Raw genomic sequence first — 112,024 nt, 5'->3', positions numbered from 1 at the left:
TACAGGCCGGTCTTGAGAGGGGATGGTCCCGATTTTGAGATCGTAAAATATAATAAACATCACAAATAAACTGCCGAAAACAAAGGTAAACCGCTTCATATCATCCGCCTCCCGCATACGTTTTACTTCATTGTATGCTTGTCCCATTTTGTTCATGACAAAATAAGACTGCCTAGGCAGTCTCCGTTTAATCAGATGTTTTTTTTGACGGTATCTCTTTTAAGACGAGAAACAGGATGATAAAGTTTACAAACCAATTTACTATAAATTCACTCGGCACCGTAATAACCAACGCCCGCATAATGGTGAAAAATATGGTGGAGAGCGTAATTGAATATGCCGATAGCTTCCAAAGCTGCTGATAGTTCAGTGTTTTTCTTTGGGCGTTTTTCAGAAATAGGCCGATTACGGCAAGGAATGATACTTCAATAAATTTTCCGGCGGATGTAATGATGTATAGCAATATGGAAAGAACGGTGACAATCATTGTTTTATTCTGGTTTAAGGCTGACATGATCTCTTTTTTTGTCAGATCCGCCGGCATTAATGAATAATTCATTTCTGTTGCCTGTCCGTCTATCGCAAGCACCATTTTATTTTTCAGAATGCCTATCGCGTTTTGCTTAGCTTCTATTTGTTTAGTGCCATAGGCATCTGTAGGGTCAAACACCATGACAAATCCGTTAGCTTCAGATTCCTTTGGTGCTGCCGCTTTGGTTTTTAATTCTCCGTTTGAAATCGTGAAATCAGGGAAATCTTTCTCTAACACGGTTTTGAAACCGTTCATTGAGTTCACGGTGCCGGAGCAAAGGTAGTAAGCGCTCGGGAGCGTAAAAAGGAGAGACAGCAAAAATACGTAAAGGATCGCTTTCCCTATCCCTTGAAACCGTGTTTTTGCAATATCTCTCGGAGAGTATGTACTTTTGAATAAAGCCGTAAATATGTTCAACATCTTCACTTCCTAGCCTAAACTGGTATATGTTGCTTATTGTATCGTTCACCGGGGATGAACACAAGTGAGAGTATTTAAAGCAGGATAAGGAATCATACATAATAAGAAAAAAGCGGAAGCGGTGATCCGCCCGCAATCAGAGGAGGGTTTTTAAAAAATGAGTATTTTATATTGGCTGATTATCGCCGTTGTTTTTGCCGTCGCTTTTATCGGCCTTGTATATCCGGCGATTCCGAGCGTCATCTTTATTGTGGCCGGATTTATCCTTTATGGATTTTTGTTTTCATTCAGTCCTTATTCCTATCTGTTTTGGCTCGTCGAGGCGGTCTTTGCTGCGGTTTTATTCGCCGCTGACTATGTGTCAAATTTACTTGGCGTCAAAAGGTACGGAGGAAGCAGGGCTGCCATTTGGGGAAGCACGATCGGCTTATTGATCGGTCCCTTTGTCATTCCCGTTGCCGGAATTATTTTAGGCCCGTTTATCGGAGCTGTCTGTGCTGAGATTTTTGTTCATCAAAAGGATATGAAATCAGCGGTTAAAGTCGGATTAGGGTCATTAATCGGATTTTTAACGAGTGTTGTCGCAAAGAGCGTCATCCAGCTTTTTATGATCGGGTATTTTTTATGGACGGTTCTGTAAACGGCTTAAGGAAGGTTTAACGGCAGGCGTTATCGGATAAAGTGTATTATGTCTGCTGGAATCGCCGAATTGTGAGCTTTTTCATTGATTACCATGCTTTCTTTTGTTACATTGAATTTAGAAAAGTTCGCTAAAAGCGGCATTTCAGTACATATATTTAAAGGAGGAAAAAATTATGGCTTACAAACTTCCAGAACTGCCTTATGCTTATGATGCTTTAGAACCGCATATCGACAAGGAAACAATGACGATTCACCATACGAAGCACCATAACACATACGTAACGAACTTAAACAAAGCGATCGAAGGATCAGCGCTTGCAGAGAAATCTGTAGACGAGCTTGTCGCTGATTTAAACGCAGTGCCGGAAGACATCCGCGCAGCAGTCCGCAACAATGGCGGCGGACATGCAAACCACTCTTTATTCTGGACTCTTTTATCTCCAAACGGCGGAGGCGAACCGACAGGAGAGCTTGCTGAAGAGATTAAAAGCGTATTCGGAAGCTTTGATGCATTCAAAGAAAAATTCGCGGCAGCAGCAACAGGCCGTTTCGGCTCAGGCTGGGCTTGGCTTGTTGTAAACAATGGAAAACTTGAAATCACAAGCACGCCAAACCAAGATTCACCGCTTTCAGAAGGCAAAACGCCTATTCTCGGTCTTGATGTTTGGGAGCATGCTTACTACCTGAACTACCAAAACCGCCGTCCTGACTACATTTCAGCTTTCTGGAATGTTGTAAATTGGGATGAAGTTTCCCGCCTTTACAGCGAAGCAAAATAATTGCAATCATCACAAGGTCTCCTAAAGGAGGCCTTGTTTTTTTATTGACTTTTATTCCTTTTACATATCTCGGTTTGAGTGAGACAAACTAATGTGTAGTAAAGGGGAGTCAATGATGAGCAAATTAAAAAAAGTAATTGGCGACATCGAAATAAATAAAGGGCTGCTGCTTTTATTGACGATTGGCGGCCTTTACTCACTGGGCATCGCGCTGTCAAATACATTTGTCAACGTGTATTTGTGGAAGCAGTCAGGAAAATTTATTGATTTAGCCATATACAATTTATCGATCGTGACGATGCAGCCGTTAACCTTTCTTTTGGCCGGGCGGCTGGCAAAAAAAATAGACAGGGTGTTTATCCTCAGATTCGGCGTTATTTTTTTGGCCGCCTTTTATTTAAGTGTACTGCTTGCCGGGGAGACCGCTGCTTCACGTCTTGTATTGATAGGTGCAGTGCTTGGAGTGGGCTATGGCTTTTATTGGCTGGCCTTTAACGTGCTGACCTTTGAAATTACAGAGCCTGAAACGAGAGATTTTTTCAACGGGTTTTTAGGCATCTTGTCTTCAACGGCGGGTATGATCGGTCCGATTGTAGCCGGATTTGTCATCTCAAGGCTTACAAATAATACAGGTTATACGATCATTTTCAGCCTGTCTCTCGGTTTATTTGCTCTTGCCGTCGTGATGAGTTTTTTTCTGAAGCGCAGAGAATCAAAAGGGCGTTTTATGCTGAGAAAGGTTTTTGATGAGCGTCATACGAATATGAATTGGCGGCGGATTACCAATGCGCATTTTTTTCAGGGCTTGAGAGAAGGGATCTTTGTCTTTTTGATCAGCGTATTTGTATTTATAGCCACGAACAGTGAGCTTGCGCTCGGAACCTTTGGACTCGTCAACTCCGCCGTTGCTTTTTTTGCTTACTATTTCGCTTCAAGGCTCATTAAAAAAAGAGCGAGAAAAAAGGCGATTCTCATCGGCGGATTGATTTTGTACGGCGCGCTGTTTCTCATCCTTTTTCACATGAGCTTCACCACCCTCCTCATATACGGAGTGTTTATTGCGATCGGCTATCCCGTGCTGCTTGTGCCATACGTCTCGCTTACATACGATGTCATAGGCCGGGCGCGGCTGGCCAGAAAGGCGAGAATTGAATACATTGTGCTCAGAGAATTATTTTTAAATGCAGGGAGAATCGTTTCGATCCTTTGCTTTCTCCTTATCGTTACGCTGCTGAAAGAAGACGTGGGGATACCGGCGGCGCTCGTTTTGCTCGGAGCCGGCCACCCGCTGATTTATTACTTCATAAAAGATATCAAGCTGGAGACAGAAACCTCTGATGAAACAGTGGAAGAAGACCGACAAAAACGGGCCGCCGAACCGAATTTTATAAAAGGAGAAAGATAAAAGGGGTTATCTGTAGAAAAATATCGAAAAAACCTTTAGAATGAAAAATGGCACCTGAATAGAGGGTGTCATTTCTTTCTGTAAATAAGAAAAGGTGATGTCATGAGGAGAAATAAAAAGAAAATAGCAGGAAATAAAGAAAAGAAAAAAACACTGCCGATACGGCTTAATCTTTTGTTTTTGGCCGCGTTTCTTATTTTCACTTGGATTATCGTCGAGCTTGGCATCAAGCAGATCGTCCAAGGCGATGATTATAAAAATGCCGCCAATAAACAGGAGGAATCCGATGTCAGCACGGCGGTTCCGAGAGGGAAAATCTATGACCGAAACCTCAATCCCATCGTAACGAATAAAGCTTTAAATGCGATTACATATACACGCTCTACCTCAACTACTCAGGCGCAGCGTTTAAAAATCGCGAAAAAGCTGTCCGGTATGATTAAGGTTAGCACCAAAAAGGTGACTGAGCGGGATAAAAAAGATTATTGGATTTTAACGAGGCCGAAAGAGGCAAAGAAACTGATTACGGCCAAAGAACAACAAAAAGCTGAGGACAAAAAACTGTCTGACGATGACTTATACCAGCTTCAGCTTAAACGCATCACGGACAAACAGCTGAATGAGCTCACCTCAAAAGATATGCAGATTTTAGCGATAAAAAGGCAAATGGACTCAGGCTATTCACTGACGCCGCAATACATCAAAAATGAAGGCGTGTCGGCAAAAGAAATGGCCGTCGTCAGCGAGCATTTAGATGAATTGCCGGGGGTTGACGTGACGTCTGACTGGGAGCGGTCTTATCCTTACAAAAGCCTGATTCGCACGCTGCTCGGCAGTGTGTCCAGTTCTAGTGAAGGTCTTCCGTCCAATTTGCTTGAACATTATTTGTCACTCGGCTACAGCCGTAATGACAGGGTCGGAAAAAGCTATTTAGAGTATCAATATGAGAGTCTGCTGCAGGGCCAAAAAGAGAAAGTGCAGAACTTGACCGACTCATCCGGCAATGTCACGGGAAGCAAAGTGATAACGAAAGGACAGGCCGGCAAGGATTTAGTTTTAACCATTGATATGGACTTGCAGAAGTCCGTTGAAAAAATAATTGAGAAAAATTTAAGAGAAGCAAAAGCAAGACCGAGTACAAAGCTGCTGGACCGCGCTTTTGTCGTCATGATGAATCCGAAAAACGGAGAAGTGCTGACAATGGCCGGTAAACAGATTACGAATGATCACGGAAAGTACAAGATTAATGATTATGCCCTCGGTGCAATGACTTCCTCCTATGCGATGGGGTCAGCCGTTAAGGGAGCGACTGTATTAACGGGACTCCAAACGGGCGCGATTAATTTAAATACCGTTTTTCAGGATGAACCTTTGTATTTCAAAGGGAGCAGTAAGCCGAAAAAATCGTGGACGAATTTAGGACCAGTAGACATTCAAAAAGCGCTCCAAGAATCATCAAACGTTTTTATGTTTAAAACAGCGATTGCTCTCGGTAAAGGGGAATATAGGAAAGGCCAGTCGCTTCCGCTTGATATGAAGGCATTTGATACATTCCGATATTACTTCAATCAATTCGGACTTGGAGTCAAGACGGGAATAGATCTTCCGAATGAAGCAACCGGGTATCAAGGAACACAACGAATTTCCGGTCTTCTGTTAGACTTTGCGATCGGTCAGTATGATACGTATACACCGCTGCAAATGGCCCAGTATGTATCAACTATTGCCAACGGAGGCTATCGTTTAAAACCTCAGCTTGTGAAAGAAGTCAGACAGCCGGATGCCAAAAAAGGGATCGGGGCTGTAGTTGAATCTGTTCAGCCTCAAGTATTAAATAAGGTCGATATGAATACTACAGATATCAAAGAAGTGCAGGCAGGGTTCAGACGTGTAATGACAAAAGGAACAGCCGCCACTGATTTTGCAACCGCAAAATACAGTCCTGCCGGAAAAACAGGTACGGCCCAATCTTTCTATGACGGACCTGACAAATCAGAGACAGGTGAAGGTACTTATAATACAACTCTTGTTGCTTATGCACCTGCCGATAATCCTGAAGTGGCCATTTCCGTAGTCGTTCCTTGGGCCTATATTGATTACAGTGCCCGGTATTCAATTACGGATGATATAGGGAGAGCAGCATTAGACAAATACTTCGAGCTGAAAAAGAAGCAAGAAGATGATAATACGAAGCAGAAAAACGAAGATAAAATTCAAAAAGCAGCCGAAAACGGCAATACTAATAACTAAAAGAAAAACGCTCACATCATGTGGGCGTTTTTTTTATACAAAAAAACAATTAGATTTACAAAACCTTTACATTCGATTTATACGCTTTTTACACGAAGCCTTTAGTCTATACGTGTAGGACAAATTACACATTATACGCAGGGGGAATTCAGGAAATGAAAAAAAACAAATGGATGCTTATGCTTCTGATGGCTGCTGTTATGATCGTTGCTGCAGCATGCGGAAATGCAAAGGAAAGCGGCAAGACAGACAGTCAATCTGCAAGTGAAGACAAAAAAGCATCAGGTTCTTTAACCATTTCTGGTTCATCAGCCATGCAGCCGTTAGTACTGGCAGCGGCGGAAAAGTTTATGGAAAAACATCCGGATGCTGATGTGCAGGTGCAAGCGGGAGGTTCTGGCACAGGGCTTTCTCAAGTAGCTGAGGGTGCGGTTCAAATCGGTAACTCAGACGTATTTGCTGAAGAAAAGGAAGGCATTGATGCTAAAGCCCTAAAAGACCACCGTGTAGCGGTAGTGGCAATGGCTGCTGCAGTCAACCCTGGTACGGGTGTGAAGGATGTAACGAAAAAACAATTGACAGACGTGTTTACAGGTAAAATCAAAAACTGGAAAGAGCTTGGCGGCAAGGATCAAAAGATTACGCTTGTCAACCGCCCTGATTCATCAGGAACACGCGCTACGTTTGTCAAATATGCACTGGACGGAGCAGAGCCGGCAGAGGGCATAACAGAGGATTCCTCTAATACTGTGAAAAAAATCATTGCAGAAACACCGGGAGCGATCGGTTATCTAGCGTTCTCTTATATAAACGATGACAAAGTAACGCCTTTATCAATCGGAGGCATCAAACCGGAAGAGAAAAATGTCGTAACCGGAGAGTATCCGATTTGGGCTTACGAGCACTCTTATACGAAAGGTGAAGCGTCAGGCCTTACGAAAACATTTCTCGACTATTTGAACAGTGATGAAGTACAGAAAAGCGTCGTGAAAGATCAGGGCTACATTCCGATCTCAGATATGAAAGTCACACGGGACGCAAGCGGCAAGCAAAGCTGAGGGGAGGGCGGGCTTCCCGCCTCTTCTCATTTATAGGAGTGTAAACATATGATAAATCATAGAGAAAAAGAGTCTGTAAGCGAACGCTTAATCAGCTCAAAGCAAAACAGGCAATTGGATGAAGTCCGGGGAAGGGTGATCGTGTCGGTTTGTGCGGCGATTATCATTGCGGCATCAGCTGCGATTACAATCTTTCTCGGCATAAAGGGGCTGCAATCTTTTTTTATAAATGGTGTAAGCCCGATTGAATTCTTAACAAGTCTGAATTGGAATCCAACCCAGGCAAAACCTGAGTTCGGCGCTCTGCCTTTTATTTTCGGCTCATTTGCCGTCACGGTTCTTTCCGCTTTGATCGCAGCGCCTCTCGGTATTGCTGGTGCCGTTTTTATGACGGAAATTGCGCCGACATGGGGAAAAAAAGTGCTCCAGCCGGTCATTGAGCTGCTTGTCGGCATTCCGTCTGTCGTTTATGGATTCATAGGTCTTACAGTATTGGTTCCGTTTATCGGTTCTTTTAAAACGAGCGGAACGGGCCACAGCTTATTGGCGGGAACGATCGTGCTTTCCGTTATGATTCTGCCGACGGTCACATCGATTTCTGCCGATGCGCTCGCGTCACTTCCGAAGCATCTTCGGGAAGGTTCATATGCACTTGGTGCCACGAGGTGGCAGACGATCAGAAAGGTGCTTGTCCCGGCGGCGTTTCCGACCTTGCTGACCGCTGTCGTTCTCGGGATGGCAAGAGCGTTCGGAGAAGCTCTCGCTGTACAGATGGTGATCGGAAATGCAAAGCTCCTGCCGGAAAGCCTGCTTGATACGGCAGGGACGTTAACAACCATCATTACATTAAACATGGGCCACACCACATACGGCAGTATCGAAAATAATACGTTATGGTCTATGGGGCTTGTTCTTCTCGTCATGTCGTTTCTCTTTATTTTACTCATACGCTACTTGTCATCTAGGAGGAAAGTGTAATGAACCGAAAAATAACGGATAAATTGGCGACCGGTGTATTCGGTTTATGTGCCGCTGTCATCGCGGCAATTTTGGCAGGTTTGTTTCTGTATATAATTATTCACGGTGTCTCTGAGCTCAGCTGGCATTTCATCACGACAAAATCCAGCGCCATTGCCTCAGGCGGAGGAATACGCGATCAGCTGTTTAACTCCTTTTACATTCTGTTTTTGACGATGCTGATCACGATCCCGCTCGGCGTAGGGGGCGGCGTGTTTATGGCTGAATATGCCCCGCAAAATAAAATCACTGATTTTATCAGAACGTGTATTGAAGTTCTGTCTTCTCTCCCGTCAATTGTCATCGGCATGTTCGGTATGCTGATGTTTGTAAATCTGACAGGATGGGGGTACACCATTATCGGCGGCGCACTCGCATTAACCGTCTTTAATCTCCCTGTTATGGTGAGGGTGACAGAGGGGGCGCTCACCGCCGTGCCAAAGGAATTGAAAGAAGCCTCTCTCGCTTTAGGCGTATCCAGATGGCATACCGTGAAGACCGTCATGATTCCAAGTGCGATTCCTTCAATTATGACAGGCGCCATTTTGGCATCAGGAAGAGTTTTCGGGGAAGCGGCAGCATTATTATTTACCGCGGGGCTGACGACGCCTCGGCTGAACTTTACTGATTGGAACCCGTTTTCTGAAACGTCTCCTTTTAACATTTTCAGGCCGGCTGAGACGCTGGCGGTTCATATATGGAGTGTCAATACTCAAGGCATCATTCCCGATGCGGAAGCGATTGCTAACGGCGGCTCGGCGGTGCTTGTCATTTCGGTGCTCCTGTTTAATCTTTCGGCAAGATGGCTCGGATCAGCCATTTATAAGAAGCTTACGGCAAACTAATTGAAAAGAGGCGGAAACATGATTGACCACATCGTAAAGGAAGAAGAACAGACAGCGTTATCGCCAGGAACTTCGGTTTTGGAGGTTAAGGATTTATCCATCTTTTACGGCGAAAAACAAGCGGTCCGGCATATCAGCATGGATATTGAAAAACACGCGGTCACTGCCCTTATCGGCCCGTCCGGCTGCGGCAAATCGACGTTTCTGAGGCAGATTAACAGAATGAATGATTCCATACCGTCTGCCAAAAGCGAGGGAGAAATCCTTTATGAAGGGCTGAATATTTTAGGAGCAGCGATTAATGTCGTGCAGCTCAGACGGGAAATCGGAATGGTTTTTCAAAAACCGAATCCTTTTCCGAAATCGATTTACAATAACATCACGCATGCATTACGGTATGCGGGAGAACGAAGAAAAGCCGTGCTGGATGAGGCGGTGGAAGAAAGCTTAACGAAAGCGGCGCTTTGGGATGAAGTGAAAGACCGTCTGCATTCGTCAGCCCTTTCGTTATCTGGGGGGCAGCAGCAGCGGCTGTGCATTGCGCGAACACTTGCCATGAAGCCGGCCGTGCTTCTTCTGGATGAACCGGCCTCAGCCCTTGACCCCATTTCAAACGCCAAAATTGAGGAGCTTTTGACCGACCTTAAAAAAGAGTATTCGATTATTATCGTTACGCATAACATGCAGCAGGCTTTGAGGGTTTCAGACCGCACGGCTTTCTTTCTAAACGGAGAAGTAGTGGAATACGGGCAGACAGAACAGATTTTCACGAGCCCTAAGACACAGAAGACAGATGATTATATTAACGGAAAGTTCGGATAGGGGGAAGGGCTGTGAGCGTTGTGAAAGAAGCTGTAAATACACAGCATTTGTATGACATTCGCGGGATGAACGTATGGTACGGCGCCCATCATGCTTTAAAGGATATAAATATCGGCTTTGAACAGAATAAGGTGACTGCCATTATCGGGCCGTCCGGCTGCGGTAAATCTACTTTTATTAAAACATTAAACTTAATGCTGCAAATGGCTCCGAATGTCAAAGTGACGGGTGATATGTTTTATAACGGGCGCAACTTGCTGAAGGAAAAAACGGATGCGGCAGAATTAAGAAAACAGATCGGTATGGTATTCCAAAAAGGCAATCCGTTCCCGCAATCTATCTTTGAGAATGTCGTATACGGACCGAAAATTCACGGTGAAAAAAATAAGAAGAAGCTGCTTGAGATCGCCGAGGAGTCTTTGAAGGCAGCGGCGCTCTGGGATGAAGTGAAGGATCGCCTGCATCAGCAGGCGCTATCATTATCAGGCGGCCAGCAGCAGCGTCTTTGTATCGCGAGGGCGCTGGCGACAAAGCCGGATGTGCTATTAATGGATGAACCGACGTCTGCTTTGGACCCTGTTTCGACCCGGAAAATTGAAGAACTCATTTTGAATCTGAAAGAAAATTACACCATTGTCATTGTGACGCATAACATGCAGCAGGCTGCGAGGGTTTCTGATCAAACTGCTTTTTTCTATATGGGAGAGCTGGTAGAGTGCGGCGATACGGACAAAATCTTTTCGCAGCCGGATCATCAAAAAACACATGAATATATCACCGGAAAATTCGGCTGAAAAGGCGGGCTTGGTCACATGACTTGGCCCGTTTTTGCCGTTCATTAAAAAAAGCCTGTCGGCCGTATCCACCTGAATGGATGATGCCAGCAAGCTTTTTTAGCGGGTTAATGTTTTGACAAGTTTTTTGAAGCTCATATCTGAATCTACTTTAAAATGGCCGGCGCGGATTTCTTTATGGTAGCCCGCGTCAATCACATAATCATTAAAGTCTTCTGCAGAAGGAATGATCCCTTCTTTTTCAAGAATAGACGACACATCAGCGGTGCTCATTCCGTCTTTAATCGTCAGTTTATATGTTTTCTTTTTCTTTTTTGTGTCTGAATTTTGGTCTGTGTTTAAGGATTTTTCTTTTGAATCAAGCAGTTTTTGATAATCGTCCCGGTTGACCGAAACTTTTTGCTGAGAGTCGAGGTAGCTGTTTACTTCTTTTTCAGTCAGCGCCGTTTTTTCAGTTTTGACGGCAGACGCTTGGTCATTGTCAGTCAAATAAAAGACAGCGGCGAGGACGGCTGTCGCTAAAATGATACCTGCGGCAAAAGCCTGAATGCCCCGTTTCGTCATACGAGCACCTTCTCGTTGTCTTTAATAATCGTATTGACATCCTCGACAGACACGTGCTCTGCTTTTGCGATGGCCTCAGCGGACATCCCGTTGTTGTATTTTGAAATGATTTGTTTGGCGATTTTTTGATTAATGCCGCTGCTTTTTGCTTTGCGGATGACCAAGTTGGTTTCCAGCAATTCTTCTTCAAGCACCGTCATTTTCTTTTTTAACTTGTAAATTTCCTGCATGGCTGAGAGCTGAAGCGTTTCAAGCTCCTGTTCTACGTCTTTCATCGGATCTCTTTGAGAATATGAGAATGCAATAAGCGCTATACTGACGATAAACAACGCAATAATAGCAATTTCCACGTTTCATCACCTTCTATTATTAATTTGCCCTTCTTTTTTATACCATAAAACGCCGGCATTCAAAAGGAATTAGAGAAAAAAACAGAATTTTGTCGGGAAATCTTTTATGTTTGGCGCATAAACGTTTACTTCACTATAACATTCGCTGTAAAAAGCCCTTTTTTGGCCTGCTTCGTCATTTTCTGTCATTGCTTTGCAGCGGGCCGGTTTGAGAATTATAAGAATGATCTTATGATTTCTTCTTAATAAAAAACATTTCATTCAAAACAGCTCTAGCTTTCCGTCCATTATAGTGGTATTATATATAAGTCTGAATAAGTAAATGATATTTAGTTTGGAGGGAAAATAATGCGCGTTAATATTACTTTGGCTTGCACTGAATGTGGTGAGCGTAACTATATTTCTAAAAAGAACAAACGCAACAATCCAGACCGCGTTGAATTTAAAAAATATTGCCCACGTGATAAAAAATCTACGTTACACCGTGAAACAAAATAAGCTGTTTAAAAACGGTGACAAAAGCTGGAGCTTTGATAAAAGTTCTGGCTTTTTTGTCTTTCAGGAGGCTGAGAAACGTGAAAGCACAAATCCGAAAAAAAATAAAAACAAAGCTTTCAGAAATAACAGAAAGTGAATGGGAAGCTAAATTCCTGATGATATGCGAAAAGCTTTTTTCGTTAAAGGAATGGGAGCAAGCCCGCATGATCGCCATCACCATCTCAAGAGGCCTGGAAATCCCGACGCGGCCGATTATTGAACAGGCTTGGAAAGAGGGAAAACAAGTGTGCATACCAAAATGTTCACCCGGTACAGGAGCCATGCAGTTTCGCACCTTCTCCTCAGATGATCAGCTTGAAACCGTGTATGCGGGCCTCAGCGAACCGATCGTAAGCCGGACGGAGGAAGTGAAGCAAAAGGCCATTGATCTGGTGATCGTGCCCGGCGTAGGCTTTGACCGCGAAGGCTTCAGAATCGGTTATGGCGGGGGATATTATGATCGTTTTCTGGCCGGTTATGACGGCCGCACCGTTTCACTTCTTTTTGATTGCCAGCTCACAAATGACATTCCCCGAATGCCCCACGATATTCCGGTTGACATATTGTTGACCGAAAGTGAAACCATCACCTGATGTTTACGGAAATTTTCTTCCGCTCAGAATAATTATCGTCATTTAACAAACGATAGGGGCAGGAGGGATATTATGAAAAAGTTGTTGATCTATTCTTTATGCGCTGTTTCTGTTTTTGCTGTTTATCAAAATCGGTACCGTCTTATGAACAGCGTGCTCAGTCAGCCGCGAATCAGACAATCGTTTATTCACTTCTTTTTAAAGATACCGTTCATCAGAAATAAATTTATTCAGCAGGCATTTTAAAAAATCCCGATTTAAAGCGGGATTTTTTTGCGCAAAAAAACCTGCCGATTGCTGCCGGCAGGCGTTTGAATTTTGTCATGTTTTTTTGAGGAACCCGAGCAAGATTGAAATCATTGGAGAGATATAAAGGAAAAAGGTAAACGGTAAATAGTCAATAACCGATACGCCTAATGCGCTTGCCATGAAAGCACCGCTTACACCCCAAGGAATCAATGGGTTGATCAATGTCCCGCCGTCCTCAAGTGATCGGGCAAGATGAACCCGTTTAATATTGAGGCTGTCATATAATGGTTTATATGATTGACCCGGAATTAAAATTGATAAATACTGCTCGCCTGTCGCGAGATTTACTCCTATACTTGAGCAGACGGTCGCCAAGACAAGCCGCCCTTTCGTATGAACACCTTTTGTCAGACCTTGTAACAGCGCCGAAATCAGACCTGTTTTTTCCATCAAGCCGCCAAGGGCGAAAGCGATCATGATCAGAGAGACTGATCCCATCATGGATTGAAGCCCGCCCCTGTTAATAATGCTGGCAACCGCCTGATTGCCGGTTTTAAACATTGTGCCGTTTTGAAGGGCTGACATGAATCCCTGAACACTGCTGTCAGGAATAAAAACAGCTGTCAGAAGGCCTGAAGAAATAATGCCGGCAGTAAGCACCGGAATCACCGGAATCCGTCTGACCGCGAGCACGATCACCAAAAGAGGAGAGAGCAGCGCCCAAGGAGTGACGTGTGCGGCTTCTTTAATGCCGATAATGACAGCCTCAATATTCTGAGTCGAAGCAGTATTTGTTGAAACGGATACACCGAGAAAATAAAAGAGTACGATAGTAATCAGCAAAGCCGGAACGGTTGTGCCCATCATATGGCGAATGTGCGTGAAAATCGGAACTTCGCCGATTCCGGCGGCAAAATTGGTTGTGTCGGACATCGGTGACATTTTATCACCGAAACAAGCTCCGCAGATCACTGCACCTGCCGTCCATTCAAGCGGAACTCCTGCTGCGCTGGCTACCCCTAACAGCGCGACACCGATTGTACTGACTGTTGTCAGGCTTGAGCCTACAAGCGTGCTGATGATCATGCAGGAAAATAATGCGGTCAAAAGCAGCTGGCTCGGCTGAATAATCGATAAAGCGTAAACGGTAACGGTCGGAATGGCACCGCTGTACATCCACGCGCCGATTAAAACACCGATCAGCGCCAGCACAATAATGGGCTGTACCCCGTTTTTAATTCCGTTCACTATCCCTTTTTCAAGGCTCTCCCATGTAAAGCCGTACCATAAACCGGCCGCTGAAAGAATCACGACGCAAAAAAACAGCGGAATATGCGGTTCGGTATGAAAGAAAAACAGACAGGAAATAATGACTGCTAACATCAAGAGAAATAAACTGATGGCTGATCTGAAAGTCAGCCTTTTTTCTGGTTTCAAAACAACACCCCATCAAATCAAAACTTTAATCCTTTTGTGCTTTTGGGCACGAAAGTATTGTAACAGAAAAAAGTAAAAATGCGTGTTTTTTTACAATTATGAATATAAAATGATCGAAATAACCCAAAGATATTTTTTCTACGCGTTTTTTGCTTGACGCCCGGTTCAGAGATGAAATAGGCTTACTATATGAAGAAAAGAAATGGTGAAAAAGATGAAAACATTTTATGACGTACAGCAGCTGTTAAAGTCATTCGGACACATTGTATATTTCGGTGACAGAGAAGCGGAAATTGACTTTATGAAAGACGAATTAAAGGAAATGTACTTGTCGAACGTGATTGAAAGAGAACTGTGGCAAAAGGCCGCAAGTGTTCTTCAGCAGGAATCAGAACGGGTCAAAAGACAGGTTAAATAGCAGGTTATGTTAAGAAAAGGAGAAAGTCTATGGAAGAGACATGGTTTGCGGGTATTGATCTGGGCGGAACAACGATCAAGCTGGCGTTTATTAATATGTACGGCGAGATTCAGCATAAATGGGAGGTTCCGACCGATAAATCGGGAAATACAATTACGGTCACTATAGCAAAGACTATTGACCAAAAGCTGGAGGAATTGAACAGGCCGAAACGAATTGTAAAATGGATCGGCATGGGAGCGCCCGGCCCTGTTGAAATGGCGACGGGAATGGTCTATGAAACAACGAACATGGGATGGAAAAACTATCCCCTGAAAGATCACATCGAGGCGGAAACGGGCATCCCGGCCGTCATTGAAAACGATGCCAATATCGCCGCACTCGGAGAAATGTGGAAAGGCGCCGGAGACGGGGCAAAGGATGTCATTTTGGTTACTCTCGGTACGGGAGTCGGCGGCGGCATTATCGTAAATGGAGAAATCGTTCACGGAAAAAACGGCGCCGGCGGAGAAATCGGCCATATTTGCAGCATCCCGGAAGGCGGGGCTCCGTGCAACTGCGGAAAGTCGGGCTGCATCGAAACAATCGCGTCTGCAACCGGCATTGTCAGAATCGCAAAAGAAAAGCTTAAAACAGCAGAAAAGTCAACGCTGTCCCAGGTACGTCATCTGACGGCCCGCGACGTGTTTGAAGCGGCAGAACAACAAGATGAGGCGGCGCTTGAAGTAATCGATTACGTAGCAAAGCATCTCGGCCTTGTGCTTGGAAATCTGGCAAGCGCCATGAATCCGACCAAAATTGTGCTCGGAGGAGGCGTTTCAAGAGCCGGTGAGCTTCTGCGGGCAAAAGTGGAAGAGACCTTTAAAAAAACCGCTTTCCCGCGTTCAGCAGAAGCTGCGGACATTACCATTGCGTCGCTTGGCAATGACGCCGGAGTCATTGGCGGGGCGTGGATTGCCAAAAATGAATGGCTGAAACATCAAAACTGCTGACAGAAAGTCTGCCTGCCCATAAAGCGGGCGGCTTTCTTTTTTTATCCCCTCTGTCATATAGTAACAAAAAAAGGGGGATGAACATGGCGGGAATTCGTGTAAAGCCTGAAGTGAAACAAAATATGTCTGACGTTGCACAGCTGCTTCACATCGATGAAAGGCTTCTGGCAAGCGCTAACGAAACGGCAAAAAACGATGAATTATTCTGTCCCGGGTATGTCATGAATAAGCATTCAGACGGTGTAATTGAGACGCTTAGTGAGTTGTCCCGTTTCATCGGCACCTGCAAAAAAATTTCTCCGGCAGATAACTGGCTGAAGGAAGAAAGGATTTACAGCGCTCAAGCGGCAGAAGTAGAAATTAAAAACATAACAGCCGTCTTTCCGTTTGTCACATGCCGGCAAATCGGCTTCTCCGTTTTAGGCAAACCGCTTTATGAACTGAAGGCAGGAGCGAATACAGCTCGAAAAAAAGTGCACATGAACGCATCTTTTCACGCAAATGAATGGATTACGACGTCTGTTGCGCTCAGATGGTTTAAAGAATACTGTACGGCATTATGCGAAAATAACACCGTATTCGGATATTCTTCTCTAGACATATTCAGCCGGACATCGTTGTCTTTCGTCCCGCTGGTGAACCCGGACGGAGTTGACCTTGTCCTTTACGGATGTGAAGCTTTATCAGAAAAAAGTGAATGTCTGTCTGCTTTAAATGAACACCGCCCTGATTTTCGCGAATGGAAGGCCAATATTAACGGGGTCGATTTAAATAAACATTTTCCTGCTCATTGGGACATTGAACGCCAGCGCAAACCGAAGGCTCCGTCATACCGTGATTTTCCCGGCACTGCTCCGCTGACCGAACCGGAGGCGGCAGCCATGCACCGTTTGATCACGGAACAGCCTCCTGACAGGCTGATCGCCCTTCATACACAGGGGGAAGAAATCTATTGGGGATACATGGGGATTGAGCCGGAAGAATCGAGTCAAGTCGTTCGGGAGTTTGAGGCATTAAGCGAAAACCGCTATCAAGGCGTAAGGGATATCGACAGCCATGCCGGTTTCAGAGATTGGTTTATTCAGCATTATGGAAAAGAAGGCTATACAATCGAGCTCGGGAAAGGAAAAAATCCTTTGCCTTTTCATATGTTTGCTGACATTTATAAAGCGACGGAAGGCATTTTATGGAGGTCGCTTATTTTTTGAGTCACAGATGAAATTTCTCATTTGTTTACATAAACAAATATGGGACAATAGAAAAGAATGGAGGGAAGGCTGGTGAGATATTTGTTTTTTGTTCTGCTGTCCGCATTCGTTCTGTGCTTAGCGGCCTGTGAACCATCTCATCAGCAGCATGACACAGGTATATCGGCGAAATCAGCAGAACAAAAAATCATTCCGCTCAGCAAAAACGAAGCGGAGAAAGCGGATGGATGGGTGGATGACCGAACCATTCTTTATACATCGTCTGATGATACGCATCATCGGCTGTTCATATATGACCTGTTCAGCGGCAAATCAAAAAGGCTTTTTGAAACAAAGGGCCATATTGTCAATGTGAAGATCAACCAGAAAGAACAGATGATTCTCGTGCAGGTCACAAACAGCGGGCGGACCGAGCTTGTGCTGTTAAACAGGCAAGGTGACAATCTGTATCACCAATCGTTTAACACATACGAATTGGAGACCGCCTGGAATCCGTACGACCCGTATAAAATGATGATTACGGTTTTTACTGAAACCTGGGACTTTAAAACCTACACCGCTGATGTGAAAAACCGCATGTTACGAATCAGCCCGGTGCAGACCCCTTTTATCCATTGGACGTCCTCTACAGGATTCCAATATATCAAACAAGGAAAAAGCGATAAAGAGGGTCCTCTATATTCGTACGATTTGCAAACGAAAAAAGAGAAAAAGCAGCTTGATCACGTCGTTGCAGCCGATTCCTATTTAGGGATGACTGTTGCCGTCAGACGAACAGGCGAGTTTCTATTTCAGACGCCGAAAGCCGTTACACACCGCTTCCCGCTTCAGGAGAAATATGAGAGCCCGGCACCGATGGAATATGATTACGATGAAAAACATAAGCGGTTTTACACGTTTAAGCCTGACGGCCGTTTATATAAGCTCATCGTTTTTAACCTGAAGGATGAAAAGGAGCGGACGGTGCTTGGGCATGCGGCAATGGAGCCGATTCAGCTTTCTCCAAACGGGGAATATGCTTTATACGGTTACACATATGACCGTGTGATTTCACTGGCGACAGGCATGATGGAACCAATTATAACAAATGAAAAAGGAGTTTAGAAAATGGCCATTGCAGATGTAACAATCATTCCGATCGGAACTGAGACACCGAGCGTCAGCGCGTATGTAGCGGACGTTCAGAAGATATTGGAGGGGTATAAAGCGGCCGGGAAAATCAAATTTCAGCTCACCCCGATGAACACATTAATCGAAGGAGAGCTGAGCGACCTTTTTGCGGTGATTCAGGACATTCATGAAGCTCCTTTCCAAAAAGGGCTCCACAGAGTGGCGACCAACATCCGCATCGATGACAGAAGAGATAAAGAGACGACTCTGGAGAGTAAAATCAAAAGTGTCAACAAACATTTACAGCAATAAAAATAAACCTGTATCCTATTGGATACAGGTTTTAATGTACAGTCGGATAGCCGCTGTTTACAACGGTCATAACGGCAAACCAGCCAAACACGCACAACGTGGCGCCGGCAAATAGAAATCCCAGGATATTTCTCTGTCTGACAGCCCGCAGGACTCCTAATACAGCTAATAACGCGACAAGGCCGAAGATTACAACAAGTAACATCATGCGCCTCCTTTGTTATTGAAACCTGAAAATCTTTCCATTTTATTTTAACCGTTTTCATTTTGTTTGTCGATAGCGTTTTGGGCATGCATTGATTGAATCTTCTGCTGAAAACCTTCATAATAGGGTCATATACATAAAGAGGTGATGAAAGTGAAATGGAGACGGATGCCGGCAGGCCCCATTCAGGCAAATGCATATTTTCTGATCAGTGAAGATCAATCATGTCTCATTTTTGATCCGGGCGGCGAACCGGATAAAATCAACAATTACATAAAAGAAAAAAATCTGAAGCCGCTGGCCATCTTACTGACCCACGCCCATTTTGACCACATCGGCGCGCTTGACGAGGTAAGAGACAAGTGGAATGTGCCCGTTTATCTTCATAAAAATGAAGAAAAGTGGCTGGAGGACCCTTCATTAAACGGGTCGGGAATATTACGGGGCATCGCCGTAACGGCACGGCCCGCCGAACGGCTGATCGAAGGTGACGGCACACTTGATATCGGACCGTTTCATTTGGAGACATTGTTTACGCCCGGACATTCACCCGGAAGCGTTTCTTATTATGTGAAGAACGCCGATCTGGTGATTTCAGGCGACGTGCTCTTTCAGGGAGGCATCGGCCGCACTGATTTACATGGAGGAAGCCAGGAAGTATTACTCGAATCCATCCACCAAAAACTGCTGACGCTGCCGGAGCATACGCTTGTATTAAGCGGGCACGGTCCGGAAACAGACGTACAGACGGAGCAGGAGCAAAATCCGTTTATTAACGGATTTTCCCTGTAAGAGAAAAAGAGACAGACCGTAATCGGTCTGTCTCTTTTTAGGTTAGTGGCTCCCGCCGCCCGGTGTCATAATAAAAATAGAGTAATATGTAAATCCGGCGAAGAACACGGTTAAGTAAGCCCCGAAAATATAAATGTACATCCGTTCCGTCAAATTTAAATAAGAAAGAAATACGAAAAAGATCGTCTGTCCAAAAAACAAGAGAGATGCGTCCTTCATATCACCTAAAAAAAACATGACTGCGAAAATTCCCGTCCAAAATCCTAACACCCGGAACATGCGATTCATTCCTTATCCCCTCCCGAGAGTCTATCTGATCATTATTATAATGGATCGGCAGTTAAAATGTAAACATTTTCATGATTATATTTATTGTGGAATTTATGTCTTTCCCTGTGTTCTTATGAAAAAGAATCCAAAAAACTTTTTGAAATGAGTTTAACGAAAAAAAGTTCAGGGTACTTATGTTAACAAAGAGACGGATCATTTGAGGGAGGAATTTTTAAAAATGAAAGATCTTATTTTTTACTCATACCCAAGCTGCACATCATGCCGGAAAACGAAGCACTGGTTAAAAGCCCACAATATTGATTTTAATGAACGCCATTTATTCAGGGAGACACCGACAATCGATGAATTAAAGCATATTTTATCTTTAACGACAGAAGGAATTGATGAAATTTTAGCGACGAGAAGCCAAACCTTTAAAAATCTGAATCTGAATATCGACGAAATGACTGTAAATGAAGTGCTGGAGCTGTTAATTGAAAAACCGAAGCTCTTGCGCCGGCCGATTCTCATCGATCATAAAAAACTGGTAATCGGATATAATCCCGGAGAGCTGATGAAGCTGACGAAGAAAAAAACAGTGCATCAATCTGTATCATAAGAGAAAAACGAAGATCCGCTGATCAAAATATCAGCTAATCTTCGTTTTTTGCGGTTAGCAGACTGGGCTAGCTGGATTCGAACCAACGATCACGGAGTCAAAGTCCATTGCCTTACCGCTTGGCTATAGCCCACCGACAGTAATTGTAGTATGTGCGGCCGGAGAGCTTTTATACATAAAAAACGAAAACAAGAATGGAGGAGACCTATGGAAAAATTAAATGAAGCGTTATTTCAAGCATTAACAGATGAATCCGAGGGAATTACACATCAATGGCTGCTGACGGCGGCAGGTCAGCGGGAATCCCCGTCCGGGCGGAACACAGCTGATCAGAAAGCGGAAAAGCAGCACCGCCTCTTACTGACAATCGTCGTAAAAGCATTAGTCGGAAAAGCAGAAAAAGAGGAGCTGACCCTCTGGGGGCTGCAATTTGCAAGGGACCGCGCCGTCCATGAGGTACCGGTATATGAAAGCATCGGCCGTCTTAAGGAATTCCGAACCCTTGTCTGGAAACGGATACAGACATGCAGCGAAACCATGTCAGAGCAGCCTTCAAATGAAGCTGTTTTTCAGTGGGGCGAGCGGCTGAATCAGGCAATCGACCACATTATTGAAGTCTTTACGGAAGAATATCATAAAGTCACAATTACTCAATTAAACGCACAAAAAGAAATGATAAATGAATTAAGCGCTCCGATTATGCCGATTGCAGACGGCATTGGCATTTTGCCGCTTGTCGGCGAGATTGACACGTACCGGGCAAAAACCATTTTAGAATCAGTGCTTGAGCAATGTGCCTCGTTACGGCTTTCTTATTTGTTTTTGGATATTTCAGGCGTGCCGATTGTTGATACGATGGTTGCCTATCAAATTTTTAAAGTCATCGACAGCACAAAACTTCTCGGTATTGAGACGACGCTTTCGGGCATCCGTCCTGAAATCGCCCAAACCGTCGTGAAGCTCGGCATTGATTTTTCCAAAGTCAGAACGGAGCAAAGCTTGGCGAAAGCGTTATCAAAAAACGGATTTATCGTTCAAGAATCATAATGAATCAGAAAAAAGCTGAATGGCTGAAAGAGGAGTCGCCTCCCCAGCTATTCAGCTTTATCTGCTTCGATCGTGAGAATATGGCGCCTGTCAATTTCTTTCACCGTAAACGTAAATCCGTCACATTCTATCGTACTGCCCGGTTTCGCATCAATATGCTGAGTGAGAAACCAGCCTCCGAGCGTGTCAACTTGGTCAGCAGCAATCTCTGTCCCTAGCAGATCATTGACGTCGCTGATCAGCAGCTTGGCGCTCAGGATATAGCGGCTGTCACTGAGCTTTTGCACAGAGGACGTTTCATCTGTATCAAACTCGTCCCGGATTTCTCCGACGATCTCTTCAATAATGTCCTCTGCCGTCACTAATCCTGCGGTGCCGCCATACTCATCAATAAGGATGGTCATATGGGCGTGTTCCTTTTGCATTTTGACGAACAATTGATAAATGGGGATCGTTTCGATCACATGGATGGCGGGCTGAATGTAAGGGCTGAGCTCGTGTTTCGTAAAAGCAGCGCCTTCTGATAAGAACCTGAACAGCACCTCTTTCATATTGATAATGCCGACAACATGATCTTTATCTCCCTTTACGACAGGATAACGGGTATATTTATTTGTTTTGATAATGTCTCGAAGAATACGTCCTGATCCGCTTTCTAAAGGGAGGCTCACCATTTCGTTCCGGGGCACCATAATTTCTTTTGCGGTGCGCTTATCAAATGTGAAAATGTTATTTACATAGTGCAATTCGCTTTTTTTAATCATGCCGCTGCGATAGCTTTCCGCCAAAAGCACTCTCAGTTCCTCTTCCGTATAAGCCATTTCATGATCGGAAGCGGGCTTCAGCCCGAACAGGCCTGTGATCAGCCGGGCGGAATGATTGAGAAGCCAAATGAATGGAAACATCAGCTTATAAAACAAAATCATCGGCCTCGCAAACAAAAGCGTAATCCGTTCCGCTTTTTGAATGGCAAAACTTTTCGGCGCCAGCTCGCCGATGACGACATTCACATATGTAACCAATAGAAAGGCGATGATAAGCGACAAAACATGTGACACGGTTTCATGTAAGCCTGTCTTTAAAAAAAGAGGCTGAATCAAAGCTCTCACTGTCGGTTCTCCAAGCCAGCCGAGCCCTAAAGCCGTTACGGTAATTCCTAATTGGCATGCTGATAAATACTCATCAAGATGAGTGATGACATGCTTTGCTGCCTTTGCCCCTTTCACTCCTTCTTGGATAAGCTGGTTCATGCGGGAGCGTCTAGCTTTAACGATTGAAAATTCAACGGCGACAAAACATGCCGTTAACAAAATAAATAGTGTGATGGCTGATAGTTTAATTAAATACAATGGAACACCTTCCGAGAAGGAAGGCCTGCACCTCCCTTTTTTCGGATTAATACCACTGTATTAAGCTGATCAAACATGAAAGCTTGTTTAATCCTCTTCAATTTGGGCAATTAAAAAAAGAAACGAATGTACTGGAGGTTGCAGCATATGAAGATTCATTCGGGTGAGGACTGGTTTTGGTATCAGCTCGGGCCCCACGAAAAAACAGAAGCAAAAAAACTTATCCATTATACCCACTGGCCGCAATGCGAAAAGTGGTTTGAAAACGAAAATCATATTAACTTTTACGCTCAGATACGAATGATCCGAATAATGAAGCGGTTTTCGGCTCCTTAATCTATCATCAAGGATTAAAAGATGAAAAGGATCACACCGTGTTTCATTTTTACATTACGCGTAAATCCTTTTTTACGATTAATTTTGATTTTTCTTTGCTTCGCGGTGTGAAAGAAAAACATGCTGCGCAGCAAATCAAAACCTGCGGAGACGCGATTGAAGGTTTTTTTGTCCTACTTAATCGGGCTGGATGAGTTTGAAGTCAAGCAGCGGACGCTGAAATGGCAGATTCACGATGACAACAGCAAAGGAATTCTGGAAAATGTGCATTAACTGCGCCATGAACTGTTTATTTGGAAAGGGTTAACCTTAAACGCTAAAAAAGTGGAGATGGCATTAAAAGAAGCCTTTCTCCCGAAAAACGACCAGCAAAAAGATTATCGGCGAACCCACCAAAAAATCACGAGAGGCATTACATATATAAATGAATTTGATCAGGAACTGAGCAACTTGCTGCACGCAGAAGAAGTCATCACTTCACAAAGAGGAAATGAAATTGTGAAAGCCCTGACGATTTTTACGACCCTGTTTACGCCGATGACGGCGCTAGGGGCTCTTTGGGGAATGAACTTTGACAACATGCCGGAACTCCATTGGAAGTATGCATATCTCGGATCTATCATCCTCATTATCGTATCAACCTTGCTGATTTATATTTATTTAAGACATAAGGGATGGACGGGTGATATTCTCAAAGAACAGCAAAAGAAATATTTTCACAAAAAAAACACCCGCTGATTTTTGGCTTCACCGGGCTGAATGAGCAGGCAGCAGTCCTGCTTTTTTATTTGCACAAAATCGCTGAGTGGAAGGCCATTTATGGCGATTAATTGATTTTAATTGGATTATTTTTGTTTTTTCATAGTGAACACATTCTAAAAACGCGTATTTCCTCTTTTGGAGGCCGCCATGTATCTGATGTACAATACGTGTCGGAAGGAGGGATTTCATGGAGAAAATCGAAACATACAGCAGAGAAATTATATACGAGGCATATATGGCAAGGGCTTCTGATATACACATTGTGCCGAGAGAGCGTGATGCTTTTATTCATTTTCGTATTGACCATGCTTTAGTGAAAAAACGGGTCATGAAAAAAGAGGAATGTGTGCGGCTGATTTCTCATTTTAAGTTTTTATCGGCAATGGACATAGGAGAAAGGCGAAAGCCGCAAAACGGATCGCTTTCCATGCCGCTTAAAACGGAAACGGTTCATCTGAGGATGTCAACACTGCCGACAATGAATGAAGAAAGCCTGGTCATCAGGCTTTTACCCCAACGTCAAATTCCGCCGATAGACAGACTGTCCTTATTTCCGGGTGCAGGCGCCACGCTGTTGTCCTTTTTAAAACATTCTCACGGCATGCTTCTTTTCACCGGCCCGACCGGCTCAGGAAAAACGACGACCCTTTATTCGCTCGTCAATTATGCAAAACAGCATTTTAACCGGCGGATTGTCACGCTTGAAGACCCTGTAGAAACGAGAGATGAAGATGTGCTTCAAGTACAGGTGAATGAAAAAGCCGGGGTTACCTATTCCGCCGGTTTAAAGGCCATTTTGAGACATGACCCCGATATGATTATTTTAGGAGAAATCAGAGACGCCGAAACAGCTAAAATCGCGGTACGGGCAGCCATGACGGGCCACCTCGTTCTTTCAAGCCTGCATACACGGGACGCAAAAGGCGCCATCTACAGATTGCTTGAATTCGGGGTGAAGATGAGTGAGATAGAACAAACGGTCATTGCAATTGCCGCTCAGCGCTTAGTTGATTTAACATGCCCGTTTTGCAAAGAGAAAAGCTGTTCCGTATACTGCCGGCTGTCCAGAGAGACACGGCGTGCGGGTATTTATGAATTGCTGTACGGGAAAAACCTTAATCAATGTTTTCAAGAAGCAAAGGGGGAACAGGCTAATTTTCAGTATCAAACGCTTCGCAAGCTGATCAGAAAAGGCATTGCGCTTGGGTATGTCACAACGAGCAATTACGACCGGTGGGTGTACCATGAAACGGATTAAAAAAACATGGCCGCTAAAAGATCAAGCCAATCTGCTGAAAAGGCTCGGTGAGATGACTGAAAAAGGGTACAGCCTGATTGAAGGGCTGAGGCTGCTGGAACTTCAGCTCCATAAGCGGCAGCTTGCTGAAATGACGGCCGGAATCCGGCAGTTAAGGGAAGGCGATGCTTTTTATCAAGTATTACAGGTGATGTCTTTTCATAAAGAAGCCGTAAGTATTTGCTATTTTGCGGAGAAACACGGAGAATTGCCGGCTGCAATGAAACAAAGCGGGGAATTGCTGCAGCGAAAGCTGGCACAGACCAATCAAATCAGAAAAATGCTCCGCTACCCAATGTTTTTAATATTTTCAGTCTGTGTGATGTTTTATCTATTACAAAGTATGATCATCCCGCAGTTTTCTGGGATTTATCAGTCCATGAATATGAAAACCTCCCGTTCCACCGCCTTAATCTTTGCATTTTTTCAGCACTTTCATGAGGCTTGCGCGATCCTTATTTTTTTCGCTTTCATTATGTTTGTGTACTATTGGTTCGTGTTCAGGAAAAAATCCCCGCAAGACAAAATGCTTTTGTTCGTAAAAATTCCCCTTATAGGAAAAGCCGCCGTGCTCTTCAACAGCTACTTTTTTTCCTTGCAGCTCAGCAGCCTGTTAAAATCGGGCCTTTCCATATACGACAGCTTAACGGCTTTTAAAGAACAATCCTTTCTGCCTTTTTACCGGCAAGAAGCAGAGAATATCATCGAGCGTTTAAAAGCCGGAGAAACCATTGAATCGGCTCTTTACCGGCATCCCTGTTATGAAATTGATTTTGCCGCTGCAGTCAGTCATGGACAGTTAAGCGGCCAGCTCCATCGTGAACTTTTTACATACAGCCAGTTTATGATGGAGCGGCTTGAACAAAATGCAGAAAAATATACCGGCATTCTTCAGCCGGTGATTTACGGTGTTGTCGCCGGAATGATTTTAATCGTCTATTTGTCGATGCTGATGCCGATGTACCAGATGATGAACCAAATGTAAAGGGAGTGCTTCGTCTGAAGAATCAAGATGGATTTACTTTAATTGAAATGCTGATCGTTTTATTTATCGTCTCCATTTTGCTTTTGATCACTATTCCCAATGTGACTAAGCATAATCAAAGCATTCAAAACAAGGGCTGTGAAGGATTGCAAAATATGGTAAAGGCCCAAGTAACAGCATATGAAATCGATCATGAAGGAAAAACGCCGGATATCGGCGACTTACAGTCCGAGGGGTATATCAAAAAAAACACGGCCTGCCCGAATGGAAAACGGGTCTTAATAAGCGGCGGGGAAGTAACAGTTGAGAAGTAACAGGCTGACAGAAGGCGGATTCACCCTTCTTGAAAGTCTGATCGTTTTAAGTCTGGCTTCCGTTTTGCTGACTGTTTTTTTCACGGCTGTTCCTCCTGTTTTTACGCATCTTGCTGTGAGGCAAAAAGCAGACCAGCTGCAAAAAGACATTCAGCTTGCCCAGGAAACAGCTATCGCTGAACATAAAAGAACCAGAATTGCGTTTTTGCCGGAGGAACATAAATACAAACTGTCTATTGGCGGAAGCATTGTTGAGCGGTCCTTTGAGAAGCTTGAGATTACGCTGTCCACATTACCGAAGCAGCTTGAATTTAACGAAAAAGGGCATCCGAATTCAGGCGGGAAAATTTATGTGAAAACAGCCGGAGTCACATATGAAATAACTGTTTACTTAGGGAGCGGAAACGTATATGCAGAACGGAAATAAAGGGTTCTCAACAATTGAGTCTTTATCAGCGTTAGCGATTTGGCTGTTTTTCATGATTTCCATCGTTCCTGTCTGGTCGGGAATGCTTGCGGATGAACAGCTAATAGAAGATCAAAAAGAAGCCTATCAGCTTCTCCGTGAGAACATCGGCACATATATGATGTCCGGCAAGCGGCTGCCGTCCTCAGTTGTGACGTGGAAGGAGGAGGGGGATTATCAAAAAGTATGCACGGTTATCCGCGGAGAAAAAAACATTTGCCTCAGCATTCTCAGCACAAAGTGGCTTTACGCTTCTTAATGTTTTGTTCTCCTTGGCGGTCTGCCTTTTTTTATCAGGAACGCTGACTCCAGTTGTACACTTGTTTTTGTCCCGGCAGGCGGAAAATGGCGGAATAGACGGACAGGAAAAGACAATTGCCGTTCAGCAGATCATGAATGAATGTAAAAATGCCGAAGCCGTGAAGCCTGCTGACGCCGGAAGGGCGGTAACCTGCCGGAAAACAGGCGGAGAAGAAGTGCGATTTGAAATATACCACAACATGATAAGAAAACGAGTGAACGGAAAAGGCCACGTCCCCGTTCTTCAAAACGCGGCGTCATTAAACGTGTATATGAAAAACGGTCTGCTTTTTCTCGATATCACAAGTGTCAATAGGAAAAAGCGCCATATTTCTTTCCCGATTTATACCTATTTAAAAGGAGATTAAATGTACAAACACAAATCAAATGGTTTTATTTATCCAGCGGTTCTTTTCGTTTCTGCCGTTGTTTTACTGGTCATCAGCTATACTTCATCTGATTTCATCACCCGTAAAACATTTGATAAAGAAACGGCAGAGTTCTGCACGGTAGAGAATTTGCTTCAGAACGGCGCGCTGCTGTCCATCCGTCATGTTTTACAAGGGCAAAAGGGCCAATCCGGCAAGAAACGTTTTTCATACGGCGTCGTATCTTATGAAATCCGCGCCTCTATTCATCAGGATGAATTGGACATGTTTATAAAAGGAGAGACGCGTTCAGGTACGAAAAGAGAGGCGCACATTTCATTTGATCAGAAAAAGAAAAAACTGATTCAATGGACCGAAGTATAAAAAGGGGCGGACGAGCCAACACTTCATAGTAAAGACAGCAATATGAGGTGAGAATCGTGAAAACAAACGATTACGTAAAATATATGACTGAGCAATTCGTTAAATATATGGATACGCCTAAACATGAGCGAAAAGAACTAAAAGAGGTGCGAAAAGAGAAAAAAGCTCCGGCTTCTCAGCACTGGTTCGGTATATTGCCATATGGATTTAAGCTGTGGATGCAGCGAAAAAAATAAAAGCTCATATGTGCGGAAGGTCCTCCTGAAATCGGGAGGGCCTTTATTGATATTCCTCGATGACGGCAATCTTATTCACTTTCTGGCTGTAAGGATTAAATGAAATTGTGACAAACACGCCGAACTCTTTTGACCCTTCTCTTAATGTTAGGTGGTATTGCTTGACGGATTCATCAGTTCTTTTCCGATCCCACACCTTTTGAATAAATAAGGTTTGGGCAAGAGGATATCTTTTTTTTGCTTCGTTTTCTGCCACCTTTTCCCATTTTGGCTTATGGTGAACAGCATAATGCGGCATTCCTTCTGCCTGAGCTGCTGCTGAAGCCCCAAAAACAAGAAGAGAAAGGCAAATCAAACACTGTTTGATCATGAATAAATCACCCTTTCACTGCATTTCTTTTCTAATTTCTCTTTGGCCATACCTTTATTTTCCCACATTTTATTAGAAAAAATTCCAAAAAGATGAGTAATTTGGAGCAAAACGATGTTTTTAAAAGATTCCATTCTCAAAAACGAACAATTTGACCGTTTTTGACATTTTTCAAGACGATAAACGTTGATTATACTTTGTTCATGGAGTTCTTTAAAAAGAACGAACGGCATATTTATTTACAGATTTTACAGGGGGTAAGTCATGTTCCGATTGTTCCGAACGGAAAAAGAGGCTAAAACGAGATGGCGGATTCTGTTCTTTTTCCAGCTTTCGTTCATCTTCAGCTTGGCCATAACGATATGTGCCCAGTTTACCGATGACACGAGCTCCTCCTTTAACGATGTGAGAAGCTTCAGCTTACCCATTGAAACGTGCGGGGACTTTCGTTATACAGATGACAATTGCCGCTATGACGAACGCTGGGATCAAAGTGATTTGTACGTAACAAACCAAACCGATACGGCAGGCACCGTGTGTGCTCCGGTTCACCTTTATGTCGAACTGGAAAATAAAGGTGAAAAACAAACGATATCTGAATGGAAATGGGAGCTTCACAAAATCCCTTCCTCACATAAACCTTTACAAAACGGCAATGTCATTGATAGAGGGCTTGTGACCGATAAAAAAAGCGATTTGCTCTATAGGGTTGAATCGAAACGGGCCTTACAGCCGGGCATATACGCATTTAAAATTTATAAGCCTGAGGGTTATCCGGCAAATGAAGAAAAATTTGAATGGTCAGAGCCTATGAAGCTTGTCAAATGCCAGGAAAAACCGACAGCTTCTTCCGTAAAAAAAGCAGAGAAAGAGCCGTCTGAACGGCAAAAAGAAAGAGGGGAAGAAAATGAAAAAAACGATGAAACTGATCAGTAATATTTTGTATGTCGTCATCTTCAGTTTTATTATTGTGCTGACTTTGACTGTCATATCAACCCGGGCATCCGGCGGAGAGCCGTCCATATTCGGCTATACGCTGAAATCGGTGCTGTCAGGTTCGATGGACCCGGAATTCAAGACAGGCTCATTAATTGCAGTGAAGAAAATACCTGATGTAACAGCATTAAAAGAAGGCGATGTCATTACTTTTACACAAGATGACGGATCAGCCGTGACGCACAGGATCATCGGTATAACAAAGAAAGGCGGGCGTCTGTTATTTGAAACAAAAGGCGATCATAACGCCGCCCCGGATGCCGCTCCCGTGCAATCTGAACAAGTTATGGCCCAGTATACGGGATATCAGCTTCCGTATGCAGGATATGTCATACATTTAGCGAGCCAGCCGATCGGAACGGCTATTCTGTTAATCGTACCGGGCATCATGCTGTTAGTTTATTCAATTACCGTAATCGGCAGTGCTATCCGGGATATTGAGCGAAAAACAAAAGCGCTTGAAGAGGATGCGAAAAACAGCACCATGTCTACTTGACTTTAGTTGCAACCTGGCGACAGGATTTGATAACAAAAAATATTGAATAAGGGGAGTATACTAAAATGGGTATGAAAAAGAAATTAAGCTTGGGCGCTGCTTCGGCAGCACTTGGATTAGCATTAGTCGGAGGCGGCACATGGGCCGCATTCAATGATGTGAAGACAACGGATGCCACATTTGCATCAGGAACTCTTGACTTATCGGCAAAAGAACAATCAGCCAATGTAAACTTATCCAACTTAAAACCGGGCGACAAATTGACGAAAGATTTTGAATTCAGAAATAATGGGTCGCTTGCGATTAAAGAAGTACTAATGGCCCTGAATTTCACGGATTTCAAAGGAGCGGCAAAAGGAAACGGATCTGCTGAGGACTTCCTCAGCCAGTTTGAAATTACCGTGCTGACGGTCGGAAAAGAAGGGGGCAACGGATATCCTAAGAATATTATTCTGAAGGCTGCCAACCTGAAAGACTTATATTTGATGTCAACGAAACAGGACAAAGCAGCAACTGAGACCATCAGCAAGCATATTGATTCAAAATTCCTAAGCGCGAGCGGAAAAGTGAATGTAGCGACTATTGACGGAAAGACTGCGCCTGAGTATGACGGTGTTCCAAAGACGCCTGTTGATTATGACCAAGTGCGGATGGAAATCCGGTTTAAAAATGACACCGCTAAAGACGCAGACGGGCAAAGTGTTCAGAATAAATTCCAAGGCAACGCCATTTCTCTTCAATTCTCATTTGAAGCGACACAATGGAACGGTTTGACCATTACAAAGGATCATACTGATAAAGACGGTTACGTGAAAGAGAATGAAAAGGCCCACAGTGAGGATAAAAACTAATTCAAACTGGCGGGGAGATAAAAGAGGAGTTGTGCACATATGGCTGCACTACTCCTCTTTTTGCGCTTTTCTCCATTTTTGATAATCTAAAAATTCACGAAATTGTTTTTTTGATACCCCGGATGTCATTGCATCGCGAACTAATTTCTCCCATTCACTATCTAATTGACCATCGTATTCGGTTTCATGTTTTTCATCAAGTAAAGTATGAACCGAGACGTCCAGAACAGCGGAGACTTTTTCGAGAAATTGAATGGAGGGGTTCGTCTGTAAATTTCGTTCTATTGAGCTTAAATAAGACTTCGCTACCCCAGCTTTTTCAGCTAGTTCTGATAGTGAGTAGCCTTTTTCTTTTCGGTATTGTTTAATACGCTGGCCAATCAATGTCATCACCTTCCTTGTGATATTATAGCACATTCAGAAAGGATTTACGGTACGACTTCTGGCGGCCTGGATATGTTGAGAAGACTTTTTATGCGAATGCAAGTATTTGCGTATCTCTTCTAGGCTGATATTTGATTTTTGGGCTTCCAACATTAATTCAACCCATTCCTTATCTAATTGTGAAAATTCTGTTTTTGCATTTTTCATGCATTTTCTCCTCCTAAAATACTTGTTTATGTATTTCAGCCAATCCGGCCATGACCTATTGTGTACCTTTTTTCATGTCTGGAAGTTAATAATCGCATGTGAAACGCCAGAAATTTTTTCTATATATTTTTATTATAATATACAATTTCTAAAAAAAACGAGAAAGGTGTCGAATGAATCAGGCTTATCCAGAAAAATTACTTTGCAGGAAAAATAAACCGCCATTTTCAATTTGGATGTTAATTTTTGGCTGATATAAGGCTTTCAGCGCTTGTTTTTCCAAATCATATTCTTCAGGTTTTTCCTCTGTATGCTCATAAAATTGATCTAGCAGCGTAAGATCCTTCTGCCATCTTGTAACGGCATTATCGGCCCAGTCTGACGGTTCTTCTGCGGCAAAGTTCGTCAGATAATGTTCCATTCGCTTTATTCCGCTTTCCGGTTTAATCATAGGCGATATGGTAAAGCAATAGTCTGATATTTGGGATGTCAGCGGCAGCGTTGTAAGCTTACGCTGAAAGTCTTCAATAATTTGTCCAGAAACAAGGTGAAGGCCCAGTGACAATAGTTTGTCTTTTTTCATGTCGGATTGGTATGAAATCACTACGTTTATCCCAAGCCAGGGCTGTAGAGGCACTCTGGCTCCGGCTGATACAATTTTCTCATATATTCTTGTAAATCTCCCATTTTGTTTAACTGCTTGAAAGATTTGAAAGAGCCGCGGAGCCCCGAAATAAATAAATTCACCGTCTATGTCACTGGGGGCCGTTTCTCTATCGGTGATAAACGTGATTTTCATCGGGTTCGGCTCGCCGCCTGTCTTTTCACGCCAGTGCCAATAAAAGGGGCGGTTCATAATTTGTTTGTCCATTTCAACTGTAAGCTGAACGGTCATAAAACCCGGTCCTTGCTCGGTGACGGGGCAGTGATTCGCCTCAAAAAAGCGCAGTAAAAATTGATGAACCTCTTGCTGTCTCATGTCAAACAGCCTCCTTTTTCAAACTAAGATCCTTTTTTTCTGGCCGGCTCTTCTTTGCTGTACGATAAGAAAGACGTGAGGTTGTCCATTTTGATTCTCATTTCTTCTTCGGTCAGCGAATGGCATAAAATATCATTTAAATGCTCTTCAAAATTGTTCACTTTGATTTTTGTTAAAATATCATCTAATTCACCGACTACATTTTCGAATAAATGTATTTTTTCATATAAAAGCTTTAAGATGTGCTCCTCCACCGTATGTTTTGTCGCCATGTTGTAAATATGGACATCTCTTTCCTGTCCGAGTCTGTGTATCCTTCCGATTCTTTGCTCAAGACGCATTGGATTCCACGGCAGATCATAGTTGATGATATGATTGCAAAATTGCAGGTTGATCCCTTCTCCTCCGGCTTCTGTCGCGATCAGCACCTGAACTTTGCCGCGGAAGAGATCCTTCATCCAGTCCTTTTTTCCGCGCTTAAATCCGCCCCTGAAAGGGACCGAGCTTATTCCGTTTTGCTGAAGAAACCACTGGAGATAAATCTGGGTCGCCCGGTATTCGGTAAAAATAATGACCTTGTCATTAATTTTTTGAATTAAATCAACGACTTGAATCGCTTTTGAATTTTGTGTCACCTGATTGATGCGCTCCATTAAATTCGCGATCGTCTGTTCGTCAAAGGCGGGCGCTTGTTTGTCTTTTTGGTCGAGCATTTTCTTAAGCGTCATATACACCGCTTCTCTGCTCGAACAGCATTCTCTTTGCAGCGTCATGATGGAAAAAGCGCTTGTCGGCTTTTCCATGCCGCTTTTCAGTGCGTTAATGTCATCGTAAAGCGCCTGTTCCGTCGGGGAAAACGTAATGGGCACTGTTTCAACAAGGCGCTGCGTCCACGTAAGCCCCGTATCGCTCCGTGTATTGCGGATCATGACCTTATTGACCAGTTCTTTTAAATGCTCGTGGTCATCAATTCCGTCTTTTTTATTAAACGTTTCTTGAAATCCGCTTTCATTGCCTAAATGGCCGGGTTTTAACAGCGACACTAAATTAAAGATTTCTTCAATACGGTTTTGAATCGGCGTTGCCGTCAGGAGCAGGCAATATTTCTTAACAAGGCTTCTCGCAAATTCATAATTCTTCGTTTTGCTGTTTTTGAGCTTATGCGCCTCGTCGATGATGACGAGATCATAGGGGATAGACAGCACGATATCCTTGTGAGGCGAACGCTTTGCCGTATCAATTGAAGAGACGACGATATCGCACTGCTCCCAAACATAGCTTTTCTTCTGCTCAACGGCCGGGATTAAAAATTTTTCCTGCAGCTCTTTCACCCACTGCGATACAAGCGAAGCGGGCACAAGAATGAGGATTTTTTTGGCCAGTCCCCGAATCATGTACTCTTTTAAAATCAGGCCGGCCTCTACGGTTTTGCCCAATCCTACTTCATCTGCCAATATTGCTTTGCCGTTCATTTTTTCTACAACTTTCTGCGCTACCTCGAGCTGATGGGGAAGCGGGGTGAAATTAGGCAGGTACAAAGGAGACCTTAAACCCTCAAATTCAGGAATGGCAAGGGTTTCCTGGACTTCAGCAGACAGTTTGTACAGTTCCCAATTTGACCAGGGGCCGTCTGTTTTCAGGCGTTCAAAAAACTCTTCCGGCCAATTCGAATCGAATATGATCTCTGTCGCCATGTGTATAAAACCGCCTTTCTTTCAAAAAACTGATTTATCATAATTTTTGTTGCCGGACGTAAGTGAGGGTGGTAGGATATAAGTAATGATTTCACCCAAGATATTGCTTTAGTATGTCCATAACAATTGGTAAATATGAGCGAATGACAGCAAGGGGAGAGACCTGGGCGAAGAAATGCGCATCCGGGCGCCGAAGGAGCAAACTGCGGAGTGAATCTCTCAGGCAAAAGAACTCTTGCTCGACGCAACTCTGGAGAGTGTTTGCAAAGATATAAGCAAACCACCAAAGGGGACGTCTTTATGATGTTTCATAAAGTAAACTTTCAGGTGCCGGGACAGAGAAACCTTCATGTAAATGAGGTGTTTCTCTGTCCTTTTTTATATGGTTTTTATACAATGCGCCAATGAGCTAAGGGGGAAGATGATGCTAAAACGAACACCGCTTTATGAAGTGTATAAAGAATACGGCGGAAAAACGATTGATTTTGGAGGCTGGGAGCTGCCGGTCCAATTTTCTTCTATTAAGGAGGAGCATGAAGCCGTCCGCACAAAAGCGGGCCTGTTTGATGTGTCTCATATGGGAGAGGTCGAAGTATCCGGTAAAGACAGTCTGCCTTTTCTGCAGAAGATGATGACAAATGACGTTGCAGACTTAAAGCCTGGAGCCGCGCTGTATACCGCAATGTGTTATCCAGACGGCGGAACGGTTGATGACTTGCTGATCTATCAGAAAAGCGGCACCTGCTATTTACTCGTCATCAATGCGTCTAATATCGACAAAGATATCGCTTGGCTGAAGGAGCATGCCGAAGGGGATGTCACGATAACAGATCAGTCCGGCGAGCTCTCATTGCTGGCTGTTCAAGGACCGAAAGCTGAGACGGTTCTCGCAAAACTGACTGAAATTGATTTGTCGTCATTAAAGCCGTTTACGTTTATTGATGAGGCAGCTGTCGCCGGGCATCAAGTCCTGCTCTCCAGAACAGGATATACCGGGGAAGACGGCTTTGAGCTTTATTGCCGCAATGAAGATGCGGTAAGCCTTTGGAAGCAGATTGTTAAAGCCGGAGAGGAAGACGGCCTCATGCCGTGCGGACTTGGCGCCCGCGATACGCTGAGATTTGAAGCGAAACTGGCGTTATACGGGCAGGAGCTCACAAAAGACATTACACCGATTGAAGCCGGAATCGGTTTTGCCGTAAAACATAAGAAAGATTCCGATTTTTTCGGGAAGTCAGTATTGAGCGAACAGAAAGAAAAAGGAGCTCCCCGCAAGCTTGTCGGGCTCGAAATGATTGAAAAAGGAATACCGAGGCACGGCTACGCCGTGAAAAAAGACGGTATACAGATCGGTGAGGTTACAACAGGCACACAATCTCCAACATTAAAGAAAAATATCGGCCTCGCCTTAATAAAGACGGAATTCAGTGAAATCGGAACTGAAGTAGAGGTGGAAATCCGCAGCAAAACAGTAAAAGCGAAGATCGTCCGCACACCGTTTTATAAACGTCCAAAACATAGCTGAAAAAGGAGAGTCATATGAAGCATCGATATTTGCCCGCGACAGAACAGGATAAAAAAGAAATGCTGAAAGCCATCGGCGCAGAAACAATTGATGATCTGTTTGCTGATATCCCGGAAAATGTGAGGTTTCCTAAGGACTATCACATTAAAAAAGCAAAATCAGAAACAGAGTTAACGAGAGAACTGACGAAGCTTGCAGCTAAAAACAGGGATGCCGTTACATATGCTTCATTTCTGGGGGCAGGAGTGTACGACCACTATCAGCCTGTCATCGTGGATCATGTCATTTCCAGATCAGAGTTTTACACGGCATACACGCCTTATCAGCCTGAAATTTCCCAAGGCGAGCTTCAGGCGATTTTTGAATTTCAGACGATGATTTGTGAATTAACGGGGATGGATATCGCAAACTCCTCCATGTATGACGGAGGAACTGCGTTAGCTGAAGCGGCGATGCTTGCTTCGGGGCACACGAAAAAGAAAAAAATCGTTATTTCCGCAGCCGTTCATCCGGAATCAAGAGACGTCCTGAAAACATACGCAAAAGGCCAATATATTGAGGTTACAGAGGTGCCGGTGAAAAACGGAGTGACGGATCTTGAAGCGCTGGAGGAGGCTGTTTGTGAAGAGACAGCGGCCGTTATCGTCCAATACCCGAATTTCTTTGGTCAAATTGAGCCGTTAAAAGAGATTGAGCCTATCGCGCATAAAGGGAAAAGCCAGATGATTGTTTCCTCAAACCCGCTCGCACTCGGCATCTTAACGCCGCCGGGGGCATACGGAGCGGATATCGTCGTCGGAGACGCACAGCCTTTCGGCATACCGGCGGCGTTTGGCGGCCCGCACTGCGGCTACTTTGCGGTAACAAAAAAACTGATGAGGAAGGTGCCGGGACGGCTTGTCGGGCAAACGGAGGATGAAAACGGACAAAGAGGTTTTGTCCTTACCCTCCAGGCACGCGAGCAGCATATCAGGAGAGACAAAGCCACCTCCAACATTTGTTCAAACCAGGCGCTGAATGCTTTGGCGGCTTCAGTTGCGATGACGGCACTCGGGAAAAACGGGGTAAAAGACATAGCCCGCCAAAATATCCTGAAAGCTGATTATGCTAAGCGCCAGGCAGAAAAAGCCGGCTTGCAAGTTGTGTTTAGCGGCCCGATGTTTAATGAATTTGCTGTTAAGCTGAATGAACCTGTAAAAGAGGCGAACAGGCGCTTATTAAAAGCAGGCATTATCGGCGGGTATGATTTAGGCCTTGCGTATCCGGAGCTGGAGCAGCATATGCTTATAGCCGTCACAGAGCTTAGAACAAAAGAAGAAATTGATTCGCTTATTGCGGGATTGGGGGATCACCATGAATAATCAAGATCAGGCGCTTATTTTTGAATTGTCCCGCGAAGGGCGCGTCGGTTACAGTTTACCGGAGCTTGATGTGCCGGAAACTGATTTGGGCAGCCTGCTTCCCGATGACTATATCCGTACAGAAGACGCCAAGCTCCCGGAGGTCTCAGAGCTTGATATTATGCGGCATTATACCGCTCTTTCAAAAAGAAACCACGGAGTTGATTCAGGGTTCTATCCGCTTGGGTCATGTACGATGAAATACAATCCGAAACTGAATGAAAAAATCGCCCGGTTCCCCGGATTTTCTGCGATTCATCCGCTTCAGGATGAGGATACGGTTCAAGGGGCGCTTGAGTTATTATACGATTTAAGCGGGCACTTGGAAGAGATTACGGGAATGGATGAAGTGACGCTGCAGCCGGCCGCTGGCGCTCACGGCGAATGGACGGGCCTGATGATGATCCGCGCCTATCACGAAGCACGCGGAGATTACGGGCGGACGAAGGTGATTGTGCCTGATTCTGCACACGGTACGAATCCCGCTTCTGCAACGGTTGCCGGATTTGAAACCATTACCGTGAAATCAAATGAACACGGGCTTGTTGATATTGACGATCTGAAAAGAGCGGTCAATGAAGAAACAGCCGCGTTGATGCTGACGAATCCGAATACCCTCGGTTTATTTGAGGAAAACATTACAGAGATGGCGGAAATCGTCCATCAGGCAGGTGGTAAGCTCTATTACGACGGAGCGAATTTAAATGCGGTATTAAGTAAAGCAAGACCGGGAGACATGGGATTTGACGTCGTTCACCTTAATTTGCATAAAACGTTTACGGGGCCCCACGGGGGAGGAGGCCCGGGCTCAGGTCCGGTCGGAGTGAAGAAAGAATTTATTCCGTATCTGCCAAAACCTGTATTAACGAAAAAAGAGGGCCGTTTTACATTTGACTATGACCGCCCGCACTCCATTGGACGGGTCAAGCCTTACTACGGCAACTTCGGCATCAATGTCAGAGCCTATACATATATCCGTTCCATGGGGCCGGACGGGTTAAAGGCTGTGACCGAAAACGCGGTCTTAAACGCCAACTATATGATGAGAAGGCTTGCGCCTTATTATGATCTGCCGTTCGACCGTCATTGCAAGCATGAATTTGTGTTATCGGGAAGACGGCAAAAAAAGCTCGGCGTGAGAACGCTGGATATTGCAAAACGGCTTTTGGATTTCGGCTACCATCCGCCGACCGTTTATTTTCCTCTGAATGTTGAAGAAAGCATCATGATTGAACCGACCGAAACAGAGTCAAAAGAAACCCTTGATGCATTTATCGATGCGATGATTCAAATCGCCAAAGAAGCGGAAGAAACGCCTGAGGTCGTGCAAGAGGCGCCGCATACGACGGTTGTGAAGAGAATGGATGAAACCAAGGCCGCAAGACACCCGGTCTTAAAATATGAACATGCCCCTGATGACAAGCGTTAAATAAAGGGTGTAAAAAAAGAGCTGCCGTTATAAAAACGGGCAGCTCTTTTGATTATTAGTTTTTCGCTTTAATTCTTCCGCTCCATTTTTTAAATCCGCCTTTTAAGTTGTAAATATCCTTGCAGCCGTTTTTACGGAGCGTCTGGGCGGCGCGTCCGCTGCGGACATTATTTTGGCAGTAAAGGTAAACGGGCTTATCCGGGCGGATTTCATTTTTACGCTGCTTAAGCTGGGACAGGGGGATGTTGCGCGCGCCGAGAATATGGCCGCCTTCAAATTCATTCGGCTCCCGGACGTCAATGAGCTGCGCTTTTCGGTAGCCCGCGCGGAATTCCTCTTCCGTAAGTGTTTTCATTAACCGCTGCTGATAAAAATACGACACGATCATATAAACGAGAAACGCCGCGACAATAATTAAAGCAATCATGTTAGACAATGTGATTCTACTCCTTTAGCTTATAAAATCAAACCTTGTATAAAAAACAAGGCTTACCGGACTTTTTGGGACAAATACTATTATAGTAAAGCATGAAGAGATTGTCATCCTTAATGAAACGAAATATTTTTCATTTCCCCATCAGTTTGATAAACTGATTTTATTAAAACGATAAAGAAGGGTTTAATATATGGAAAAAGAAACATGGCGGTTTATTGACTCAGGGAATGAAAGCCCGGCATTTAACATGGCGCTTGATGAAGCGCTTTTATATTGGCACAGCGAAAAAAAAATTCCTCCGGTAATCCGTTTTTACGGCTGGAATCCGGCGACATTGTCTGTCGGGTATTTTCAAAATATTAAGAAGGAAATTAACTTTGACGCGGTACATAAGCACGGCCTTGGTTTCGTCAGACGGCCGACAGGCGGACGAGGCGTTCTGCACGATAAAGAATTGACTTACAGCGTGATCGTCTCAGAGGATCATCCTGAAATGCCGGCAACGGTGACAGAAGCTTACCGGGTCATTTCAGAAGGCATTCTGCAAGGGTTCAGAAATCTTGGCCTCGATGCATACTTTGCCATTCCGCGAACGGAAAAAGAAAAAGAAAGCCTTAAAAATCCGCGCTCCTCAGTCTGCTTTGATGCGCCTTCCTGGTATGAGCTGGTCGTTGAAGGGCGGAAGGTGGCGGGGAGCGCCCAGACAAGACAAAAAGGCGTCATTCTTCAGCACGGTTCCATCCTGCTTGACATTGACGAGGACAAGCTGTTTGACCTGTTTTTATATCCGAGCGACAGAGTCCGTGAGCGCATGCAGCGAAATTTCAAAAAGAAAGCGGTGGCGATTAACGCTTTAGCGCAGGAACGAGTGACGATGGATGAGGCCCGCACGGCTTTTAAAGCCGGATTTGAAGAAGGGCTGAACATTCATCTTGAGCCTTATACGCTTACGGCAGAAGAACTGGAGTTTGTCAACGAACTCGCCGAAACAAAATACGCATCTGATGAATGGAATTATAAGCGCTAAAAAGGCTTGACAAGCCTGAAGCATCCTTGTTTTTTCATGACCGTTAGTGTAAACTTGTAATGGTTTATAAAGTTAAGGTGCTTTTTGGGAGGGTTACGATGACAACACCAAGTATGGAAGATTATATTGAACAGATTTATATGCTGATTGAAGAAAAAGGATATGCAAGGGTTTCTGATATTGCGGAAGCATTGGCAGTCCATCCCTCCTCTGTAACGAAAATGGTTCAAAAACTAGATAAAGACGAGTATTTGATTTATGAAAAATATCGAGGGCTCGTATTGACCTCTAAAGGGAAAAAAATAGGCAAACGGCTCGTATACAGACATGAATTGCTTGAGCAGTTTTTAAGAATCATTGGTGTTGATGAAGAGAAAATTTACAACGATGTCGAAGGAATCGAACATCATCTGAGCTGGAACAGCATTGATCGCATCGGCGACCTTGTTCAATATTTTGAAGATGACGAGGGCCGTAAAAAAGAACTTAAATCTGTACAGAAAAAAACAGAAAATCCTGCTGAGTAAAGGGCAGCCCGAAAAAGGGCGCCCTTTTTTTATGTCTTCATTCATGGTCTATTTCACCAAGCTGTTTCTTAAAATAGTAATACACCTTGGGAGGAAGGGAGAGGGCGCTTATGCATATTGACGGCGTATTTTCTGGCGGAGGGATAAAAGGGGTAGCACTGGCAGGCGCCTATGAAGCGCTTGAGGAGCAGGGCTTCCGCTTTGAGAGGCTGGCCGGAACAAGCGCCGGCGCGATTATCGCTGCATTCATCGCGGCAGGCTACACAAGCAGGGAGATTCATTCGATCATTGATGAAGTAGAAGAGAAGCAGTTGTTAGACCAGAGATTTTCATTCCTTCCGCTCAAACTCTTACAGTGGGTGTCCATTTACTGGCGACTTGGCTTATATAAAGGCGACACGCTGGAAAAGTGGATTGCGGACAAATTAAAAGCAAAGGACATTATCATGTTTGGGGATTTGAAAAAAGGATCGCTCCGTCTGATTGCTTCTGACCTGACAAACGGAACGATGATCGTGCTGCCGGATGACCTCCCCAACTACGGGTTAAACCCCGAAATGTTCCCCGTTGCCAGAGCCGTCAGGATGAGCTGCAGCATCCCTTATTTTTTCGAGCCGATTAAATTAAAAAGCGACAAAGGCACATCCACGGTCGTAGACGGAGGTGTTTTAAGCAACTTTCCGATTTGGCTGTTTTCAAAAGAACGCAAGCGGCCCGTGATCGGCATCTCGCTTTCGCCTCGTGCAAAAGAACGTCCGAAAAATTCAATCCGGAATGCGTTTGAGCTGTTTGGCGCTTTGTTTGAAACGATGAAAGACGCCCATGATGCGAGGCATATCGCGACAAGATACGAACAAAACATTATTTTTATTCCGGTGGAGCACGTGATGGCGACCGAGTTTCACCTCACGGAACAAAAAAAACTAGCCCTCATTGAGCTAGGAAAAAGCAGGACAGAGCAGTTTCTGAAGCAATGGACCTATTAAAAAAGCGCTCTGTTTTTCTTTTTATTTTTTTTTCCTTCAATAACGGTCAGCTGGGTCTGGCTTTTTTTCTTTAGAATCATCGGCTTAGGCTTGCTGTCGCTCGGCACGCTCCGCAAATGGCTGACCCGCCCTCTGTGTCCGGCGCGGTGCTTTGCTTTTTGCTCCTTCATTCGGCGCCGCGATTGTTTCGCCGCTTTTTTAAAGGCGGTTCCGTCCTGTCCGGCGCGGCGATTCATTACCGATCTGACGATAAAATAAATAATGACACCTGCGAGGATAACGGTAATGGCCCTGCTGATCATTTGCCCGGGGTTGGTTACCGCCGCATAAATGAAGCCGAATGCGCCAAGCGCGATTAATACAGCAATAATAGGTTGTACACGATGATTCATAATGCCCACCTCCGAAAATAATAACAGGTAACGGTTTAGATCACATTGTGAGACGGTTTTTCTCTCTGTTCTGAGATGTCCTCCAGTCTGAGAAGCTCGTTAAAGCTTTCTATCGCAACCTCGACCTGGTCATCTTTAGGTTCCTTTGTCGTTAAAAGCTGCAGCCAAAGGCCGGGATAACCGAGCACCTTCAAAACGGGGATATTCCGCACTCTGTTCGTCAGCTGCAGCACCTCAAAGGAGATGCCAAGGACGATCGGTATAAGCGCAATCCTGTCTAAAATACGCACCCAAAGCGGATCTGTCGGAACGAGTAAATACACAAACATGCCGACAATGATCGTAAATAATATAAAGCTTGAACCGCACCGGTAATGAAGCCGGGACTGTTTTTGAACATTTTCCACCGTAATTGGCAAATTCTGTTCATAACAGTTTATGACCTTATGTTCGGCTCCATGATATTGAAACACTCTTTTAATTAACGGCGTCATCGACAAAAAATAAATGTAGCCGAGAAGCAGAATTAGCTTAAACAGGCTCTCTATTCCGATCTGCGCGGCATCTGAGGGAAAAACCGGCCTCGTGAGCTCCGCTAAAAAGACCGGGACGAGCGTAAAAACGAATTTGCTGAACAAAAACGATATCACGCCGATTACTGCCAGGCTGAAAAACATGGATAAGCCCGAGCCTTTCTTTTCTTCATTTTCAAGCTGATCGTCGTCAAGAGGATCAAGCCCGTAACGTTCGCTTGAAAAGTTTAAATGCTTTGTGCCATTGGCGCTTGCTTCAATAAGGGCAATAATGCCGCGTAAAAACGGAATCTTTTTAAAGGCTGCCAGTTTGGCGTTCGGCACTCTCGGCAGCCTGAAAAAATCTATGCTTCCGTCAGTTCTGCGGATGGCGGTCACATAATTCCGTTTGCCCCCGAACATCACGCCTTCAACGACTGCCTGCCCGCCGTATGCGGGCGGCGTTTTTTGTTTTGACATCGATTATCAACCTGCCTGTTTTCTTGGGATTACTAACCATTTCCTTTCACTCTATTGTACAGGAAACAGCGGTAAACCTCTAGTTAGACAGCTGGAAAATCAATGCTTTTTCTATAAGCAGTTTACCCTTATTTAGAAATTTTACTCATCTCATGAAAATAATGTGGGCTTCTTTATGACTTTTCATTTTTTGGGCACTCTATGAATGGAGGTGCCATGATGACTAACGAAAAAAATACAGAACAACAAGAAGAAAAAAATAAACAAGATGAACACCAGCCCGTCTCATTTACAGGCAGAATCTGCGGGATAGGGTTTGCCGGAGGCGTATTTTGGAGTTTGATCGGCTATCTTGGTTATATCTTTCATTTTTCGGAGATCAGCCCGAATATGATTCTTCAGCCGTTTATGATCGGAGAATGGAAAAAACAATGGCTCGGCACAATCATCAGCATCGTTGTTATCGGTTTGATTTCTATTGCCGGAGCGTTCATTTATTTTGTCTGTTTAAAACGTTTTAAAACCATGTGGCCCGGTATGGTGTACGGCGTTATTTTATGGTTCGCTGTTTTTTTCTTGTTCAATCCGATTTTTCAGGATGTACGGTCCGTGACTGAATTGAAATCAGATACAATCGTGACGACGCTGTGCCTATATATTATGTATGGAGTGTTTGTCGGGTATTCGATCTCATTTGCCTACAATGAGCTGACGTCAGACAAGCTTGCCAGAGCGCTCGGCAAGACAAGTGAATAAGTGTATAAACCATGTGCGGTATGGTAAAATGTTCACGAGAAGTGAACATTTTTTATGCTGAAAACCGGGCGGGCATGCTCTCCCGCGGTGTCAGGCGATAGTCAAGAATCGGCAAGGAGGAGAAAGAGAATGAAACTTGAGAAATTGAGAAATCTTTTCGGTCAGCTGGGGATAGACGGAATACTTGTGACAAGCGCCGCCAATTTGCAGTATATGACGGGGTTTACGGGTTCGTCCGGCCTTGCGGTGATATCAGGAGAACGAGCGGCATTCATCACAGATTTCCGGTACACTGAGCAGGCGAAGGCTCAAGTGAAAGGCTTTGAGATTATCGAACACAGCGGAAGCTTAATTCAAACGGCTGCCGACACGATCCTTGATTTTGGCATTAAAAAGCTCGGCTTTGAACAAAACAGCATGACGTACGGCACATATGCGTCATATCATGCGGTGTTAAATGAAGCAGAGATGGTTCCCGTCGCGGATTCGGTGGAAAAGTTGCGCTTGATTAAGTCAAGTGAAGAGATTAAGATATTAGAGGAGGCTGCGAAGATTGCAGATGATGCGTTTGAACATATCCTGACGTTTATCAAACCCGGCATCTCTGAAATTTCAGTTGCCAATGAGCTTGAATTTTATATGAGGCATCAAGGAGCCGACGGTTCTTCCTTTGATATGATTGTCGCATCAGGCTTAAGGTCAAGCCTTCCGCATGGAGTGGCAAGCGGCAAATTAATTGAAAACGGAGACTTTGTCACGCTCGACTTCGGCGCTTACTATAAAGGCTATTGTTCTGATATTACACGTACTGTCGCGGTGGGAGAGCCGAGTGATAAACTGAAAGAGATTTATCAGGTCGTATTCGATGCCCAAGCACTCGGCGTTCAGCATATTAAGCCTGGCATGACAGGAAAAGAAGCGGATGCCTTGACGAGGGATCACATCTCTGCAAAAGGCTACGGCCGGTACTTCGGCCATTCGACAGGCCACGGGTTCGGCATGGAAGTCCATGAATCGCCCGGACTGTCTTTCAGATCATCGGCCGTTCTTGAGCCTGGCATGGCGGTTACGGTTGAGCCGGGCATATACATACCGGAAATAGGGGGCGTCAGAATCGAAGATGATATTATCATCACAGAGGACGGCAACCGGACAATTACGCATTCCCCTAAAGAATTAATTATTTTGTGATTGGGAATATAGGAGGACGTAAAACATGATTTCAGTTAACGATTTTCGTACAGGACTAACGATTGAAGTGGACGGCGGCATTTGGCGCGTCGTTGATTTCCAGCACGTAAAGCCGGGAAAAGGAGCGGCATTTGTCCGTTCTAAACTCCGCAACCTGCGCACAGGCGCCATCCAGGAGAAAACATTCCGTGCGGGTGAAAAAGTGGCGAAAGCCCAAATCGAAACGAAAACGATGCAATATCTTTATGCTAACGGAGATCAGCACGTATTCATGGATACAAGTTCATACGAACAGCTTGAACTGAACGCAAGCCAAATTGAATATGAATTGAAATACCTGCTTGAAAACATGTCCGTGCATATCATGATGTATCAATCTGAAACGCTTGGTATTGAACTGCCGAACACGGTTGAACTGAAAGTTGTTGAAACAGAGCCGGGAATTAAAGGCGATACGGCTTCAGGCGGCACGAAACCTGCCAAAACTGAAACGGGTCTTGTCGTAAACGTGCCGTTCTTTGTGAACGAAGGCGATACGATTGTTGTCAATACATCAGACGGCTCTTACGTGTCAAGAGCGTAGTAAAGAGATTATAGAGTCTGCTCCTTTTACAGGAGCAGGCTTTTTTTGCGTTTCAACCAGAATCTTTCTTTTATACGAAAAATACTGAGACTACTTCCGGCAGCTAGAGCATATAGTGTAACAAAACGCTTGAAGTTGGGGGATTGCAATGAAATTTTTGTTTGGTTCAATCAATTCTACCGTTTTAACGATGGCCGGTTTACGAGTTTTGTCCTCAGTTATTGAACTATCAGCCGCCATCATCATGCTCGTCACAAACGACATTAGAAAAGCGATTGTAGTCAATAGTATTTTGGCGATCATCGGCCCGTTGATCTTTATTATTACAATGACAATCGGCATTTACCAGATTGCAGGGCAGCTCTCTTATGCAAAGCTGATTTTGATTTTTACAGGCGTGGTTCTGATTTTGGCGGGCGTCCATAAATAGCGGAGAGATTTGTCATAAAGTCTGTCCATGGTCATACATTTTAAAGAAGCCAATCGGTAAAAAGGAGGAGACTCTATTGAATGAAATTACAGAGGTTCTCCCGGAATTAATGAGGCATGCCATCTCCGCCGTGCCGGAAGAAAAGCGGCGTGACACAGAAGAAATCAGAATACGTATCGACAGGCCGGTTGAACTGATTCAAAAAGGACAACCTCTGTTTTTGTCTTATATCTGCACGCCCAATGACGCGCAACTCATCCTCAGCCGGCTCAGCAATTACAGCATGTACACGCTGGAAGAAGAGCTGAAAAAGGGATATATCACGATCAGAGGGGGCCACCGGGTGGGGCTGGCCGGAAGAGTGATTGTTGAAAACGGAGCCGTCAAAGGACTCCGGGATATTACCTCTTTTAATATACGGATCGCCCGGGAAAAGCTTGGAATCGCAGATCCGCTCATTCCTTTCTTGTGGAAGGAAAACTGGCTGAACACACTGATCATCGGTCCGCCGCAAACAGGAAAAACAACTTTGCTCCGCGATTTGGCGAGGGTTTCCAGCAGCGGAACGAAAAGCATTCCGGCAAAAAAGACCGGCATCGTGGATGAACGGTCTGAAATTGCCGGCTGCCTGCGGGGGGTCCCTCAGCATCATTTCGGCCAAAGGATAGACGTGCTGGACGCCTGCCCGAAGGCAGAGGGGCTGATGATGATGATCCGCTCGATGAGCCCCGACGTCATTATCGTGGATGAAATCGGGAGAATGGAAGACTCAGAGGCGCTGATGGAGGCGCTGCATGCAGGGGTATCCGTCATCGTATCCGCGCACGGATGGAATATGAAAGATTTGGTGAAGAGGCCGTCATTGAAGCTGCTGTGGGAGGAGAAAGTATTCGACCGCTATGTTGAGCTGTCCAGACGCCGCGGGCCCGGTACGATCAGCCGGATGTACGGAAGCGGCGGAGAGCCGGTTACGCGGGCGGAAGGCGTGATCACATGCTGAAGCTTTTAGGCGCTATGTTCATATTGACGGCGACGACGTGGACAGGTTTTGAAATCGCGAAAATCTACGTAGAAAGACCAAGGCAGATCCGCCAGCTGCGTGCGGCGCTGCAATCACTTGAGGCGGAAATTATGTATGGGCACACACCGCTGCACACAGCGTCAGGCCAAATTGCCAAACAGCTTTCCCGGCCTGTATCGTTATTGTTTCAAATCTTTAGCGACAGGCTTGAGAAGGGAAGCGATTCTGCCAAAACGGCTTGGGAGCAAAGCCTAAAAAAAACCTGGCACTCCATGGCGATGAAAAAAAGCGAATATGACGTACTCAAACAATTTGGAGAGACGCTTGGGCTTCATGACCGGGTTTCTCAGCAGAAACATATCAAGCTTGCGCTTACACATTTGGAAGCGGCGGAAGCGGATGCCGGGCGGGCTCAGGCGAAAAATGAAAAAATGGTGAAAAGTTTAGGATTTTTAGCCGGACTGTTACTCATTCTTCTATTGATGTAAACATGAGGGGAGCAAACATAAAATGGGAGTCGACGTAAATGTCATTTTTCAAATCGCCGGAGTCGGTATCGTGGTCGCGTTTCTGCATACCATATTGGACCAAATGGGGAAAAAAGAATACGCCCAATGGGTGACGCTGCTTGGCTTTATCTATATTTTATTTATGGTGGCGACGATTGTCGATGACCTGTTTAAAAAGATCAAAGCTGTGTTTCTATTTCAAGGATAGGGGGGCTTACAGATTGAAATTGTTCAAATTGTAGGTTTAGGGCTGATCGCTACATTTCTCTCCCTGATCGTAAAAGAACAGAAACCGACATTCGCGTTTATGATTGTCGTCTTCAGCGGCTGTGTGATCTTTCTTTATCTCGTCGACCAGATCTATGACATTATCAGAATGATTGAAAAAATAGCTGTGAATGCAAACGTCAATATGATTTATGTGGAAACTATTTTAAAGATTATCGGCATTGCCTATATCGCTGAATTCGGAGCACAGCTTACGAAGGATGCGGGCCAGGGAGCGATTGCTTCAAAAATAGAGCTCGCGGGAAAAATCTTAATTCTCGTGATGGCTGTGCCGATTTTAACCGTTATTATTGAAACGATTCTCGGACTTATTCCTTCTTCATCATAAACGAAAGGAGGCACAAAAAATGAAGCGCTTTCGGTGGATGGGGGCTTTTTTGTTCATCATCTTATTTCTTCAAACGGAATATGTACAAGCTGCCGGAACGAGCGGCACGGCGCAGGAAACCGCAATCCCGCAAGAATCGGCTGAAGAAGTGGCTAAAAAGCAGGCCGAAGCGCTGAAAACAGAAGGCATCGGAAAGTTTTGGGATGACATCATGACTGAATACGGCGGCCTTCTGCCTGAAAGCCAAAAAGGAAGCATCATTGACTTTATCAACGGCGAAAAGAAATTTTCACCGCAGGAATGGCTGAAGGCTTTGTTTTCCTATCTGTTTCATGAGGTGCTCGCAAACGGCAAGCTTCTCGGAACCTTGATTCTTCTCACCATTTTTTGTGTCATTCTTCAGCTTCTGCAAAATGCGTTTCAGCAAAGCACCGTGAGTAAGGTCGCATATGCGATTGTCTATATGGTGCTTATCATTCTCGCTTTAAACAGCTTTCATGTGGCCGTCAATTATGCCAGTGAGGCAATACAGACAATGACGAGTTTCATTCTCGCGCTCATCCCGATGCTGCTGGCTCTGATGGCGTCTTCCGGGGGAGCCGTCTCTGCCGCCTTTTTTCACCCCGTTATTTTATTTCTGATGAATACGAGCGGCCTTCTTATTCAAAATATCGTCATGCCGCTTATCTTCCTATCAGCCATTTTAAGCATCGTCAGCACGATGACAGATCAATATAAGGTGACGCAGCTTGCCAATTTGCTGAAGAATATCGCGATCGGGGCGCTCGCGGTTTTTCTCACCGTCTTTCTCGGGGTCATCTCCGTTCAGGGCGCATCGGCTGCCGTCACGGACGGGATTACGCTCAGAACGGCCAAATTTATTACGGGAAATTTTATCCCCGTGCTCGGGCGGATGTTTACGGATGCGACGGATACAGTGATCAGCGCTTCTCTTTTATTAAAAAATACGGTGGGATTGCTGGGAGTCGGGATTTTGATCTGCATTTCCGCTTTCCCGGCGATTAAAGTGCTTTCTCTCGCCTTTATATATAAGCTTGCAGCCGCTATTCTTCAGCCGCTTGGAGGCGGACCCGTCATCACCTGTCTCGGCGTGATCAGCAGGAGCGTGCTGTATATATTTGCGGCGCTCGCTATCGTCTCTCTCATGTTTTTCCTCAGCATCACCGTCATTATCACAGCCGGCAACCTCACCATGATGATGAAATAAAGGGGGCCTTTTGTATATGAGCTTTTTAACAGAATGGCTGACAAGCATCATTTTATTTATCTTCTTTGCAATCGTCATCGACATGCTTCTGCCCAGCTCCAGTATGCAAAAATACGCGAAAATGGTTGTCAGCCTGCTGTTAATCGTCGTCATGCTCAATCCGATCTTTACACTTTTCAAAACAGACCCGGAAGTCATCTTTGATTATTTGACAAAACAAGAGCAATCTCAATCGGCTGACATAAAAAATCAAATCAATTCAGAAAAAAAAGAAATACAAGCATCAAGTCGCGCATATGTTTTAGAAGAAATGGCTGTCCAACTAAAAAAGAAAGCGGAGGAGATGTTCAGTCATGACGAATACAAAGTAGACGACATCCGCCTTACAGCGGGAGAACAGGTTCGTTCAGAAGAAGATGTAAAAACGATCAGCGTGTATATGGCCCCATCTTCTGAAAAAACCGTGCAAACCGTCGCACCGATCGACATCCGCACAGACCGCAAATACGAACCAAGCGACGCCGCTGAAAAAAAGAAAGCCGGCGATATTAAAAAGAAACTTGCGGATATATGGGAAATCGGCAGTGAGAAGATTACGGTTTATATGGAAGGCGGGGAGAAAAACGGCCATGAATAAAAACGGATTATGGAACATGCTGAAAAAACAGCTGATGTTCGGACAGGCGAAAGACGGAGAAAAACCTAAACTGACAAAATACCACTACTTTCTGTTCGTGTTCGTGCTGGGGGTATCCTTCATGCTTGTCAGCCAGCTGCTGTCTTCACCGGAGAAAACCGGGAAGAACCAAGCGGTCCAAACCGCAATAACGAGCCAAACGGGGAAAAGCAGCCAAAAAACGGCTCCCGTCTTTAAGGCTTCAAAAGATAGCAGCGCCAAAAACACGATCGATGATTACGAGAGGGAATACGAAAACCAGCTGAAAGAAATCCTTGAGACGATCATCGGCGTTGAGGACGTCTCGATTGTCGTAAATGTAGATGCAACGTCTTTAAAAGTGTTTGAGAAAAACAAAACGAAAAAAAACACCACAACTGAGGAAACAGATAAACAAGGCGGCAAAAGAAGCGTTACTGACCAAACCTCTGAAGAAGAAATCGTCATGATACGAAACGGGGATCAGGAAACCCCGGTCGCCGTCCAAACGAAAAAGCCTGACATCCGCGGTGTACTCGTTGTCGCTCAAGGAGTGGACAACGTTCAAATAAAAAAAACCATCATTGATGCCGTCACAAGGGTGCTGGACGTTCCCAGCTACCGTGTAGCGGTTGCCCCTAAAAAAATCAAGGAGGATTCATAAATTATGCTGAAAAAACAAACGGTTTGGCTTTTAACAATGCTCAGTCTCGTCGTGGTATTAAGTGTTTACTATATTATGTCGCCGGAAAGCAAAAATGCCGTGCAAATGAAAAGTGAAAAAAGCAGCGGAGAAATCGCGACTGAAAAAACGCCGGCTAAGGAAGAAACGAAGGAAAAAAGCGAGCCTGGAATGGAAAAAGAAGACGGAACAAAAGGAACGAAAGACTTGAAAGACTCAAAAGACTCGAAAGGCACAAAAGAGGATAAAGAAACATCAGCCGACGCCTCAGAAAAAGACGGCACTGTCGTCACACAAACAGCTGATGACAACTTATTTACGGCATACCGCATGGAACTGGAAGATGCCCGGAGCAAAGAAAGAGAACAATTAAACAGCATCGTATCAAGCGATGATGCAACGGCAAAGGAAAAAAGCGAAGCCTACGATAAAATGACGGCTCTCAGTGACGCCGAAGGAACGGAAAAGCAGCTCGAAACCTTAATTAAAACACAGGGCTACAAAGATGCACTCGTTAACGCCGAAGGAGACAAAATCAACATTACGGTGAAGTCAGACAAACACTCAAACGCAAAAGCCTCCGCCATCATTGACCTCGTCTCGAAAGAAATCAAGACGATGAAGGATGTCGCGGTCACGTTTGAACCGTCCAAATAAAGAGTCAAAAAACGCCCGCATACACTGCGGGCTTTTCTGGTGTCATTTTAGATCACAGTTGAATTTACACAACCGCTCCTGTAAGATAAACATAGTATGTACTTTTAGTAGCAACCTATAAATTTCTATTTTTATACATAGGAGTGGAACTGATGTTAAATATTAACGAAATTCATGAACTGATAAAACGTATTGATGAATCATCCATTGATGAATTTATTTATGAAAATGAAGGCGTAAGCTTAAAACTGAAAAAAAATGAAGCGCCGGCTGTGCATGTAACAGGACAAGCCCAGGCTCTTCCTGCCGCTGCTCCTGCTCCTGCTCCGCAGGCTGCAAAACCGGAAGTGCGGGAAGCTGCTCCTGCGCAAGAAGCGCCGAAACAAGATGAGAACCTTCACAAAATCACGTCACCGATGGTAGGAACGTTTTACGCTTCTTCATCACCGGAAGCCGGCCCTTACGTGAAGCAAGGTTCAAAAGTGAGCGAAAATACAGTGGTTTGTATCGTCGAAGCAATGAAACTCTTTAACGAGATCGAAGCGGAAGTTAAAGGAGAAATCGTTGAAGTGTTAGTTGAAAACGGCCAGCTGGTCGAATACGGACAACCTCTATTTCTTGTAAAAGCTGAGTAAGGAGACCTGCCATTATGATAAAAAAGCTATTGATCGCCAACCGAGGAGAAATTGCCGTCAGAATCATCCGGGCTTGTAAAGAGCTGGGGATTGAAACTGTCGCCGTTTATTCTGAAGCCGATAAAGACGCCCTTCATGTCCAAATGGCCGATGAGGCTTTTTGTATCGGGCCGAAAGCATCAAAAGACAGCTATTTAAATGTGACAAACATCGTCAGCGTCGCAAAACTGACCGGCACCGATGCGATCCATCCGGGATACGGCTTTTTAGCTGAAAACGCCGACTTTGCCGAGTTATGCGCTGAAGTAAACTTGACGTTTGTCGGTCCTACGGCGGACGCCATTTCTAAAATGGGGACAAAAGATATTGCACGCGATACGATGCAGCTTGCCGGTGTGCCGATCGTGCCCGGTTCAAAAGGAATTATTAAAAATACCGAAGAAGCGGTTTCGCTTTCACGTGAAATTGGGTATCCTGTCATTATAAAAGCTACTGCGGGCGGAGGCGGAAAAGGCATCCGGGTTGCGCGTACAGAAGAAGAATTGATCAAAGGCATTAAAATTACCCAGCAGGAAGCCGCTACGGCATTCGGAAATCCGGGTGTGTACATCGAGAAATATATAGAAGATTTCCGCCACGTTGAAATTCAGGTGCTCGCGGACAATTACGGAAACACGATCCATCTCGGGGAACGTGATTGCTCCATTCAGAGACGCCTGCAAAAACTGCTGGAAGAAACACCGTCACCGGCGCTTGATTCTGAAATCAGGGAGCAGATGGGGGAAGCTGCGGTAAAAGCAGCGCAAGCCGTCGGTTATACCGGAGCGGGCACAGTTGAGTTCATTTATGACTATAGAGAACAGCGCTACTACTTTATGGAGATGAACACGCGTATTCAAGTTGAGCACCCTGTCACAGAAATGGTGACGGGAACGGATCTGATTAAAGAACAGATCAGGGTGGCATCCGGACTGGAGCTGACACTTAGACAGGAAGACGTTGAATTTAACGGCTGGGCGATTGAATGCCGCATCAACGCTGAAAATCCTGCGAAAAACTTCATGCCTTCACCGGGTGAAATTAAAATGTACCTGCCGCCGGGCGGACTCGGCGTCCGTGTCGATTCAGCCGCATATCCGGGCTATTCCATCCCGCCGTATTACGACAGCATGATTGCCAAAGTCATCACATACGGAAAAACGAGAGATGAAGCGATCGCACGAATGAAGCGCGCGTTAAGCGAATTTGTCATCGAAGGCATCGAAACAACCATTCCGTTCCATCTGAAACTGCTTGAACACGAAACATTTGTCAGCGGAGAGTTTAATACAAAGTTTTTAGAAACATATGATGTAATGGGCTCATAATTTTTGTGGAGGTGAATTGAATGAAAGACAACGGTTTGCTTAAAATGGATCAAGATGAAGCTCATTTAGGCAAGGTTGAAATTGCTCCTGAGGTCATTGAAGTCATTGCCGGCATCGCCGCTTCCGAGGTAGAAGGCGTCGCTGAAATGCGCGGCAATTTTGCCACCGGCGTTGTAGAGCGCTTCGGCAAAATCAATCACGGCAAAGGCGTAAAGGTCGATTTAGCCGATGACGGGATCACCATTGACGTCTACTGCGTTGTTCAATTCGGGGTCTCAATTCCGAAAGTGGCGGCAAGCGTTCAGGAGAATATTCGCCAAACTTTATTAAACATGACGTCTCTGACCATTAATGAAATTAATATTCATATCGTCGGCATTCAATTTGACACGAAGGCCCAAGAAGTCGAAATCGACGAAGAAATGTAATGAGCGTATAAAAACCAAGGGGATGGGCAGCCCTTTGGTTTTTTATACGTTACCCTTCATTTCAGGCATGAAGAAAGCCGGCTTACATAACGGCAGCCGAGTTTCTTCATGCTGTGAAATCCGAACGATATTCAAAGGGTCGATAAAATTATTCGGTATTAGGGTGAAAAAACCTAAATTTCGACATGCGATTGAGAAAAAAATATGTTATGATCTCTTTAGGCTTAACGACAAGCGGATAAAGCAGATCTGAAGGAGAAAGAAAATGAAAAGAAGAACAGCTAGAGAAAAAGCTTTGCAGGCACTTTTTCAGATTGATGTCAGCGATATTGCACCGAACGAGGCCATTAGGCATGCGCTTGATGAGGAAAAAACCGATTCCTTTTTTGAACAGCTGGTGTACGGAGTGATTGAGCATCAAATTCAGCTCGATGAAATGATTTCCGGCCATCTTGTGAATTGGAAACTTGATCGGATAGCAAACGTGGACCGCGCGATCTTGCGATTGGCGGTATATGAAATGGTGTATGCGGACGACATTCCGGCAAATGTGTCATTAAACGAAGCAATCGAGCTGGCAAAACGGTTTGGCGACGATAAAGCTGCAAAATTCGTAAACGGGGTTCTTTCTAACATTAAAACTGATATCGAACAATCATAGGAGGAAAGAAAAATGACTGCAACAATCATCGACGGAAAAGAAACGGCAAAAGAAAAACGCGAACAATTGGCAAAAGAAGTAGAAGAGCTGAAAGCACAAGGCGTAGTGCCGGGCTTAGCAGTCATTTTAATCGGGGACGATCCCGCGTCTGTTTCATATGTCACAGGGAAGAAAAAAGCGGCTGAAACAATGGGAATGAATTTTAAGCTTGACCGTTTTGACACAAGCTTAACCGAGGCGGAGCTTCTCGATATCATTGATCAGTACAATCAAAATCCTGAATTTCACGGAATTCTCGTCCAGCTGCCGCTTCCGGACCATATTTCGGAAAAAGCGGTGATTGAGCGGATCTCCCCTGATAAGGACGTTGACGGCTTCCACCCTCTCAACGTCGGAAAAATGCTGCTTGGCGAAGATACGTTTCTTCCATGCACGCCGCACGGAATCGTTGAGCTTTTGAAAAAAACAAACGTAGACCTTTCCGGCAAAGAGGTTGTTGTAGTCGGACGAAGCAATATTGTCGGTAAACCGGTCGGCCAGCTGCTGCTGAACGAAAATGCGACCGTCACATATTGCCATTCCCGTACAAAAAATATGTCCGAGCATACAAAAAAAGCAGATATTCTTGTGGTTGCGGTCGGTAAAGCCAATTTCATCAAAGCCGATCAAATCAAAGAAGGAGCTATTGTCATTGATGTCGGCGTCAACCGTCTCGAAAGCGGAAAGCTTTGCGGCGACGTTGCGTTTGAAGAGGCAAAGGAAAAAGCATCCTTCATTACGCCGGTACCGGGCGGAGTAGGTCCGATGACCATCACGATGCTTGCGCATAATACTGTTAAATCTGCAAGACGTACGTTATCATAGATAACCGGAGACAATCACACCGCGGTGTGACAATGAGCACGATACCCGCTTCTTAAGGCTCCTTTCAGCCAAAGCGGGTTTTCTTAGTTTAGGGCAAGAAGCCTTTATGAAAGGAGTGCAGGACATGGGTGAAGCAGCATATGTCACGGTTTCCGCACTGACAAAATATATTAAACGAAAATTCGACGTAGACCCTCATCTTGAAGATATTTGGATTAAGGGAGAGCTTTCCAACGTTAAAATCCATACGAGGGGCCACATTTATTTTACTTTAAAAGACGAACATGCCCGCATGCAGGCCGTTATGTTTCAAAGACAAAGTTCAAGGCTTGCGTTTAAACCGGAAGACGGGATGAAAGTGATCGTCAGAGGCGGCATCTCCGTGTATGAACCGAGCGGAAGCTATCAATTATATGCAAAAGAAATGCAGCCGGACGGAGTGGGGGCGCTTTACTTAGCATATGAAGAATTAAAGAAAAAACTTGCCGGTGAAGGGTTGTTTGATGAACGGCATAAACAGGCAATCCCCGCTTTTCCAGCCACAATCGGGGTTGTGACGTCTCCGACGGGAGCGGCTGTCAGAGACGTAATTACCACTCTTAAAAGAAGATATCCCCTAGTGAAAGTCATTGTTCTTCCCGCACTCGTTCAGGGTGAAAATGCCAGCAGGTCGGTTGTTAAGCGCATTGAAGAAGCAAATGCACAACAGATGTGTGACGTCCTGATTGTCGGGAGAGGCGGAGGTTCGATCGAAGAATTGTGGGCATTTAACGAAGAGATCGTGGCCCGTGCCATCTTTTCTTCAGCCATTCCGATAATTTCGGCGGTCGGGCACGAGACGGACTTCACCATCAGTGACTTTGTCGCAGATATCCGGGCCGCAACGCCGACGGGAGCGGCAGAAATCGCCGTTCCGCACACGACTGACTTAATGGAACGGACAAAAACGGCAGAAGTCCGATTGACAAGAGCAATGCAGCAGCACATCAGCCAGAAAAAAGAGCGGATTCAAACTCTGCAGTCTTCATATGCGTTCCGTTTCCCGAAACGCTTGTACACACAAAAAGAGCAGCAGTTTGATTTGCTGTATCAGCAGTTCCAAACACAGCTTACAGCGCTGTTAGACCGGAAGCACAGGCAGCTGGAGCGTGACACTTACAGATTATCCGCACTCCACCCAGAGGCCCAGCTGAAGCAGGCAAGAAAACGGTACGAGGATCGCACAAATCAGCTGACACGAAGCATGAACTTCCAATTGAAGCAGCTTCACTCGCAGTTTCAAACGGTTCTTGGTAAACTAAATGCATTAAGCCCGCTGCACGTAATGGAGAGAGGATACAGTCTGGCCTACAAAGAAGAAGAGCTGATTAAAAGCGTCGATCAAGTCGAACAAAACGATCAGCTTGAAGTAAAGCTGACTGACGGCGTCCTGACGTGTGAAGTATTGCAAAAGAGAGGCGAACAAAAATGACAGAAATCAAAAAAAGTGAAACGATGACATTTGAAGAGGCGATGAAAGGCCTTGAAGGCATAGTGGCAAAGCTTGAAGAAGGAGACGTGCCGCTTGAGCAGGCGATTAATTATTTTCAAGAAGGAATGGCTCTTTCAAAAATGTGCCATGAAAAATTGCAGCATGTCGAAAAGCAAATGGACTTTATTTTAAAAGATGACGGAGAACTTGCACCTTTCAGCGTTCAGGAGGAAGACGAAGGTGACAAATAAACTGGAAGCATTTTTAGCATCGCGCAAAAAAACGATTGAACAGCAGCTATTTTTGTATACTGAACGCTTGGCGATGCCTGACCCCCTTAAAAAGTCTATGCTGTATTCTTTGGAAGCGGGCGGAAAGAGACTGCGCCCCCTCGTCGTCTTAGCCGTGCTGAATGCGTACGGAAAAGACGAAAAAGACGGGATTCCTGTCGGCTGCGCAGTTGAAATGATCCATACCTATTCTTTGATTCACGACGATCTGCCGTGTATGGATGATGATGATTTGCGGCGCGGAAAACCGACCAACCATAAAGTGTTCGGAGAGGCGACGGCTGTATTGGCCGGAGACGGGCTCCTGACGGAAAGCTTTAAACTCATTACGGCTCATGTATCTGATGCGGTTTCAGCAAATAAACGGCTCCGCCTCGTGAATGAACTGATCACCGCCGCCGGCACAGAAGGAATGGTCGGCGGGCAGATAGCCGACATGGAAGCGGAGCAAAGGCAAGTAACGCTGGAAGAGCTGGAATCGATTCATGAGCGGAAAACGGCCAAGCTTCTCGGCTTTTCCGTAACGGCGGGCGCCATTTTGGCGGATGCGCCGGAGGATGAGATCGAAAAGCTGCGCCGGTTCAGCAGCCATATCGGCATCGGGTTTCAAATCCGGGACGACATCCTTGACATCGAAGGAAATGAAGAGAAAATCGGCAAACCCGTAGGCTCAGATACGACAAATGACAAATCAACATATCCTTCGATTTTAACGTTAGAAGGCGCGAAACAAAAGCTCGCTTATCATATAAGCGAAGCGAAACAGATCATCAGCGGGCTTTCTCTGGAAAAAGAGCTTTTGTACGACCTTTGCGATTTAATTGCGGCGAGAGACCATTAAAACGATCCTGATTTGAAGGGGCTGCCGCTGATATGGTAAAATGTAAGCAGTTTCGATGAAAATACAGAATAAGTCTTTTTCTTTTGACAAAAAGACACTGTTCAATTTGCAGAAATTCATGCTGAAAGTGAGTTGATCCGCTTTGGATCTTTTATCAATACAGGACCCGTCATTTCTTAAAAACATGTCAATAGAGCAGCTGGAAGAGCTGAGTGAGGAAATCCGCAATTTTTTAATCACGACGCTTTCTGCCTCAGGCGGCCATATCGGGCCCAATCTCGGCGTTGTCGAGCTGACAATCGCGCTGCACAAAGAATTTGACAGTCCGAAAGATAAATTTTTATGGGACGTCGGACATCAGTCCTATGTTCACAAACTGTTAACCGGACGCGGCAAGGAGTTTGAAACCTTGCGCCAGTATAAAGGGCTTTGCGGCTTCCCGAAGCGCAGCGAAAGCGAGCATGACGTATGGGAAACCGGGCACAGCTCGACATCCCTTTCAGGCGCAATGGGAATGGCAGCCGCCCGGGATATTAAAGGAACGAAAGAATACATCATCCCGATTATCGGAGACGGTGCATTAACCGGCGGAATGGCGCTTGAAGCGCTGAACCATATCGGCGATGAAAAAAAAGACATGATCGTCATCCTGAATGATAATGAGATGAGTATTGCGCCGAATGTCGGGGCAATTCATTCTATGCTCGGGCGCCTTCGGACGGCCGGCAAATATCAGTGGGTGAAAGATGAGCTTGAATATTTATTTAAGCGGATTCCTGCCGTTGGCGGAAAACTGGCCGCAACGGCTGAACGGATTAAAGACAGCTTAAAATATTTGCTTGTGTCGGGAATGTTTTTTGAAGAGCTGGGCTTTACGTATTTAGGACCGGTCGACGGGCATTCCTACAGTGAACTGTTTGAAAACCTCCAGTATGCCAAAAAAACAAAAGGCCCCGTCCTTTTGCATGTCATCACTAAAAAGGGCAAAGGGTATAAGCCGGCCGAATCGGACACAATCGGTACATGGCACGGTACGGGTCCTTACAAAATCAATACGGGCGATTTTGTCAAGCCGAAAGCTGCGGCCCCTTCATGGAGCGGCCTCGTCAGCGGCACGGTGCAAGAGCTTGCCCGCAAAGATGACAGAATCGTCGCCATTACACCGGCAATGCCTGTCGGCTCAAAGCTGGAAGGGTTCGCGAATGAATTCCCTGAACGCATGTTTGACGTGGGGATTGCAGAACAGCATGCGGCAACGATGGCAGCCGGCATGGCGCTTCAGGGCATGAAGCCGTTTCTCGCGATCTATTCAACGTTTTTACAGCGTGCTTACGATCAGGTCGTCCATGACATCTGCCGCCAGAACGCGAATGTATTTATCGGCATTGACCGCGCCGGATTAGTCGGTGCAGACGGTGAGACACACCAAGGTGTATTTGACATCGCCTTCTTGCGTCATATACCGAATCTCGTCTTAATGATGCCGAAGGACGAAAATGAAGGGCGCCACATGGTAAACACCGCACTCAGCTATGAGGAAGGTCCGATTGCCATGCGCTTTCCGCGCGGAAACGGGCTCGGCGTGAAAATGGATGAAGAGCTGAAAACCATTCCGATCGGAACATGGGAGGTTCTCCGCCCTGGGAAAGACGCGGTTATTTTAACGTTCGGCACAACCATTGAAATGGCGCTTGAAGCAGCCGAAGAGCTGCAAAAAGAAGGCCTTTCCGTGCGTGTCGTGAATGCGCGGTTTATTAAACCGATTGACAAACAAATGATGAAGGCCATCCTTAACGAAGGACTGCCGATTTTAACGATTGAAGAAGCCGTGCTTGAAGGCGGGTTCGGAAGTACAATACTTGAATTCGCTCATGACCTCGGCATGTACCATACGCCGATTGACAGAATGGGGATACCTGACCGATTTATTGAACACGGAAGCGTAACCGCCCTTCTCGAAGAAATCGGGCTGACAAAAGCGGAGGCCATTAACCGGATCAGACTTCTGATGCCGCCGAAGACACATAAAGGAATTGGATCATGACAGCAAAAAAAGAACGATTAGATGTACTTCTTGTAGAAAAAGGACTCGCAGAAACGCGGGAAAAAGCGAAGCGCGCCATCATGGCGGGCATCGTCTATTCAAATGAAAACCGATTGGACAAACCGGGTGAAAAAATTGCCCGGGACCTTCCGTTAATGATAAAAGGGAATCCTCTCAAATACGTCAGCAGAGGCGGATTGAAGCTCGAAAAAGCCCTCAAGGAATTCCCCGTTTCAGTGGAAGGAAAAATCATGATCGACATCGGTTCATCAACAGGAGGATTTACTGATTGCGCCTTGCAAAACGGCGCAAAACAATCCTATGCGGTAGATGTCGGCTACAATCAGCTTGCGTGGAAGCTGAGACAGGACGCGAGGGTTGTGGTGATGGAGCGGACCAATTTCCGCTATTCGGAGCCTTCCGACTTTACAGAAGGTTTGCCGGAATTTGCCACAATCGATGTCTCTTTCATTTCTCTCCGCTTAATTCTGCCGGTGTTAAAAAAACTGCTTGTGCCGGGGAGCGATTGCATCGCGCTCGTGAAGCCGCAGTTTGAAGCCGGACGGGAATCAGTCGGCAAAAAAGGCATTGTCAGAGATCCGGGCGTTCACGCTGATGTTCTCAGGCGCATGATTCAATTTTCCGCAGCCGAAGGGTATGTGTGCAAAGGACTGTCCTTTTCACCGATTACCGGCGGAGACGGGAATATTGAATTCTTGCTTCATTTGAGGTGGGATGGTGAAGGTCAAAACGGCGCAGAGCTGCCGGAAGAAGACATTCTTCGCACCGTTGAAGAGGCACATCAGACATTAAAAGCAAAAAAAGCAGATGTACCGGAATAATAGGGGGCTATTATTCCTTTTTTCTGCAATCATGTACTTTTTAAAGAGAAGCGGTTAACATAATGACAAGATCAGCTTGAAACAGAGGTGCTTACATGACGAAAGGCCAAAGGCATATAAAAATCAGAGAGCTTATTACGAGCCATGAGATTGAAACGCAGGATGACTTAGTTGACATGCTGAGAGAAGAGGGGTATAAGGTAACTCAAGCTACCGTTTCCAGAGATATTAAAGAGCTTCATCTTGTAAAGGTGCCGACCAATACCGGTTCTTACAAATACAGCCTTCCGGCGGATCAGCGTTTTAATCCGCTGTCAAAGCTGAAACGCTCATTAATGGACGCGTTTGTAAAAATTGATTCGGCAAGCCATATGATCGTCCTGAAAACGATGCCGGGGAATGCCCAGGCTATCGGCGCTTTGATGGATAATCTCGAATGGGAAGAAATTATGGGCACGATTTGCGGAGACGACACGATCTTAATCATTTGCAGGACGCCTGAAGATACGGAAGGTGTTCAAAGCCGTCTGCTGGAGCTCTTGTAGCGTAATTATCAGATAAAAGGTGGAATGCTGTTTGTTAGCTGAACTATCAATAAAAAACTTTGCCATTATAGAGGAACTGACGATTTCGTTTGAGCGGGGGCTCACCGTCCTGACAGGGGAAACCGGGGCCGGCAAGTCGATTATTATAGACGCCGTTTCCTTATTAGTCGGCGGCCGCGGATCTTCTGAATTTGTCCGTTACGGGGAAACAAAGGCCGAGCTTGAAGGGCTGTTTTTGCTGGAAAGCGGCCATCCCGTTTTTGAGGTGTGCCGCCAGCAGGGAATAGACGCATCAGACGACATGATTGTCATGAGACGGGATATCAATGCCGGGGGAAAGAGCGTGTGCCGTGTTAACGGAAAATTAGTAACGATTGCAGCCTTGAGGGAGATCGGCAGACTTTTATTAGATATTCACGGACAGCACGATAACCAGCTGTTAATGGAGGACGACAAGCATTTAGAGCTTTTGGATAAATTTGCGGGAAGCGAAGCCGAAGCAGCGCTTCAGGCTTACCAGGAGGGATATGTCCGTTACATGAAGCTGCTCAAAAAGGTAAAGCAGCTGTCTGAAAGCGAGCAGGAAATGGCCCATCGGTTAGATCTGATTCAATTTCAGCTTGAAGAAATCGAATCGGCGAAGCTTGAGCTGAATGAAGACGAAACTTTGCAAGAAGAGCGCAAGCAAATATCCAATTTCGAAAAGATATATGAATCACTGCAAAACGCTTATAACGCGCTCCGCAGCGAACAGGGAGGACTCGATTGGGTCGGAATGGCTTCTTCTCAGCTCGATGACATTTCTGATATCAATGAGCCGCTGCAAAAGCTGTCTGAAAGTGTTTCAAACTCTTATTACCTGCTGGAGGATGCGACATTTCAGATGCGCAATTTGTTAGATGAACTGGAATTTGATCCTGAACGGCTTAATTTTATTGAAACACGTTTAAACGAAATCAAACAGCTCAAACGCAAATACGGAGCGACGGTTGAAGACATTTTAGAATACGGCTCAAAAATTGAGGAAGAAATCGATCAGATTGAAAACCGGGACAGCCATCTTGAAACACTGAAAAAGGAATTGGAGTCTGTCGGTAAAGATGTGGCCGTAGAGGCCGCTAATTTGTCAAAAATCAGAAAAGCGTGGGCCAAAAAGCTTGCTGAAGACATTCATCAGGAATTAAAAAGCCTGTATATGGGGAAATCCACTTTCGATACGGAATTTCTCGTGAAAACCGATCCGTCTGCCGATGAAGCCCCGGTTGTAAACGGCCAGCCGGTACAGCTGACGCCAAAAGGCATTGATATCGTGAAATTTTTAATCTCCACCAATACAGGCGAACCGCTTAAACCGCTGTCAAAGGTAGCCTCAGGAGGAGAATTGTCACGGGTGATGCTGGCGATTAAAAGCATTTTTTCTTCCCAGCAGGATGTTACTTCCATTATATTCGATGAGGTTGATACCGGAGTCAGCGGCCGTGTCGCACAAGCCATCGCTGAAAAAATTCATAAAGTATCAACCGGCTCACAGGTGCTTTGCATTACACACCTTCCGCAGGTCGCCGCCATGGCCGATACCCATCTTTTAATCGCTAAAGAATTAAAAGACGGCAGGACGACAACCCATGTCAAGCCGCTTTCCAAGCAGGACAAGGTAGCGGAAATCGGGCGCATGATCGCAGGAGTCGAGGTCACCGATCTGACAAAAAGGCATGCGAAGGAGCTCTTAAAACAAGCCGGCCAGGTAAAAACGACAGGATAAGCTGCTGAGACTAGGCAGCTTATTTTTTATGTTCCATTTCTCTAACAGTGTATCCAATGTTTTTCTTTGTATGCCGGTTATAAATCACGCTCAGAAAGGCAAAAGTATAGATGTAGCAGAAAAAGAAAGTGGTGTGGGATAGGAGCGAGGAGAGTGAAGTAATGAATGCCCGATAACATGAGAAAAGCAATAGGTGTAATTCTCCTTGTTTCTTTACTAAGTGTAGGCTTTTGCAAGCCATTTAAAGAATATTTACTGATTCCGGCGCAAACGAGCGTCTTTGAAAACCAGACACAGGCCGTTTCAACAAATGCAGCCATAAGCGCTGAAAAGGGCGAATTATCTGAAGCCTTTACCCTTAAACAAGATCACGGCCGAACAAGCATCACGGGACAAAAACAAGGCCGGTCAGAAGTAGTATATGATCTTGCCGGATTTCCCATTAAAAAAACGAAAGTACGCGTCCTTCCTGAATTGAAGGTCATTCCCGGCGGCCAGTCCATCGGTGTCAAGTTACATTCTGTCGGTGTTCTGGTCGTCGGCTTTCATCAAGTGATGACAAAGGATGGAAAAAAGTCTCCGGGGGAACGAGCGGGAATTGAAGCAGGCGACATCATTATCAAAATGAACGGACATAAAATTGAAAAAATGAACGATATCGCCCCGTTTATTCAAAAAGCGGGCAAAACCGGGGAATCACTGGATTTATTGGTCAAACGCGATAATCAAAAAATTAAGACAAAGCTTATTCCGACAAAGGATGAGGCAGAAGGAAAATACCGGATCGGGCTTTACATCCGCGATTCGGCAGCCGGCATCGGCACCATGACTTTTTTTGAACCGAAAACAAAAAAATACGGCGCACTGGGCCACGTTATATCTGATATGGATACGAAAAAGCCGATCGTGGTTGAAGACGGAGAAATCGTCCGTTCAACCGTAACATCGATTGAAAAAGGGACAGGCGGCAATCCGGGCGAGAAGCTGGCGAGGTTTTCCTCAGAACGGAAAACGATTGGTGACATTAACCGAAACAGCCCGTTTGGCATCTTCGGAACGCTGCATCAGCCGATTAAAAACAACATTTCTGATAAAGCGCTTCCTGTCGCCCTGTCAAATGAAGTGAAAAAAGGGCCCGCACAAATGCTTACAGTCATTGAAAACGACAAGGTAGAGAAATTTGACATTGAAATCGTCAGTACGACACCGCAAAAATTCCCGGCGACGAAGGGAATGGTGTTAAAGGTAACAGACCCGAAACTGCTGAAAAGAACCGGCGGAATTGTTCAGGGAATGAGCGGAAGCCCGATCATCCAAAACGGGAAAGTCGTCGGAGCCGTGACTCACGTATTTGTCAATGATCCGACGAGCGGCTACGGAGTTCATATCGAATGGATGCTTTCTGAAGCAGGAATTGATGTATACGGAAAAGACAAAGCAAGCTGACTGCCGGTTATCCGGCAGTTTTTTTATTTGTTGTGTTCTTCACTTCTTTCTGGGATTCATGTAAAATAAGAAAAGAAGATTTTTCGACAAATTCACGTTTCCTGATTTGTCAAACTTAATTTTTAGTCGAAAAACCTAGAAAATGCTAGAAAAACAAAGATATACCACTATTATTGGTAAATATGGATTTTTTAAAAGGGGAAGTAGTGGTTTTGTCGAATGTAACATGTAGCAGTCATAAAAGGTTGTGTCCTGTTAATACATTGGGGGAGGAAGAAACGTGGAGAAAATTAAAGTTTGTGTTGCTGACGATAATCGAGAGCTTGTAAGCCTGTTGAGTGAATATATAGAAGGACAGGATGATATGGAAGTTATCGGCGTTGCTTATAACGGACAGGAATGTCTTTCTTTGTTTAAAGACAAAGATCCCGACGTGCTCGTCTTAGACATTATCATGCCGCATCTTGACGGTCTCGCGGTATTGGAACGCCTTCGGGGATCAGAGCTTGCCAAGCAGCCGAACGTTATCATGCTGACTGCGTTCGGGCAGGAAGACGTTACGAAAAAAGCCGTCGATTTAGGCGCATCCTATTTTATCCTTAAGCCGTTTGATATGGAAAACCTTGTCGGGCATATCCGCCAAGTAAGCGGAAATGCCAGCAGCGTGACACACCGTGCGCCGTCAGCGCAAAGCAGTATCATCCGCAGCCAGCCGGAACCGAAACGGAAAAATCTCGATGCCAGTATCACAAGCATTATCCATGAGATCGGTGTGCCTGCCCATATCAAAGGCTATCTTTATTTGCGTGAAGCCATTTCCATGGTTTATAACGACATCGAGCTCCTCGGAAGCATCACAAAAGTCCTTTATCCCGACATCGCCAAAAAATTCAACACGACCGCAAGCCGTGTAGAACGAGCAATCCGCCACGCCATTGAAGTCGCGTGGAGCAGGGGAAATATCGACTCTATTTCTTCACTGTTCGGATATACCGTAAGCATGACAAAGGCAAAACCAACCAATTCAGAGTTCATAGCGATGGTTGCAGATAAGCTGAGATTGGAACATAAAGCGAGCTGAACGTTGATTTGACGGTGTTTCTCGCGTTGAATAACCGTCCATTCCGATAATTAATTTATTGCAGTTCCGATGAATTTTTCGTCATAATAGCGATGAATTTATGCTTGTTCTTACGGAATACGTATTACTAAAAAGATCGCAGCGCAAATCATTGTGCCGTCCATTTATTGGACGGTTATTTTTTTGCCCATGTTTCGAAGTACATACGCATCTATAAAACGAGGAACGAATAAGTTTATGCTGAATTTTGCGGTTTGAAAAAGGCGCGGGTATTATCCAGTGAAGGTTCCTTTTTAAAGCTTAGCATAAATTTGGTGGGTTAGGTTCAGAAATGTGTGAAAAGCGGAGTGATAACGAATGTCAGACGAACACCTACGACTTTGTCTCCGTCTAAATGCATACGGGCTTAAAGGCGTAAGCTGGGAGCAGGGAGCGCCTTATCCCTGCTCGGCCTTCTTTCTTTTCGCTGCCGTCACTAAAACGATTTCACAACATTCTGATCTGAAAATTGGTGATCGATCATTTTGGCCTGGCTTACAAAGTTGTTTTCGATGACAATTCCGGTATTTAAACCTCCGGAACCGAACACTGTTTTTGAAGCGGTTAAAGGGCTGATGGTAAACGCGCCGCCGACATTGACAACTCCGTTTCCTGATACGTTGTTAATATTAATAGGGAAACCGATCATGCTATTTTGTCTCCTTTCCCTGCAATCTACTAACTATATGTACGCTTTTTTTGTAAATTGGATTAAACGGAGCGGCAAAAATTTTGAGAAAACAAAAAAAAGACCGGCTTTCCTGCAGCCGGATGGAGGTTGTCACCTCGTTATATCGTTTTTACCACATTTTGATCTGAAAATTGGGAGCTTACTGAATTTGTTGCGCTGAAAAAGTTATTTTCGATCACAATTCCCGTATTAGAACCCCCGGACCCGAAGACGCTTTTTGATACGGTTAACGGACTTATCGAAAATGCGCCGCCGACATTGACAACTCCGTTCCCGGATACGCTGTTAATATTAATAGGAAAACCAGCCATCATATACGGTCTCCTTTCTATGAATCTACTAACTATATGTATGCTGTTATTTTGAATGAGATTAAACAAAGCGGCAAAAATTTTATGGGTGAAAAAAACTGCCGGAAGCCCCGGCAGTTTCTTCTCATATAGGTTACTCCTCAAACGGCACCCAGCCGCGTGTGTTTTTAATCATTTCCCATAACGGATCAGGGAGGCGGTATTTTTCTTTATCAGAAGCTTTGATGACTTTTTCAATATCCTGTTCACGGCTTTCCTTAATTTTCACCGCCCATTCAGGATCAATTAAGATGACGCGTCCCAAAGCCACTAATGGAATTCCGCTTTCTATCACGGCCAGCGCTTCGTCTGCAGTATAGATGGAACCGACTGCAATCAGCGGCACTTTTTGACCGACACGTTCGTTCAGCAAATCCATTCGGGTCCGTGTAACATCTGCCCCGCGGCGTGCTTTGGAATGGACGTCCATCAGTGAAATATGCAAGTAATCCAAGTTTTTTTCTGCTAGCGCATCAACTAGCGTGAACGTTTCGGTCATTGTAAGACCCGGTGTTTCCGGTTCTTCGGGTGACAGGCGGTAACCGAGCACAAACGGAGCCTTTGCGTGTTCGGCGATCGCTTTTTTGGCTGCGTCAACGACGGCAAGCGGGAAAGCTAATCGTTTCTCAGCGCTTCCGCCCCAGCGGTCTGTGCGCTGATTTGTTTTCGGGGAATAAAATTGCTGAATTAAGTAGCCGTTTGCCCCGTGAATTTCTACGCCGTCAAAACCTGCTTCAATCGCTCTTCGCGTTGCGTCGCCGAACGCTTTTACGATATGTTCAACCTCTTGTTCAGTAAGGGCCCGGGCCGTTTGACTGCCGTTTTCTTCTGCACCGCTCGGGCTGACGACGTCTTCGTCCGGCACGAGCTCAGGAGGGCATTCCAATCCGCCGTGATGGATTTGAACAATGGCCTTCGCTCCTTGTGATTGAATGGTCTCGGCGAGTCTGCGCAAGCCTGGAATGTGGGAATCATCATGGATGGCAGGCTGACCCGGAAACGCTTTGCCGTCCGGTGTTACGTTTGCGCATGCTGTAATGACCATGCCCATCTCTTTTGACCGCGGGATAATGTAGCTGATTTCCCGGTCAGATATCGTTCCGTCTTCATTGGATGAATAGTGGGTCATCGGTGCAACCGTGATCCTGTTTGGTATGGTGACGCCGCTTTGAAACGTAAACGGTTCAAACAGCGGTTTGTATTTTTGCTTCATCATTTCGCCTTCTTCCTTAGGAGTTTGACTCGACAGTATACTAGCCCATGTTTGAATTGTGTGCAATTAATTTGCTTATGCTTCTTCCATTTTACGACCGGCTCAGCCATTTAAGCGTATGGAGCGGTTTTCTTCGCTCTTTTTCAGGGGCCTTATAACCGCCTGAAATCTGATGGCCGATCGAGCTGAATATAACAGCAGCAGCGAAAAGGAGGATAATTTTTTTCATATTCATATCTTCTTTCTTATCTTTACAAGGTTATTTATAAGCATACGCCTCCGAAAAAATCCCGTCAAATCGAATTCGTCATTCTTTGTTACACTTTCCCGCGGCGAATATCGTTCCGATCTGAATCACAACACTTAACAGAGCGCACACTGCGATAACTGTGTTGCTGTCCATAGAAGACACCCTCCTTTTTCTTAGGTTGATGTATCATATGACAGCTGTCTCTGTTTTGACAAAACTGTAATACCGTGTTTCATATTTTTCAACACAAAAAGCGCTTTTCTCAAAAAGCGCCGTCACGTCTTTTTCAGACGGTGTAAAGCGATTTGAACGGCGATTGCGTCATCCAAATAGCCGATCGGAAACATATAATCGGGGATCACATCCGTCGCCAAAATAAAATATAGCAAAGCGCTTCCGAGGATGGCGCGGTCTTCGGGCGGGGTCGATTCATCCATATATTGAAGGTGCATCTCTTTTAAATGATCAATAATCGGACCGACACTTCCTTCATTATCCATTTTCTTTTGGAACTCTTCACAAATGAGGCGATGGCCCTGCTGGGTTTTGGCATATTGCTCATATCTGGTCAGTTCACGCTCAATTTGTTCTTGCGTAAAAGGCTTATCAAACATTTCGGCCATATTCAGCATATCCTGAATCGCGGTCAGCGGGTCTTGGGATGGCGTTTCTTTGTCATTGCCGACATCTATGCCGGACGCTTCAAGTAATTCTTCGAGCGGAATATGCAGATGTTTCGAGAATTCTTGAAGGTGCTTTAAGTTGGCATTTTGCTTGCCGTTAATTATGCGGGAGATGGTCGCCGTGTCAATGTTTGTCAGTGTGCCGAGCTTTCTCATGGAGAGCGAGTGCTCTTCAAGCAATGATTTTAAAAGGGGGCCAAGGTCTTTGTTTCTTTTCTCTGTCAATGGGTGTCACCTCGTTTCCGCCGATATGATGATAAATGATCAATAAATTGATGAATACCGGGTACCTTTTCTGTGCAGCTGAATAGGATAGTGTAGATTCAACAGCATGACGTGTTGAAAAGACATCAAAGAATGGAGAGGGAATATATGGCTTGGTTATTGATTTTGGGATTGGCAGTATCATCAAGCATCGACAATTTAGGTGTGGGGATGTCTTATGGTATCAGAAAAATTAAAATATCACATGCAGCAAATATGATGATCGCTTTTATCTGTTTTTTATTCAGCTATATCGGCATTTATTTTGGGAAATGGATTTCGGCTATTTTACCAGGCTTTCTTCCCGTATTGCTGGCAGCCTTTATTTTATCCGTCATCGGCATCCGCATCATCCTGCTGGCCGTTCCGAGAAAAAAACAAGTGACAGCGTGTGTTGATGTTTCATCAAAAAAAGAAAGCCGTTTTTCCGGTCTGTTGAAAAACCCGGAGGCTGCTGATGCCGATGGCTCAGGAGAAATCGGCATGCTGGAATCTATGGTTCTCGGCGTAGCCGTATCAGCAAATGCACTCACGAATGGATTAAGCGCCGGATTAATCGGACTGTCTCCTGCCGCTATTTCCATCACCGCTGCTGTCGGAAGCTTCCTTACCATATGGATCGGCTGTATGTTGGGGAAAAAAGCTGCGTCATTGCGGATCGGGTCCTTTCATGTCGGGCAGTTCAGCACGGTGCTCAGCGGAGCGATTATTCTCATCATTGCCATTAATACACTGCTCTTTTAAGTTGTCCCGTTCATTCTATGAAAAACGCGAAATAAATATGAACGGTTTCTAAAAGGGGGGCGCTTGGATGCGCCCTCTTTTTGCTGAGAAGCGATTTTTTTCAAAATGAATAGAAAGTCGTCCGTTTCCGTTAAATTTTGCATATGCAGCCTTCCGATAGAGCCATTTTCATAGACTGATCAGCTTGCTTTCTTTCTAACTTCAGGTAATCAGCGGGTCTTGCAGCCCTTTTCTGAAATATGGAAAACCGCTGGGTGAAAGGGGGCGCCCTTTACAAAACGGCCATTCTGTTCAAAGATAAAGCCGAACAAGAAAGAGGTGGTCTAGTGAAGTCTGTCATTCTGCTGATCTTCACCGCATGGCTGTTATCAGGCTGCGATTACACCGCGGAGGCGGATTCAGCACCGTCATTTACACAGGAAGGGATCTATATCAAAACAACCGATCAAGATACAATCGCGGTGGAAATTGACGGCCAACGGCAAAAGGTAAAGGTGCCTCCGGCTAAGCGATTTGAATGTCAGTCTCTGCCTGAACATACGGCGGTACAAATCACCTATAAAAAAGAGAGCAGCGGACGATTACGTCTTGAGGAAATGAAAAGAGAAAACAACAAGTGACAAAGGGGAGGAAAAAAACGTGGGGTTACTAACGAAAAGCGCTGCCGCATTCGGTGCGGCTTTGATGCTGCTGGCACCGTCAGTCTATGCAGCCGAACCGATACAAGGAAAAACCATCTACATTGACGCTGGGCATGGCGGCGGGGACAGCGGAGCTTCGGGCAGCGGATTATTGGAGAAAAACGTGAATGCAGCTGTTTCAAATCGAGTCATAGCTAAACTGAGTGCAGAAGGCGCAAAAACGGCGGCTTCAAGAACTGACGATACCTTTTTAAGCCTGGAGGAGAGAGTGGCTAAAGCAAGCGCCAGCCAATCTGATTTGTTCGTCAGTCTGCACACGAATTCAGGCGTAACATCAGCGGCGGGAACTGAAACATATTTTAATTCGGCATATGAAGGAGCAAACAGTGAAAGGCTCGCTTCAGAAATTCAGCATCAGCTTGTCTCGTCCTTAGATATGAAAGACAGAGGCGTAAAAGAAGCGCCATTTTATGTTATTACATATTCAAAAATGCCGAGTGTGCTCGCTGAATTAGGTTTTATCACAAAAATCCTTCAGATGCGGACAAGCTGAAAAACAACAGCGGCCAAGAACAAGCGGCCGATGCTGTCGTAAACGGCATCAAAGCCTATTATGAAAATCAGTAATGTAAAAAGTGTGTAAATGGCGCCCTCCCTTCTTGCATAAACGATTATAATATAGAAAACCGATGACAAACACCTGAGGTGACATATGACAAATATCTTTGCCCATCGGGGGGCGTCGGGACACTATCCCGAAAATACAATGCTTGCTTTTACAAAAGCAATTGAGGCGGGCGCGGACGGAATCGAGCTTGACGTACAAATGACAAAAGACGGCCGCATCGTGGTCATTCACGATGAAGCACTTGACCGAACCACGACGCTGAAAGGCTTTGTGAAAGATACGGCGTATGAGAAAATCAGAACCGCCAGTGCCGCCGGCAAATGGAAAGATTCCTTTAAAGGCGTCAGAGTGCCGCTTCTGTCAGATGTACTGCGCTTGGCGGAAAAGGCTGATTTTCTGATCAATATTGAGCTGAAAAACAGCATATTCCGTTACGAAGGAATGGAAGAAGAAGTCATAAAGAAGGTCAGGTTTTACGGACTGGAAAAACGCATCATTTTTTCTTCGTTTAATCATGAGAGCATGGCGCTTTGTCATACACTTGCACCCGATATTGAAAGAGCGGTGCTGACAATGGATGTGATTCATCAGCCTGAACGGTACGCGGCAGCGATTCCGGCCTCGGGTTATCATCCGAAGCTTGGCACGCCTGCTGTCAGTGCGGAAGCCGTGAAACATTTGGCGAAGAATCAGGTGGCGCTGCGTCCATTTACCGTCAATCGCCCCGAAGATATGAAATGGCTGATAAAGGCGGGAGCCGATGCGTTTTTTACAGATTATCCCGAGCAGGCTGTTTCTGTAAGGGAAGAATGCGGCAAATAAGAAGGCTGTTTAAACAGTCTTCTTTTTTTAATGGGCAAAAATCATAACATCATCAGAGGCATCATATAATCAAACAGGGCGTTTTGTGTAAGCGTTATCTTTATCTTGATGAAAGTGAGGCAAAATTGTGGGGAAAACGGTAATCGTAAGTGCGGCTAGAACGCCGTTTGGAAAATTTGGAGGGGCATTAAAAGAGGTAAAAGCGGCCGAGCTTGGCGGTATTGCCGTAAAAGAAGCAATGAAGCGCGCCGGAGTCAGTACCGGAGAAGCAGAAGGAGCCGTCATGGGAATGGTCGTTCAGGCCGGCGCGGGCCAGATTCCGGCGCGGCAGGCTGCCAGGTTCGCGGGACTTCCTTGGTCCGTTCCGGCTGATACGATTAATAAGGTATGCGCATCGGGGCTCAGGGCCGTCACGCTCTGTGACCAGATGATTCGGGCGCATGATGCGGACGTGCTTATCGCCGGCGGAATGGAGAGTATGAGCAGCATTCCGTACGCTGTGCCGGCAGGCCGCTGGGGCGCTCGGATGGGAGACGGTGTACTTCAGGATTTAATGGTGCATGACGGATTGACATGTGCATTTGAAAACGTTCATATGGCCGTTCACGGGAGCCATGCGGCCAAAAAGTACGGCATTTCCCGAAACGAACAGGACAATTACGCCCTTCTGAGCCAGAAGCGGGCAGCGGCAGCGGCTGAAGCAGGCAAATTGGCAGAAGAAATTGTCCCCGTCACATGGACCGGCAAAAAAGGCAAAGAGCACACGGCAGCAGCTGATGAGGGGCCGCGCCCTGATACAAGCCTTGAACAGCTTGCAAAGCTTTCTCCTATTTTTACAAAAGACGGAACGGTCACAGCCGGCAATGCTCCGGGTGTAAACGACGGTGCGGGGGCCTTTGTGCTGATGTCAGAAGAAAAAGCCGCACAGCGCAATGTCAAACCGCTTGCTTCGATTCTCGGTTTCGCCTCTGTCGGATTGGAGGCTTCTGAGCTTGCAAGCGCGCCGGGGGAGGCCATCATCCAGTTGCTGAAAAAAACGGGCTATTCCATTAAGGACATTGATTTGTTCGAAGTGAATGAAGCGTTTGCGTCCGTCGTACTGGTAAGTGAAAAAATAGCCGGTTTCAGCCTCGATAAGGTAAATGTAAACGGCGGCGCGATTGCTTTCGGCCATCCTATCGGAGCAAGCGGCGCCAGAATCATCATGACTCTCATATACGAATTGAAGCGGCGCGGGGGCGGCTTAGGCGTGGCGGCCATATGCAGCGGAGCCGCCCAAGGAGACGCAGTGCTGCTTGAGGTGTACTGAATATCAAACGAAGGGAGAAACAAATGAAGATGAATAAGATAATGGTCGCAGGCGCGGGACAGATGGGGGCAGGCATTGCCCAGACTGCCGCAGAAGCAGGTTTTGACGTCATTTTATATGATTGGGAGCCGGCTGCAGTGACAAAAGGCCTTCAATACATACAAAAAAACCTGGAGAGAGATAAGGCGAAAGGGCGCAAGTCACATCTTGAGACAGACACCATTTTCAGCCGCATTTCTCCGGCCGATCTGGATGAAGCGGAAGCAGCCGATTTTGTCATTGAAGCCATTGCCGAAAACAAAAAAGCCAAAGCCGAATTGCTTCAAAAACTTGATCGTATCTGCCAGCCTCATGCCATTTTGGCCAGCAATACTTCTTCTCTTCCGATTACAGAGCTTGCGTCTGTCACCCGAAGGCCGGAGAAAGTGATCGGCATGCACTTTATGAACCCGGTTCCGGTCATGGAACTTGTTGAAGTGATCAGAGGGCTCGCAACATCTGATGAAACGACAGAAACGGTGAAGAAGCTTGCCTTTGAGATGAAGAAAACACCGGTGGAAGTCAATGACTTTCCGGGCTTTGTGTCCAATCGTGTATTAATGCCGATGATAAATGAAGCAGTTTTTTGCCTTTATGAAGGAGTAGCGTCAAAAGAAGCGATTGATGAGGTGATGAAGCTCGGCATGCGTCATCCGATGGGGCCTTTAACGTTAGCTGACTTAATCGGCTTGGACACATGCCTTTCCATTATGGAGGTCCTGCACACGGGGTTTGGAGATTCGAAATACCGCCCATGTCCGCTGCTCAGAAAATATGTAAGCGCCGGCTGGCTCGGCAAAAAAAGCGGCCGCGGTTTTTATGAGTACGAAAGGTAAGGTAACTATGGCAAAAATATGCGGGGGGCGGCAGCCGTGCATTTGACAGAAGAGCACATTATGATGAGAAAAATGGTTCGGGATTTTGCCCGTAAAGAAGTCGCGCCGATGGTCGAGATCATGGAACAAACAGATGAATTTCCAAGCCGGCTGATCAAAAAAATGGGCGCGGCGGGCCTGATGGGCATCCCTGTTCCAGAAGCTTATGGCGGAGCTGGCGCTGACACAGTGTCTTATATCATGGCGATACACGAAATCTCAAAAATCAGCGCGGCAGTCGGCGTTATTTTATCGGTTCACACATCAGTAGGGACAAACCCGATTTTGCATTTCGGGACAGAGGCCCAAAAACAAACATATATCCCCAAGCTGGCAGCAGGGGAATATGTAGGCGCGTTTGCACTCACTGAGCCGCAATCCGGATCTGATGCGGGCAGCCTCAAAACAACGGCGGTGCGAAAAGGCGGCTCATATATCCTTAACGGCTCAAAAGTGTTTATCACAAACGGCGGTGCGGCAGATCTGTATCTCACGTTTGCCTTGACAGATCCGGAAAAAGGAAGAAAGGGCATATCTGCATTTATCGTTGAAAAAAACACACCAGGCTTTCACATCGGAAAAAAAGAAAAAAAGCTGGGGCTTTTGGGTTCCAACACGGTTGAATTGCGATTTGAACACGCGGAAATTCCCGTTGAAAACAGGCTGGGTGAAGAAGGAGAGGGTTTTTCAATTGCCATGAAAAACCTTGACGTCGGACGGATCGGCATCGCGGCTCAGGCGCTCGGCATTATAGAAGCGGCTCTCGGCTGTTCTGTTGAATATGCGAAAAACCGGACGCAGTTCGGCCGGCCCATCGCTTCCAATCAGGCCGTCTCATTTAAGCTTTCGGAAATGGCTGTGAATGCCGAAGCGGCGAAACTGTTAGTCTATCATGCGGCAGATCTGTATCAGCGGGGGCTTCCATGCGGAAAAGAAGCGTCCATGGCCAAGCAATTTGCGTCTGATGCAGCGATGAAAGCAGCGACGGAGGCCGTTCAGATTCACGGCGGATACGGCTATATGAAAGACTATCCGGCAGAACGTTTATTTCGGGATGCGAAAGTGACACAAATCTATGAAGGTACAAATGAAATTCAAAGATTGATTATTTCAAAGTATCTTCTTCAATAAAAACAGAAAAGGAGCGAAATCATGGAATCATATTCTCCCGGTTTAGAAGGCGTCGTCGCAGTGGAAACGGGGATTTCTTTTCTTGATACACAAAAAGGAAACATTTTAATCAAAGGCCATGATCTGATTGAACTTTCTAAAACGAACAGCTACATGGATATTGTTCACCTCTTGCTGGCGGGCCGGCTGCCGAATTCAGAAGAAAAAGCGGCACTTGAAGATAACATTAAGCGCGGCGGGCGAATCCCTGAGGAAATCTTGCAGATCTGCCGCCTGCTGCCCCGAGATACTCACCCGATGGACGGATTGAGAACGGGACTTTCTGCCCTTGGAGGCTTTGACAAAAACCTTGACGACCGTTCGCCTTCTGAAAATCAGCGCCGCGTCTGTGAGCTATTGGGGAAAATGCCGAACTTAACGGTAAACAGTTATCGCGTTATAAACGGCCTGGAACCTCTGGCGCCGGTCGAGTCGTTATCATACAGCGCAAATTTTCTATACATGATTACAGGAAAAACACCTTCATCACTTGAAGAGGATATTTTTGACCGTTCCCTCATCTTATACAGTGAGCATGAATTGCCGAACTCAACGTTTGCCGCCCGCGTCATTGCATCCACACAGTCAGATATATACGGCGCTTTAACCGGAGCTGTCGCGTCGCTGAAAGGAAATCTTCACGGCGGAGCGAACGAGGCAGTCATGTATATGCTTCAGGAAGCGAAGGATAGAGGCGGATTCGAGCAATTGTTAACTCAAAAGCTGGCAAAGAAAGAAAAAATTATGGGATTCGGCCACCGTGTCTACATGAAAAAAATGGACCCGAGAGCGCTTATGATGAAAGAAGCGCTGAAAAAGCTGTGCGATCTTTCCGGCGATGACCGCCTTTATGACATGTGTGAAGCCGGTGAAAAGGTCATGCTGGACGAAAAAGGCCTTTATCCGAACCTAGATTACTACGCAGCACCCGTCTATTACATGCTCGGCATTCCGATTCCGCTGTATACGCCTATTTTCTTCAGCGCAAGGACCGTCGGTTTATGCGCTCACGTTATGGAGCAGCACGATAACAACCGGCTTTTCCGCCCGCGTGTCCGCTATACCGGAGCGCGCCTTTAAACAGATATACAAGAGAAAGGAAGATGAAAGATGACAGCAACCCGCCGAATGGATACGGTGATAGAAGAAATCACAGATTACGTGCTCCATCAAGAGATTGACAGTTCAGAAGCTTTCACTACGGCCGGACATGTACTGATCGATACGTTAGGATGCGGCATCCTGGCGCTCAGCTATCCGGAATGCACAAAGCTGCTCGGCCCGATTGTCCCCGGCACCGCCGTTCCGAACGGAAGCAGAGTCCCCGGCACGCCTTTTGTCTTAGATCCTGTCTTAGCGGCTTTTAATATCGGCTGTATCAATCGCTGGCTTGATTATAATGACACGTGGCTTGCAGCTGAATGGGGACATCCGTCTGACAATCTCGGAGGAATTTTGGCTGCGGCTGATTATATATCAAGAGTGCGTCTTGCTGACGGGAAAGAGCCGCTTACAGTGCGCGATGTCCTGGATGCGATGATAAGAGCGCACGAAATTCAAGGCGTGCTCGCCCTTGAAAACAGCCTGAACAGAGTCGGGCTTGATCACGTATTGTTTGTTAAAGTGGCAACAACCGCTGTTTGCGCAAAACTGTTAGGCGGTACAAAAGAGGAAATCAGCAACGCCGTATCTCATGCATGGCTTGACAATTCAAGTCTTCGAACATACCGGCATGCGCCGAACACCGGCTCGCGCAAATCATGGGCGGCCGGTGACGCAACGAGCAGGGGTGTTTATTTGGCGCTTATGGCATTAAAAGGAGAGATGGGGTATCCGACAGCTCTGACCGCCCCGGGCTGGGGATTTCAAGATGTTTTATTTAACAGGCAGGAAATAAAGCTTGCCCGCCCGCTTCAATCCTATGTCATGGAGAATGTCTTATTTAAAGTTTCTTATCCTGCGGAATTCCATGCCCAAACAGCGGCGGAATGCGCGGTTCTGCTCCATCCGGAAGTGAAAGAACGGATAGAGGACATCGATCGGATTACGATTCAGACACACGAATCAGCTATCCGGATCATTGACAAAATAGGACTGCTCAATAATCCGGCAGACCGTGATCATTGCTTGCAGTATATTACCGCGGTCGGTTTAATTTTCGGGGATATTACAGCTGATCATTATGAACAGGAAACAGCGTCAGATCCGCGAATTGATATATTGCGCGGCAAAATGGAGGTGACTGAACATAAAGCGTACTCGGAGGATTACTTAAAGCCGGAGAAGCGATCCATATCAAATGCCGTACAAGTACATTTCAAAGACGGCACAAGCACGGAACGGATAGAATGTGAATATCCGCTCGGGCACCGATTCCGCCGGGAGGAAGCCGTTCCGAAAATTCTCGCAAAGTTTTCCGCTAATATCAGCACTCATTTCTCATCAAAGCAGCAGGATAAGATAGAAGAAGCCTGTAAACACCATGACCGGCTTCAGCAGATGGCCGTCAATGAATTTATGGATTTATTCTGCGTATAAAAAAGGAGGATCACGAACATGACGTGGATCGTCAGCAGGCAGTCATCACAAGAGGAGCTTGCAGAACGGTTCCGCACTCTGATGACAGCGCCGGAGCTTTTGCAGATACCGGGCGCTCATGATGCGATGGCCGCTCTTATCGCCAAAAAAACGGGATTTTCTGCGCTGTATTTATCAGGAGCAGCGTACACCGCCAGCAGAGGACTGCCTGATTTAGGCATCGTCACATCGGCGGAAATGGCTGAGCGGGCAAAAGATTTAGTCCGCTCGTCCGACCTGCCCGTCCTTGTGGATATCGACACAGGCTTCGGCGGGATTTTAAATGCCGCCCGCACAGCGAGGGAAATGTACGAAGCGCGTGTGGCTGCTGTGCAAATGGAGGACCAGCGCCTGCCGAAAAAATGCGGGCATTTAAACGGGAAACAGCTCGTCCCGATAGAAGAAATGGCGCAAAAAATTCAAGCGGTCAAGCAGGCTGCGCCGACGCTTGCCATTGTTGCAAGGACAGACGCCAGACAGCAGGAAGGAATAGAGGGGGCTTTAAAAAGAGCCGCCGCTTATATAAAAGCGGGTGCAGACGCCATCTTCCCTGAAGCGCTCCAATCAGAAAGCGAATTCAGAGAGTTTGCCAAACAGCTCGGCGCCCCGATCCTCGCAAATATGACTGAATTCGGAAAAACACCGTATTACAGCGCAGAAGAATTTGCCGATATGGGCTGTCAGATGGTCATTTATCCGGTCACGTCACTCAGAACCGCGGCCAAGGCCTTTGAACGGATATTTCGTCTCATAAAGGAAGAGGGTTCTCAAAAAGAGGGGCTGTCACAGATGCAGACGCGAAAAGAATTATATGAAACAATCGCTTACCATGACTATGAAGCTTTGGACGATGCCATTGCCAAAACAATCTTGCCAGACGAGTAAAAAGCCCTTCTTTTCAAGGGCTTTTTTAAAAGCTATTTTTTTCTGAATCGGGGGCTTACTTGATTGCGTTTCCGGTCTCTGTACAAAATAAATCCGGCCAAAATATACAGGCCGAAAAGAAAAAATACCAATCCGGCTGAACCTTGAAGAAAAAGTGAGGGAAACGGAGCAAATGTATGTCCGAATAAAGCATCTCTCATCAGCTTAATGCCAAGCGCGGAAACAGCGCCGGGAATAACTAAAATCAAAAGCGCAGCAAGCCGGCTCATATTCAGAAAACCCCTTTATCATTTATATTTCCTTTATTGTCCAATTGAAAAAATATTTTGTCAAGAGAAGAAAACGTGGTAACATAAGGGTTGTGCAAATTATTGCAACGGAAAATACTGGTATGCAAATTATTTCATACAAAGGGGTATCGGGATGCAGAAGGTGCTGATTATAGGTGCTGGTAAAGGAGGCACAGCGCTCTTACAGATTTTGATGAAAACAAAGCTGATTCAAATTATTGCAGTTGTTGATCAAGATTCGGAGGCGCAAGGGCTGAAAGAAGCCAAGAAATATGGTATTGCAACCTCATCAGATTGGAAACCCTACATAACCAAGGAAATTGATATCATCATTCATACAACGGGCGACAAAGCGGTCATGGATGAGCTGCTGCGCGAAAAATATGAACAAACCACTGTCATGCCGGGAAAATTGGCGTACATGGTGTTTCAGCTGATGGAAGAAAAACAGCAGCTCATTCAAATGCTGAAGTCGCAAACCTATAAGCACGACCGGATTTTTAATTCAACACATGACGCAATGATTTTTATAGACGTCAACGAAACGATCATTTTATTTAATCACATGGCGGAAAAAATGGTCGGGCAAAAACGGGAAGACGTCATCGGCCGCCCGATAAAAGAGGTGGTAGCGAATACGAAGCTGCCGCGGATTTTAAAGACGAGAGAGCCGGAATACAATCAAAAGCAGCTTCTCGGAAAGCACTTGCAGATTGTCACTACAAGGCTGCCGATCATTGATGTAGGCGGAAAGCTTCTCGGCGCGTTATGCGTTTTTAAAGACATTACAGACGCAGTCGAGCTTGCAGAAGAGGTGACAAACTTAAAAGAAATCCGTACGATGCTGGAAGCGATTATTCAATCGTCAGACGAGGCCATCTCAGTTGTGGATGAAAACGGCATAGGCCTGTTAATTAATAAAGCATATACGAAAATGACCGGGCTTTCTGAAAGTGAAGTGATCGGCAAACCCGCCGGCACGGATATTTCCGAAGGGGAAAGCATGCACTTAAAGGTATTAGGGACAAGGCGGCCCGTCCGGGGTGTGAGAATGAAGGTCGGCCCTAATAAAAAAGACGTCATCGTCAATGTTGCCCCTGTTATTGTGGATGGCATTTTAAAAGGCAGTGTCGGGGTCATTCATGACGTGTCAGAGATTAAAACACTGACTGCCGAGCTGAATCGGGCGCGGCAGATCATCCGGACGCTGGAAGCAAAATATACGTTCGACGATATTATCGGCACGAGTGAACAGATGCTGGTCGCGCTTGAACAGGCGAAGCTTGGCGCGAAAACGCCGGCAACGATTTTATTGCGGGGGGAATCCGGCACCGGAAAAGAACTGTTTGCCCACGCTATACATAATGAAAGCGACCGAAAATACAATAAATTCATTCGCGTTAATTGTGCGGCGCTGTCTGAATCCCTGCTTGAATCCGAGCTGTTCGGTTACGAAGAAGGAGCTTTCACGGGTGCTAGGCGCGGAGGCAAAAAAGGGCTTTTTGAGGAAGCGAATAACGGCAGCATTTTCTTAGACGAGATAGGAGAGCTGACACAAAATACGCAGGCGAAGCTGCTCAGGGTGCTTCAGGAAAAAGAAATTATCAGAGTCGGCGGCACAAAAGCGATTTCTGTAAATGTCAGAATCATTGCAGCGACAAACGTCAATATTGAAAAGGCGATGGCGGACGGAACATTTCGTGAAGATCTGTATTACCGCATCAACCGCTATCCGATCTCCATTCCGCCGCTTCGGCAGCGAAAAGAAGATATCGAAGCATTAAGCGTCCGGCTTATTGAAAAAATTAATCAGGATTATGGCCGTAATGTGAAGGGGGTAGCCCCCGATGCTTTGCGTGCCTTATCAGCCTACCGCTGGCCGGGAAACGTTCGTGAGCTGGAAAATGTGCTCGGACGGGCCATGATATTTCTGGAGCCGCATATGGAGCGGATTGAACAGCAGCATTTACCTGTTTTTGAAACGGAACAAAAAGAAAAGAATGACGGCCAAAGTGATTTTCCTGATGTGGAAGGAGAAAAGCTGTCTAAGGCCGTTGAAAAATTTGAAGCCCATTTAATTCAAAAAACGCTTGAAAGGCATAAATACAATCGTACAAAAACAGCAAAGGCGCTGGGCGTCAGCATTCGAAATCTGTACTACAAAATGGACAAGTACGGTCTTGCAAATGACGGCATGCAATAAATTGCAGGGACAGCGCAAGCCGCTGCATGCTTTTTTAAAAGAGAAGGCCGAAAAACGCCTCTTGCACATATGGCACAGAACTTGCATCTAGAAAGAACGGATTCGCACAAGGAAGGTGGTACAAAATGAAGCTGAAAGACCTAATTGAAAAAGCTGCGGCAAAAAAAGTGAAAGCGGTTGCAGTGGCCCATGCAGCAGATAAAGAAGTGATTCAAGCCGTCAAAATGGCGGCAGAGCATCTGTCCGCACGATTTTTACTGACGGGTGACAGCGAAAAGCTGAAAGAACTTCTGGCAAACGAGCCGAAGTTTAATGCCGAAATCATACATGCTGATTCACCTGAAGAATCTGCGGCAAAAGCAGTCCGCGCAGTGCGTGAAAAAGAAGCGGATGTCCTGATGAAAGGGAATCTGCCGAGCTCGACCCTTTTAAAATCGGTTTTAAACCGTCAGGAAGGGCTCCGTTCGAAACGGGTGTTATCCCATGTAGCGGTTTTTGAGGTGCCGGACTATGACAGACTGATATATGTCACCGATTCAGCGCTGAACATTGCCCCGTCTCTTGAAGAATTGCGGCATATTCTGCAAAATGCCGTTCATGTTGCACATTCAGTAGGAAATCATATGCCAAAAGCGGCAGTACTTGCCGCCATTGAAACCGTTAATCCGAAAATGGAGGCAACGCTGAATGCGGCAGCGATCGTCCAGATGTGCAATAGAGGACAGATTACAGGCTGTGTTGCAGATGGACCGCTTGCCTTGGATAATGCCGTCTCAGCGGCAGCGGCAGCGCAAAAAAATATTTCCGGAAGCGTAGCGGGCCAGGCAGACATTTTGCTCGTCCCATCAATTGAAGCGGGCAATATGCTTTATAAGTCAATGATTTATTTTGCCAAGGCGAACGTCGCGGGCGTTATCACGGGTGCGAAGGCTCCGATTGCATTAACGAGCAGAGCGGATACCGCAGAAAATAAACTGTATTCCATTGCGCTTGCCATTTGCGCATCACAAGAACAGTAGGAGGAACGAACATGGAAATTTTTAAATATATGGAGCAATACGATTACGAACAGCTGGTATTCTGCCAAGATGAGCAGTCAGGTTTAAAAGCGATCATCGCGATTCACGATACGACGCTGGGCCCGGCGCTCGGCGGAACAAGAATGTGGACATATGAAAATGAAGAAGCTGCGATTGAAGATGCGCTGAGACTTGCCAAAGGCATGACATACAAAAATGCCGCTGCCGGTTTAAATTTAGGCGGCGGGAAAACCGTCATTATCGGCGACCCGCGAAAAGATAAAAATGAAGAAATGTTCCGTGCGTTCGGCCGGTATATTCAAGGCTTAAACGGAAGATACATTACAGCAGAAGACGTCGGCACCACCGTTGAAGATATGGATATTATTCATGATGAAACCGACTATGTAACTGGAATTTCACCGGCATTCGGCTCATCAGGAAACCCTTCTCCCGTCACCGCTTACGGCGTGTACAGAGGGATGAAAGCTGCTGCTAAGGCGGCGTTTGGAACTGATTCTTTAGAAGGAAAAACAATTGCTGTGCAGGGCGTGGGAAATGTGGCGTATAATCTTTGCCGCCATCTTCACGAAGAGGGTGCTTCCCTAATCGTTACAGACATCAATAAGCAGTCAGTCGAACGCGCCGTTCAAGACTTCGGCGCCCGTGCGGTTGATCCTGATGAAATCTACTCGCAGCAGTGCGATATCTATGCCCCTTGTGCTCTCGGCGCCGTCATTAATGACAGTACGATTACACAGCTGAAGGCAAAAGTCATTGCGGGAGCGGCCAATAACCAGCTGAAAGAAGCGCGCCACGGCGACATGATTCATGAAATGGGTATCGTTTACGCGCCGGATTATGTTATTAATGCAGGCGGCGTGATAAATGTAGCCGATGAGCTTTACGGCTATAATGCAGAGCGGGCATTGAAAAAGGTCGAAGGCATCTATGGAAATATTGAACGGGTGCTCGATATATCCGCACGTGACGGCATTCCGACTTACTTAGCGGCTGACCGCTTAGCCGAAGAACGAATTGAACGCATGCGCCGCTCAAGAAGCCAGTTTCTTCAAAACGGTCAAAGTGTATTAAGCAGACGATAGGACTTGATCTGGAGGTGTGAAAATGTTCGAACAGGAAAAACGCATTCTCATTCTTAATCCAGGCTCAACATCAACGAAAATAGGTGTCTTTCATCATGAACGCTGTATTTTTGAAAAGACGCTGCGGCACCCCGAAGAAGAGCTGAAGAAATATAACAGCATTATTGATCAATATGAATTTCGTAAATTAAGCATATTGGAGTCTCTGAACGAACAGGGCATCAACATTTCAAAGTTTGATGCCGTTTGTGCAAGAGGCGGCCTGCTCCGGCCGATTGAAGGGGGCACCTATGAGGTCAACGATGCCATGATCTCCGATTTGAAAACCGGATATAACGGCCAGCATGCCTCAAACCTCGGCGGCATTATTGCCAGGGAAATAGCTGATGGATTAAATATTCCCGCCTATATTGTCGACCCTGTCGTAGTGGATGAAATGTCGCCGCTCGCCAAAGTGTCAGGGATGCCTGAAATTAAGCGGAAAAGCATCTTCCATGCGTTAAACCAAAAGGCTGTCGCCCGTCAAGCGGCGGCGTCTCTCGGCAAGCGGTACGAACAAATGAAGATGATTGTCACCCATATGGGGGGCGGCATCACAGTCGGTGTCCATGACTGCGGACGGGTTGCGGATGTCAATAACGGGCTTCACGGAGAAGGCCCGTTCAGCCCGGAAAGAGCGGGAACCGTCCCGGCCGGGGATTTGGTTGAAATGTGTTTTTCCGGCAAGTATACAAAAGCGGACATAATGAAGAAGCTTGTCGGTACAGGCGGGCTCTCCGGCTATCTCGGCACAACGGATGCGGTGAAAGTGGAACATCTTATTCAAGCCGGAGATGAACATGCCCGGCTCATATATGATGCCATGGCTTATCAAGTAGCCAAAGAAATCGGGGCGGCAAGCGCCGTATTAAAAGGAAAAGTTGACATTATCGTCCTGACGGGCGGATTGGCTTACGGAAAAAGTTTCGTTTCCGCCATCAGATCGTACATAGATTGGATTTCGGATGTATTCGTTTATCCGGGAGAAAATGAACTGCAATCGCTGGCGCAAGGAGCACTCAGAGTTCTGCTCGGCGAGGAGAAGTCAAAACAATATCAGATCAGTGAAGGAGTGAAAACAAATGGCGACTGAGTATGATGCGGTCATTCTGGGCGGCGGCACGGGCGGTTATGTTGCTGCCATCAGAGCGGCCCAGCTCGGCTTAAAAACAGCCGTAGTGGAAAAAGAAAAGCTCGGCGGAACTTGCCTTCATAAAGGCTGTATTCCGAGTAAAGCGCTGTTAAGAAGTGCAGAGGTGTATCGAACCGCAAAGGAAGCCGCGCAATTCGGCATTGAAACGGAAGGTGTCTCCCTTCGTTTTGACAGTGTGCAAAAACGTAAACAGGAGATCGTTGATAAATTGGCAGGCGGTGTCGCCCACCTTATGAAGAAGGGGAAAATCGATGTATACAATGGATATGGGCGTATGCTCGGCCCTTCTATCTTTTCGCCGCTTCCGGGTACGGTTTCTGTAGAGTACTCCAACGGGGAAGAAAACGACATGCTGATACCGAAGCAATTGATCATCGCCACCGGTTCAAGGCCGAAAATGCTGCCCGGTTTAGAAGCCGACGGAAAATATATTTTGACGTCAGACGAAGCGCTGCAGCTGGAGCAGCTGCCTCAATCCATGATCATCGTAGGCGGCGGTGTAATCGGCATTGAATGGGCGTCCATGCTGCATGACTTCGGCGTGGATGTCACTGTCATTGAATATGCAGACCGGATATTGCCGACAGAAGACCGGGATATTTCCAACGAAATGAAAAATCTTTTGACGAAAAAAGGAATTAACATTGTAACTGGAGCGAAAGTGCTGCCGGATACATTGGAAAAAACGGACGGCGTCAAAATCGAGGCGGAAAAGGACGGAAAAACCGCTTCCTATCATGCTGAAAAAATGCTCGTCTCCATCGGCCGTCAGCCGAACATAGAAGGAATCGGCCTTGAAAACACCGATATTGCGGTTGAAAACGGCGCCATTATGGTTAATGAAGCGGGTCAAACAAAGGAATCGCACATTTATGCGATTGGGGACGTCATCGGCGGCCTCCAGCTTGCCCACGTCGCCTCCCGTGAAGGCATCATCGCCATTGAACATATGGCAGGTCTCAATCCTGCTCCTCTGGATGCTGCGCTCGTGCCGAAATGTATTTATTCAAATCCGGAAGCAGCGAGTGTCGGTCTGACAGAAGAGGAAGCAGCTGCGAAAGGGCATGACCTCAAAATCGGCAAGTTTCCGTTTATGGCGATCGGTAAAGCTCTTGTATACGGAGAAAGCGACGGCTTTGTCAAAATCGTCGCAGACCGAAACACAGACGATATTCTCGGTGTACATATGATCGGTCCGCATGTAACCGATATGATCTCAGAAGCCGGGCTCGCCAAGGTGCTGGATGCTACACCGTGGGAAATCGGGCAGTCCATTCACCCGCACCCGTCTCTTTCAGAGGCGATTGGAGAAGCGGCGTTAAGCGCCGACGGAAACGCGATTCATTTTTAAAAGGAAGAAGGAGGGGTTTGAATGACTACAAACCGCCATCAAGCATTAGGGCTTTCAGATGAAGAAGCCGTTGATATGTATAGAACCATGCTGCTAGCCAGAAAAATCGATGAAAGAATGTGGCTGTTAAACCGTTCGGGGAAAATCCCGTTCGTCGTTTCATGCCAGGGGCAGGAAGCAGCTCAAGTAGGGGCGGCCTATGCGCTGAACCGTGACACTGACTACGTGCTCCCGTACTACAGAGATATGGGAGTCGTGCTTGCATTCGGCATGACTGCCAAGGATTTAATGATGTCCGGATTTGCCAAAGCGGCTGATCCAAATTCAGGCGGCAGACAGATGCCGGGCCACTTCGGGCAAAAGAAAAACAGAATCGTTACGGGTTCATCGCCTGTTACGACTCAAGTGCCTCATGCAGTCGGCATTGCGCTTGCAGGACGCATGGACAAAAAGGATATTGCCGCATTTGTTACGTTCGGGGAAGGCTCTTCCAACCAGGGAGATTTTCACGAAGGGGCGAACTTTGCCGCCGTACATAAATTGCCGGTGATTTTTATGTGCGAAAACAATAAATATGCGATTTCGGTTCCGTATGATAAACAGGTTGCCTGCGAGAATATTTCTGACCGGGCAGCGGGCTACGGCATGCCGGGAGTAACCGTTGACGGAAATGACCTGCTTGAAGTGTATAAGGCTGTGAAAGAAGCGCGCGAACGCGCGTCTAAAGGCGAAGGGCCGACATTAGTGGAAACGATCTCCTACCGTCTGACGCCGCATTCCAGTGATGACGACGACAGCAGTTACAGAGAACGTGAAGAAGTAGAAGAAGCTAAAAAACATGATCCGCTTCTCATATACAAAGCATATTTGCAAGAAGCCGGGCTTCTCAGCGAAGAAGAAGAAAAGACCATGCTGGATGAGATCATGGCTATCGTAAACGAAGCGACAGACGAAGCGGAGAAAGCGCCATACGCATCTCCTGAATCAACGCTTGATCACGTTTATGCGAAGTAGGGAGGAATACGAATGTCTGTAATGTCTTATATCGACAGTATTAATGCAGCAATGAAAGAAGAAATGGAAAGAGATTCACGGGTTTTTGTGCTCGGAGAAGACGTCGGGAGAAAAGGCGGCGTATTTAAAGCGACTGCGGGCCTTTATGATCAGTTCGGAGAAGAGCGGGTCATGGATACGCCGCTTGCAGAGTCAGCCATCGCGGGTGTCGGGATCGGCGCGGCGATGTACGGTATGCGCCCGATTGCAGAGATGCAGTTCGCAGATTTCATTCTTCCTGCGGTCAACCAAATCATTTCGGAAGCAGCGAAAATCCGCTACCGCTCAAACAATGATTGGAGCTGCCCGATGGTGATCAGAGCGCCATACGGCGGAGGCGTTCACGGCGCATTATATCATTCTCAGTCAGTTGAGGCTATTTTCGCCAATCAGCCGGGACTTAAAATTGTCATGCCTTCAACTCCTTATGACGCAAAAGGGCTTTTAAAGGCTGCGGTTCGCGATGACGATCCGGTGCTGTTTTTCGAGCATAAGCGGGCATACCGTCTGATTAAAGGAGAAGTTCCGGCCGAGGATTACGTTCTGCCGATCGGAAAAGCCGATGTCAAACGCGAAGGCAGCGATATTACCGTCATTACGTACGGATTATGCGTCCATTTTGCTTTACAGGCGGCCGAACGGCTTGAAAAAGACGGAATTTCTGTGCACGTATTAGACTTGCGTACGGTTTATCCGTTAGACAAAGAGGCCATCATCGAAGCGGCGTCTAAAACCGGAAAAGTGCTCTTAATCACAGAGGATACAAAAGAAGGCAGCATTATGAGTGAAGTCGCCGCCATTATTTCTGAAAACTGCCTATTTGATTTAGACGCGCCGATCAAGCGGCTCGCAGGTCCTGATGTTCCGGCAATGCCTTATGCGCCGACGATGGAAAAATACTTCATGATGAATCCGGATAAAGCAGAAGCCGCAATGAGAGAATTAGCGGAGTTTTAAAGACGTAAGGAGGTTTTTGACATGGCGATCGAACAAATGGCGATGCCGCAGCTTGGAGAGAGCGTAACGGAGGGGACGATCAGCAAATGGCTGGTTTCCCCCGGTGATCAGGTGAATAAATATGACCCGATCGCGGAGGTCATGACAGATAAAGTAAATGCAGAGGTGCCATCCTCTTTTTCCGGCACGATTACCGAGCTTGTAGGAGAAGAAGGCCAAACTCTTGCGGTCGGAGAGGTTATCTGCAAAATTGAAACAGAAGAAGCACAAACGGCAGCGGCGCCGAAACAGGGCGGAGCTGAGCAGAAAACTGCTGCAGCCGCGCCGGAGTCTTCAGGCGGAGGAACATCAAATAAAGCGCGTTATTCGCCGGCAGTCCTCAGATTAGCCGGAGAACACGGCATTCAGCTTGAACAAGTTGAAGGAACGGGAGCTGGCGGAAGAATCACAAGGAAAGACATTCAGCGGATCATTGATTCGGGAATGCCGCAAAAAACAGAAGCGCCGGCAGCCTCTGTTCAGCAGCCGAAAGAACCGAAACAAGTACAAAAGCAAGTGCAATCTCCGGTGCCGGCAGCCGGAGATATTGAAATCCCGGTTACAGGCGTCAGAAAAGCCATCGCATCCAATATGCACAAAAGCAAAACAGAAATTCCGCATGCGTGGACAATGATGGAAGTCGATGTCACAAACATGACACAATACCGAAACAGCATAAAGGATACATTTAAACGAACAGAGGGTTTCAATTTAACGTTCTTCGCTTTCTTTGTAAAAGCGGCCGCGCAGGCTTTGAAAGAGTTCCCGCAGATGAACAGCATGTGGGCCGGAGATAAAATCATTCAAAAGAAAGAGATCAACATCTCCATTGCCGTCGCTACAGAAGATTCTCTGTTTGTCCCGGTCATTAAGCGGGCTGATGAGAAAACAATTAAAGGCATTGCCAGAGAGATAACAGATCTCGCGAAAAAAGTGAGAGACGGAAAACTCACGGCCGAAGATATGCAGGGCGGCACATTTACCGTCAACAATACGGGATCATTCGGCTCCGTTCAGTCAATGGGCATCATCAATCATCCGCAGGCCGCGATTCTTCAGGTGGAATCAATCGTCAAGCGTCCGGTTGTCATGAATAACGGGATGATTGCTGTACGCGATATGGTTAATCTTTGCCTGTCCTTAGACCACAGAGTGCTCGACGGACTCGTTTGCGGCCGCTTCCTCGGACGTGTGAAACAGATTTTAGAAAATATCGATGAAAAAACATCAATATACTAAAAAAATCTCCTTTTGTCCCAGCGGCAAAAGGAGATTTCTTTATTTCAATTCTGTATTTTCTTCTGGAACAAGCATGCATATGTGCTGTTTCAGTACCTCGATCGTGCAAGGTGATTTTCCGTACACCTCACCGTCCGTATCCGCATTCATCACCTGCTCGGTTTCGATTTCAATCCGTGAGGCTTGAATATAGGACAGCTCCCCTGAAAAATCATCAAATGAGCCCTGCTCCATCGTCATCAGCTCCCGTAAAGCGGCAAGGCTTGTATTGCGGCAGATTAAGACATCAGCCAATCCGTCCTGAAGGTTTGCATCAGGCAGGGGAACACGGTTTGTGCCGATATAATGCCCGTTCATCACAAGCAGCATGACGGCCTCGTCCTCTTTCACTTTTCCATCTATCGTCAGCCTGACAGAAAAAGTGCTCGCGTTTGTCATCGTCCGCAAGGCGCTTGTCAAGTAGCTGATTTTTCCGAAAAGCGCTTTTTCTGTTTCATTAATATGGCTGGAGGCTTCAGTGATCAGCCCGATACCCCAAAAATTTAAGAAAAAGCCATCATCCGTTTGACAGACATCAATGTTCCTTCTTTTACCGGACACGAGCGCTTCAGCGGCCTTTTGAAGATTTTGGGGGATGCCGAGCGCTCTTGAGAAATCGTTACATGTTCCTCCCGGCAAAATGCCGACAGACGGCCTGTGATCAAGCTTGCTGATGCTGTTGATGCATTGGTGAACCGTTCCGTCGCCGCCCAGAATAAATAAATCATCAACTGAGCTGTCAAGATTTTCACAAAACTGCCGGGCGTCATCCGGATGTTTTGTCGGTTTAATCAAAAGCTCATCAGCTGATTGGGCTAAGATGGGAACGACCGTGCCGAGTGTTTTTTCAATCTGTTTTTGACCGGCGTTTCCGTTATAAATTAATACAGCTTTCCGTTGGCTCATACAACTGCTCCTTTATCTCAGTCAATCTCTTTAACAAGTTTCCCGTTTTTGAATGGTCATAAACTTTCATTCGAAGCATAAAAGTGAGAAAAACAATGGCGAATGAAGCGGTGTGATTTGCCGATACGGCAGGTTCCTTGCTATCATAAGAAGAGATGACGAAAAAGGAGAGGTCCCAATTGAATATGGATTTTAATTTATTTATGAATGATGTTGTGCGCCAAGCCCGCCAGGAAATTACGGCGGCCGGTTATACGGAGCTGAAAACAGCCGAGGAAGTGGACGAAGCGCTTTCGAAAAAAGGAACGACGCTTGTCATGGTCAATTCAGTGTGCGGATGTGCAGGCGGCATTGCAAGACCTGCGGCATACCATTCCGTTCATTACGATAAACGCCCGGATCAGCTCGTCACGGTATTTGCCGGACAGGACAAAGAGGCGACAGCGAAAGCGAGAGAATACTTCGAGGGCTACCCGCCGTCTTCTCCGTCATTTGCTATTCTAAAAGACGGAAAAATTATGAAAATGGTCGAACGCCATGAAATTGAAGGGCACGAACCGATGGCTGTCGTTACAAAACTGCAAGAAGCATTTGAAGAATATTGTGAAGAAGTATAAAGAAACACGAACCCCGAAGCCTGAAGCTGAGGGGTTTTTTTATGTTAAGAATGTATAAATATTAATGTTTATTCATAATGCGCCGGACGATAATCTGTTTTTAAATCTACTGTAATAATAAATATAGAGAGGGATAGATATTTTTTAAAAATAGTATTGCATAACAATTAAAAAGTGTTTAAAATACAAATTAACGAATAAATATTCAAGATTGCGAGAGAAAAAGATATGGGGGAAAATGATCATGAAAAAATGGCTGTTGGTATTGATTGCCGCATGTATCACTTTTGCGCTGTCGGCCTGCGGATCGGGCAATTCGGACTCAGGAGACGGGAAGAAAAAACTGATTATGGGTACATCGGCTGATTATAAACCGTTTGAATATAAAGATGGAGATAAAATCGTCGGGTTTGACGTCGACTTAGCAAAAGCTTTGGGCAAAAAGACGGGGTATGACGTTGAAGTGCAGGATATGGACTTTAACAGCCTGATTACCGCTCTGAAATCAAAGCAGGTTGACATGATTCTATCAGGAATGACACCTACGCCGGAACGGAAAAAACAAGTTGATTTTTCTGATATTTATTATACTGCAAATAATATGATCGTTACGAAAAAGGGAAGCAGCATCAAATCCCTGAAAGACTTAAAAGGTAAAACTGTCGGCGTTCAGCTCGGTTCCATTCAAGAGGAAAAAGGAAAACAGCTTTCTTCTAAATATGGTTTTCAGCTTGAAGACCGCAACCGCATTTCAGACTTAACCGAGGAAATCAAATCAGGACGTTTCGATGCCGCGATTATTGAAGACATCGTTGCGCAAGGTTATTTCAGCTCAAATAACGATTTGCAGGGCTTTGCGTCCGAGGATGCAAAATCAGATGAATCCGGCTCCGCGATTGCATTCCGCAAAGACAGCGATGTAACAGCGAAATTTAACAAAGCGCTCAAAGAAATGGAGAAAAACGGAGACATTGAAAAACTGAAGAAAAAATGGTTCAGCAACGAGAAATAAAAGAAAGCTCAACTTTTCGTTGAGCTTTTTATCGTGAATGAAGATAAAGGAGATCAAGCGTATGAATTTGGATTTCTCAGCGACAATACCCCAAATTCCTTTTATATTAGAAGGCCTCGCGATCACATTAAAAATTGTGCTCGTCTCAGCAGTGATCGGCCTTGTATTGGGAATTGTGCTCAGCTTGTTTAAAATCAGCACATTCAGTCCGCTTAAATGGATTGCGGATTTTTATACTTCAATATTCCGCGGCACGCCGCTCGTGCTGCAGCTGATGATCATTTATTTCGGAATGCCTCAGCTGCTCGGTTTTCAGATCGATCAATTTTGGGCGGCGGTCACGGCATTATCGCTCAATTCAGCTGCTTACGTCTCTGAAATTATCAGAGCCGGAATTAATGCGATAGATAAAGGCCAAAAAGAGGCTGCTGTCGCCCTTGGCGTGCCGTACGGAAAAATGATGAAAGATTTGCTGCTGCCGCAGGCGTTTAAAAACATTTCACCTGCAATCATTAATGAATTAATCACCTTGACGAAAGAATCGGCGATCGTCACAGTCATCGGTCTCGGCGACATTATGAGACGGGCTTATCAGGCGGGAGCGGCGACATACAACTATTTGGAGCCTCTTATCGTGGCCGGTTTAATCTATTATGTGCTCGTGCTGATTTTAGCGTTTATCGGCAAAGGCGTAGAAAGGAAGCTGAAAGCCAATGATTAAAGTCGACAAGCTGTCAAAATCATTTGGGAAACATGAAGTGTTAAAAAATATTTCGACACAAATAGGCGAAGGAGAAGTCGTGGCGGTGATCGGGCCTTCAGGTTCAGGGAAATCAACATTTCTGCGCTGTTTAAACCTGCTGGAAAAGCCAAGCGGCGGAACGATAACCATTAAAGAAAAAGAAATTACCGCCGCTAAAACGAATACGCTGAAGGTGCGGGAAAATATCGGAATGGTCTTTCAGCATTTCCACCTGTTTCCCCATAAAACGGTACTGGAAAATATCATGTACGCGCCCGTAAATGTAAAAAAAGCATCAAAAAAGGAAGCTGAGGAAAAGGCTTGCGCTCTCCTTGAAAAAGTCGGGCTGCTTGAAAAACGGAACGACTATCCAAACCGTTTGTCAGGAGGCCAAAAGCAGCGTGTCGCCATTGCGCGGGCTCTTGCCATGAATCCTGATATCATGCTGTTTGATGAACCGACCTCAGCCCTTGATCCGGAAATGGTAAAGGAAGTGCTCGAGGTCATGAAAGAGCTTGTTGAAACGGGCATGACCATGGTAATCGTTACGCATGAAATGGGTTTTGCCAAAGAAGTGGCTGACCGCGTATTATTTATGGATGAGGGGACAATAGTGGAAGACGGACCGCCAAACGAATTTTTTCTTTCTACGAAGTCGAAAAGAGCACAGGACTTTTTAGAAAAAATATTATAAAATAAAACTGTGAGAAAAGAAGAAGGGTGCATCTTCTTCTTTTTTATTGAGAAAGAAACAACAGAATGGAGTCAGCAATGTTTAAAATTGGTTATCGCACACTAAAGACGGCACTTGGAACGGCATTGGCCATTTATGTAGCCCAGCTGTTGCATTTGCAAAACTTCGCATCCGCAGGCATTATCACCATATTGTGCATACAAATTACGCAAAAACGATCACTTCAGGCATCATGGGCCCGATTTGCCGCCTGTTTATTAGCTATTGTCTTTTCTTATGTCTTTTTTGGGCTGATCGGATATCATCCGTTTGTGATCGGAATATTGCTGGTGCTGTTCATTCCGACTACCGTCGTCTTAAAAATAAACGAAGGGATCGTCACCAGCTCAGTCATCATTCTTCATTTATATATGTCCGGAGGCATTACGATGTCGTTTATCTGGAATGAGTTTCAGTTAATCACCGTCGGCATCGGCGTCGCGCTTTTAATGAACCTGTATATGCCGAGCCTGGACAGAGAACTCGCTGCGTACCGGAAAAAAATCGAGGATAACTTCGCCGTCATCTTTGCCGAAATCGAGCGTTATTTGTTAACTGGTGAGCAAGATTGGACCGGGAAGGAGATACCGGAAACGCATCAATTAATTCAAGAGGCGAAAAACTTGGCCTATCGTGATGTACAGAATCACATCATGCGCCACGAAAATCTTTACTATCATTATTTTAAAATGAGGCAGAAGCAATTTGAAATCATTGAGAGGCTGCTGCCCAAGATTACATCCATTTCAATAACCGTAGAACAAGGGAAAATGATCGCCCATTTCATTCATGAACTAAGGGAAGCCATTCACCCGGGGAATACGGCCCATAAATTTTTAAAGAGACTTGCCGAAATGAGGATGGAATTTGAAGAAATGCCGCTCCCGGCAACACGCGAGGAGTTTGAAGCCCGGGCGGCGTTGTTCCACCTGCTCGGTGAGATGGAACAATACTTGGTCATTAAAAGTTATTTTAAAGGCATTAAGCTGCAAAAAACACTTGGATAATCGCATGAGCTCCGCCTTCATTGGTCATTCTAATGAAAAAAGGAGGAGCTCATGCGATTTTTTTTATGTTCAATCGCCTTATTGCTGTCCCCGCTCTGGCCGCTTGGCGCAAACCCATTGCCGGGTGACCCTTATATCATTGTCAATAAAACAACAAACGCACTGGCCGTCGTGAAAAATAATAAGATAGAAGGCATTTATCAGGTGGCGACGGGGAAAACAGACGATTTGACGCCGGAGGGGGAGTTTACGGTTACGGTCAAAGCCGTTAATCCGTATTACCGAAAGAAAAACGTAGAAGGAGGAGCGCCTGAAAATCCGCTCGGAGTCCGCTGGATCGGCTTTGACGCCAAAGGAACTGACGGAAGAATGTATGGGATTCACGGGACGAACAGAGAAGAGCTGATCGGCGGGTTTGTATCAAACGGATGCATACGCATGAGAAACCGGGACGTCATTCACGTATTTCAGATCATCCCTCCTGGAACAAAGGTATTCATTACGAAAGACAGCCGTTCATTTGAGGACATTGCGAAAGAGCGGAGAGCCCTCATAAAAAAGCAGGAAATACCCGTTCAATGAGGTGCCTGCTTTTTTATTGCAAATACATAATGATGCCTGAGAGGACTGTCGACAGTATAAATACGCCCAAAATGACGATGACTGCGCTTTTCATGAATTTCTGGGACATCGTTATCGTTTCACTCCTTATGATTACTGTCTACATTTTAACGTGTTTTGCGTGTATGAACAAGCCATATCCTATGGCGGAAAGCAGGTGGTCGCGCTATGAAAAAACTTGATCATATCGGCATTGCCGTCTACTCCGTTGAAGCGGCAAAAAAGTTTTACAAACGTATGCTGGGACTGAAGGATATGGGAGATGAACTGATTGCGGAACAAAAGGTGAAAGTCTGTTTTTTAGAGGCGGGAGAAACAAAGCTTGAACTCATTGAACCCCTGTCTGATGACGGCCCGGTCTTCTCATTTTTGCAAAAAAGAGGCGAAGGGATGCATCACCTCGCATTTCAGTGTGCCGATATAACGGAGACGATAAAAGAATTTGAAGCATCGCACATGACGATGATCAACAAAGAGCCGCAAACCGGGGCCGGCAGAAAACGAATTGCGTTCCTTTCTCCCCGGGAAACGAACGGGGTCCTGATTGAGCTTTGCGAAACAATTGAAAAAGGAGGGCATCCAGATGAGCATGAGTGACCATATCAGAAACTTAAATGAAAAACGTTCCCTTTTAACAAACGGGGGAGGAACGGTCAGAAATTCGAAACAGCATAAAAAGGGCAAGCTGACGGCAAGAGAGAGAATTACATATTTATTGGACAAAGACAGTTTTTCAGAGCTCCACCCATTCGCAGAAAGCCGCATGCCGGGGCTTCAAAGCGCAGCCGGGGACGGTGTCATTACCGGATACGGCACGATTGAAGGCCGGCCGGTCTATTTGTTCGCCCATGATTTTACCGTGCTTGGCGGCACGCTTGGCGAAACACATGCGAAAAAAATCGCTGCGGTGATGGATCTAGCGGCGAAAAATAAAGCCCCGATGATCGGCCTGAATGACTCAGGTGGTGCGAGAATTCAAGAGGGTGTGGTATCATTAGATGGATACGGTCACATCTTCAGGCGCAACGTCCTTTACTCAGGGGTGATCCCGCAAATCTCGGTCATTTTAGGGCCTTGCGCGGGAGGCGCTGTTTATTCTCCTGCTCTGACAGATTTCACCTTTATGGCGGAAAACACGTCGCAAATGTTTATCACAGGCCCGAAAGTGATTGAGCATGTAACGGGCGAGCAGATTGACGCGGAAAGCTTAGGCGGTGCGGGAATACATAATGTTGTAAGCGGAAATGCCCACTATTCGGCAAAAACGGAAAAAGAGGCGCTTTCCGCAGTAAAAACACTGCTTTCTTATCTCCCGCATGGAGCGGAAACACCTTCCCCTGCCAAAAAGGAAGATGCCAGGCCGTTATTACACACCCTCGTTCCTGCAGACAGCTCGAAGCCTTACGATGTGTTACACGTGATCAAAGAGCTGGCGGATGACGGAACGTTTTTTGACATTCAGCCGTATTTTGCCAAAAACATTGTTGTCGGTTTTCTGAAGCTCGGCCGGCGTACAGTGGGCATTGTCGCAAGTCAGCCGAAACATTTGGCGGGAAGCCTGACGATTGACGCCGCTGATAAAGCGTCAAGATTCATCCGTTTTTGCGATGCGTTTCATATTCCGCTGTTAACGATAGCGGATGTCCCTGGGTTTCTGCCCGGCATTCAGCAGGAGCACGGCGGAATCATCCGGCACGGGGCGAAATTGCTGTATGCTTTCGCGGAAGCGACCGTTCCGAAAGTAACGCTCATCATCAGAAAAGCTTACGGCGGGGCTTATGTCGCCATGAATTCCAAAGCGATCGGAGCAGATCTTGTATTTGCCTGGCCTAACGCAGAAATTGCCGTTATGGGAGCGGAAGGAGCCGCTTCGATTTTATACGGCAAAGAAATTAAAGCTTCTGATGATCCGGAAAAAACAAAACGCGAAAAAACAGCCATTTACCAAAAGGAAAACTCAGGCCCGTACAGAGCCGCAGCCTGCGGAATGGTGGATGATATCATCCGTCCGGAAGAGTCGAGGAAAAAATTGATTCAAGCATATGACATGCTTGCGCATAAGGAAGAGGAAAGACCGAAAAAAAAGCACGGTAATATACCGCTTTAAACGGAGGGAACTGAAAATGGTAAACGAAAAACGCCTGCTCGAAGAATTTCTGGAACTCGTCCAAATCGATTCAGAAACAAAACATGAAGCGGAAATCTGCAAGGTGCTCAAACAAAAGTTTACTGATTTAGGTTTGAGCGTAAAAGAAGACAATACAAAAGATGTGACGGGCCACGGAGCCGGCAACTTAATTTGTACGCTGAAAGGCACAAAAGAAGCGGATACCATTTATTTTACATCACACATGGACACGGTTGTCCCGGGCAACGGAGTAAAACCGGTCATAGAAAACGGATATGTGAAAACAGACGGCACGACTATTCTTGGCGCCGATGATAAAACAGGCCTTGCCGCGATGTTTGAAGCCATTAAAGTGCTGAAAGAACAAAATATTGAGCACGGTACGATTGAATTCATTATCACAGTCGGCGAAGAATCTGGATTGGTTGGAGCCAAAGCGATGGATCGTTCAGACATTACCGCGAAATACGGATTTGCGCTTGATTCTGACGGCAAAGTCGGCAATATCATTGTAGCCGCACCGACACAAGCGAAAGTAAAAGCGACGATTTACGGCAAAACGGCTCATGCCGGAGTAGAACCGGAAAAAGGCATTTCTGCCATTACAATCGCGTCCAAAGCGATCTCAAAAATGCCGCTGGGTCGAATTGACGAGGAAACGACGGCAAATATCGGACGTTTTGAAGGCGGCACGCAAACCAATATCGTGTGCGATCAAGTCGACATTCTTGCTGAAGCGCGTTCATTAGTCCCTGAAAAAATGGAAGCGCAAGTGCAAAAAATGAAAGAAGCCTTTGAATCAGCGGCAGCTGACATGGGAGGACGAGCTGAAGTGGACATAGCGGTCATGTATCCCGGCTTCAAATATCAGGACGGAGACCAGGTTGTAGAAGTCGCTAAAAAAGCGGCGGCAAAAATCGGACGGCCGAGCGAACTTCAGACAAGCGGAGGCGGAAGTGACGCAAACGTCATTGCCGGCCACGGCATTCCGACAGTCAATCTGTCAGTCGGCTACGAACAAATTCATACGAAAAATGAAAAAATGCCGATTGAAGAGCTCGTCAAAACAGCAGAAATGGTCGTTGCAGTAATCGAAGTGGCGGCAAACTAAAGACTTAAGCACCCAAGACGGCTTGGGTGCTTTTTTATGTGTACTTTTTCAGCGTCCAAAATAAGACCTCATAAAAATTCAAAAAATAAAGATCCGCAAGTCATCTTTTAAACTTGAACATAATAATACTAGTTTTTAAGGAGAATTTATTGCCATTTTGCAGCAGTTTCGACAGGTAAACGGTAAGATTTATAACCTTCTTCGCCGGCTTTTCCTGCTGAAATAAGCATAATAGGGAGATAACGATCCTTTTCTAAACCGAAAGCTTCAGCTATATGATCCCTGTCAAAACCGCCAAGCGTTGTTGTGATAGAAATCTGCTTTCAGCCCCGCAGGAAGACGGCCATGGACAGAAAAAAACCTGCCGGAATCCATCCGGCAGGTTTCTGTATTATTTTGCAGGCTCCGCTTGGGCGGCCGTTGCTTTCTTTTTATGATGAGTTTGCTGTAACAATACGTTTTGCACTGTCAGGAACAATCCGCTTGTAAACCAGTAAAGCGGAAGTGCAGCCGGTACGTTAAGCGAAAAAATCGTCATCATGACCGGGAAGATAAAGACCATGATTTTAGCAGACTGCATAGCGGCCGGGTTTTGGGCGGCCGGTGAATATTTCGCATTTAATTTTTGAGAAATATAAGCCTGTAAAAAATACATGGCGCCCGCGCAAAGTGATACAAGGAGATCGGAATGCCCTAAGCTGAACCACAGAAAAGAGTGCGAAGCGATTTCCGGTGTCGAACGGATGGCGTAATAAAAACCGATCAGAATCGGGAATTGCACCAGCATCGGAAGACAGCCCATCGCCATCGGATTCAGATTGTTGTCACGATACAGCTTCATCATTTCCATCTGAAGTTCTTTTTGCTTCTCAGGATCTTTGTTTTTTTTCATTTTTGCCTGAATGCTGTCCACCTGCGGTTTAATCACAGCCATTTTTTCCTGGAACATACGCTGCTTTTTAAACTGGTTCACGAACAAAGGCAATACAACAATACGGACGATAATCGTCACAAGAATAATAGACAGTCCGTATTCACCATGGAACAGGCCGGCCACTCCTTTTAACAGTGCGGAAAACGGCTCGATCAGGTAATGATGGAAAAATCCGATATTCCCGAGTCCTCCCGTCTGAGTCTGAGCTGTAGCGGCAAAAGCCGACTGGCCAGTGAACAGCACGATGAAAAATAATCCGAACGCAATAAGTTTTTGATATGTTTTAGACAATCACAGTCTCCTCCTTTTAATCATTGCTTTGTGTTATAAAAGGAGGGCGTTGACATCTTCATCATCATTCACCGGTGAATTCATGCGGATGACTTTACGTATCCACGTTGTAATGCGATGATATATAATAATAAGAAAGTCTGTTCGGTTCAGCTGAACGACTGCTTGATATTCGTCTATGCGTTTCGTTCTCCAATGCTCGCCTGCACGGCACTCACGTAAAAGAAAAGCAATACCGATCGCAGTCAGAGCGGGAAGAATAATTGTGAAAAAATCGACTAAAAATAAAAAGTCATTCATTGACTCAAGAATCATTTTATCACATCCATTCAGTCTTTATTTTACTATATATATAAGAGGTTTGTCTATCGAATGAAAGGGGGGCGGAGGCGATGGCTGGAAAAGGAAGAATTATATTTCATATTGATATGAACAGCTTTTATGCTTCCGTTGAGATGGCGTATGACCCGTCTTTAAGGGGGAAGCCCCTTGCCGTTGCCGGAAACGTCAAGGAACGAAAAGGAATCGTCGTCACTTGCAGCTACGAAGCAAGAGCGCGCGGCGTAAAAACCACCATGCCGGTTTGGCAGGCAAAACGCTTCTGTCCGGAACTGATTGTGGTGCCTCCGAATTTTGATCGCTATCGCAGCTCGTCAAAAGAAATGTTCAGCATCCTCCGCCAGTATACGGATCTAGTCGAGCCTGTCTCTATCGATGAAGGTTATATGGATATAACGGACACGCCGTACAGAAGCCGGGCGTATGAAACGGCGAAAGAAATTCAGGAAAGGCTGCAAAAAGAGCTGCTGCTTCCCTCAAGCATCGGCATCGCTCCGAATAAATTTCTCGCAAAAATGGCGTCTGATATGAAAAAACCGCTCGGCATCACGATTTTAAGAAAAAGGGAGCTGCCGGCTGTATTGTGGCCTCTGCCGATCGAAGAAATGTACGGTATAGGAACGAAAACCGCGGAAAAAATAAAAACACTCGGCATCACTACAATCGGTGATTTAGCCAAGGGGGATGAGCATGCGCTGAAAGCGTTGCTCGGAATTAACGGCCCGCGGCTGAAGGAAAAAGCAAACGGCATTCACCATGCGGAGGTTGATCCTGAGCGGATTTATGAATTTAAAAGCGTCGGGAACTCATCCACGCTTTCACATGACAGCACAGACGAGGATGAATTATTCGGCGTGTTTGAAAGGCTGGCGCTTTCTGTAAGTGAACGTCTTCAGCGTAAGGAAGTCATGGCCTGCCGGCTGTTTATCATGATCCGTTATGCGGATTGGAAAACGGTCACGAGAAGCAAGACCCTTAACAACCCGATTGATCAAAAGAAAGACATCCTGAATGCGGCGATGCAACTGTTTGAAAAGCATTGGAATCAAAAACCTGTCAGGCTTCTCGGCATAACCGGCACTGAACTTGTCGAAAAAGAACAGGCTTACAAACAGCTTGATTTGTTTACATTCAAAGAAGATGCAAAGGACGAACCGATTTATCAAATGATGAATCAGCTGAATGAGAAGTATGGCGCAAACCTGATCAGAAAAGGCGCCACATTAAAAAAAGAAGAAAGCAAAACAAAAGGGACCAGCTTTAACAGAGACTTTTTTCAGGATGAAAAGAAAAGCTGAATAACTTGAAAAAAGGGGTTATGTATGATAATTTCTTTAGTATAAATATCATTTTATTTTAATTTAAATTTTAAAATGGTTAAACGTTTGTAGAAGGGACGTTAGAATATGTCAAAACAACAAATCGGAGTTATCGGTCTTGCGGTAATGGGTAAAAATCTGGCTCTTAATATCGAAAGCCGGGGATTTTCTGTTTCTGTGTTTAACAGATCAAGCAGCAAAACGGAAGAGTTTTTGGAAGAGGCAAAAGGCAAAAACGTTGTCGGTACATACAGCATTGAGGAATTTGTCCAGTCTCTGGAAAAACCGCGCAAGATTTTATTAATGGTAAAAGCGGGAACTGCAACAGATGCGACGATTCAATCTCTTCTTCCGCACCTGGAAAAAGACGATATTTTGATTGACGGCGGAAATACATACTACAAAGATACACAGCGCCGAAACAAAGAGCTTGCCGAAAGCGGCATTCACTTTATCGGAACGGGTGTATCAGGCGGTGAAGAAGGAGCACTGAAAGGGCCTTCTATTATGCCGGGAGGACAAAAAGAAGCGCATGAGCTCGTAAAGCCGATTTTAGAAGCCATTTCTGCAAAGGTTGACGGCGATGCTTGTACGACATACATCGGCCCGGACGGAGCGGGGCACTATGTAAAAATGGTGCACAACGGTATCGAATACGGAGACATGCAGCTCATTTCAGAGTCTTACTTCATCTTGAAACAGGTGCTCGGACTGTCTGCTGAAGAGCTTCACGAAGTATTCGCTGAGTGGAATAAAGGCGAGCTTGACAGTTATCTGATCGAAATCACGGCTGACATCTTCACTAAAAAAGATGAAGAAACAGGCAAACCGCTTGTTGACGTGATCCTCGATAAAGCCGGCCAAAAAGGCACGGGCAAATGGACAAGCCAAAGCGCACTTGACTTAGGCGTACCGCTTCCGATCATCACTGAATCTGTGTTTGCGCGTTTCATTTCAGCGATGAAAGAAGAACGCGTGAAAGCGAGCGGCATTCTGGCTGGCCCTGACGTGAAACCTGTTACTGAAAATAAAGAAGAGCTGATTGAAGCGGTCAGAAAAGCGCTCTTTATGAGTAAAATCTGTTCTTACGCACAAGGCTTTGCACAAATGAAAGCCGCGTCTGATGAATATAACTGGGATTTGAAATACGGGGAAATCGCTATGATCTTCCGCGGCGGCTGCATCATCCGTGCTGCATTCCTGCAAAAGATCAAAGATGCGTATGACCGTGAGCCTGAGCTTAATAACTTGCTGCTTGACAGCTACTTCAAAAATATTGCAGAGAGCTACCAAGGCGCTCTTCGCCAAGTGATTTCACTTGCCGTAGCCCAAGGTGTGCCGGTACCTTCGTTCTCAAGCGCACTTGCGTATTACGACAGCTACCGCACAGCTGTGCTTCCTGCGAACTTAATTCAAGCGCAGCGCGACTACTTCGGCGCGCACACATATGAGCGTACGGATAAAGAAGGTATTTTCCACACTGAGTGGATGAAATAATAAAAGTAAAAAACCCCTGCAGCCGCGGGGGTTTTTGTTATGAAAAAAACCTAGGCAGTTATCTGTAACCGCCTAGGTTTTGTTTTTTTATATATTCCACCAGTGTAAGCCGTCTTTCTCCAAGAGGTCATCAGAAGCTTTAGGGCCCATTGAGCCTGCTTCATAGTTTGGAGAAAGTGTTTTGTTTGCGGCCCATGTTTCGGAAATCGCATCAACGAAGCTCCAGGAAAGCGCCACTTCATCCCAATGGGCAAAGTTTGTCGCATCTCCTAACAGACAATCGTGAATTAATTTTTCATATGCTTCCGGTGTATTCATTTCATCACTGCAGTTGCTGCAGTAATCGAGTTTGATTGGCTGAGCGTGAGCGGCTCCGCCTAATTTTTTGGCGTTCAAATAAAGCGTGATGCCTTCATCCGGCTGGATGTGGATGACAAGCAGGTTCGGATTCACATTCGTTTCATTGCCGTAATAAAGATTCATCGGAATGTCTTTAAACTGAACGACGATTTTCGTTGATTTCTCTTTCATCCGTTTTCCTGTACGGATATAAAACGGAACGCCGGCCCAGCGGAAGTTATCGATTAAAAGCTTCCCGGACACGAAGGTTTCTGTGTTTGAATCCGGTGCTACGTTATGTTCTTCTGTATAGCTCGGCACAGAATTGCCGTCAATGCTGCCGGCTTGGTATTGGCCGCGGACGAAGTAATCATCAACTTCATCTGTGGCAATCGGCCGGAGGGCTCTCAGCACCTTTACTTTTTCACTGCGGATTTCTTCAGTATTCAGTTTAATCGGCGGTTCCATCGCCAAGAGGGCAACCATTTGTAAAATATGGTTTTGCACCATGTCCCGGAGCGCGCCTGATTTTTCATAATATCTCGCACGGTCCTCGACACCGAGATCCTCACTTGATGTAATCTGGATATTGGAGATATAGCGGCTGTTCCAAAGCGGCTCGAAAAGCGCATTCGCAAACCGGATGACTTCTATATTTTGAACCATTTGTTTACCTAAATAATGATCAATCCGGTAGATTTGATCCTCCGTGAAGGCTTCGCGGATTTCTTTGTTCAATTCTTTAGCGCTTGGCAGGTCATGTCCGAACGGTTTTTCAATCACGAGACGGGACCAGCCTTTTGTCGCTGTGACGCCTTCATTTTTCAGAGATTTTGCGATTGTGCCGAAAAACTCAGGAGCCATCGCCAGATAAAACATTCTGTTATTCGGAATTTCATATGTATCTTCAAGCTGATCAAGCAGGCCCTTCAGCTCTTGATAGGAACTTGGATTCGTTACATCAAACGGGTGATAATAAAAATGAGATGTGAAATCATCTATATCTTTCTCTCTTGATGGAGAAACAGACGTTTTAACGGTTTCCCGGAGGTCCTCATTTGACCACGGTCTTCTCCCAACACCTACAACTGCAAATTCTTCACCAATTTGACCATTTTTATATAAACGGTGAATGGACGGGTAAAGTTTTCGTTTTGCTAAATCCCCTGTGGCACCAAATATTACAATCACTGCTTTTGGTTTGTCGTTTGTTTTCACTTAGAGTACCTCACTTTATCTGAAGCATGGTTTAAAACCCCGCATATTTCCTTCATTTTAAATCTAAAATTCGTTGAAAGCAAACATTTCAGCCTGTTTTTTGCGGAATGCTGAAAAAAATGAAGCGGGGCGGCTGAACCCCGATTGAATTCACATTTTCACCCTGATCCTGTATTCTTAGTAGTACAAAGATCTAGGAGGAAGCAATGTGGAATTATTATTTTTAGGGACGGGGGCCGGCATGCCGGCCAAGACGAGGAACGTAACGTCCATCGCGCTGAAACTTCTTGAAGAAAGGCGTTCCGTCTGGCTGTTTGATTGCGGGGAAGCTACTCAGCACCAAATATTACATACAACCATTAAACCGCGAAAAATTGAAAAGATCTTTATCACCCATCTTCACGGCGACCATGTCTACGGCCTGCCGGGGCTTTTGGGAAGCCGGTCGTTTCAGGGCGGGGAAGAGGAGCTGACCATTTATGGGCCAAAAGGCATAAAAGCGTTTATTGAGACAAGCCTGAAAGTGACCGCGACTCATCTGACATATCCACTTGCCGTCTATGAAATCGAAGAAGGAACCGTATTTGAGGATGATCAATTTATCGTTACCGCCAAACCTGTCATTCACGGAGTAGAGGCGTTCGGCTATCGGGTTCAGGAAAAGGATTTGCCAGGCGCTTTAAAGGCAGACAAACTGAAAGAAATGAACATCCCGCCAGGCCCCGTCTATCAGGACATAAAAAAAGGAGAAACCGTCACGCTTGATGACGGACGAGTCATAAATGGAAAAGATTTTTTGGAACCGCCCAAGAAGGGGAGGATTGTCGCTTTTTCCGGGGATACCAGAGTGTCGGTGCATGTAACAGAGCTTGCGCGTGATGCCGATCTGCTTATCCATGAAGCGACATTTGCCAAGGAGGATGCAAAGCTTGCACATGATTATTATCATTCAACGACTGAGCAGGCCGCGCAAACTGCAAAGGAAGCCGGGGCCAAAAAGCTGATACTGACCCATATCAGCGCCAGATATCAAGGAGAATCGCTTGAACGATTGCAGAATGAAGCGAGGGCGGTTTTTGAAAACAGTACGATCGCATCTGATTTTATGGAAATCATCGTGGAAAGGCCTTAAAAAAAGAGCGGTTGACAAGTTTATTTGATCCTGTATAACAAAACGTAATTATTACGATTTAAGGAGGAAAGATGATGCGGGTAAACGTCACACTGGCTTGCACAGAAACAGGGGACCGAAATTACATCACTACGAAAAACAAACGAACAAATCCAGACCGTTTAGAATTAAAAAAATATTCACCGCGGTTAAAAAGATATACCGTTCATCGTGAAACAAAATAACCGAACAAGAAGAAAAGCCATTGTGATACCACACAATGGCTTTTGTTATTTAATCTAGTTAACTGCCTGATAAGCCGGAGCGTTCATTTTCTGGCGGGCCGCACACCATACATCGTAAATGGCAAGATGAACAATGTGCGGTTCATCATGATGAATGGCATGAGAGCTGTTTGTTGCCTGTATCCAGCCGCTCTGATGAGAAAAAGCCAGGAGATTTCTGTGCAGCTTGATCCATTGCTGATGCGCTGTCTTTAAGCGTTCATTTCGTTCTCCCGATGATAAAATCAAAAGCGGCATATCGCCTAGGTGGAGCTGCTGCTGTTTGATCTGCCGAAGACTGGTGCGGAAATCCGCGTGTGAACCTTCCAACATAAACTGCTTCAAATAGGCGGCTTTCATCTCTTCAGGCAAAAGCGGCAATACTTTATGTTCCTGATCTTCAGAAGCCGGATCAAGCAGCACCATTCCGATAATATCCCGGTTGTTCCGGCTGGCCCATAGTCTGCTGATAATCGTGCCGTATGAATGAGAGACGACAAGGTACGGAGGCTTTACGCCTGCTTTGTGGAGCAGGGATTGTAATTCCTGAACCATGTGGTCTGCCGTTCTGCGGTTTGCGCTGTGTCCGCTCTTGCCGATCCCGGCTCTATCGTATGTGAAAACCCCAAATTCTTCATCCAGGTCAGTGATTAATGATGTCCATGTCTCAGAAGAAGTGCCGTAGCCGGCTTCAAAGACGATCGTCACTTCGCTGGTTCCTTTGCGGTGTTTCGTATAAAACGGACAGCCGTCAATCAGATATGTCTTTTCCATCCATGCTGCATTCATTGGAGTCATCCCCTCTAATTGGTTCTATAGGGAAGACGGAGAACCTTCGGCAATCGTTTCTCGCAAAATAAAAAAAGAGACGGCCGAAAAGGAAATTTCTGGCTGTCTCTTCTGTTACCAGGCTCTGTCGTATTGGACGGGCGCAGGTATTTCTGTATTCAGCTGCTTTGCTGCGGTTCTTGCAAAATGCGGGTCGCGCAGGAGTTCTCTGGCAATAAAAATAAGATCGGCGCGTCCGTTTTGCAGAATTTCTTCAGCCATCGTTCCTGTCGTAATCATACCGACAGCAGCTGTTGCGATTTCGGCCTGCTCGCGGATTTTATCAGCGAAGCTTACTTGATAGCCCGGGAAGACGTTAATATCGGCTTGAACAAGCGCGCCTGAACTGCAATCAATCAAGTCGACTCCCTGTTCCTTCATCCATTTCGCAAAACCGATATGATCGGCAATGTCTAAGCCCTTGTCTGTGTAGTCAGATGCGGATACACGGACAAATAACGGGCCGTCCCACACCTCTTTCACCGCATCAATTGTTTCCCTTAAGAAACGGTAGCGGTTTTCAGGTGAGCCGCCGTATTCATCTGTGCGATGATTGGAAAGCGGTGATAAAAATTCATGCATCAAGTAGCCGTGAGCGGCGTGGAGCTCGATGATGTCAAAGCCTGCTTCTTTCACACGCGCGGCAGCCTGCTTAAATTCCTGTATCGTTTCTTTGATTTGATCCGTCGTCATCTCAACGGGTGTGTTGGACTGTTTATCAAAAGGGATGGCTGAAGGAGCGTAAATCTCTCCTTCCAGCTCGGCTTTGCGGCCGGCATGCGCGAGCTGAATGCCGATTTTTGAGCCCTGTGCTTTGACCTGTTCAGTCAGTTTGGCAAAGCCTTCAACATGCTCGTCACTCCAAATGCCTAAATCCTGATCGGAAATACGCCCCTGCGGATTGACCGCAGTTGCCTCAACGATAATTAATCCGACCTGACCGATTGCACGCGATATGTAGTGCGCCATATGGAACGGCTGTAATTTCCCGTCCTTTTCATGAGAAGAATACATGCACATCGGGGACATCACAATCCGGTTTTTAAGCGTTACATCTTTTATCGTCCAAGGTGTAAATAATTTTCTGGTCATTTCTTTCGCCTCCCGTAATGTTTTTAGACATTGATTATAACAACTCAATTCTTTCCCGTCATATAAACTGCTCAAGCAAAGGCAGCCTTATTATTGTTATGGACGGGAGTATTTTTATACACGCACAGAGGGCGATTGAAATGTGTTTTCATGCTGATCAAATCATAAAAGACATTTGCAGCCGATCATATAGCAAATATAAATCATAAACGCGCCGATAACAGCGTGGCCGCCTCTAAACCAGTTGGTAAGGATAAAAATGCTGCTGATGAAAATAACCGCCCCGAATGCGCCGAATATTCCATTTTTTTGAGCGGCTCTGAAATCGTCGGCGCTCATATTTGTCAGCTGCAATTGAATATTCAGTAAAGTCATGATGGGCAGCAATGTGATAACACCTGATAAAAATAAGTATTTCGATTTGCTTAAATACGCGGCAGAAACCATAACAGTGCCGCCAATAATGAATTGAACGAGAAAAATCATGCTGAAACTCTCACTTTCTGTTATAAAGTATAATTATGGAGATATTGCCATTTTATTTTTGGTTTATGTATAAGTAAACTAAATATTAATTATGCGCTGGATTAGAAAGAATAATATCTGGGGGTTGAGCCAATTGGATTTGAAGAAGCATTTAGCTTTTATTAAAACGGTTGAAAGCGGAAGTCTGACCCAAGCCGCTGCAAGATTGAATTATACACAGCCGAGCATCAGCCAAATGATCAGTAAATTAGAAGAAGAGTACGGCTTTCCGCTGCTGATCAGACAGCGGCATGGGGTCAGGCCCACTGCAAACGGTTTGAAAGTTTTTCACATCATGAAGGATATTCAAAAAAACTATGAAAAATTGATTGAGACCGTTGATAATATTAACGGATTCGAGATAGGGGAAATCCGGCTTGGCGCCTTTCCTTCGTTGAAATAGAGCGCGGCCTTTAAACTGTTAGAAGAAGATTGGGAAATCTCTGATGAACGATGTGTGCGGTACGATTCTGCAGAAAAATAGAGTGAAAAAGCACGGGTCAATGGCCCATGCTTTTAGTCACCTTATTTTTTCGTTTTTTGCAGGGCGGCTCCGGCGAATTGTTCTTTAATGGCGGCGCTCCGTGCAGCTGTTTCTGTAATGCAGTGAATGATGGCTTCTTCAAATCGGCGTTCGCTTAATGCGCGCAGACCCGCTTCTGTTGTGCCGCCGGGGCTTGTGATTTCCTTGCGCAGCCGTTCCGGGCGTTTGCTGCTTTTCATGAGCATTTCCGTCGCGCCTGTCATTGTTTGTAAAATCAGCTGTTTCGCCGTTTCTTCCGGCAAGCCGACTTGAAGGGCTGCCTTTTCCATCGCTTCGACATATTGATACACATAGGCGGGGCCGCTTCCGGCGATGGCTGTGACTGCGTCAAGATGCTTTTCCTCAAATAATACAGCTTCCCCGATCGTTTCCAAAAGCGCCTTGGCCGTGCTGATCTCATTCTCACTCGCTTCAGGGCTGGCGGAAAAACCGGTCGCCGATTTTCTGATTGCCGCCGATGTATTCGGCATCGCCCGGATGACGGTAAGCTTTCTGCCGAAATAATGCTGGATTGTATCAATCGTCAATCCGGCGAGCACTGAGATAACGAGCTGATGTTTCACAAAATCACGGATGCTCTCAATGCTCTCTGCGGCATCTTTCGGCTTAAAAGCGAGAACGATGATGTCGGTCTGGCTGAAAAACTCCCGTTTATCCCGGCACGGCTGCACACCGTATGTGTGCTGCAGCTCATGAAGCCTCTGGTCATTTGACCGGTTTGTCATATATATATATTCGGGTTTCGTCATTCCGCTTTGCAATAGCCCGTTTACCATTGCCTCCGCCATTGATCCTGCCCCGATAAAGCCAATTTTCTTCATATGAATCCTCCTTCTTTCCAAAACACAAAAAAACCTTTCCGTCAAAAGGACGAAAAGGTTTCGCGGTACCACCTTATATTAGCACGAATGGGCCGTGCTCAGCTCAACTCCCGTAACGAGGGGTACGTTTAGGTTTTCCTAACCGCTCTGAGGACAGGTTCTGTAAACAAGAGGGCCGCAATGTCTTTCAGCCTGGGACATCACTCTCTGCTGCCGTTGTTTATATACTGGTTCCCCGTCATAGCGTTCCGTGTGTTCATAGTTTGTTGTTCATTATGCTATGCGGCACCGCGGGATGTCAATATTTTTTTCTGAAATGCGGCAATAATGACACGGCGAAAAGAAAAGGCTAAAATATGAGTAATCAGGAATTAAAAGAACGAAGGAGTGTAAAAATGGCAGCGAGAGAAATCATTCCGATGCGTGTGCCGACTCCGTTTGCAGTCGGTGACGTTATCGTCTACTTAGTAAAGGATGAAGCCCTAACCCTTATCGATTGCGGCCCGAATACAAAGGAGGCGGCTGAATCACTCAGCAGGCAGCTTGCGGAGAACGGGGCCGCAATTTCGGATATTGAGCAGGTGGTGCTGACTCATCACCATGCCGATCATTCAGGTTTACTGCACTTATTTTCCGAACAGACGGAAATTATCGGGCATCCGCTTAATGAAAGATACATCACGCAGGATAAGCCGTATATGGCGCAGCAGGAGCGTTTTTTTCTGCGGCTTTTGACTGATATGGGCGTTCCGATTACACCTGAAGACATACATAAAACGATCAAGATGTCATACTTATTTTCTGCTAAGCGCTCTTTAACAAAAACGGTGAGAGAAAACGGGAAAATTGACGGCCTTGACGGCTGGACGGTGCTTGAAATACCAGGCCATGCCGCTTCTCATATTGCGCTCTTCCATGAAGAAAGCGGCAAAATGTTCAGCGGAGATCTTCTGTTATCAAACAGTTCGACAAATCCGATTTTGGAGGCTCCCGAGCAGGGGAGCGGGCGCACTTCGCCGATGCTCGACTATGTAAAGTCGATGAAGCGGCTGTATGACATCAATCCGTCCATTGCGTATCCGGGTCACGGCGATCTGCTGACACAAGTAAGGCCGGCCGCTGACAGACGATTAGAAAAACAGAGAAACCGGGCGGAATACGTGCTTCACATGCTGTCAGAAGAAACGCTGACCGCTTACCAAGTATGCCGGCGTTTATTTCCGGCTGTGTATGAAAATGAATTGTTTTTGACGATGTCAGAAACGATCGGGCATCTTGATGTACTGGCCGCCGAGGGGAGCGTTGTTTCCTTCCAGTCAGAAAATACTCTGATGTTTAAAGCTGTAGGGGGGTGAAGAAAGTGGGCCGATTAACAGATAAGCGGATCTGGATCACGGGAGCATCCGGCGGGCTTGGCGAGCGTCTTGCGTACTTATGTGCGGCAGAAGGAGCGCATGTCTTTTTGTCCGCCCGGCGCGAGGATCGCCTGCAAGAAGTGAAGAAAACAATCATCGGGCGAGGCGGACGGTGTGATGTGTTTCCGTTTGACGTCAGCAACATAGAAGAGGCTGAAGACGTGCGGCGCCTGATCGGGCCCGTTGATGTATTGATCAATAATGCCGGGTTCGGCATATTTGAGACTGCGGCTGATTCATCATTAGAGGATATGAAAGCCATGTTTGAAGTCAACGTTTACGGCTTAATTGCCTGTACGAAAGCTTGCTTGCCTGTTATGCTTCACGCGAACAGCGGTCACATTATCAATATTGCGTCACAGGCGGGCAAACTGGCGACGCCGAAATCAAGTCTTTACTCCGCCACGAAACATGCCGTTTTAGGGTATTCCAACGCCCTGCGGATGGAATTGGCCGGTACGGGGATATCTGTAACGACTGTCAATCCGGGGCCTATCCAAACTGATTTCTTTACGATTGCTGATAAAGAGGGCGGTTATGTCAAAAGCGTCGGAAGATGGATGCTTGATGCGGACAGCGTTGCGGAGCGCATTACGGCAGCGGTCTTAACGAATAAACGGGAAATCAACCTTCCGCGCTGGATGAATGCGGGAACGAAGCTGTACCAGCTCTTTCCTTCGTTTGTAGAAAAGCTGGCGGGGCGCGTATTAAAGAAAAAGTAATAAAGGGGAGAAATAAAATGGCAGGTCGGGATATGCACACATCACTTATGGAAGAGCCGCTTGTTAAACAATTGGCGCTGGCGCATGAAGTTTTTTGGACCAACCCGCACAAAACAAATGAGGCGGTAAAAAACAGCGCTGAGTGGAAAGAGGAAATTGACGAAGCGGAAGAAAGGCTGCTCCGGTTTGCGCCGTATATCGCTTCGGCCTTTCCGGAGACAAAAGAGGCAGATGGTTTTATTGAATCACCGCTTGCCGCCATCAATGACATGCAGAAGCTGCTGGAACAAGACTGCGGTGAAGCTTTGCCCGGGCGCTGGCTTTTAAAGTGTGACCATGACCTGCCGATTTCCGGGTCAATTAAAGCCCGCGGCGGTATTTATGAAGTGCTGAAACATGCCGAAGACATTGCGGTAAAAGCGGGAATGCTGAAACAGGATGATGATTACAGCATCTTACATGACGAGCGGTTTACCGCTTTTTTCTCCCGCTACTCAATAGCTGTCGGGTCTACAGGTAATTTAGGTTTAAGTATCGGCATGATCGGCGCAAAGCTCGGCTTTCGCGTAACAGTTCATATGTCCAGTGACGCGAAGCAGTGGAAGAAGGATTTGCTGCGCCAAAAAGGGGTTTCCGTTATAGAATACAAAGCCGACTACAGCCAGGCGGTTAAAGAGGGACGCCGGCAGGCGGAGCAAGATCCTTATTGTTATTTTATTGACGATGAACATTCGCGGGATCTGTTATTAGGCTATGCGGCAGCGGGCGGCCGTTTGAAAAAACAGCTGGAGCAAATGAATATAAAACCTGGCGCTGATGAGCCGCTTTTTGTCTATCTGC

Annotated in this window: 127 protein-coding genes, 1 tRNA gene, 3 pseudogenes and 1 riboswitch (1 of these 132 cut by a window edge); of the genes and pseudogenes, 99 read left to right on the top strand and 32 right to left on the bottom strand. The window is 45.8% G+C overall.

What is annotated here, in order from left to right; all coding sequences use genetic code 11:
- Together AXI59_RS04615 and AXI59_RS04610 are read right to left on the bottom strand one after the other, a co-directional pair.
- A protein-coding gene (locus tag AXI59_RS04615; RefSeq protein ID WP_061522017.1) for a LysM peptidoglycan-binding domain-containing protein crosses the window boundary here: on the bottom strand, window positions 1-99 show its 5' portion. It extends 204 nt beyond the left edge of the window; 99 of the gene's 303 nt are visible here — the first part of the coding sequence; it begins with the start codon at window positions 97-99; its stop codon lies beyond the left edge, outside the window.
- Window positions 100-187: 88 nt separating this feature from the next.
- A complete protein-coding gene (locus tag AXI59_RS04610) occupies window positions 188-952 on the bottom strand; it encodes a DUF1189 domain-containing protein (protein WP_082791725.1) in 765 nt (254 codons plus the stop codon).
- A gap of 157 nt (window positions 953-1,109) precedes the next feature.
- Between AXI59_RS04610 and AXI59_RS04605 the strand changes: the two genes are divergently transcribed.
- The 9 genes from AXI59_RS04605 to pstB (AXI59_RS04565) all read left to right on the top strand — a co-directional run bounded on the left by AXI59_RS04605 (window position 1,110) and on the right by pstB (AXI59_RS04565) (window position 10,564).
- Window positions 1,110-1,592 (top strand): DUF456 domain-containing protein, encoded by a 483-nt coding sequence (locus AXI59_RS04605; RefSeq protein ID WP_061521932.1) that lies wholly within the window; start codon window positions 1,110-1,112, stop codon window positions 1,590-1,592.
- 175 nt (window positions 1,593-1,767) lie between these two features.
- Complete coding sequence (gene sodA, locus AXI59_RS04600; protein ID WP_061527531.1) at window positions 1,768-2,373, top strand: superoxide dismutase SodA; 606 nt, start codon at window positions 1,768-1,770, stop codon at window positions 2,371-2,373.
- 115 nt (window positions 2,374-2,488) lie between these two features.
- Complete coding sequence (locus tag AXI59_RS04595) at window positions 2,489-3,778, top strand: MFS transporter (protein ID WP_061527530.1); 1,290 nt, start codon at window positions 2,489-2,491, stop codon at window positions 3,776-3,778.
- Window positions 3,779-3,880: 102 nt separating this feature from the next.
- Window positions 3,881-6,028, top strand: a complete 2,148-nt coding sequence (gene pbpA / locus AXI59_RS04590; protein WP_061527529.1) for a penicillin-binding protein 2A — start codon at window positions 3,881-3,883, stop codon at window positions 6,026-6,028.
- A 155-nt stretch (window positions 6,029-6,183) separates the two neighbouring features.
- Window positions 6,184-7,086 carry a phosphate ABC transporter substrate-binding protein gene (locus tag AXI59_RS04585; RefSeq protein WP_061521936.1) on the top strand — a complete coding sequence of 301 codons (903 nt, stop codon included), beginning with the start codon at window positions 6,184-6,186 and terminating at the stop codon, window positions 7,084-7,086.
- 48 nt (window positions 7,087-7,134) lie between these two features.
- Complete coding sequence (pstC, locus tag AXI59_RS04580; protein ID WP_061521937.1) at window positions 7,135-8,064, top strand: phosphate ABC transporter permease subunit PstC; 930 nt, start codon at window positions 7,135-7,137, stop codon at window positions 8,062-8,064.
- The gene (gene pstA / locus AXI59_RS04575) at window positions 8,064-8,948 is read left to right on the top strand and encodes a phosphate ABC transporter permease PstA (protein WP_061527528.1); all 885 of its coding nucleotides are present in this window, start codon (window positions 8,064-8,066) and stop codon (window positions 8,946-8,948) included. The genes pstC and pstA overlap by 1 nt, the downstream gene beginning before the upstream one ends.
- Window positions 8,949-8,966: 18 nt before the next feature.
- A complete protein-coding gene (gene pstB / locus AXI59_RS04570) occupies window positions 8,967-9,770 on the top strand; it encodes a phosphate ABC transporter ATP-binding protein PstB (protein WP_061527527.1) in 804 nt (267 codons plus the stop codon).
- Window positions 9,771-9,781: 11 nt separating this feature from the next.
- Entirely contained in the window at window positions 9,782-10,564 is a 783-nt protein-coding gene (gene pstB / locus AXI59_RS04565) for a phosphate ABC transporter ATP-binding protein PstB (protein ID WP_061527526.1), read from the top strand.
- A gap of 99 nt (window positions 10,565-10,663) precedes the next feature.
- Here the strand turns inward: pstB (AXI59_RS04565) and AXI59_RS04560 are convergent, their stop codons facing one another.
- Window positions 10,664-11,128: an endolytic transglycosylase MltG gene (locus tag AXI59_RS04560; RefSeq protein WP_061521941.1), complete on the bottom strand. Its 465-nt coding sequence runs from the start codon at window positions 11,126-11,128 to the stop codon at window positions 10,664-10,666.
- Window positions 11,125-11,478: a hypothetical protein gene (locus AXI59_RS04555; protein ID WP_003153047.1), complete on the bottom strand. Its 354-nt coding sequence runs from the start codon at window positions 11,476-11,478 to the stop codon at window positions 11,125-11,127. The genes AXI59_RS04560 and AXI59_RS04555 overlap by 4 nt, the downstream gene beginning before the upstream one ends.
- 348 nt (window positions 11,479-11,826) lie before the next feature.
- Here AXI59_RS04555 and rpmG (AXI59_RS19170) point away from each other — a divergent pair, with 348 nt between their 5' ends.
- The 3 genes from rpmG (AXI59_RS19170) (at window position 11,827) to AXI59_RS19690 (ending at window position 12,854) form a co-directional block, all read left to right on the top strand.
- Window positions 11,827-11,976, top strand: coding sequence for a 50S ribosomal protein L33 (rpmG, locus tag AXI59_RS19170; protein WP_003153056.1), 150 nt, complete (start codon window positions 11,827-11,829; stop codon window positions 11,974-11,976).
- A 77-nt stretch (window positions 11,977-12,053) separates the two neighbouring features.
- Window positions 12,054-12,608, top strand: a complete 555-nt coding sequence (locus tag AXI59_RS04545) for a 5-formyltetrahydrofolate cyclo-ligase (RefSeq protein ID WP_061521944.1) — start codon at window positions 12,054-12,056, stop codon at window positions 12,606-12,608.
- Window positions 12,609-12,680: 72 nt separating this feature from the next.
- Complete coding sequence (locus AXI59_RS19690) at window positions 12,681-12,854, top strand: hypothetical protein (protein ID WP_156476226.1); 174 nt, start codon at window positions 12,681-12,683, stop codon at window positions 12,852-12,854.
- A gap of 75 nt (window positions 12,855-12,929) precedes the next feature.
- Here AXI59_RS19690 and nhaC read toward each other — a convergent pair whose 3' ends face one another.
- Complete coding sequence (gene nhaC, locus AXI59_RS04540) at window positions 12,930-14,294, bottom strand: Na+/H+ antiporter NhaC (RefSeq protein WP_082791724.1); 1,365 nt, start codon at window positions 14,292-14,294, stop codon at window positions 12,930-12,932.
- Between the two features lie 202 nt (window positions 14,295-14,496).
- Here nhaC and AXI59_RS04535 point away from each other — a divergent pair, with 202 nt between their 5' ends.
- The 5 genes from AXI59_RS04535 (at window position 14,497) to AXI59_RS04515 (ending at window position 18,334) form a co-directional block, all read left to right on the top strand.
- A complete protein-coding gene (locus tag AXI59_RS04535; protein WP_061521945.1) occupies window positions 14,497-14,712 on the top strand; it encodes a YqgQ family protein in 216 nt (71 codons plus the stop codon).
- A 29-nt stretch (window positions 14,713-14,741) separates the two neighbouring features.
- The gene (gene glcK / locus AXI59_RS04530) at window positions 14,742-15,704 is read left to right on the top strand and encodes a glucose kinase GlcK (RefSeq protein WP_061521946.1); all 963 of its coding nucleotides are present in this window, start codon (window positions 14,742-14,744) and stop codon (window positions 15,702-15,704) included.
- A gap of 83 nt (window positions 15,705-15,787) precedes the next feature.
- Window positions 15,788-16,912 carry a M14 family metallopeptidase gene (locus tag AXI59_RS04525; RefSeq protein WP_061527556.1) on the top strand — a complete coding sequence of 375 codons (1,125 nt, stop codon included), beginning with the start codon at window positions 15,788-15,790 and terminating at the stop codon, window positions 16,910-16,912.
- A gap of 72 nt (window positions 16,913-16,984) precedes the next feature.
- Window positions 16,985-18,016 (top strand): YqgU-like beta propeller domain-containing protein, encoded by a 1,032-nt coding sequence (locus tag AXI59_RS04520; protein WP_061527525.1) that lies wholly within the window; start codon window positions 16,985-16,987, stop codon window positions 18,014-18,016.
- A 3-nt stretch (window positions 18,017-18,019) separates the two neighbouring features.
- Window positions 18,020-18,334, top strand: coding sequence for an MTH1187 family thiamine-binding protein (locus AXI59_RS04515; protein WP_061521949.1), 315 nt, complete (start codon window positions 18,020-18,022; stop codon window positions 18,332-18,334).
- Between the two features lie 31 nt (window positions 18,335-18,365).
- On the opposite strand, the gene AXI59_RS19165 is transcribed toward AXI59_RS04515, so the two are convergent.
- The gene (locus tag AXI59_RS19165) at window positions 18,366-18,539 is read right to left on the bottom strand and encodes a DUF2759 domain-containing protein (RefSeq protein WP_064485276.1); all 174 of its coding nucleotides are present in this window, start codon (window positions 18,537-18,539) and stop codon (window positions 18,366-18,368) included.
- 153 nt (window positions 18,540-18,692) lie between these two features.
- Here AXI59_RS19165 and AXI59_RS04510 point away from each other — a divergent pair, with 153 nt between their 5' ends.
- Window positions 18,693-19,331, top strand: coding sequence for an MBL fold metallo-hydrolase (locus AXI59_RS04510; RefSeq protein ID WP_061527524.1), 639 nt, complete (start codon window positions 18,693-18,695; stop codon window positions 19,329-19,331).
- Window positions 19,332-19,373: 42 nt separating this feature from the next.
- Here AXI59_RS04510 and AXI59_RS04505 read toward each other — a convergent pair whose 3' ends face one another.
- The gene (locus AXI59_RS04505) at window positions 19,374-19,619 is read right to left on the bottom strand and encodes a DUF2626 domain-containing protein (RefSeq protein ID WP_061527523.1); all 246 of its coding nucleotides are present in this window, start codon (window positions 19,617-19,619) and stop codon (window positions 19,374-19,376) included.
- Between the two features lie 220 nt (window positions 19,620-19,839).
- Here AXI59_RS04505 and AXI59_RS04500 point away from each other — a divergent pair, with 220 nt between their 5' ends.
- A complete protein-coding gene (locus AXI59_RS04500; RefSeq protein WP_061527522.1) occupies window positions 19,840-20,220 on the top strand; it encodes a Spx/MgsR family RNA polymerase-binding regulatory protein in 381 nt (126 codons plus the stop codon).
- 62 nt (window positions 20,221-20,282) lie between these two features.
- Here AXI59_RS04500 and AXI59_RS04495 read toward each other — a convergent pair.
- Window positions 20,283-20,353: transfer RNA gene (locus AXI59_RS04495), tRNA-Gln, on the bottom strand.
- A gap of 74 nt (window positions 20,354-20,427) precedes the next feature.
- Between AXI59_RS04495 and AXI59_RS04490 the strand changes: the two genes are divergently transcribed.
- Window positions 20,428-21,267 carry an STAS domain-containing protein gene (locus AXI59_RS04490; protein ID WP_061521953.1) on the top strand — a complete coding sequence of 280 codons (840 nt, stop codon included), beginning with the start codon at window positions 20,428-20,430 and terminating at the stop codon, window positions 21,265-21,267.
- Between the two features lie 47 nt (window positions 21,268-21,314).
- On the opposite strand, the gene AXI59_RS04485 is transcribed toward AXI59_RS04490, so the two are convergent.
- A complete protein-coding gene (locus tag AXI59_RS04485; RefSeq protein ID WP_061527521.1) occupies window positions 21,315-22,616 on the bottom strand; it encodes a hemolysin family protein in 1,302 nt (433 codons plus the stop codon).
- Between the two features lie 147 nt (window positions 22,617-22,763).
- Here AXI59_RS04485 and AXI59_RS04480 point away from each other — a divergent pair.
- The 9 genes and pseudogenes from AXI59_RS04480 (at window position 22,764) to AXI59_RS04440 (ending at window position 28,064) form a co-directional block, all read left to right on the top strand.
- Window positions 22,764-23,690, top strand: a pseudogene (locus AXI59_RS04480) (magnesium transporter CorA family protein).
- Between the two features lie 211 nt (window positions 23,691-23,901).
- The gene (gene comGA, locus AXI59_RS04475; protein WP_061521956.1) at window positions 23,902-24,972 is read left to right on the top strand and encodes a competence type IV pilus ATPase ComGA; all 1,071 of its coding nucleotides are present in this window, start codon (window positions 23,902-23,904) and stop codon (window positions 24,970-24,972) included.
- The gene (gene comGB / locus AXI59_RS04470; protein ID WP_061527520.1) at window positions 24,959-25,996 is read left to right on the top strand and encodes a competence type IV pilus assembly protein ComGB; all 1,038 of its coding nucleotides are present in this window, start codon (window positions 24,959-24,961) and stop codon (window positions 25,994-25,996) included. Before comGA ends, comGB begins: the two co-directional genes overlap by 14 nt.
- 5 nt (window positions 25,997-26,001) lie before the next feature.
- Window positions 26,002-26,310 (top strand): competence type IV pilus major pilin ComGC, encoded by a 309-nt coding sequence (comGC, locus tag AXI59_RS04465; protein ID WP_082791723.1) that lies wholly within the window; start codon window positions 26,002-26,004, stop codon window positions 26,308-26,310.
- The gene (comGD, locus tag AXI59_RS04460; protein WP_061521958.1) at window positions 26,300-26,737 is read left to right on the top strand and encodes a competence type IV pilus minor pilin ComGD; all 438 of its coding nucleotides are present in this window, start codon (window positions 26,300-26,302) and stop codon (window positions 26,735-26,737) included. Before comGC ends, comGD begins: the two co-directional genes overlap by 11 nt.
- On the top strand, window positions 26,721-27,035 hold the full coding sequence (gene comGE / locus AXI59_RS04455; RefSeq protein WP_061527519.1) for a competence type IV pilus minor pilin ComGE: 315 nt from the start codon (window positions 26,721-26,723) through the stop codon (window positions 27,033-27,035). Before comGD ends, comGE begins: the two co-directional genes overlap by 17 nt.
- A gap of 13 nt (window positions 27,036-27,048) precedes the next feature.
- Window positions 27,049-27,444: a ComGF family competence protein gene (locus AXI59_RS04450; RefSeq protein WP_061521960.1), complete on the top strand. Its 396-nt coding sequence runs from the start codon at window positions 27,049-27,051 to the stop codon at window positions 27,442-27,444.
- Entirely contained in the window at window positions 27,445-27,828 is a 384-nt protein-coding gene (gene comGG, locus AXI59_RS04445; RefSeq protein WP_061521961.1) for a competence type IV pilus minor pilin ComGG, read from the top strand.
- 56 nt (window positions 27,829-27,884) lie between these two features.
- The gene (locus tag AXI59_RS04440; RefSeq protein WP_061521962.1) at window positions 27,885-28,064 is read left to right on the top strand and encodes a YqzE family protein; all 180 of its coding nucleotides are present in this window, start codon (window positions 27,885-27,887) and stop codon (window positions 28,062-28,064) included.
- 43 nt (window positions 28,065-28,107) lie between these two features.
- Here the strand turns inward: AXI59_RS04440 and AXI59_RS04435 are convergent, their stop codons facing one another.
- Window positions 28,108-28,434, bottom strand: coding sequence for a DUF3889 domain-containing protein (locus AXI59_RS04435; protein ID WP_061521963.1), 327 nt, complete (start codon window positions 28,432-28,434; stop codon window positions 28,108-28,110).
- 264 nt (window positions 28,435-28,698) lie between these two features.
- Here AXI59_RS04435 and tapA point away from each other — a divergent pair, with 264 nt between their 5' ends.
- The 3 genes from tapA to tasA all read left to right on the top strand — a co-directional run bounded on the left by tapA (window position 28,699) and on the right by tasA (window position 30,777).
- Window positions 28,699-29,370, top strand: coding sequence for an amyloid fiber anchoring/assembly protein TapA (gene tapA, locus AXI59_RS04425; protein ID WP_061527517.1), 672 nt, complete (start codon window positions 28,699-28,701; stop codon window positions 29,368-29,370).
- Window positions 29,342-29,926, top strand: coding sequence for a signal peptidase I SipW (sipW, locus tag AXI59_RS04420; protein WP_061521965.1), 585 nt, complete (start codon window positions 29,342-29,344; stop codon window positions 29,924-29,926). Before tapA ends, sipW begins: the two co-directional genes overlap by 29 nt.
- 65 nt (window positions 29,927-29,991) lie before the next feature.
- Window positions 29,992-30,777 (top strand): biofilm matrix protein TasA, encoded by a 786-nt coding sequence (gene tasA / locus AXI59_RS04415; RefSeq protein WP_061521966.1) that lies wholly within the window; start codon window positions 29,992-29,994, stop codon window positions 30,775-30,777.
- A 48-nt stretch (window positions 30,778-30,825) separates the two neighbouring features.
- Here the strand turns inward: tasA and sinR are convergent, their stop codons facing one another.
- The 4 genes from sinR to AXI59_RS04395 form a co-directional block, all read right to left on the bottom strand.
- Window positions 30,826-31,161, bottom strand: coding sequence for a transcriptional regulator SinR (gene sinR / locus AXI59_RS04410; RefSeq protein WP_003153104.1), 336 nt, complete (start codon window positions 31,159-31,161; stop codon window positions 30,826-30,828).
- Window positions 31,162-31,194: 33 nt separating this feature from the next.
- Window positions 31,195-31,368: an anti-repressor SinI family protein gene (locus AXI59_RS04405; RefSeq protein ID WP_061521967.1), complete on the bottom strand. Its 174-nt coding sequence runs from the start codon at window positions 31,366-31,368 to the stop codon at window positions 31,195-31,197.
- A 184-nt stretch (window positions 31,369-31,552) separates the two neighbouring features.
- The gene (locus tag AXI59_RS04400) at window positions 31,553-32,347 is read right to left on the bottom strand and encodes a YqhG family protein (RefSeq protein WP_061527516.1); all 795 of its coding nucleotides are present in this window, start codon (window positions 32,345-32,347) and stop codon (window positions 31,553-31,555) included.
- Window positions 32,348-32,370: 23 nt separating this feature from the next.
- Window positions 32,371-34,041 carry a DEAD/DEAH box helicase gene (locus AXI59_RS04395; RefSeq protein WP_061521969.1) on the bottom strand — a complete coding sequence of 557 codons (1,671 nt, stop codon included), beginning with the start codon at window positions 34,039-34,041 and terminating at the stop codon, window positions 32,371-32,373.
- Between the two features lie 143 nt (window positions 34,042-34,184).
- A riboswitch (glycine riboswitch) is annotated at window positions 34,185-34,286 on the top strand.
- Between the two features lie 179 nt (window positions 34,287-34,465).
- Here AXI59_RS04395 and gcvT point away from each other — a divergent pair.
- From gcvT to gcvPB, 3 genes are read left to right on the top strand one after another with little or no spacing between them, the layout of a single operon-like run.
- Window positions 34,466-35,566: a glycine cleavage system aminomethyltransferase GcvT gene (gcvT, locus tag AXI59_RS04390; RefSeq protein WP_061521970.1), complete on the top strand. Its 1,101-nt coding sequence runs from the start codon at window positions 34,466-34,468 to the stop codon at window positions 35,564-35,566.
- A 14-nt stretch (window positions 35,567-35,580) separates the two neighbouring features.
- A complete protein-coding gene (gcvPA, locus tag AXI59_RS04385) occupies window positions 35,581-36,927 on the top strand; it encodes an aminomethyl-transferring glycine dehydrogenase subunit GcvPA (RefSeq protein WP_061521971.1) in 1,347 nt (448 codons plus the stop codon).
- Window positions 36,920-38,395, top strand: a complete 1,476-nt coding sequence (gcvPB, locus tag AXI59_RS04380) for an aminomethyl-transferring glycine dehydrogenase subunit GcvPB (protein WP_061521972.1) — start codon at window positions 36,920-36,922, stop codon at window positions 38,393-38,395. The genes gcvPA and gcvPB overlap by 8 nt, the downstream gene beginning before the upstream one ends.
- Before the next feature lie 55 nt (window positions 38,396-38,450).
- On the opposite strand, the gene AXI59_RS04375 is transcribed toward gcvPB, so the two are convergent.
- On the bottom strand, window positions 38,451-38,831 hold the full coding sequence (locus AXI59_RS04375) for a rhodanese-like domain-containing protein (RefSeq protein WP_061521973.1): 381 nt from the start codon (window positions 38,829-38,831) through the stop codon (window positions 38,451-38,453).
- 190 nt (window positions 38,832-39,021) lie between these two features.
- Here AXI59_RS04375 and AXI59_RS04370 point away from each other — a divergent pair, with 190 nt between their 5' ends.
- From AXI59_RS04370 to AXI59_RS04360, 3 genes are all read left to right on the top strand, one after another.
- Window positions 39,022-39,858 carry a lipoate--protein ligase family protein gene (locus AXI59_RS04370; RefSeq protein WP_061521974.1) on the top strand — a complete coding sequence of 279 codons (837 nt, stop codon included), beginning with the start codon at window positions 39,022-39,024 and terminating at the stop codon, window positions 39,856-39,858.
- 98 nt (window positions 39,859-39,956) lie between these two features.
- Window positions 39,957-40,385 carry a transcriptional regulator MntR gene (gene mntR, locus AXI59_RS04365; protein WP_061527515.1) on the top strand — a complete coding sequence of 143 codons (429 nt, stop codon included), beginning with the start codon at window positions 39,957-39,959 and terminating at the stop codon, window positions 40,383-40,385.
- Between the two features lie 110 nt (window positions 40,386-40,495).
- A complete protein-coding gene (locus AXI59_RS04360; RefSeq protein WP_061527514.1) occupies window positions 40,496-41,371 on the top strand; it encodes a patatin-like phospholipase family protein in 876 nt (291 codons plus the stop codon).
- On the opposite strand, the gene AXI59_RS04355 is transcribed toward AXI59_RS04360, so the two are convergent.
- Both AXI59_RS04355 and AXI59_RS04350 read right to left on the bottom strand, forming a co-directional pair.
- On the bottom strand, window positions 41,368-41,763 hold the full coding sequence (locus AXI59_RS04355) for an SA1362 family protein (protein ID WP_061521977.1): 396 nt from the start codon (window positions 41,761-41,763) through the stop codon (window positions 41,368-41,370). The genes AXI59_RS04360 and AXI59_RS04355 overlap by 4 nt on opposite strands.
- 35 nt (window positions 41,764-41,798) lie before the next feature.
- Window positions 41,799-42,755 carry a DUF1385 domain-containing protein gene (locus AXI59_RS04350; RefSeq protein WP_061527513.1) on the bottom strand — a complete coding sequence of 319 codons (957 nt, stop codon included), beginning with the start codon at window positions 42,753-42,755 and terminating at the stop codon, window positions 41,799-41,801.
- A 219-nt stretch (window positions 42,756-42,974) separates the two neighbouring features.
- On the opposite strand from AXI59_RS04350, the gene AXI59_RS04345 reads away from it, so the two are divergent.
- From AXI59_RS04345 to spo0A, 26 genes are all read left to right on the top strand, one after another.
- Window positions 42,975-43,511, top strand: a complete 537-nt coding sequence (locus AXI59_RS04345) for a YqhR family membrane protein (RefSeq protein WP_061521979.1) — start codon at window positions 42,975-42,977, stop codon at window positions 43,509-43,511.
- Window positions 43,512-43,640: 129 nt separating this feature from the next.
- Entirely contained in the window at window positions 43,641-44,702 is a 1,062-nt protein-coding gene (locus AXI59_RS04340) for a M24 family metallopeptidase (protein ID WP_061527512.1), read from the top strand.
- Window positions 44,703-44,727: 25 nt separating this feature from the next.
- The gene (efp, locus tag AXI59_RS04335; protein WP_061521981.1) at window positions 44,728-45,285 is read left to right on the top strand and encodes an elongation factor P; all 558 of its coding nucleotides are present in this window, start codon (window positions 44,728-44,730) and stop codon (window positions 45,283-45,285) included.
- Window positions 45,286-45,433: 148 nt separating this feature from the next.
- Window positions 45,434-45,715, top strand: coding sequence for a YqhV family protein (locus tag AXI59_RS04330; RefSeq protein ID WP_061521982.1), 282 nt, complete (start codon window positions 45,434-45,436; stop codon window positions 45,713-45,715).
- 76 nt (window positions 45,716-45,791) lie between these two features.
- Complete coding sequence (gene spoIIIAA, locus AXI59_RS04325; RefSeq protein ID WP_061521983.1) at window positions 45,792-46,715, top strand: stage III sporulation protein AA; 924 nt, start codon at window positions 45,792-45,794, stop codon at window positions 46,713-46,715.
- Complete coding sequence (gene spoIIIAB / locus AXI59_RS04320; protein WP_061521984.1) at window positions 46,709-47,224, top strand: stage III sporulation protein SpoIIIAB; 516 nt, start codon at window positions 46,709-46,711, stop codon at window positions 47,222-47,224. Before spoIIIAA ends, spoIIIAB begins: the two co-directional genes overlap by 7 nt.
- A 22-nt stretch (window positions 47,225-47,246) precedes the next feature.
- Window positions 47,247-47,453: a stage III sporulation protein AC gene (spoIIIAC, locus tag AXI59_RS04315; protein ID WP_003153142.1), complete on the top strand. Its 207-nt coding sequence runs from the start codon at window positions 47,247-47,249 to the stop codon at window positions 47,451-47,453.
- 12 nt (window positions 47,454-47,465) lie between these two features.
- A complete protein-coding gene (gene spoIIIAD, locus AXI59_RS04310; RefSeq protein ID WP_082791722.1) occupies window positions 47,466-47,861 on the top strand; it encodes a stage III sporulation protein AD in 396 nt (131 codons plus the stop codon).
- 19 nt (window positions 47,862-47,880) lie between these two features.
- On the top strand, window positions 47,881-49,089 hold the full coding sequence (gene spoIIIAE / locus AXI59_RS04305; protein ID WP_061521986.1) for a stage III sporulation protein AE: 1,209 nt from the start codon (window positions 47,881-47,883) through the stop codon (window positions 49,087-49,089).
- A 16-nt stretch (window positions 49,090-49,105) separates the two neighbouring features.
- A complete protein-coding gene (gene spoIIIAF, locus AXI59_RS04300; RefSeq protein WP_061521987.1) occupies window positions 49,106-49,726 on the top strand; it encodes a stage III sporulation protein AF in 621 nt (206 codons plus the stop codon).
- Window positions 49,719-50,408, top strand: a complete 690-nt coding sequence (spoIIIAG, locus tag AXI59_RS04295; protein WP_061521988.1) for a stage III sporulation protein AG — start codon at window positions 49,719-49,721, stop codon at window positions 50,406-50,408. The genes spoIIIAF and spoIIIAG overlap by 8 nt, the downstream gene beginning before the upstream one ends.
- Window positions 50,409-50,411: 3 nt before the next feature.
- Window positions 50,412-51,083: a SpoIIIAH-like family protein gene (locus AXI59_RS04290; protein WP_061521989.1), complete on the top strand. Its 672-nt coding sequence runs from the start codon at window positions 50,412-50,414 to the stop codon at window positions 51,081-51,083.
- A 152-nt stretch (window positions 51,084-51,235) separates the two neighbouring features.
- Entirely contained in the window at window positions 51,236-51,718 is a 483-nt protein-coding gene (gene accB, locus AXI59_RS04285) for an acetyl-CoA carboxylase biotin carboxyl carrier protein (protein WP_061527511.1), read from the top strand.
- A gap of 14 nt (window positions 51,719-51,732) precedes the next feature.
- On the top strand, window positions 51,733-53,085 hold the full coding sequence (gene accC / locus AXI59_RS04280) for an acetyl-CoA carboxylase biotin carboxylase subunit (RefSeq protein ID WP_061527510.1): 1,353 nt from the start codon (window positions 51,733-51,735) through the stop codon (window positions 53,083-53,085).
- Between the two features lie 20 nt (window positions 53,086-53,105).
- Window positions 53,106-53,513 (top strand): Asp23/Gls24 family envelope stress response protein, encoded by a 408-nt coding sequence (locus AXI59_RS04275; RefSeq protein WP_061521992.1) that lies wholly within the window; start codon window positions 53,106-53,108, stop codon window positions 53,511-53,513.
- 265 nt (window positions 53,514-53,778) lie between these two features.
- On the top strand, window positions 53,779-54,174 hold the full coding sequence (nusB, locus tag AXI59_RS04270) for a transcription antitermination factor NusB (protein WP_061521993.1): 396 nt from the start codon (window positions 53,779-53,781) through the stop codon (window positions 54,172-54,174).
- Window positions 54,175-54,186: 12 nt separating this feature from the next.
- Window positions 54,187-55,038 carry a bifunctional methylenetetrahydrofolate dehydrogenase/methenyltetrahydrofolate cyclohydrolase FolD gene (gene folD, locus AXI59_RS04265; RefSeq protein WP_061527509.1) on the top strand — a complete coding sequence of 284 codons (852 nt, stop codon included), beginning with the start codon at window positions 54,187-54,189 and terminating at the stop codon, window positions 55,036-55,038.
- 124 nt (window positions 55,039-55,162) lie between these two features.
- The gene (gene xseA, locus AXI59_RS04260) at window positions 55,163-56,509 is read left to right on the top strand and encodes an exodeoxyribonuclease VII large subunit (protein WP_061527508.1); all 1,347 of its coding nucleotides are present in this window, start codon (window positions 55,163-55,165) and stop codon (window positions 56,507-56,509) included.
- The gene (locus AXI59_RS04255; protein ID WP_061521996.1) at window positions 56,506-56,760 is read left to right on the top strand and encodes an exodeoxyribonuclease VII small subunit; all 255 of its coding nucleotides are present in this window, start codon (window positions 56,506-56,508) and stop codon (window positions 56,758-56,760) included. The genes xseA and AXI59_RS04255 overlap by 4 nt, the downstream gene beginning before the upstream one ends.
- Window positions 56,750-57,640, top strand: coding sequence for a polyprenyl synthetase family protein (locus tag AXI59_RS04250; RefSeq protein WP_061527507.1), 891 nt, complete (start codon window positions 56,750-56,752; stop codon window positions 57,638-57,640). Before AXI59_RS04255 ends, AXI59_RS04250 begins: the two co-directional genes overlap by 11 nt.
- Before the next feature lie 142 nt (window positions 57,641-57,782).
- Window positions 57,783-59,684: a 1-deoxy-D-xylulose-5-phosphate synthase gene (gene dxs, locus AXI59_RS04245; RefSeq protein ID WP_061527506.1), complete on the top strand. Its 1,902-nt coding sequence runs from the start codon at window positions 57,783-57,785 to the stop codon at window positions 59,682-59,684.
- Window positions 59,681-60,526, top strand: a complete 846-nt coding sequence (locus AXI59_RS04240) for a TlyA family RNA methyltransferase (RefSeq protein ID WP_061527505.1) — start codon at window positions 59,681-59,683, stop codon at window positions 60,524-60,526. The genes dxs and AXI59_RS04240 overlap by 4 nt, the downstream gene beginning before the upstream one ends.
- Before the next feature lie 95 nt (window positions 60,527-60,621).
- A complete protein-coding gene (ahrC, locus tag AXI59_RS04235) occupies window positions 60,622-61,071 on the top strand; it encodes a transcriptional regulator AhrC/ArgR (RefSeq protein WP_061522000.1) in 450 nt (149 codons plus the stop codon).
- Between the two features lie 31 nt (window positions 61,072-61,102).
- On the top strand, window positions 61,103-62,833 hold the full coding sequence (recN, locus tag AXI59_RS04230; protein WP_061522001.1) for a DNA repair protein RecN: 1,731 nt from the start codon (window positions 61,103-61,105) through the stop codon (window positions 62,831-62,833).
- A 165-nt stretch (window positions 62,834-62,998) separates the two neighbouring features.
- Entirely contained in the window at window positions 62,999-64,279 is a 1,281-nt protein-coding gene (spoIVB, locus tag AXI59_RS04225; RefSeq protein ID WP_061527504.1) for a SpoIVB peptidase, read from the top strand.
- A 280-nt stretch (window positions 64,280-64,559) separates the two neighbouring features.
- Window positions 64,560-65,360, top strand: a complete 801-nt coding sequence (gene spo0A, locus AXI59_RS04220) for a sporulation transcription factor Spo0A (protein WP_061522003.1) — start codon at window positions 64,560-64,562, stop codon at window positions 65,358-65,360.
- 475 nt (window positions 65,361-65,835) lie between these two features.
- On the opposite strand, the gene AXI59_RS04215 is transcribed toward spo0A, so the two are convergent.
- From AXI59_RS04215 to AXI59_RS04200, 5 genes are all read right to left on the bottom strand, one after another.
- On the bottom strand, window positions 65,836-66,048 hold the full coding sequence (locus AXI59_RS04215) for a spore germination protein (RefSeq protein WP_061522004.1): 213 nt from the start codon (window positions 66,046-66,048) through the stop codon (window positions 65,836-65,838).
- Window positions 66,049-66,188: 140 nt separating this feature from the next.
- Window positions 66,189-66,401, bottom strand: coding sequence for a spore germination protein (locus tag AXI59_RS04210; RefSeq protein ID WP_061522021.1), 213 nt, complete (start codon window positions 66,399-66,401; stop codon window positions 66,189-66,191).
- A 133-nt stretch (window positions 66,402-66,534) separates the two neighbouring features.
- Window positions 66,535-67,653, bottom strand: coding sequence for an NADH-dependent flavin oxidoreductase (locus tag AXI59_RS04205; protein WP_061527555.1), 1,119 nt, complete (start codon window positions 67,651-67,653; stop codon window positions 66,535-66,537).
- A gap of 91 nt (window positions 67,654-67,744) precedes the next feature.
- The gene (locus AXI59_RS19950; RefSeq protein WP_167348358.1) at window positions 67,745-67,882 is read right to left on the bottom strand and encodes a hypothetical protein; all 138 of its coding nucleotides are present in this window, start codon (window positions 67,880-67,882) and stop codon (window positions 67,745-67,747) included.
- A 296-nt stretch (window positions 67,883-68,178) separates the two neighbouring features.
- Window positions 68,179-68,811 carry a helix-turn-helix domain-containing protein gene (locus AXI59_RS04200; RefSeq protein ID WP_061527503.1) on the bottom strand — a complete coding sequence of 211 codons (633 nt, stop codon included), beginning with the start codon at window positions 68,809-68,811 and terminating at the stop codon, window positions 68,179-68,181.
- A gap of 147 nt (window positions 68,812-68,958) precedes the next feature.
- On the opposite strand from AXI59_RS04200, the gene ytaF reads away from it, so the two are divergent.
- From ytaF to prpB, 10 genes and pseudogenes are all read left to right on the top strand, one after another.
- A complete protein-coding gene (gene ytaF / locus AXI59_RS04195; RefSeq protein WP_061522006.1) occupies window positions 68,959-69,594 on the top strand; it encodes a sporulation membrane protein YtaF in 636 nt (211 codons plus the stop codon).
- A 326-nt stretch (window positions 69,595-69,920) separates the two neighbouring features.
- Window positions 69,921-70,214: a hypothetical protein gene (locus AXI59_RS04190; protein ID WP_061522023.1), complete on the top strand. Its 294-nt coding sequence runs from the start codon at window positions 69,921-69,923 to the stop codon at window positions 70,212-70,214.
- 19 nt (window positions 70,215-70,233) lie between these two features.
- Window positions 70,234-70,862: pseudogene (locus tag AXI59_RS04185) on the top strand (N-acetylmuramoyl-L-alanine amidase family protein).
- Window positions 70,863-70,947: 85 nt separating this feature from the next.
- On the top strand, window positions 70,948-71,685 hold the full coding sequence (locus tag AXI59_RS04180) for a glycerophosphodiester phosphodiesterase (protein ID WP_061522007.1): 738 nt from the start codon (window positions 70,948-70,950) through the stop codon (window positions 71,683-71,685).
- A gap of 127 nt (window positions 71,686-71,812) precedes the next feature.
- Window positions 71,813-72,994, top strand: coding sequence for an acetyl-CoA C-acetyltransferase (locus AXI59_RS04175; RefSeq protein ID WP_061522008.1), 1,182 nt, complete (start codon window positions 71,813-71,815; stop codon window positions 72,992-72,994).
- 23 nt (window positions 72,995-73,017) lie between these two features.
- A complete protein-coding gene (locus tag AXI59_RS04170) occupies window positions 73,018-73,869 on the top strand; it encodes a 3-hydroxybutyryl-CoA dehydrogenase (protein ID WP_061527502.1) in 852 nt (283 codons plus the stop codon).
- Between the two features lie 36 nt (window positions 73,870-73,905).
- Window positions 73,906-75,039 carry an acyl-CoA dehydrogenase gene (locus tag AXI59_RS04165; RefSeq protein WP_061522010.1) on the top strand — a complete coding sequence of 378 codons (1,134 nt, stop codon included), beginning with the start codon at window positions 73,906-73,908 and terminating at the stop codon, window positions 75,037-75,039.
- A gap of 21 nt (window positions 75,040-75,060) precedes the next feature.
- Window positions 75,061-76,158, top strand: a complete 1,098-nt coding sequence (mmgD, locus tag AXI59_RS04160) for a citrate synthase (protein WP_061527501.1) — start codon at window positions 75,061-75,063, stop codon at window positions 76,156-76,158.
- 30 nt (window positions 76,159-76,188) lie between these two features.
- On the top strand, window positions 76,189-77,616 hold the full coding sequence (locus tag AXI59_RS04155) for a bifunctional 2-methylcitrate dehydratase/aconitate hydratase (protein WP_061527500.1): 1,428 nt from the start codon (window positions 76,189-76,191) through the stop codon (window positions 77,614-77,616).
- Between the two features lie 18 nt (window positions 77,617-77,634).
- Window positions 77,635-78,540 carry a methylisocitrate lyase gene (gene prpB / locus AXI59_RS04150; protein WP_061527499.1) on the top strand — a complete coding sequence of 302 codons (906 nt, stop codon included), beginning with the start codon at window positions 77,635-77,637 and terminating at the stop codon, window positions 78,538-78,540.
- A gap of 32 nt (window positions 78,541-78,572) precedes the next feature.
- Here prpB and AXI59_RS04145 read toward each other — a convergent pair whose 3' ends face one another.
- The gene (locus AXI59_RS04145; protein WP_061527498.1) at window positions 78,573-78,809 is read right to left on the bottom strand and encodes a DUF2627 domain-containing protein; all 237 of its coding nucleotides are present in this window, start codon (window positions 78,807-78,809) and stop codon (window positions 78,573-78,575) included.
- A gap of 154 nt (window positions 78,810-78,963) precedes the next feature.
- On the opposite strand from AXI59_RS04145, the gene AXI59_RS04140 reads away from it, so the two are divergent.
- From AXI59_RS04140 to AXI59_RS04105, 8 genes are all read left to right on the top strand, one after another.
- Window positions 78,964-81,033, top strand: a complete 2,070-nt coding sequence (locus AXI59_RS04140; RefSeq protein WP_061520825.1) for a sigma 54-interacting transcriptional regulator — start codon at window positions 78,964-78,966, stop codon at window positions 81,031-81,033.
- A 125-nt stretch (window positions 81,034-81,158) separates the two neighbouring features.
- Window positions 81,159-82,052: a phosphate butyryltransferase gene (gene yqiS / locus AXI59_RS04135; protein WP_061520826.1), complete on the top strand. Its 894-nt coding sequence runs from the start codon at window positions 81,159-81,161 to the stop codon at window positions 82,050-82,052.
- An 11-nt stretch (window positions 82,053-82,063) separates the two neighbouring features.
- Complete coding sequence (gene bcd, locus AXI59_RS04130) at window positions 82,064-83,158, top strand: branched-chain amino acid dehydrogenase (RefSeq protein WP_061520827.1); 1,095 nt, start codon at window positions 82,064-82,066, stop codon at window positions 83,156-83,158.
- Between the two features lie 22 nt (window positions 83,159-83,180).
- Window positions 83,181-84,290 (top strand): butyrate kinase, encoded by a 1,110-nt coding sequence (gene buk, locus AXI59_RS04125; protein ID WP_061527497.1) that lies wholly within the window; start codon window positions 83,181-83,183, stop codon window positions 84,288-84,290.
- The gene (gene lpdA / locus AXI59_RS04120) at window positions 84,280-85,701 is read left to right on the top strand and encodes a dihydrolipoyl dehydrogenase (RefSeq protein WP_061527496.1); all 1,422 of its coding nucleotides are present in this window, start codon (window positions 84,280-84,282) and stop codon (window positions 85,699-85,701) included. The genes buk and lpdA overlap by 11 nt, the downstream gene beginning before the upstream one ends.
- A 21-nt stretch (window positions 85,702-85,722) precedes the next feature.
- Window positions 85,723-86,715 (top strand): thiamine pyrophosphate-dependent dehydrogenase E1 component subunit alpha, encoded by a 993-nt coding sequence (locus AXI59_RS04115; protein ID WP_061520830.1) that lies wholly within the window; start codon window positions 85,723-85,725, stop codon window positions 86,713-86,715.
- A 12-nt stretch (window positions 86,716-86,727) separates the two neighbouring features.
- The gene (gene bfmBAB, locus AXI59_RS04110; protein ID WP_061520831.1) at window positions 86,728-87,711 is read left to right on the top strand and encodes a 3-methyl-2-oxobutanoate dehydrogenase subunit beta; all 984 of its coding nucleotides are present in this window, start codon (window positions 86,728-86,730) and stop codon (window positions 87,709-87,711) included.
- 21 nt (window positions 87,712-87,732) lie between these two features.
- A complete protein-coding gene (locus AXI59_RS04105; protein ID WP_061527495.1) occupies window positions 87,733-88,989 on the top strand; it encodes a dihydrolipoamide acetyltransferase family protein in 1,257 nt (418 codons plus the stop codon).
- 39 nt (window positions 88,990-89,028) lie between these two features.
- Here AXI59_RS04105 and AXI59_RS04100 read toward each other — a convergent pair whose 3' ends face one another.
- Window positions 89,029-89,934: a YegS/Rv2252/BmrU family lipid kinase gene (locus AXI59_RS04100; protein ID WP_061527494.1), complete on the bottom strand. Its 906-nt coding sequence runs from the start codon at window positions 89,932-89,934 to the stop codon at window positions 89,029-89,031.
- Window positions 89,935-90,113: 179 nt separating this feature from the next.
- Between AXI59_RS04100 and brxB the strand changes: the two genes are divergently transcribed.
- The 6 genes from brxB (at window position 90,114) to AXI59_RS04070 (ending at window position 94,627) form a co-directional block, all read left to right on the top strand.
- Complete coding sequence (gene brxB / locus AXI59_RS04095; RefSeq protein ID WP_003153223.1) at window positions 90,114-90,551, top strand: bacilliredoxin BrxB; 438 nt, start codon at window positions 90,114-90,116, stop codon at window positions 90,549-90,551.
- Between the two features lie 244 nt (window positions 90,552-90,795).
- Window positions 90,796-91,563, top strand: coding sequence for an arginine ABC transporter substrate-binding protein ArtP (locus tag AXI59_RS04090; protein WP_061520835.1), 768 nt, complete (start codon window positions 90,796-90,798; stop codon window positions 91,561-91,563).
- 61 nt (window positions 91,564-91,624) lie between these two features.
- Window positions 91,625-92,284 carry an arginine ABC transporter permease ArtQ gene (locus tag AXI59_RS04085; protein WP_061520836.1) on the top strand — a complete coding sequence of 220 codons (660 nt, stop codon included), beginning with the start codon at window positions 91,625-91,627 and terminating at the stop codon, window positions 92,282-92,284.
- Entirely contained in the window at window positions 92,277-92,999 is a 723-nt protein-coding gene (locus AXI59_RS04080; RefSeq protein WP_061527493.1) for an arginine ABC transporter ATP-binding protein ArtM, read from the top strand. Before AXI59_RS04085 ends, AXI59_RS04080 begins: the two co-directional genes overlap by 8 nt.
- Before the next feature lie 77 nt (window positions 93,000-93,076).
- Complete coding sequence (locus AXI59_RS04075) at window positions 93,077-94,045, top strand: aromatic acid exporter family protein (protein WP_061520838.1); 969 nt, start codon at window positions 93,077-93,079, stop codon at window positions 94,043-94,045.
- Window positions 94,046-94,096: 51 nt separating this feature from the next.
- Window positions 94,097-94,627 (top strand): L,D-transpeptidase, encoded by a 531-nt coding sequence (locus tag AXI59_RS04070; protein WP_061527492.1) that lies wholly within the window; start codon window positions 94,097-94,099, stop codon window positions 94,625-94,627.
- A 13-nt stretch (window positions 94,628-94,640) separates the two neighbouring features.
- Here the strand turns inward: AXI59_RS04070 and prli42 are convergent, their stop codons facing one another.
- Window positions 94,641-94,736: a stressosome-associated protein Prli42 gene (gene prli42 / locus AXI59_RS19685; protein ID WP_156476224.1), complete on the bottom strand. Its 96-nt coding sequence runs from the start codon at window positions 94,734-94,736 to the stop codon at window positions 94,641-94,643.
- 98 nt (window positions 94,737-94,834) lie between these two features.
- Between prli42 and mce the strand changes: the two genes are divergently transcribed.
- Genes mce through AXI59_RS04050 form a run of 3 tightly spaced genes read left to right on the top strand, consistent with a single transcriptional unit; the run spans window position 94,835 to window position 97,905 of the window.
- Window positions 94,835-95,263 (top strand): methylmalonyl-CoA epimerase, encoded by a 429-nt coding sequence (mce, locus tag AXI59_RS04060; protein ID WP_061520841.1) that lies wholly within the window; start codon window positions 94,835-94,837, stop codon window positions 95,261-95,263.
- Window positions 95,250-96,773 carry an acyl-CoA carboxylase subunit beta gene (locus AXI59_RS04055; RefSeq protein WP_061527491.1) on the top strand — a complete coding sequence of 508 codons (1,524 nt, stop codon included), beginning with the start codon at window positions 95,250-95,252 and terminating at the stop codon, window positions 96,771-96,773. The genes mce and AXI59_RS04055 overlap by 14 nt, the downstream gene beginning before the upstream one ends.
- 16 nt (window positions 96,774-96,789) lie before the next feature.
- Window positions 96,790-97,905 (top strand): tripeptidase T, encoded by a 1,116-nt coding sequence (locus AXI59_RS04050; RefSeq protein WP_061520843.1) that lies wholly within the window; start codon window positions 96,790-96,792, stop codon window positions 97,903-97,905.
- A gap of 391 nt (window positions 97,906-98,296) precedes the next feature.
- On the opposite strand, the gene AXI59_RS04045 is transcribed toward AXI59_RS04050, so the two are convergent.
- On the bottom strand, window positions 98,297-99,130 hold the full coding sequence (locus tag AXI59_RS04045) for a membrane protein insertase YidC (protein ID WP_061527490.1): 834 nt from the start codon (window positions 99,128-99,130) through the stop codon (window positions 98,297-98,299).
- A gap of 33 nt (window positions 99,131-99,163) precedes the next feature.
- Window positions 99,164-99,445, bottom strand: coding sequence for a hypothetical protein (locus tag AXI59_RS04040; protein WP_061527489.1), 282 nt, complete (start codon window positions 99,443-99,445; stop codon window positions 99,164-99,166).
- A gap of 77 nt (window positions 99,446-99,522) precedes the next feature.
- Between AXI59_RS04040 and AXI59_RS04035 the strand changes: the two genes are divergently transcribed.
- Window positions 99,523-100,767 (top strand): DNA polymerase IV, encoded by a 1,245-nt coding sequence (locus AXI59_RS04035; protein ID WP_061520846.1) that lies wholly within the window; start codon window positions 99,523-99,525, stop codon window positions 100,765-100,767.
- Between the two features lie 108 nt (window positions 100,768-100,875).
- Window positions 100,876-102,285 (top strand): NADP-dependent phosphogluconate dehydrogenase, encoded by a 1,410-nt coding sequence (gndA, locus tag AXI59_RS04030; RefSeq protein ID WP_061520847.1) that lies wholly within the window; start codon window positions 100,876-100,878, stop codon window positions 102,283-102,285.
- A gap of 87 nt (window positions 102,286-102,372) precedes the next feature.
- Here gndA and zwf read toward each other — a convergent pair whose 3' ends face one another.
- A complete protein-coding gene (zwf, locus tag AXI59_RS04025) occupies window positions 102,373-103,842 on the bottom strand; it encodes a glucose-6-phosphate dehydrogenase (protein WP_061527488.1) in 1,470 nt (489 codons plus the stop codon).
- Window positions 103,843-104,050: 208 nt separating this feature from the next.
- Between zwf and rnz the strand changes: the two genes are divergently transcribed.
- Window positions 104,051-104,974 carry a ribonuclease Z gene (gene rnz, locus AXI59_RS04020; protein ID WP_061527487.1) on the top strand — a complete coding sequence of 308 codons (924 nt, stop codon included), beginning with the start codon at window positions 104,051-104,053 and terminating at the stop codon, window positions 104,972-104,974.
- Between the two features lie 74 nt (window positions 104,975-105,048).
- Window positions 105,049-105,198, top strand: coding sequence for a 50S ribosomal protein L33 (rpmG, locus tag AXI59_RS04015; RefSeq protein WP_061520850.1), 150 nt, complete (start codon window positions 105,049-105,051; stop codon window positions 105,196-105,198).
- A gap of 54 nt (window positions 105,199-105,252) precedes the next feature.
- On the opposite strand, the gene AXI59_RS04010 is transcribed toward rpmG (AXI59_RS04015), so the two are convergent.
- The 3 genes from AXI59_RS04010 to AXI59_RS04000 all read right to left on the bottom strand — a co-directional run bounded on the left by AXI59_RS04010 (window position 105,253) and on the right by AXI59_RS04000 (window position 107,643).
- Entirely contained in the window at window positions 105,253-106,026 is a 774-nt protein-coding gene (locus tag AXI59_RS04010; protein ID WP_061527486.1) for an alpha/beta fold hydrolase, read from the bottom strand.
- A 114-nt stretch (window positions 106,027-106,140) separates the two neighbouring features.
- The gene (gene namA, locus AXI59_RS04005; RefSeq protein ID WP_061520852.1) at window positions 106,141-107,157 is read right to left on the bottom strand and encodes an NADPH dehydrogenase NamA; all 1,017 of its coding nucleotides are present in this window, start codon (window positions 107,155-107,157) and stop codon (window positions 106,141-106,143) included.
- 162 nt (window positions 107,158-107,319) lie between these two features.
- A complete protein-coding gene (locus AXI59_RS04000) occupies window positions 107,320-107,643 on the bottom strand; it encodes a GlpM family protein (RefSeq protein WP_061527485.1) in 324 nt (107 codons plus the stop codon).
- Window positions 107,644-107,776: 133 nt separating this feature from the next.
- On the opposite strand from AXI59_RS04000, the pseudogene AXI59_RS03995 reads away from it, so the two are divergent.
- Window positions 107,777-108,079 (top strand): annotated as a pseudogene (locus tag AXI59_RS03995) (LysR family transcriptional regulator); the annotation flags it as partial.
- 128 nt (window positions 108,080-108,207) lie between these two features.
- Here AXI59_RS03995 and proC read toward each other — a convergent pair.
- Window positions 108,208-109,047 (bottom strand): pyrroline-5-carboxylate reductase, encoded by an 840-nt coding sequence (gene proC / locus AXI59_RS03990; RefSeq protein WP_061527484.1) that lies wholly within the window; start codon window positions 109,045-109,047, stop codon window positions 108,208-108,210.
- A gap of 395 nt (window positions 109,048-109,442) precedes the next feature.
- On the opposite strand from proC, the gene AXI59_RS03985 reads away from it, so the two are divergent.
- The 3 genes from AXI59_RS03985 to dsdA form a co-directional block, all read left to right on the top strand.
- On the top strand, window positions 109,443-110,402 hold the full coding sequence (locus tag AXI59_RS03985; RefSeq protein ID WP_061527483.1) for an MBL fold metallo-hydrolase: 960 nt from the start codon (window positions 109,443-109,445) through the stop codon (window positions 110,400-110,402).
- Window positions 110,403-110,407: 5 nt separating this feature from the next.
- On the top strand, window positions 110,408-111,184 hold the full coding sequence (locus tag AXI59_RS03980; RefSeq protein WP_061520856.1) for an SDR family NAD(P)-dependent oxidoreductase: 777 nt from the start codon (window positions 110,408-110,410) through the stop codon (window positions 111,182-111,184).
- 17 nt (window positions 111,185-111,201) lie between these two features.
- Window positions 111,202-112,024, top strand: an 823-nt coding sequence (gene dsdA, locus AXI59_RS03975) for a D-serine ammonia-lyase (protein WP_063668155.1), incomplete at its 3' end; no start/stop codon positions are given.

The sequence above is a fragment of the Bacillus nakamurai genome, from assembly GCF_001584325.1.
Lineage (GTDB): Bacteria > Bacillota > Bacilli > Bacillales > Bacillaceae > Bacillus > Bacillus nakamurai.
The sequence above is the reverse complement of the archived record's forward strand: the minus strand, read 5'-3'. Positions and strand labels throughout refer to the sequence as shown.

Bases quoted from the DNA above. Each gene is read 5' to 3' on its own strand.
- spoIIIAC (WP_003153142.1), top strand. From the start codon at position 47,247: ATGGGAGTCGACGTAAATGTCATTTTTCAAATCGCCGGAGTCGGTATC.
- AXI59_RS03985 (WP_061527483.1), top strand. From the start codon at position 109,443: ATGGCAGCGAGAGAAATCATTCCGATGCGTGTGCCGACTCCGTTTGCA.
- pstA (WP_061527528.1), top strand. From the start codon at position 8,064: ATGAACCGAAAAATAACGGATAAATTGGCGACCGGTGTATTCGGTTTA.
- AXI59_RS19165 (WP_064485276.1), bottom strand. From the start codon at position 18,539: ATGTTACTTGTTGTAATCTTCGGCCTTGTCGCGTTATTAGCTGTATTA.
- AXI59_RS04035 (WP_061520846.1), top strand. From the start codon at position 99,523: ATGGCTGGAAAAGGAAGAATTATATTTCATATTGATATGAACAGCTTT.
- comGE (WP_061527519.1), top strand. From the start codon at position 26,721: ATGCAGAACGGAAATAAAGGGTTCTCAACAATTGAGTCTTTATCAGCG.
- spoIIIAE (WP_061521986.1), top strand. From the start codon at position 47,881: ATGAAGCGCTTTCGGTGGATGGGGGCTTTTTTGTTCATCATCTTATTT.
- gndA (WP_061520847.1), top strand. From the start codon at position 100,876: ATGTCAAAACAACAAATCGGAGTTATCGGTCTTGCGGTAATGGGTAAA.
- AXI59_RS04515 (WP_061521949.1), top strand. From the start codon at position 18,020: ATGGCCATTGCAGATGTAACAATCATTCCGATCGGAACTGAGACACCG.
- bcd (WP_061520827.1), top strand. From the start codon at position 82,064: ATGGAAATTTTTAAATATATGGAGCAATACGATTACGAACAGCTGGTA.
- AXI59_RS04560 (WP_061521941.1), bottom strand. From the start codon at position 11,128: ATGACGAAACGGGGCATTCAGGCTTTTGCCGCAGGTATCATTTTAGCG.
- AXI59_RS04040 (WP_061527489.1), bottom strand. From the start codon at position 99,445: ATGATTCTTGAGTCAATGAATGACTTTTTATTTTTAGTCGATTTTTTC.
- AXI59_RS04215 (WP_061522004.1), bottom strand. From the start codon at position 66,048: ATGATCGGTTTCCCTATTAATATTAACAACGTATCAGGAAACGGAGTT.
- AXI59_RS04490 (WP_061521953.1), top strand. From the start codon at position 20,428: ATGGAAAAATTAAATGAAGCGTTATTTCAAGCATTAACAGATGAATCC.
- AXI59_RS04205 (WP_061527555.1), bottom strand. From the start codon at position 67,653: ATGAAGCAAAAATACAAACCGCTGTTTGAACCGTTTACGTTTCAAAGC.
- AXI59_RS04610 (WP_082791725.1), bottom strand. From the start codon at position 952: ATGTTGAACATATTTACGGCTTTATTCAAAAGTACATACTCTCCGAGA.
- efp (WP_061521981.1), top strand. From the start codon at position 44,728: ATGATTTCAGTTAACGATTTTCGTACAGGACTAACGATTGAAGTGGAC.
- AXI59_RS04145 (WP_061527498.1), bottom strand. From the start codon at position 78,809: ATGAGCCGGCTTGCTGCGCTTTTGATTTTAGTTATTCCCGGCGCTGTT.
- pstC (WP_061521937.1), top strand. From the start codon at position 7,135: ATGATAAATCATAGAGAAAAAGAGTCTGTAAGCGAACGCTTAATCAGC.
- AXI59_RS04370 (WP_061521974.1), top strand. From the start codon at position 39,022: ATGGAAAAAGAAACATGGCGGTTTATTGACTCAGGGAATGAAAGCCCG.
- AXI59_RS04290 (WP_061521989.1), top strand. From the start codon at position 50,412: ATGCTGAAAAAACAAACGGTTTGGCTTTTAACAATGCTCAGTCTCGTC.
- buk (WP_061527497.1), top strand. From the start codon at position 83,181: ATGTTCGAACAGGAAAAACGCATTCTCATTCTTAATCCAGGCTCAACA.
- lpdA (WP_061527496.1), top strand. From the start codon at position 84,280: ATGGCGACTGAGTATGATGCGGTCATTCTGGGCGGCGGCACGGGCGGT.
- AXI59_RS04595 (WP_061527530.1), top strand. From the start codon at position 2,489: ATGAGCAAATTAAAAAAAGTAATTGGCGACATCGAAATAAATAAAGGG.
- tasA (WP_061521966.1), top strand. From the start codon at position 29,992: ATGGGTATGAAAAAGAAATTAAGCTTGGGCGCTGCTTCGGCAGCACTT.
- AXI59_RS04395 (WP_061521969.1), bottom strand. From the start codon at position 34,041: ATGGCGACAGAGATCATATTCGATTCGAATTGGCCGGAAGAGTTTTTT.
- AXI59_RS19690 (WP_156476226.1), top strand. From the start codon at position 12,681: ATGAAAAAGTTGTTGATCTATTCTTTATGCGCTGTTTCTGTTTTTGCT.
- ytaF (WP_061522006.1), top strand. From the start codon at position 68,959: ATGGCTTGGTTATTGATTTTGGGATTGGCAGTATCATCAAGCATCGAC.
- AXI59_RS04340 (WP_061527512.1), top strand. From the start codon at position 43,641: ATGAAACTTGAGAAATTGAGAAATCTTTTCGGTCAGCTGGGGATAGAC.
- AXI59_RS04050 (WP_061520843.1), top strand. From the start codon at position 96,790: ATGGTAAACGAAAAACGCCTGCTCGAAGAATTTCTGGAACTCGTCCAA.
- AXI59_RS04080 (WP_061527493.1), top strand. From the start codon at position 92,277: ATGATTAAAGTCGACAAGCTGTCAAAATCATTTGGGAAACATGAAGTG.
- accC (WP_061527510.1), top strand. From the start codon at position 51,733: ATGATAAAAAAGCTATTGATCGCCAACCGAGGAGAAATTGCCGTCAGA.
- AXI59_RS04255 (WP_061521996.1), top strand. From the start codon at position 56,506: ATGACAGAAATCAAAAAAAGTGAAACGATGACATTTGAAGAGGCGATG.
- AXI59_RS04360 (WP_061527514.1), top strand. From the start codon at position 40,496: ATGCATATTGACGGCGTATTTTCTGGCGGAGGGATAAAAGGGGTAGCA.
- AXI59_RS04345 (WP_061521979.1), top strand. From the start codon at position 42,975: ATGACTAACGAAAAAAATACAGAACAACAAGAAGAAAAAAATAAACAA.
- AXI59_RS04170 (WP_061527502.1), top strand. From the start codon at position 73,018: ATGAAGATGAATAAGATAATGGTCGCAGGCGCGGGACAGATGGGGGCA.
- AXI59_RS04275 (WP_061521992.1), top strand. From the start codon at position 53,106: ATGAAAGACAACGGTTTGCTTAAAATGGATCAAGATGAAGCTCATTTA.
- AXI59_RS04400 (WP_061527516.1), bottom strand. From the start codon at position 32,347: ATGAGACAGCAAGAGGTTCATCAATTTTTACTGCGCTTTTTTGAGGCG.
- AXI59_RS04055 (WP_061527491.1), top strand. From the start codon at position 95,250: ATGAGCATGAGTGACCATATCAGAAACTTAAATGAAAAACGTTCCCTT.
- rpmG (WP_003153056.1), top strand. From the start codon at position 11,827: ATGCGCGTTAATATTACTTTGGCTTGCACTGAATGTGGTGAGCGTAAC.
- prli42 (WP_156476224.1), bottom strand. From the start codon at position 94,736: ATGTCCCAGAAATTCATGAAAAGCGCAGTCATCGTCATTTTGGGCGTA.
- spoIIIAG (WP_061521988.1), top strand. From the start codon at position 49,719: ATGAATAAAAACGGATTATGGAACATGCTGAAAAAACAGCTGATGTTC.
- AXI59_RS04355 (WP_061521977.1), bottom strand. From the start codon at position 41,763: ATGAATCATCGTGTACAACCTATTATTGCTGTATTAATCGCGCTTGGC.
- AXI59_RS04090 (WP_061520835.1), top strand. From the start codon at position 90,796: ATGAAAAAATGGCTGTTGGTATTGATTGCCGCATGTATCACTTTTGCG.
- comGB (WP_061527520.1), top strand. From the start codon at position 24,959: ATGAAACGGATTAAAAAAACATGGCCGCTAAAAGATCAAGCCAATCTG.
- AXI59_RS04240 (WP_061527505.1), top strand. From the start codon at position 59,681: ATGACAGCAAAAAAAGAACGATTAGATGTACTTCTTGTAGAAAAAGGA.
- gcvT (WP_061521970.1), top strand. From the start codon at position 34,466: ATGCTAAAACGAACACCGCTTTATGAAGTGTATAAAGAATACGGCGGA.
- AXI59_RS04140 (WP_061520825.1), top strand. From the start codon at position 78,964: ATGCAGAAGGTGCTGATTATAGGTGCTGGTAAAGGAGGCACAGCGCTC.
- mntR (WP_061527515.1), top strand. From the start codon at position 39,957: ATGACAACACCAAGTATGGAAGATTATATTGAACAGATTTATATGCTG.
- bfmBAB (WP_061520831.1), top strand. From the start codon at position 86,728: ATGTCTGTAATGTCTTATATCGACAGTATTAATGCAGCAATGAAAGAA.
- AXI59_RS04535 (WP_061521945.1), top strand. From the start codon at position 14,497: ATGGTGAAAAAGATGAAAACATTTTATGACGTACAGCAGCTGTTAAAG.
- AXI59_RS04350 (WP_061527513.1), bottom strand. From the start codon at position 42,755: ATGTCAAAACAAAAAACGCCGCCCGCATACGGCGGGCAGGCAGTCGTT.
- rpmG (WP_061520850.1), top strand. From the start codon at position 105,049: ATGCGGGTAAACGTCACACTGGCTTGCACAGAAACAGGGGACCGAAAT.
- gcvPA (WP_061521971.1), top strand. From the start codon at position 35,581: ATGAAGCATCGATATTTGCCCGCGACAGAACAGGATAAAAAAGAAATG.
- AXI59_RS04075 (WP_061520838.1), top strand. From the start codon at position 93,077: ATGTTTAAAATTGGTTATCGCACACTAAAGACGGCACTTGGAACGGCA.
- mce (WP_061520841.1), top strand. From the start codon at position 94,835: ATGAAAAAACTTGATCATATCGGCATTGCCGTCTACTCCGTTGAAGCG.
- AXI59_RS04210 (WP_061522021.1), bottom strand. From the start codon at position 66,401: ATGGCTGGTTTTCCTATTAATATTAACAGCGTATCCGGGAACGGAGTT.
- comGA (WP_061521956.1), top strand. From the start codon at position 23,902: ATGGAGAAAATCGAAACATACAGCAGAGAAATTATATACGAGGCATAT.
- namA (WP_061520852.1), bottom strand. From the start codon at position 107,157: ATGACCAGAAAATTATTTACACCTTGGACGATAAAAGATGTAACGCTT.
- AXI59_RS04000 (WP_061527485.1), bottom strand. From the start codon at position 107,643: ATGATTTTTCTCGTTCAATTCATTATTGGCGGCACTGTTATGGTTTCT.
- spoIIIAF (WP_061521987.1), top strand. From the start codon at position 49,106: ATGAGCTTTTTAACAGAATGGCTGACAAGCATCATTTTATTTATCTTC.
- proC (WP_061527484.1), bottom strand. From the start codon at position 109,047: ATGAAGAAAATTGGCTTTATCGGGGCAGGATCAATGGCGGAGGCAATG.
- AXI59_RS04585 (WP_061521936.1), top strand. From the start codon at position 6,184: ATGAAAAAAAACAAATGGATGCTTATGCTTCTGATGGCTGCTGTTATG.
- AXI59_RS04010 (WP_061527486.1), bottom strand. From the start codon at position 106,026: ATGAATGCAGCATGGATGGAAAAGACATATCTGATTGACGGCTGTCCG.
- AXI59_RS04180 (WP_061522007.1), top strand. From the start codon at position 70,948: ATGACAAATATCTTTGCCCATCGGGGGGCGTCGGGACACTATCCCGAA.
- AXI59_RS04405 (WP_061521967.1), bottom strand. From the start codon at position 31,368: ATGAAAAATGCAAAAACAGAATTTTCACAATTAGATAAGGAATGGGTT.
- folD (WP_061527509.1), top strand. From the start codon at position 54,187: ATGACTGCAACAATCATCGACGGAAAAGAAACGGCAAAAGAAAAACGC.
- xseA (WP_061527508.1), top strand. From the start codon at position 55,163: ATGGGTGAAGCAGCATATGTCACGGTTTCCGCACTGACAAAATATATT.
- gcvPB (WP_061521972.1), top strand. From the start codon at position 36,920: ATGAATAATCAAGATCAGGCGCTTATTTTTGAATTGTCCCGCGAAGGG.
- sipW (WP_061521965.1), top strand. From the start codon at position 29,342: ATGAAAAAAACGATGAAACTGATCAGTAATATTTTGTATGTCGTCATC.
- pstB (WP_061527527.1), top strand. From the start codon at position 8,967: ATGATTGACCACATCGTAAAGGAAGAAGAACAGACAGCGTTATCGCCA.
- pbpA (WP_061527529.1), top strand. From the start codon at position 3,881: ATGAGGAGAAATAAAAAGAAAATAGCAGGAAATAAAGAAAAGAAAAAA.
- AXI59_RS04155 (WP_061527500.1), top strand. From the start codon at position 76,189: ATGACAGCAACCCGCCGAATGGATACGGTGATAGAAGAAATCACAGAT.
- AXI59_RS04070 (WP_061527492.1), top strand. From the start codon at position 94,097: ATGCGATTTTTTTTATGTTCAATCGCCTTATTGCTGTCCCCGCTCTGG.
- spoIVB (WP_061527504.1), top strand. From the start codon at position 62,999: ATGCCCGATAACATGAGAAAAGCAATAGGTGTAATTCTCCTTGTTTCT.
- AXI59_RS19950 (WP_167348358.1), bottom strand. From the start codon at position 67,882: ATGAAAAAAATTATCCTCCTTTTCGCTGCTGCTGTTATATTCAGCTCG.
- nusB (WP_061521993.1), top strand. From the start codon at position 53,779: ATGAAAAGAAGAACAGCTAGAGAAAAAGCTTTGCAGGCACTTTTTCAG.
- yqiS (WP_061520826.1), top strand. From the start codon at position 81,159: ATGAAGCTGAAAGACCTAATTGAAAAAGCTGCGGCAAAAAAAGTGAAA.
- AXI59_RS04605 (WP_061521932.1), top strand. From the start codon at position 1,110: ATGAGTATTTTATATTGGCTGATTATCGCCGTTGTTTTTGCCGTCGCT.
- mmgD (WP_061527501.1), top strand. From the start codon at position 75,061: ATGGAATCATATTCTCCCGGTTTAGAAGGCGTCGTCGCAGTGGAAACG.
- sodA (WP_061527531.1), top strand. From the start codon at position 1,768: ATGGCTTACAAACTTCCAGAACTGCCTTATGCTTATGATGCTTTAGAA.
- ahrC (WP_061522000.1), top strand. From the start codon at position 60,622: ATGACGAAAGGCCAAAGGCATATAAAAATCAGAGAGCTTATTACGAGC.
- AXI59_RS04500 (WP_061527522.1), top strand. From the start codon at position 19,840: ATGAAAGATCTTATTTTTTACTCATACCCAAGCTGCACATCATGCCGG.
- glcK (WP_061521946.1), top strand. From the start codon at position 14,742: ATGGAAGAGACATGGTTTGCGGGTATTGATCTGGGCGGAACAACGATC.
- AXI59_RS04085 (WP_061520836.1), top strand. From the start codon at position 91,625: ATGAATTTGGATTTCTCAGCGACAATACCCCAAATTCCTTTTATATTA.
- AXI59_RS04115 (WP_061520830.1), top strand. From the start codon at position 85,723: ATGACTACAAACCGCCATCAAGCATTAGGGCTTTCAGATGAAGAAGCC.
- tapA (WP_061527517.1), top strand. From the start codon at position 28,699: ATGTTCCGATTGTTCCGAACGGAAAAAGAGGCTAAAACGAGATGGCGG.
- AXI59_RS04505 (WP_061527523.1), bottom strand. From the start codon at position 19,619: ATGAATCGCATGTTCCGGGTGTTAGGATTTTGGACGGGAATTTTCGCA.
- AXI59_RS04100 (WP_061527494.1), bottom strand. From the start codon at position 89,934: ATGAGCCAACGGAAAGCTGTATTAATTTATAACGGAAACGCCGGTCAA.
- AXI59_RS04525 (WP_061527556.1), top strand. From the start codon at position 15,788: ATGGCGGGAATTCGTGTAAAGCCTGAAGTGAAACAAAATATGTCTGAC.
- prpB (WP_061527499.1), top strand. From the start codon at position 77,635: ATGACGTGGATCGTCAGCAGGCAGTCATCACAAGAGGAGCTTGCAGAA.
- accB (WP_061527511.1), top strand. From the start codon at position 51,236: ATGTTAAATATTAACGAAATTCATGAACTGATAAAACGTATTGATGAA.
- AXI59_RS04105 (WP_061527495.1), top strand. From the start codon at position 87,733: ATGGCGATCGAACAAATGGCGATGCCGCAGCTTGGAGAGAGCGTAACG.
- comGG (WP_061521961.1), top strand. From the start codon at position 27,445: ATGTACAAACACAAATCAAATGGTTTTATTTATCCAGCGGTTCTTTTC.
- AXI59_RS04435 (WP_061521963.1), bottom strand. From the start codon at position 28,434: ATGATCAAACAGTGTTTGATTTGCCTTTCTCTTCTTGTTTTTGGGGCT.
- spoIIIAB (WP_061521984.1), top strand. From the start codon at position 46,709: ATGCTGAAGCTTTTAGGCGCTATGTTCATATTGACGGCGACGACGTGG.
- AXI59_RS04330 (WP_061521982.1), top strand. From the start codon at position 45,434: ATGAAATTTTTGTTTGGTTCAATCAATTCTACCGTTTTAACGATGGCC.